Origin of the sequence: Rhizobium sp. Root708 (assembly GCF_001429725.1) — a bacterium.
Classification (GTDB): domain Bacteria; phylum Pseudomonadota; class Alphaproteobacteria; order Rhizobiales; family Rhizobiaceae; genus Rhizobium.
In genome coordinates this window covers 57,672-170,952 of the sequence record NZ_LMHV01000042.1, presented here as the reverse complement: position 1 = coordinate 170,952, position 113,281 = coordinate 57,672, and the positions used below count along the sequence as shown (strand labels likewise).

Below are 113,281 nucleotides of genomic sequence, written 5' to 3'. Positions count from 1 at the left end.
CGGGCCTTGCATCCGGTACCCGCAGCGGCGCCCGCTCGTTCGTGTCCGGCTTCCTTGCCACGATCGCCCTGCAGAGTTCGACAGCCACGGCCCTGATGGTGTCGTCCTTCGTCGAGCGCGAGTTGGTCAGGCCGCGCATGGCGCAGATCGTGCTGCTCGGCGCCAATGTCGGCACGGCGGTTACTGCGTGGATCGTCGCAACCGGCATCGAGTGGCTGTCGCCACTTGTCATCCTCGTAGGCATCGTTCTCTACAGAAGCGGCTCTTCCTCGCGGCAGGGCGGGGGCACGGCGCTGATCGGCATCGGCCTCATGCTTCTTTCCCTGCATCTGCTCAGCAGTGCCACCGAACCGATGCGCCAGTCGCCTGCCCTCGCCGCCTTCATCGGTCTGCTCGACAATGCCTGGCCGGTGGCATTGGCCTTTTCCGCGGGGATCGCGTTCATATCATCGTCCAGCCTCGCCGCCGTCGTCCTTATCCTGTCGCTGGCCTCGACCGGGATCCTGTCCGCCGGATTGATTGTCGTGCTTGTGCTCGGAGCGAACCTCGGCGGCGCCATTCCCCCGGTCATAGCCTCGCTCTCCGGTTCAGCGGCATCACGACGGGTCACGATCGGCAATCTGATCGTTCGCGCGATCGGCTGCCTCCTTATGCTCCCGATTGCCGGATACGCAGCCGATGCACTCGAGATGCTGCCGCTGGCGCCCGCCAAACTGCCAGTCGATATCCATCTGTGCTTCAACGTTCTCCTTGCCGCCCTCGCCTGGCCGTTCGCGCCACTGCTGTCCAGGTTGATGCAGAAGCTGGTCTCGTCCGATGTGCAGCCTGACGATGCACCGCGGTACCTCGACGAGCATGAACTGGCGACGCCCGTGGTGGCGCTCGCCAGCGCCACGCGCGAAGTGCTCGGCGTCGGCGACCTGATCGAGCGCATGCTGCTGCGGGCCTCGGCCTCCTTCGAGCGGAACGATCTGTCAAAGCTTGGCGAAATCCCGTCATTGGAACGGCGCGTGGATCGGCTTCAGCAGGAGGTCAAGGTCTACCTGTCGAAGCTCGGCCGCGCCGGCCTCAGCGAAGAGGACGGTCGCCGCTCCATCGTCATCATCGACTACGCCATCAACCTCGAGCACATCGGCGACATCATCGAGAAGGGACTGCTCTCGCAGATCACCAAGAAAGTCTCTCTCGGCCTCAAGTTCTCCGACGACGGCTATGCCGAGCTGACCAAGCTTTTCCACCTGACGATCGACAACCTGCGCATCGCCCAGACGATCTTCGTCACGCGCGACTTCAACCTCGCCAAGCAATTGATGGAGGTGAAAGTGGAGGTAAGGCACATGGAAAAGCAGTCCTCGGAGCGCCATCTGGAACGACTGAGGGATGGCCGAACCGACAGCCTGCAGACGAGTTCTCTGCACTTGGACATGCTGCGCGACCTCAAGCGCATCAACGCCCACATCGTTTCCGTCGCGCATCCGATCCTCGATGAGAGCGGCCTTCTGATCGAAAGCCGCCTGCGCAATCCGGCGGAATAGTGAGAACGCTCAATCGGCCGATGGCAAGCGCCGCATGGTGAATTCGATGCGGTCGCCTTCGATCTGGCGCCAGCTTTCCACTTCGGTCCAATAAGCCGCCTTGGGATACTCGTCGAACCACTCACGGGCCTTTGCCCGCGCCTCAAGCAAATTGAGGCAATAAGTCTGCCGCACGAAACGATCATTCTTCCGGGGGGTACCTTCCGCCCGGTGGGTAGCAATCCGTCGCTTCAACCCGTCGAAGGACGGCGGTCCAGGGATTTTCGTCATAAGTCTACCTCTGGAAGAAAACGTAGTATTGAAAATCGCTTTTTGCGAGTCGAATCTGAGCCAACCTCACGGCGCGACTCGCGCTGCTGGCGAGCGCGGAATGCAACTGCTATCAGGAAGCAACAGTGACAGACGACGAGTCGCATCGGGGGATGCAGGCTCACCGGAGACGACGCCAATGGAACGACCAGACCTGCCGATCGGCTTGCCTGAGGACATCGAGGAAAAGAAGACGGCCGCCCGTGCGTGGTTCGAAGGGCTGCGCGACACGATCTGCGCCTCCTTCGAAACGATCGAGGACGAGCTGACGGGTCCACTTTCCGATCGCGACCCCGGCCGCTTCGTGGCAAAGGACTGGCAGCGCGAGAACGGTGCTGGCGGCGGCGGCCGCATGTCGATGATGCATGGCCGCGTTTTCGAAAAGGTCGGCGTCCACACCTCCACCGTCTACGGCGAATTCGCACCGGATCTGCGCGCGCAAATGCCAGGCGCCAAGGAAGATCCCCGCTTCTGGGCATCGGGCATTTCGCTGATCGCTCATCCCGTCAATCCGAACGTTCCGGCCGTGCACATGAACACCCGCATGGTCGTCACCTCCAGCCGCTGGTTCGGGGGCGGTGCGGACCTCACGCCGGTTCTCGATCGCAGGCGCGACCAGGAGGACGAGGACAGCCGCCTCTTCCACAAGGCGATGGAAATTGCCTGTCGCACCCACTCCGCTGTCGCCGACTACGCGGCCTACAAGCAATGGTGCGACGATTACTTCTTTCTGAAGCACCGAAACGAGCATCGCGGCATTGGCGGCATCTTCTACGACTGGCTGCATTCCGGCGAGGAGATCGGCGGCTGGGACGCCGATTTCGCCTTCACGCGCGACGTCGGCCGCGCGTTTTCCATGGTTTATCCACGGATTGTTCGCGCCAACTTCAATAAACAGTGGACAGAACAGGATCGTGAAGAACAATTGATTCGCCGCGGGCGCTATGTGGAGTTCAATCTCCTTTATGATCGTGGAACGATCTTCGGCCTGAAGACGGGAGGAAATGTCGAGTCCATTCTTTCATCGCTGCCCCCCATGGTGCGCTGGCCGTAATCGGGGAAAGTGTGATCGAGGTGCTCGGAATGCTTTCAATTCGGAGGGTTGAGTAGTAACCTAGCAAACGTTCGTGCGTAACAATCGGAGGAGGATTGTCATGACGATACAGAGTGGGTCACCGTCGGCGGCGGGGATTCAGCAGACACCACGCATTCTCGACGCACCGGAGTTCCTGCAACGAATTGCGGAAGAGATGCGAGCGAAGAGCGGGTCCGATCTGCCCCTTTCCTGCTATGTCGAGCAAGTAAAACTACAGCTCGCCAGCGGCCGTTCGCCGGAAGAATTGTCCAATCTGGCCAAGGGCCAGGACAATCAGGTGAGCACCGACTGCTACCGCGCTTGGGCCATGCCCGAATAGCATCCAGTTGCCGGCCGGCGCAGCAACCGGCCGGAACCTTCTTGCCCCTTCGAGCATTGACCTGAACCGTCACCCGCGTGACGTCGGGTCGACCCAAGACAGGAGGACGGAATGAGAATTTTCGAATGTGGAACGCTTGTACCGGGATGCGATTGGCACACCCGGGCAAACGACGATGCGGAAGTCGTTCGCCGGGTTGTCGATCACATGAAGACAGCGCACGGCGAAACCATCATCCGTGAAAACATGGTGGATAATATCAAGGCACGCATCCGCAACGAAGCGAACGCCGCCTGATCTAGTTGTTTTTGACCACATCATTCAGCCGGGCGAGCAATGCCGCCCGGTCTTGTCCGAAATTGCCGTCGATCCACTCCTTTTCGAGCATCGAAAGCTTTTCGCCGACCACCTTTCCTGGCTCTACGCCGGCAGCGAGCACATCGCCGCCGCTGAGAGGGAAATTGGGCTTCTGCCAACGCTCGGCGTGATCCAGCAGTTTTCCGAGTCGCGCCGAACGTGCCATTTCCTTGACATCACCCTCGGCTTTGCCCCTCGCGACCGCAAGCGCGAGCTTGAGACGCATGGCAATCCCCGACGTTCCATCCCGGTATAGCAAGCGGTCGAAAGCGGCCGACGACAGTTCATCATCGACAGGCTGCGTGCGTGCCCAGGTCTTCAGAATGTCGGTATCCGCGTTCGACAACCGCAGCCTCGCCGCCATCTTCTCCATTCTGTCGACGTCGGGCGGTACGATTGCCGCGAGCCGAAGCAGCGGATCCGGCGTCCACTCAAGCGCCGTTTCCGTCGCAACCAGCGCGGGGATTGCGTCGATCCCCCATTTCTCGCTTTCCGGCAATATTTCGGTCAGGACGCCCATCTGGCGCATCCAGAGCAGAGCGCGGCCCGGATCGGGTGCCGAAAGCAGTTTGCGCAATTCCGACCAGACACGCTCGGCAGACAGCGTCTTTAGCTTGGCACGTGCGGCCGCCGCCGCTCTCAGTCCATCGGCGTCCGGTCGTCCCGAACCGTAATAGGCAAAAAACCGGAAGAACCGCAGGACGCGCAGATAGTCCTCGGCTATGCGGGTCGCCGCATCGCCGATAAAGCGGATGCTGCGCTTCTCGATATCAGCAAGACCGCCCACGAGGTCGATCACCTCGCCTTCAGCATCCACATAAAGCGCGTTGATCGTCAGATCCCGCCGCTCCGCGTCGGTGCGCCAATCGTTGCTGAACGCGACCTTCGCGCGCCGGCCGTCCGTCTCGACGTCGGCCCGAAGCGTGGTGACTTCGAAAGGCTTGCCGGAGATCACAAGCGTGACGGTCCCATGCGCAAGACCCGTCGGAACAGCCTTGATCGCAGCCGCCTCGGCACGCTTCATCACCACATCGGGCGTCAGCGTCGTTGCCATGTCGATATCGCTGACCGGCAGGCGCATCAGGCTGTTGCGCACCGCACCGCCCACCACGCGGCCCTCGCCTCCATCCGCATTGAGCAGGTCGAAGGCCCGCTTCAGCGAGGGATCCTTGAACCACGCCGCGTCAGCAAGGTTGGTCATGCATAAAGCCTTTCGTAGAGCGTGCGGACAATGCCGGCGGTAATGCCCCAAATCATCCGTGTTTCATAGGGCATGCGGTAGAAGTGCCGGTCGAGCCCGTCAATCATCCGCTTGTCCCTGGTGTGATTGGCCGGGTCCATCAGGAAGGACAGCGGCACTTCGAACACATCGTCGACTTCGCTCGGATTGAGGTGAAGCTCGAAACCGCGCTGGACGACCGCAAGCACGGGCGTTATGCGAAATCCTGTCGAGGCAAGGTAGTTCGGCAGCCGCCCGACCGTCTCCACGTACGTATCGTCCAGGCCGATCTCTTCCCTGGTCTCGCGGATCGCCGCCTGCTCCGGCGAGCGGTCGACCTCGTCGATCTTGCCGCCGGGAAAGGCGATCTGTCCCGAATGTTTGCGCAGCGTTGCCGTTCTCTGCGTGAAGATCACGCTCGCCCGGTCGCCATCATCAATCACCGGCACCAGCACCGCGGCATCGCGCAGCTTGAAGGTCTCGACCTGCGCGACGATGTCAGGGTTGAGGATGTGGTCGCCATGATCGCGCCACGACGATTCAATCGGCCCGCCGCTCTGGTGAAGAGCGCGACGGCGAAATTCCGATGCGGTGTAAAGCGAGGAACGGTCGGTCATTGTGAAAGGGTACCCAGTTCCTCGGCCGGCATGACGGCGAAACGCTGGCCGCCGGAGCGGACGCAGAACATCGCCTCGCCGTCTATTTCGCAAACCTCGCCGAGCTCGACCAGTTCATACATCACCGCCCGCGAAACAAGCGCTTCGAGGCGCCCGCGCACCAGCAGATATGGCTTGAGCTCATCGTGCTCCCCCTGGATCACGAAGCGGAGCGGATGTTGTTCACCAGCCTCCACGACATCGCCGACGTTCGTGCGGAAGGTAAGCAGCGGCTCTCCGTCGCGTTCGGACAGGTTCATCTCGACGGCGACGAATGGCGCATCGACGACCCTAATCCCTACTTTTTCCACAGGAGTTACCAGGTATGTCTTGCCGTCGTCATCCTTGCGCAGCACCGTCGAGAACAGCCGCACCAGCGGCGCGCGTCCGATCGGCGTCCCCATGTAGAACCAGGTTCCGTCGGCGCGGATTTCCATGTCGATGTCGCCGCAAAAGGGGGGATTCCAGCGATCCACCGGCGGAAGCTCGCGTTTTCCCTCGCCACCGTCGCCGGCAGCACGCGCAATCAGGGCCGCCAGACCGGCCGCATCCGTCTTTTCGCTGATCTCTCCGGTTGCCATTCTTCCGTCCCGGTTTACCCTTAACCCAAGCATCGTCACGAGATAGTCATTCGAAACGAACTTGTCAGCCCGCAACATCTTCATAACTCTATCGGGTATGGGTGAGACGTGTAAGTCCGTCGATTCGCGACGATTGATTTCAGCCGCTGGAGATCCCTGATGGGTATGATGAAGAACGAAGCCCCGCTTGATGAGAAGGCGATCGTCGCCGCGGCCGAAAAAGCACTTGCTGATATCGCCGCCGTCCGTGCGGAAGTCTCGAAGGTCATCTTCGGCCAGGAGAGCGTCGTCGAGAACACGCTGCTCGCCGTTCTTTCCGGCGGCCACGCCCTGCTCGTCGGCGTGCCGGGCCTTGCCAAGACCAAGCTGGTCACCACGCTCGGCGAAGTGCTCGGGCTTGGCGCCAACCGAATTCAGTTCACCCCCGACCTCATGCCCTCGGATATTCTCGGCTCGGAAGTGATGGATCAGGACGATAGCGGTCGTCGATCATTCCGCTTCGTAAAGGGTCCGGTCTTCGCCCAGCTCCTGATGGCGGATGAGATCAACCGCGCATCGCCGCGCACCCAGTCCGCCTTGCTGCAGTCGATGCAGGAATACCACATCACCGTGGCCGGCCAGCGCTACGACCTGCCCTCGCCCTTCCACGTTCTCGCCACGCAGAACCCGCTGGAGCAGGAAGGCACCTATCCGCTGCCGGAAGCCCAGCTCGACCGCTTCCTGCTGCAGGTCGACGTCCACTATCCCGAGCTTGCCGCCGAACGTCAGATCCTGCTGGAAACAACCGGCCTCAGCGAGACCAAGCCGCAATCCGTCCTGAACGCGGAACGCCTCGTCGAGATTCAGACGCTGATCCGCCAGATGCCGGTCAGCGACCGGGTGGTCGACGCGATCCTCGCGCTGGTTCGCTCCGCGCGCCCCGGCCAGGGCAATCAATCGACGGACAAGAACGTCGCATGGGGTCCCGGCCCGCGCGCCGGCCAGGCGATGATGCTCTGCGCCCGGGCTCGCGCCCTTTATGAAGGCCGCCTCGCACCATCGCTCGACGACGTCCACGCATTGGCCGAACCCATCCTTCAGCATCGCATGGCACTGACCTTCGCGGCCCGCGCAGAGGGAATGTCTGTCCGCGATGTCATCGCCGACCTCGTCAAGCAAGCCAAGGGATAAGGAAGCCTGACGCGTGGCACCTATCGGACAGATCGTCAATCCGACCTCAGGCAACGATGCCCTCGCCCGCGCACGCCAGCGCGCGAGCCTGGTGCCGGATTGCCTGGTGGAAGCCAAGCGCATTGCAAATACCGTGATCGCCGGCTGGCACGGCCGCCGCAAGCGCGGCATCGGTGAGAATTTCTGGCAGTTCAGGCCCTATACGGACGGCGAAAGCCTGTCGCGGATCGATTGGCGGCGTTCCGCCCGGGACGACCACACCTATATCCGCGACCGCGAATGGGAGGCCGCACATACGATCTGGCTCTGGGCCGACATGTCGCCGTCGATGATGTACAAGTCGAGCTTCGGCAGTGTGTCCAAGGAAAGCCGCGCGCTCGTCATCATGCTGGCACTTGCCGAAATCCTCGCCCGTTCCGGAGAGCGCGTCGGCTGCCCCGGGGTGATGGAGCCCGTTTCCGCCCGCAACGCCGCTGAACGTCTCGCGGCAGCCCTGATGCACGCCCCCCTCGCCGGTGGCCTCCCGGATACCGCCATGATCCGGGGCTGGAGCGATCTGGTTCTGATCGGCGATTTCCTCGATGAGGCGCAGGCCGTGATGGCGCGGATCGGCCCGCTGGCTCGCCGCGGCCTGCGCGGCCATGTGATCGAGATTGCCGATCCCGCCGAGGAAGTGTTCCCCTATAGCGGCCGCACCGAATTCACCGATCCCGAGACAGGCTCGAAACTAACCTCCGGCAGAGCCGAGAACCTGCGCGAAGCCTATACCGGCGCCTATCTTTCCCGCCGCGCCGGTCTCGGCGAGGCGCTTCGCCATCTCGGCTGGACTTTCATCAGCCACCGCACGGATCATCTTGCTTCCGAGGCACTGGTCGCAGTGCACATGTACCTCTCCGGAATGCCGGCCAAGGCAAACCACGGAGGGCAACTATGAGCGCTCTCCCCTTTGCCTTCGCCTATCCGGCCATTCTCGGCGCTCTGATCGCGCTGCCTATCATCTGGTGGCTGCTCCGCCTGACACCGCCGCGGCCTCAAAGCGAAGTCTTCCCACCCCTGAAGATCCTGGCGACCGTTCTCAAGCGGGAAGAAACGCCGGCGCAAAGCCCGTGGTGGCTGACATTGCTGCGCATGCTGATGGCAGCCGCCGTGATCCTGGCGATCGCCGACCCCGTCTTCAATCCGCGCACCAGCTCGCTTGCCTCGGGCGGCCCGCTTGTGCTGTTCGTCGATAACGGCTGGGCAACCTCGCCGGACTGGGAACGCCGCGTGAAGACAGCCGACGCGCTGATCGACGACGCAGAATCCGCCGGCATCCCGGTTTCGATCGCGTTCACCGCCGACCCGACCAACGATGCCGTGGCCGGAACAGCCGCAGTTGCAAGGGACAAGCTGCGTGCCGCGGAGCCGAAGCCGCTCGTGCCGGATCGTCAGCGTGCATTCGAAGCCTTGCGTGCGGCATTGAACGGTGTTCACCCCGGCACCCTCGCATTTCTGACTGATGGCGCCGCCGCGAAAGAAGCCGATGCGACGGTCAAGCAGCTCTCCGATCTGCAGCCCGGCCAGTTGCGCCTTGTGACCGGTGACCAGAAAGACACGGTCGCCATCACGACGGCAAGCAATGCCGCGGGCTCCATGAGCGTGACTGCGACGCGTCTCGACGGCACGCTCGCCGCCTCCCTGCCGTTGACGGCACAGGATGCCCAGGGCCGCCCGATCGCGGCTGGAGCGGTCGACTTCCAACCCGGCCAATCGGTCGCCACCGGCTCGATCACCGCTCCGTTCGAGATGCGCAACGATTTCGCCCGCGTCAGCATCGACAATCACGCGACGGCCGGCGCTGTCCATCTGCTCGATGACGGCTTCAAGCGCCGTCGCGTCGTACTGCTCTCGGGCGAAGCACGCGACGACTTCCAGCCGCTGCTATCCCCGCTTTATTACATCCAGCGCGCGCTTCAGCCCTATGCGGACCTGATCGAGCCGAATTCGCCTGATCTTGCGTCCGCGATCCCGGACCTGCTCTCGCAGAACCCCTCGGTGATCATCATGGCCGATATCGGCCGCCTGCCGCAGGAAACCTACGAGCCGCTGCAGCGCTGGATCGCCAATGGCGGCACGCTCATCCGCTTCGCCGGACCGCGCCTCGCCGCGGCACCCGCCGACGACCCGCTCGTACCCGTGACGCTGCGCCAGGGCGAGCGCGCACTCGGCGGCGCCCTGTCCTGGGCCGAACCGCAGCCACTGGCGGAATTCCCGAACTTCGGCCCCTTCGCTGGCATGGCGAAGCCGACCGACGTGACCGTCAAGCGACAGGTGCTGGCCGAGCCGACCCCGGATCTCGCCGAGCGCACCTGGGCAAGCCTTGCGGATGGCACGCCACTTGTGACGACCAAGCCGATCAGCGCCGGACGGATCGTTCTCTTCCACGTCAGTGCAGAAGCCACCTGGTCCGACCTTCCTATCTCGGGAAACTTCGTCGAGATGCTGCGGCGGATCGTGCAACTGTCGAGATCGGGCGGAGTGACCTCGGAGGCAGGTGCGGCAAGCACCGCCGAAGCACTCTCGCCGTTCCGCCTTCTGACCGCCAAGGGCGCCCTGACGACGGAAACCGGTGCCGCCCGCCCGTTGATCCCGAACGCCAAGACCACACCGCTCGCGAGCTTCGACAATCCGCCTGGCCTGTACGGTTCGGAAGAAGGCTTCACCGCATTGAATGTGCTACCGGCAAACGCCGAACTGAAACCGCTCGATACGTCAGGGGTAACCTTGGTTCGCGAGGGCCTGATCGGCGGCGAGACCTGGTCCGCCAAACCCGCCTTGTTCCTGATCGCCCTGTTTCTGCTGGTCGCGGACAGCCTGATCGTGATGTTCATGGGCGGTGCCTTCTCGCGCGTTCGTGGCGCAGGCCGCGCCGTTGCCGTGGTTGCCGTCGCGCTGGGCGCGCTCGCGCTCGTACACCCGTCCTCCTCGTGGGCCGACGATTCCAAACCCGGCGACGAGCAGATCCTGCAGCGTCTCGACAACACGCACCTCGCCTATGTGGTGACCGGTGAAGCCGAGATCGACCGGATTTCCGAGCGCGGGCTGGAAGGTCTGACCGATTTCCTGACCTACCGCACGACGCTTGAACCGGCGCCCCCCGTCGGCCTCGATCTGGCCAAGGACGAGCTCGCATTCTACCCGATCATCTACTGGCCGGTGTCGGCCACCGCTCCGATGCCGTCAGCCGCGGCGATCAACAAGATCGACGCCTACATGCGCTCGGGCGGAACGGTGCTGTTCGATACGAAGGATCAATTCAACGCGCTCGACAACAGCGCCGGTGCGAGCAGTGCCAATGGCGAGCGCCTGCAACAGATTCTGGCCGGGCTCGACATACCACCGCTGGAGCCGGTCCCCTCGGATCACGTGCTGACAAAGTCGTTCTATCTGCTGTCGAGCTTCCCGGGCCGCTATGCCGGCAGCCCGCTCTGGATCGAGGCGCGCCAGGACAACCGTTCTGCAAACGCCAAGTCCGCCGCGACGGCCGACGGTGTCTCGCCGATCCTGATCACCGGCAATGATCTTGCCGGCGCCTGGGCGGTTGACGCGAATGGCGCTCCGCTCCTACCGACGGTGCCGCCGGATGAAACGCAGCGCGAATATGCCTATCGAACCGGCGTCAACATCATGATGTACATGCTGACCGGCAACTACAAGACGGACCAGGTCCACGTGCCTGCCCTGCTGGAAAGACTGGGGCAGTAGCATATGACCGTCGCTTTTTCGCCTTTCGTTCCCTGGCCGATCCTGTCGGTGATTGCTGTTGTCGTGCTCGCTTTCGCAGCCTTCGCGATCTGGCGTTCCGTTCGCGGCGCCTGGATTCGCACCATTGCCGCGCTGGCGCTCCTGGCCGCGCTTGCCAATCCGCTGCTGCTGCAGGAGGATCGCGAGCAGCTGTCGACCGTGGTGCCTGTCATCGTCGACCGCAGCCAGAGCCAGCAGACGCCGGAGCGCGTCAAGATGACCAATGATGCGCTCGCTCAGCTCAAGGATCGATTGGCGCGCTTCCCGAATATCGAGCCGCGCTATGTCGATGCGACAGAGCCGGAAGATTCCGACGCCCCCTCGACGCGCCTGTTCAACGCGCTGTCGGCCGCCGTCGCCGACGTGCCGCCGGCGCGCATCGGCGGCGCGATCATGCTGACCGATGGCGAAGTCCACGACGTTCCCGGCGTCAACCAGGCACTCGGCTTCGACGCTCCCATTCACGGGCTGATCACTGGCAAGGCCAACGAGTTCGATCGCCGCATCGAAGTCATCAAGGCGCCGCGTTTCGGGATCGTCAACGAAGAACAGCAGCTGATCCTTCGCGTCTTCGATGACGGTCCGAGCCCCGGCGGAACCGCCGATGTTACCGTCAAGCTGAACGGCGACGAGATCGCCACGCTGCAGGCAACACCCGGACGCGACACGCCCTTCTCGTTCAAGGTCGAGCGTGGCGGCAGCAACGTCCTCGAATTTGCCGTGGCGCCGCTGCCCGGCGAAGTGACCGAGGCCAACAATCGCGCCGTTCACGTTATCGACGGCATCCGAGAGAACCTGCGCGTTCTGCTCGTCTCCGGCGAACCTCATGCCGGCGAGCGGGCCTGGCGCAATCTCCTGAAATCGGACGCCGCGGTTGATCTCGTGCACTTCACGATCCTGCGCCCGCCGGAAAAACAGGATGGCACGCCGATCAATGAGTTGTCGCTGATCGCGTTTCCGACACGCGAACTTTTCGTCGACAAGATCAAGGATTTCGACCTCATCATCTTTGATCGCTATCAGCACCGCGGCGTGCTGCCGATCCTCTACTACGACTACATCGCCCAATACGTCGAGAACGGCGGGGCCCTTCTGATCGCGGCTGGCCCCGAGCATGCCGGACAGGACTCCATCGCATTGACGCCATTGTCGTCGGTCCTGCCGGCTGCCCCAACCGGCCAGATGATCGAAAAGGCGTTCTATCCGCGACTGTCGGAAGAAGGACGCAAGCATCCCGTTACGCGCGGCCTCGATGGCTCCGGCGACGAGCCGCCGCATTGGGGACGCTGGTTCCGCAGCGTCGACGTCGAGCCGCCGCAGGGACAGACCGTCATGGTCGGCGCCGACAACCATCCCCTCCTGGTGCTCAACCGGGCGGGCCAGGGCCGCGTCGCCATGCTCCTGTCCGACCAGGGCTGGCTCTGGGCCCGTGGCTTCGAAGGCGGCGGTCCGCACGTCTCGCTCTACCGCAGGATCGCCCACTGGCTCATGAAGGAGCCAGCGCTCGAAGAGGAAGCGCTGACCGCCCGCGCCTCCGGCCGCACGCTCGAGATCACTCGCCAGACGATCGGCGACAATCCGGGAAGCGCGACGGTTCGCTATCCGTCCGGCCGCACCGAGACACTGCCGCTCGCGCAGGCGGAACCGGGTCTCTTCAAGGCCGACAAGAAGATGGATGAAATCGGCCTCTTCGAAATCCGCAACGGTGACCTGACGACGCTCGTCCATGTCGGTGCTGTCGATGCCCCCGAGTTCAAGGCGATGATCTCGACCAGCGACCTGCTGAAACCGATCGCCGACAAGAGCAAGGGGCTGGTCGCACGCGTATCGGATGACAAGGACGGGATTACCATTCCGCCTATCCTGCCCGTTCGCGGCCAGGTTCGTACCGCCGACGACGAGCGCATGCAGATCCGCCTAACCAATGAGACCGTGCTGAAGGGCATCAACACCCTGCCGCTCTTTGCGGGCTTTGCGGGTGTCGGCATCCTGCTGCTGGCATTCGGCGCCATGTGGTGGCGGGAAGGACGTTGACGGTTTTGCGCGCCGCCGGGGACTCTGATATCCGCTAGAGCCTCACCACATCGCCGGACGGTCTTCTATGCCCTCGCCAAAGCTCAAGGTCACCACGGTCCTGTCCAAGAAGGACAGGAAGCAGATCGCCGACAGGCTGATTGCCTACAACATCGAGCATTTCGGAGACAGCGATCGCCAGAAGCTGGCAATCCGGTTGCGCGATTATGCGGGCGTGCTTTCAGGCGGACTGGTCGGCTACACCGCCCGCGGATGGCTGTATGTGGAAATGCTCTTTGTGCCCGAAGAGATGCGTGGACAGGGCCTAGCCGGACAACTCCTGCAGATGGCCGAGGACGAAGCCAAGCGTCGCGGCTGCGTTGGTGCCTATATCGACACCATGAACCCGCTGGCGCTCGACGTTTACAAGCGCCAGGGCTACCAGCCGGTCGGATCGCTGGAGGAAATGACCGGCGGCCACTCCCTCACATGGCTCAAGAAACGGTTCTCGTAGGCGCTCAGCTCAGGGAGACCTGACGCGTCTCGGCATCGATCGCCAGGGCGGCAATGGCAGCCGCGACGAGGAATCCAGCGAAAAGCCCGATCGCTATGCCGAGCCCCTCTGAAACCACGAGCGTCATCAGGGACGGTGCGACGAGCCCGCCGAGTCTTGCGACCGCGCCTGCGGTTCCCATCCCCGTGGCCCGCGAGGCGGTCGGATAAAGCTCCGGTGTATAAGCGTAGAGAGCGCCCCAGGTGCCGAGCAGCGCAAAGCTCATGAGCAGCAGCGAGGCACCGACCATAAGATCGTTGGCAGCGGCGACGAAAAGCAGGCAGCCGGCGGCCGAAAGCAGCGAAAACGCCACGAGCGTCGGCCGGCGGCCCCAGCGCTCCACACCATAGGCAGCCAGCGCATAGCCGGGAATCTGCGCAAGCGCGACGAAAACCAGGAAACCGTACCCTCGCACGAAACCGAAACCACCACCGGCAAGCTTCGCCGGCATCCAGGTGAAGACACCGTAATAGGACACCGATACCAGAAACCAGATGGCGAGGATGAGGATGCTGCGCCGACGAAGCGCCGGCGAAAACAATCCTTCCGAGGATGGCGAATGGACCGCGACGATCTCGTCCTGTGGGCCGAGCGGCGCCCTTCCGTTCAAGGTCATCATCCGGTTCACGATCGTCTTCGCATCGTCAGGACGGCCGCTCCGCAGCAGGTATAGCGGTGATTCAGGCACGAAGAACCTCAGAACAAGGCCGACGAGCGCCGGCAGCGCCGTGACGGCAAAGATATAGCGCCATGCATCGGCGACGCCCGCAACACTTGCGGCCCAGGCGGCCAGCGCTACGATCAGCGTGCCGATCGCCCAGAAGCCCTCCAGCGCCACCAGCCAGCGACCGCGACTTTTCGCCGGCAGGAACTCGGCCATCATCGCATAATCGACCGGCAGCGTGCCGCCGACGGCCATGCCGGTGAAAAAGCGTAGAACGAGCAGAGCGGCAAAGCTCGGCGCGAAAATCGAAAGCGCGCCGAACAGCGCATCGGCGGCGACCGTCAGGATCAACACCTTCCGACGCCCGATCCTGTCGGCAATCCTGCCGAACGCGAAGGCCCCGATGAGCATTCCGAGAAAGAACAGCGTGCCGGTCTGCAGCGCCTGCGGCACGGACAATCCGAACGTTGCCGCGATCGACGCCGCGGTAAATCCGACCGCCAGAACCTGCATCGCATCAGCCGCCCAGACGAGGCCGAATACGCCGAGAAGCCGCCATTGAAATGCGCCGGTGCCTGCCCGGTCCAGCGCCTCGTCCATCGAAATCCGAGCCATTCTTCTCCCTCAGCGCGGGCGATCCTCCTCGTCGCCACCAAAGGCCGCGACAACCCGCATACAAGCGCTCTAACGCAAGCGTGCTATGGGCGCCAGCCGATATTTCCCTTGAGGCGTGCATGAACATCATCGGCAAGCGGCACGACGAGGACACGCGCCGGGTCGACAGGACCAGGAAACGTCAGCGCATTGTAGGCAACTTTTTCGAAGCCGAGCGGGGAGTAATAGGGCGGATCGCCGACCAGAATGACAGCTTCCGAACCCTTGCGCCGGGCTGCTTCGACCGCGATCCGAACGAGTTCGCGTCCGATGCCTCGGCTCTTGTGGGAGGGACGCACAGCCAGCGGCCCGAGCAGATGTCCCGTCACCTCACCGGCTGCGACAGGCGTCATCCGCACCGAAGCAATCGTCTCGCCGTCGTCCGCGCAGATGAAGGAAAGAGCCAGATCATGTGGCCCCTGCTCGCGAATCCGCGCTGCGGCTCGAGTATGCCGACCGGGACCGAATGCTTCTTCGTTGATGTGTTCGATGGCTGCGTCGTGCGACGCGTCCTCAGTGAGGTAGACCAGATCGTGCTTGTGCATGATGAGACAGAAACCGGATAGACGAATTAAGAGGATCTCGAACACGCCCTTGGGCGTTCGGGAGCATCAGCGTCGTCGCAGGTTTCTTGGTGCAAACATCAATCGGTTCCTGAAATGTAACATGGCCGATAGCAGGAAAAAATTCGCTCGTCCAATGGAAAAACGAAAGCAACGTGAGCGTCGTGACACACTGTTCAATGTTTTCCGCCCTGCAAAAGATGCCGAGCTGCGATATCTATTTCTCAACACAAGATTGAAGGATGAAAGCCGATGGGCAAGCTGGTCGACGGAGTATGGCAGGACGTCTGGTACGACACCAAGGAGACGAAAGGGCATTTCAAGCGCGCGGCGTCCCAGTTCCGCAATTGGATAACCCCGGACGGCAGTGCCGGTCCCTCAGGCGAAGCGGGCTTCAAGGCGGAGGCCGGTCGTTATCATCTTTACGTCTCTCTCGCCTGCCCCTGGGCCCACAGAACCCTGATCTTCCGCGAGCTGAAAAAGCTGGAGGATTTCATATCGGTCTCGGTCGTCGATCCGCTGATGCTGGAGAACGGCTGGGAGTTCAAGGTCGGAGATGGCGCGACAGGCGATAGTCTCTTCGGCGCCAAGGCGCTCTGGGAGATCTACGTCAAGGCCGATCCGCACTACTCGGGCCGCGTGACCGTGCCCGTGTTGTGGGACAAGCAGAAAGGCACCATCGTCAACAACGAGTCGGCGGAAATCATCCGCATGTTCAACAGCGCCTTTGATCATCTGACCGGATCGACCCTGGACCTTTATCCAAGCGACCTGCGCTCCGAGATCGATGAGTTGAACGCGCTCGTCTACGACACCGTCAACAACGGCGTCTACAAGGCGGGATTTGCGACCACACAGGACGCCTATGCCGAAAGTGTCGCGACGCTGTTTGAAACGCTGGACACGCTTGAAGATCGTCTGGGCAAGGGCCGGTATCTCTTCGGCGACCGTCTGACGGAGGCGGACTGGCGGCTCTTCACGACGCTTGTGCGTTTCGACCCCGTCTATGTCGGTCACTTCAAGTGCAACATCCGCCGGATCGACGACTATCCGAACCTGTCGGGGTACCTGCGCGACCTGTACCAGACACCGGGTGTCAAGGAGACGGTGAACTTCCGTCACATCAAGGACCACTACTACCGCAGCCACAAGACCATCAATCCGACCGGGATCGTGCCTGTCGGTCCCGCGCTCGATCTCGATCGCCCGCATGGCCGCAGCGCGAAAGCCGCGGCCTGAGGCTGTCAGGCGGCGAACTACCAGATATGGGCGGGCTCGTGCTCGCTCGTCAGCTCGGCGATCCGGCGATGGGTCGCCGATGTCGTTTGGGCGGGAAGGTTGTCGAGCGCGAAGAAACCGCATTCGACGATCTCGCGATCCGGCGGGCGCGGCGCGGTCTGCTCGACCGTCGCACGATAAAAGAGGATGTGGTCGCGCCGGCTCGATGAGGTGTTGAAGTAGACGTGGAACAGCTCCGGACGACCGACGATCCGCAGATTGCCCTCCTCGCGCAACTCCTTGACCAGGGCCTCCTGAGCGACTTCATTGCGCTCGACGCCGCCACCCGGCATGTGCCAGCCGGGAACGTAGCTGTGGCGAACGAGGAAGATGCGCCCCTCCGCGTCAAAGCACGCAGCCCTGACCCCGACGGTCATTCCGCGCGTCATCGCGAAGTAAACATGGACAAAGCGCATCAACAATCGTGACTGCCAGGGGCGGATTTCTTTCACGCGACTTCCAATTCCATCAATCCGTTCAAGCAGATGTGTTTGAATTGCGATCATCCTGGTCTATGTGTGCACACATGTTCAAGCTTGCACACATATCGGATGTACACCTCGGCCCCTTGCCTCGGCTATCCATCCGCGAACTCTTTTCAAAACGCATCACAGGCTTTGTGAACTGGCATCGAAACCGGCGCAAGCATCTTTTCGGCAGCACGCTGGATGTTTTGCTGGACGACATTCGCGCCAGGGAGGTCGATCATCTCGCGGTAACCGGCGATCTCGTGAACCTCGCAAGCGGCATCGAGATTCGCGCGGCCGCAAACTGGCTGCAGGAACTCGGCGACCCCCGGGACAATTCGGTCGTACCCGGCAACCATGATGCCTATGTCCCCGGCGCCTACGAGAAAACGATGCGCGCCTGGTACGAATACGTTCGCGGCGATCTGGCGCCCGAGGAATGGCAGGAAGATCGCCATATCTTTCCGTATCTCAGAATTCGCGGAAAGGTCGCGATCGTCGGCTGCTCGACCGCGGTTGCGACACCGCCCTTTGCCGCCAGCGGCTTCTTCGGAAGCCGGCAGGCGCGCGACACGGTCAACATGCTGCGCGCCGCCGGCGAAGCCGGCCTGTTTCGCGTCGTGATGATCCACCACCCGCCGATCCGTGGCGCAACATCCTTTCACAAGCGGATGATCGGCATACGTCGCTTCGCCGCCATGATTTCCACCGGTGGGGCGGAACTGGTCCTGCACGGCCATACCCATCTCAACACGTTGCACTGGCTGCGCGGACAGACCGGCCCGGTGCCCGTCGTCGGCATCGCCTCGGCCTCCCAGGGACCAGGCGGCATCAAGCCGGCCGCCGCATACAATCTCTTCAGCATCGACGGCTCGCCGGGAGCCTGGAAGCTCAAGGCCGAGCGCTTCAGCCTGAACGCGACCGGAGACAATGTTCAGCAGGAAAGCGTCGTCGTTCTCGATACTTAGGCGCATTGGCGGAATCAGTTTCCCCGCAAGCTGAATCATTTTGTGAGGATCGCGGCGCTCGCATCGGCGTCGGCGCACTTCCCCCTTGGTATTTCTCAATCTCGGCGTACAATTCTCAAATCGACGCAGTTTCCAAGGGAGTTACAGCATGCATTCGATGCCCAATCGGTTCCGCGGTCTCCTCCTGGCCGGCTGCCTCACTGTCGCGTTTTCCGCCCCCGCATTCGCCGCCGGCGAAGAGAGCGACGAGACGAAACCGCCCCCGAAAACCGAAACGACAACGAAGTGCGCGGACGGCAAGATTTGGGACAAGAAGCGCAAGGAATGCGTCACCCCCAAGAAGAGCAGCTTCAACGATGAAGACCTCTACAAGGCGGCGCGCGAGTTTGCCTATGCCGGCCAGTACCAGAATGCCATCAACGTGCTGACGCTGGCATCGAACCAGAACGACCCTCGCATCCTCAACTATCTCGGCTACGCCAATCGCAAGGCCGGCCGGATGGAGCTTGGGATGTCGTATTACCGCAAGGCATTGCAGGCCGATGCCAATTATATTCTGGCGCGGTCATATATGGGACAAGCTTTGATGGAACAGGGAGACGAACAGGGAGCGCGCGTCCAGCTCGTCGAGATCCGTGATCGCGGCGGCGAGAACAGCTGGGCATACCGTTCGCTTCTTCAATCGTTGAACGGCTACCGCACCTACTGAACGCGGGCGGGCTGAATGAAGAAAATGCTTTAAGAACCCGTGAGATAAGCCGCCATGTGCTTGCGAAGCATCGGCGAATTGTTTCATAAAGGACACAGAGACCGGAAAAGCGATTTTATGCCGGGCGGCAATCAGGCGCCCGAGCATCTTTTGGAAAGACTATGCGTCAACCCGCGACGACAATCGATATCAGGCGTGACCTTGTAGGGTTACTTCCCAGGCTGCGCCGGTTTGCGATAGCGATTGCCGGCGATGCGGCATGGGCTGACGAACTCGTCCAGGGCACCTGTCAACGCGCCGTCACGCGCAGCAACCAGTGGAACGGCGAAGGCCGCCTGGAAAGCTGGGTGTACGGCCTGCTGCGTCAGCAGTGGACGGAGGAAAACCGTCGCCGCAGACCGCAGTCGGCGTCACGATCGAATGTCACGGATATCCGCCAGGCCGCGCGCGAGCGCACGTCAGCGGTCGATCCCGACGCCATTCATCGAATGATTGCCGAAATGCCCGAGGGTCTCTGTAGCGCCTTCCTGCTTGTCGTGGTCGAAGGCCATACCTATCAGCAGGCCGCCGACATCATGGGCGTCACCGCTGCAATCATCGTTTCACAACTGGCCCTTGCGAAGCTGCACTTCGCCAGCCTGGCCGACGAACACCCGCACAGGTACTGAGTTTGCTGGATTTCAAGAAACTGCCGCTCGACGCTCAATTGACCGCCCTCCTCGACGGGGAGACCACACCGGAGCAGAAGCACGAGCTGGAACAGCGCCTGGCAACAGACGATGGCGCGAGAAGACTGTACGACAAGATGCGCAACGGCGCTGATTTCGGACGGCACCGACTGGAGGACGTCCTGAAGGAGCCAGTTCCGCTGGCACTGGTTCGTTCGATCAAGAGCGTGCAGCCGCCGAAGGCGCCGCTGGCGCCGCGTTCGGCTCGCCCCTCGCTGAAGCTTGCGCCTACGGGCCGCCAATCCCTGGCTGCCGCGATCATTCTTTTGATCGCCGGCTGCGGTATCGGCTACTTCGCGGCAAATAGCCGTGACAGTGCATCCTCGCAGCAAGTCACCGAGACATCCGGCTCGACCAACCAATGGCTGACGGATGTCGTCGCATATCAAAGACTGATTTCGCGCCAGCCTCGCCACCTTGTCGAAGTTCCGGCGTTTCAGGCCGAGGAAATCTCGAGCTGGCTGACATCGACGGTCGGCGTTGCGTTCCGTATTCCCGACCTCGTCGCCAGCGGCTGGACGTTCCAGGGCGCGCGCGTCGTGTTGGGAGACGGTCGCCCGGTCGGTCAGCTCATCTACACAAGTTCCGATGGCGATATCGCGACGATCTGTTTCCGCAAGGACGGACAGCCTGACGACACCGAGGATTTCCGGGAAACGATCCACGACGAGATCGGTCTGGTGACGTGGCACAATGCCGGAACGTCCTACGTTCTGGTCGGCCCCTCGTCGGAGGCGTCCCTCGGTCAGCTCGCCATGCAGATCGCCACGGCACTCTGATCTGATAGGCAGGCACCGATGCGGCGCCTGCCTTGTCTATTTCCCTAGCCTCAGGCCTTTCCGGCCCTTACCTCGAGCACGCGGTTCGCCGCGGAGACGATCGCCTCCAGCGACGCGCCGACAATGTTGGTGCTGATGCCGGCGCCGAAGAGCTTACCATCAGGATAGGACGTCTCGACGTAGGAGATGGCGGCAGCGTTCGAACCATGCTGCAACGAATGCTCCGAGTAATCCTCGACCGACATCTCGATGCCGAGATACTGCGAGAGTGCGTTGATGAAGCCATCGACCGGACCATTGCCGTTGCCTTCGATACGCTTCGTCTCACCATTATCGGTGATCTCGGCGGCAACGATACGCTGTCCCTTGCGATCAGGGTCGGCATAGGTGTGGTGGTCGACGAACTTGATGCGACCTTCCGGCTGCGTCACGTAGCGCTCGATGAAGCGGTCGTAGATCTTTCGCGACGGCAATTCCTTGCCCTCTTCGTCGGTGATCCGCTGAATGTCTTCGCGGAACTCGACCTGCAGATTGCGCGGCAGGTTCAAGCCGTAGTCCTGCTGCAGGATGTAGGCGATACCGCCCTTGCCCGACTGCGAGTTGATGCGAATGATCGCCTCGTACGAACGGCCCACGTCCTGCGGATCGATCGGCAGGTAAGGCACTTCCCAGACTGGGTGATTGGCGACCTTGATCGCCTTCATGCCCTTGTTGATGGCGTCCTGGTGCGAACCGGAGAAAGCCGTATAGACCAGTTCTCCGACGTAAGGGTGGCGCTCGCCGATCGGCATCTGGTTCGAATATTCGAACACTTCCTTCATGCGCACGATGTCGGAGCAGTCGATCTCCGGATCGACGCCCTGCGTGAACATGTTCAACGCCATGGTAACGACGTCGACATTGCCGGTGCGCTCGCCGTTACCGAACAAAGTGCCTTCGACACGATCGGCGCCGGCCAGCAACGCCAGTTCGGCGGCAGCGATGCCGGTGCCGCGGTCGTTGTGCGGATGCAGCGAAATGATCAGGTTCTCGCGGTTGTCGAGGTTGCGGCACATCCACTCGATCTGGTCGGCATAGACGTTCGGCGTCGCCATCTCGACTGTCGACGGCAGGTTGATGATCAGCTTGTTGTCTGGCGTCGGCTTCATCTCGGCGATGACGGCGTTGCAAATCTCCAGCGCCACGTCGAGTTCGGTGCCGGTGAAGCTCTCCGGCGAATATTCGAAGCGGTAACCGCCGCCGGCCTTCGCCGCCATGTCGGAGATCATCTTCGCCGCGTCGACGGCGATCCCCTTGATGCCCTGGACGTCCTTGGCGAACACCACGCGACGCTGCAACTCGCTGGTCGAATTGTAAAAGTGAACGATCGGACGGTTCGCGCCTTCCAGCGCCTCGAACGTACGCGTGATCAGCTCCGGACGGCACTGCACCAGCACCTGCAGCGAGACGTCGTCAGGCACATTGCTCTGCTCGACGCACCACCGCGCGAAGTCGAAGTCGGTCTGCGAGGCCGAGGGGAAGCCGATCTCGATTTCCTTGAAACCCATGTCGAGCAGCAGCTGGAACATCCGGGCCTTGCGGTCGTGGCCCATCGGGTCGACCAGCGCCTGGTTGCCGTCGCGCAGATCCACCGAACACCAGATCGGCGCCTTGGTCAGCGTCTTGGTCGGCCAGGTGCGATCGGGGATGTTGACCTGCGGATAGGCGCGATACTTGACCGCCGCCTCAGGCATGCCTTTGGTTTGGGAACGGGTGTTCGTGTCCATGTCTTCTCTTCCTCTTCCCGTCATCTGGCCAGCCGCGTCATAGCGTATCGGGTCTGGCTTGGCGATGACGAATCCGGTGCTGATGCATCCGGTTGATCAGTTTTCGGGATTGGTCACGAGGAGCGATGGCCTGGGCGGGCTTTCGGCCGCCGGGCGCTCCTCAACGGACCCGGCAACCGCGCGTAAGGCCGAGGAGAAGAAGCGAGGTCAGGGCGCGCGTATTGTCGCGCAGGGCGATGCGCCCGCGTGCAATCTGCTCAGAAATCATGATGCCCGTGTTCTTCATGGCAGCGTGTATAGCCGGGGTACAAAAAACTGGCAATCCCTCCGTCTATTTTTTCGCCGCTTGCACAAAACGTGACAGCGCCAGCATCAACCCGCCGGCGAGCAATCCCCAGAACGCGCCGGAGATACCGGCGAAGGAAACACCCGATGCCGTCACCAGGAACGTGATCGCCGCAGCCTCCCGCGACTCCGGCGCCTGAAAGGCGGCCATTGCCGAACCCGAGAAGGCACCGACCAGCGCCAGACCGGCCACCGCCTGGATCAGAATCGGCGGCGCCAGCGCAACGAAGGTGGTGACCGCACCGGCGAGCAGCCCGAGGATGACATAGGAGATCCCCGAGACGAGCACGGCCCAATAACGCCGCGCGGGATCGGGATGCGCATCCTGGCCTGCGCACATCGCCGCCGTGATGGCGGCGAGGTTCACGGCATGGCCGCCAAAAGGCGCGGCCATGATCGAGAACAGCCCGGTCACCGAAAAGAGCGGCCCGGGCTTCGGCTCATAGCCGTTCACCTTCAGCACCGCGATACCGGGAATGTTCTGCGAGGCCATCGTCACGATGAAAAGCGGCAGGGCGATCGAAATGAAGGCCGGCAGATTGAACACAGGCCTCACGAACTCGACCGGCGGCCGCAGCGCCTGTTCGAGCGAACCCATCGCTCCATCGGGAATGTCGACGCCGAAAGCGACGACCAGCACGAAAGCCGCAAGGGCTGCCGGCACGGCCCAGAGCCGCTTGAATGCGCCGACGACGATCCACGCCAGCACGATCGGCAGGCCAAGCAGCGGGTTGAACCCGATCGCCTTGACGGGCGCGAAGCACAGGCCGATCAGCACACCGGCAAGCATCGCGTTGGCCAGCGGCGCGGGGATTGCCGCAACCGCGCGACCGAGCGGCTTGAACAGACCGGCAACGACGATCAGCACCGCACAGATGAGAAACGCCCCGACCGCCGCATTGAAGCCTCCCTCGACAACACCGGTACTGGCAAGCAAGGCTCCGCCCGGCGTGGACCAGGCGATGCTGATCGGCAGCCGCGTCACAGTGCTGAGCACGATCGCGCAAAGTCCGAGCGCAATCGACAATGCCATGAGGCCCGACGCCGCCTGCGCATCCGTCGCGCCGACACTTTGCAGGCCGTGGAGGACAACCGCGAAGGAACTGGCAAACCCCACGAAGGTGGTGAGGACGCCCATGAAAAGGGCCTGGATGGAGAAGTCTTTGAGCATGGCAGGACTCGGGCGAACGGAAGTCCGCATGGAAGCCGGATCAAGCAAGCTTGCGCAAGTGCAAATCCACGCCAAATCGCCCTGCGATGGGTGGGTCGCCAAAAACAAAAGCGCCCCCGCCGGCCTTCCGGCAAGCGAGGGCGCTTCAGATCGTACGAAATCAGATATCGGACTGGGACGTCACGATACGCGAAACGAGGCCGTAAGCCTTCGCTTCTTCAGCGGACAACCAGTAGTCGCGATCGGTATCGGCCGCGATCTTCTCGTAAGACTGGCCTGTCGCCTCAGACATGATCTTGTTCAGGCGCTCGTTCATCTTGATGATCTCGCGAGCCTGGATCTCGATGTCCGATGCCATGCCGCGCGTGCCGCCGGACGGCTGGTGCAGCAGGAAGCGTGTGTTCGGCAGGCAAAGGCGCTGCTCTTTCGGAGCCGCGACATAGATCAGCGCGCCGGCCGATGCGACCCAGCCCGTTCCGATCATCCAAACCTTCGGCTTGATGAACTTGATCATGTCGTGGATCGAATCGCCGGACTCGACATGGCCGCCGGGCGAATTGACGTAGATGCGAATGTCGTCATCGCTGGCGGCGGCAAGCGCCACGAGCTGCGAGCAGACCTTCTGCGCCAGTTCCTGATTGATCGGTCCATAGATGAAGATGGAACGCGACTTGAAAAGGTTCGCCTCCGTTTCCTTGCCGAGCGGCAGTTCCTTCGTCTTGTCGTCCTGGTCTTCGTCGTTCATTCGAACCTCTCTCACGTGAATTCGGGTTCCCCGCACATAGTGCGACTCAATGCGTAAAACAATGCGAGAAAAAGACAAGCCACGGAACGGGTGAACATATGGTTAGGCCGCCTACGACTTACGGAAATGTAACTTCGCGCGGCTTTGAAAAGTCGAAATCCATTCCTACGTCCTTCTTAGCGAAAGATCGCAAGAAACAAGGAGACTGGCCATGTCACCCGAAGAACGCCAACTGCTGACGGCTCTTTTCGAGCGCGTCCGCACCGCATCGGCAACGCCGCGTGACCATGACGCCGAAGCGCTGGTCGACCAGTCAACACGCGAGCAGCCCTATGCCGCCTATTATCTCGCGCAGGCCGTGATCATTCAGGAAAAAGGGCTCGAAGCGGCGGCCAACCACATCAAGCAACTGGAAGAGCGCATTCGCCTGCTCGAAGCCGACCAGAGCGATTACCACAAGGCCGAACAGGGCGGCGGCTTCCTGAGCTCGATCTTCGGCAGCAGCCAAACCCCGCAACAGCCATCGGCACCGCAGCCCTCTTCCGGCCCATGGGGAAGCGCGCCACGCCAGCAAATTCAGCAGGATCGGGGCTTCGACGCGCCCCGCACCATGCCGCAACAGCCAAGCGGTCCCTGGACCCCGCAGGCAGCGGCACCTTCAGCCGGTGGCAGCTTCCTGCAAGGCGCTCTCGGCACGGCGGCCGGTGTTGCCGGCGGCATGTTGCTCGCCAATTCGCTGAGCGGGATCTTTGGAAATCACATGTCGTCGCTCGGTTTGGGCTCGCCGCTATCAGGCAACAACCCTTTCGGAAACGCACCGACCGAGGAAACCGTCATCAACAACTATTTCAACAATGATGGTGACAAGCAGCAGGCGGCGGACAACACCCAGGACAATAACAACGACGACAGTAACGACGCCGGAGTGCAGCAGGCCGACTACGATACCGGCGACGACGACACGCCCGACTTCGACAGCAGCGACGACAGCTTCAACGCCTGAAGCCTTGGCTGAAAACTTGAAACGCCGGACATAGGCCCGGCGTTTAGGAGAGTGACCTCATCTACCGCGACGCGGCCAAACGGCCCATCACGTCACCCGGCCTCAACCGCGGCCGCGATAGGTCGCGACACCCTGATCTGGCAGCCATACACCCTCAGGTGGCTTGCCGGTCTGCCAGAAGACATCGATCGGAATGCCGCCGCGTGGATACCAATAGGCGCCGATGCGCAGCCACTTCGGATCGAGCAGCTCGACCAGGCGCTTGGCGATGTAGATCGAGCAATCCTCGTGGAAGGCCCCATGATTGCGGAAGGAATGCAGGAAGAGCTTCAGCGCCTTCGATTCCACCAGCCATTCGTTCGGGATGTAGTCAATGACGATGTGGGCGAAATCAGGCTGCCCGGTCATCGGGCAGAGCGAGGTGAACTCTGGCGCGGTGAAGCGCACCACATAATCGGTGCCGGCATTGCCGGCGGGCACCTTTTCGAGCACGGCCGTTTCCGGCGATGTCGGTGCTTCGGTCTGTTTTCCCAGCATGGACAGGCTGGAAACGTCGGTATTGGGCATTCAAGCCTCCTTGATGACTTTGACGCGGATGCCGTGGGCTTTTTCCCCTTCCGGCTCGACGTGAATGGCGATGCTGGAGCCCGGATGCACGGTACGGATGGCATCTTCAAGGCGATCGCAGATATCGTGCGCCTGCCTTACAGACATCGCCGCAGGTACGACAAGATGGAAATCGATAAAGGTGACGGCGCCTGCGCGTCGCGTCTTCAGGTCGTGCACGCCGATGGAGCCGGAAGCATGGGTCGCGATCGCCTGCTTGATCGCCTCCTCCTCCTCCGGCTCGACCGCCTGATCCATCAGGCCGCCGATCGAATGAGAGATCACCTTCCAGCCCTGATAGAGAATATTGAGCGCGACCAGAATAGCGAGCAGCGGGTCGAAGATCGCGTAACCGGTGGCGAGCGCCAGCAACAGGCCGATTAGGACGCCAACCGACGTCACGACATCGGACATGATGTGCTGGCCATCGGCCGTCAGCGCCGCCGAGCGATACCTGCGCCCTGTCGTGATCAGGAGCCGCGCCCAGATGGCGTTGATCACGCCGGCGATGAAGTTGATCGCCAGACCGAGCACCGGCGCATCGAGCATGCGGGGATCGGCGAGATGGCCGACCGCCTCGTTGACGATCAAAAGTGCTGCCACGACGATCAGGACACCCTCGGTCACCGCCGAAAGATATTCGGCCTTGTGGTGGCCAAACGGATGGTCGTGATCCGCCGGCTTTTGCGCGTAACGGATCACGAAGAAAGCGATGAAGGCGGCGACCACATTGACCGTCGATTCCAGTCCATCCGACAGCAGCGCGACCGAGCCGGTCACCCACCACGCCACCATCTTCAGGCCCATCACGCCGAGCGACATCGGGATCCCCCAAAGCGCCAGCCGCCGAACCGTGAGATTGCCCTTTTCGTCCATTTTCATCCCCTGCGCAGATATCGGTGCGGATGCGAATGAATTGCAGAAACCAGCCCATTCAAACGCAAAACCGCCCGCGCGAAAATCGCGCAGGCGGCCAACGGGGCCCATATGTGTGATAGCGCATATTTTGTCAAACCGGACTCGGAAGAAAGTTGGAAAGACCACGTTTTTCTGCGGCCAGCCTGCCGTGGTATCCAAGCGGCCGGCGGCACCCGGGCCGGAATTACGATGGCTTTTCGGAGAGACCGACGGAGTCGGGCAGCGCAGCACTTGAGATCTCGTCGGTCGTGCCAATCGATTGCGGCCAACGAACAAGCGCTGCTTCGCCCCCTGCCGTCAGTGCATAAACACCCTTATCTTGCCGCTCGAACCAGCCGTAGACATTGCCGAGCAAAATCTTCCCCGCATCCGGGGCCCACTCTTTCATGTCGCGCGGCCGCATCAGCCCCTGCTGGAGCGCTGCGGCGCAGAGCAGCGCCCGTTGGCGATAGGCAGTCATGACAGGTGCGCGCGTACTGCCGCCGATCGCGGGGTCGCCGCGGCGGCGCTGATGCTCCCTGACGAGACGCGACCGGCGTTTCGGATTGGTGCGCGGCATCGGTGAGACAGAGCTGACGATGATGCTGACCTCGCCGGTATCGGAGACACCGAGCATACCGATCCCCAGCCGCCGGCACAGATCACGGTAGCGCTTGTCAGCTTCGCGCCCGCGTCCCTTCGCGGACACGCGGGCGGCAATCCAGACCTCGTCGCTCATCGCAGCTCGATCGACCGCCTGCAGGATGAGTTCAAGGTTGAAACTGAGCTTCAGCTCGCACACCACGACAACTGGCGTCTCCCCCGCACTGAGGCCCACCAGATCGCAGCCGCCGATCTCGCCTTTGACCTCATAGCCCGCAGCCTCCAGAAAGGCTTTGACCGGCAGATAGAGCGAGGTTTCCATCTGGACCTGGCCTATGCCGGGTTGAGGTCGGCGATTTCGCCGTGTTGGGCCAGCAGACGCGGAGACGACATATCACCGGTCTCCTCATCAACCATCACTGCGTAGGCCGCGACACCGACGAAGCGGGCGGCCATGGCGGTAGCGATCTTCTCGGCGCTGATGGCGTTGGACGCTTGCCGCATCTCGGCCGGCACCAGATTGCCACGGTTCTTGCGGTACGGCAGGACGATAAACTTCTCAGCGGCCACGACGAATTCCTCTTCTATTGTTCCTGAAATGTTCTGATTTGGCGCCGGAAGTCAACCGTTTAGACCGCTCTGTACAAAGGCGTCGGGCGGGTTATGCAGCCAGAGCGACAGCCGCAGCATCCATGGCAGAGGCAACCACCAGCCGGATGTCAGCCCGGCCTGGCGCAATCCCGCAGCCGTCCATGTGTTGCATCCAATGAACGCGTTGAAGTATCCCTTCGCTTCGAAGAACGCGTCATTGTTGCCATAGGCGAATCCGACAAGCGGGACCGCCGTACCGCCTTCCTTGCTGAAACTGTTACCGATGAAGCCAAGCAAGCGGTCGAAATGCGCAGCGGTGACACCGAAGGCCGTTACGGCAGGATCGCCAAGCGGAATGTCGCCGGCGAGCGAGACATGCATGACGGAACGATCAAGCGTGAAGCTTTGAGCGACCGGCATCGCCTTGAGGTCCGCCCAGGTGGGTGTCTCGGTATAGAAGGAACGTCCGCCCCAGCCGAAAACGATGTAGCGTACGTCTGGATGATCGATGACAAGCCCGGCATTCCGGAGAAATCCGAAGCGCGCCAGCAAATCTTCATCAACCGGCACCGCGATGTCCGTATGTATCGGATTGCTGAGCACAAGGATCCGAGCGGAGCCGGAATGCCCGCTCGCACCTGCGGACGACACCCACCGCGGAACCGCAATGCCGGCAATCACGACGGCACCGACAACGAGAACAGCGACGGAGAGCGCTCGCAGAAACCTCACAGGCCCACCCCGCCGCCGCAGTTATCAAGCCGCCTTCGTCGAACGCTTGCGCGACAGATGCGCAACGACATTCTCGATCATCCGCATGCCGGCATCGCCGCCAAGCGTCATGATCGATTCCGGGTGGAACTGCACCGCGGCGATCGGCTCCTTCTCGTGCTCGATCCCCATGATCGTGCCGTCTTCGCTTTCCGCCGTGATGATGAAATCTCGCGGCAGCGTTGCGGGATCAGCAAAGATCGAGTGATAGCGCCCGACCGTCACCTCCTTGCCGAGACCGGAAAACACGATGCCGGGCTCCAGCACGCGGATGCGCGACGGCTTGCCGTGCATCGGCAGCGCCAGATGCCGGAGCTCGCCGCCATAGGCCTCGGCGAGCGCCTGCAGACCCAGGCAGACGCCGAAAATCGGCAGGTTGCGGGCCCGCGCTTTCTTGATCGTCGCCTTGCAATCGAAATCCTTCGGATTGCCCGGACCCGGCGAAAGCACGACGAGATCGGGATCAAGCCGGTCGAAGATCTCTTCAGGCACCGGCGAGCGCACGGTCGAAACCGTCGCCCCCGTCTGGCGGAAATAGTTGGCAAGCGTATGCACAAAACTGTCTTCGTGGTCGACCAGCAGAATCTTGACGCCCTTGCCGACGGCGGCGACGTCGCGGCTAACCTTGCCGGTGTTGCCGGCCTTGGCATCGCGGATGGCGGAAAGCATGGCGGAGGCCTTCAGTTCGGTTTCGGCTTCTTCTTCCTCTGGGATCGAGTCGTTGAGCAAGGTCGCCCCCGCCCGGACCTCGGCGATCCCGTCCTTGATGCGCACGGTGCGCAGCGTCAGCCCGGTATTCATGTCGCCGTTGAAGCCGACCATGCCGATCGCGCCACCGTACCAGGCGCGCGGGCTCTTCTCATGGCTTTCGATAAAACGCATGGCCCAGAGCTTCGGCGCGCCTGTCACCGTCACCGCCCAGGCGTGGGACAGGAAGCCGTCGAAGGCGTCCATGTCGTCGCGCAAGCGTCCCTCGATGTGATCGACCGTGTGGATCAGGCGCGAATACATCTCGATCTGCCGGCGACCGATGACCTTGACCGAGCCCGGCTCGCAGACGCGGCTCTTGTCGTTGCGATCGACGTCCGAGCACATCGTCAGCTCGGACTCATCCTTCTTCGAGTTCAGGAGCTTCAAGATCTGCTCGCTGTCGGCGATCGGATCATCACCGCGCTTGATCGTGCCCGAGATCGGGCAGGTCTCGATGCGGCGGCCGGAGACGCGCACGAACATCTCGGGCGAGGCGCCGACCAGATATTCCTGGTTGCCGAGATTGATGAAGAAGGAATAGGGCGACGGATTGATCGCCTTCAGCCGCTTGGAAATATCGGACGGCTTGCTGTCGCAGCGCTCCATGAACTTCTGGCCGGGCACGACTTCGAAGAGATCGCCCTTGCGGAAGCTTTCCTTGGCCTTGGTGACCAGCTCGGAATATTCGCCGGGGCGGTGATCGCTTTTCGGCGGAATGGTATCGGTACGCTGGAACGGTTCGACAGGAATGTCGCCGGCCTTGCCCTCGGTGGTCAGCCCGCCCTTCTCGAAGTCGTAGCGATCGATCCAGGCCTTGGCCGAATAATTGTCGACGACGAGAATCTCGTCCGGCAGGTAGAGCACCATGTCGCGCTGATCGGCCGGGCGCACGAGCTTCAAGTTGATCGCATCGAACTGGAAGGCAAGATCGTAGCCGAAGGCACCGTAGAGGCCGAGGCTGGCATCCGCCTGCGAATAGAAGAGGTCGGTGACGGCACGCAGCACCGTGAACACCGTCGGGATCTTCGAGCGTTCTTCTTCGGTAAAGGCACGTTCGGGCGCCTTGACGGTAAGGTCGAGCCGCCGCGCTGTCGAAGCGCCGAGCTCAAGCTCGGAGATCGTCGTCAGCCGTTCCGTAACAAAGCCGAGGATGACCTCGCCGCGCTCGTTGTAAGCTTCGATCCACACCTGCCGACCATTGCAGGAAATTCCGAGCGGTGGGTCAACCACGGCGGTATCCCAGCGGGTGTAGCGGCCCGGATATTCGTAGTTCGACGAAAACACCGCTCCGCGGCGCTCATCGAGCTTGTCGATATAAGAGGAGACGGCATCGGCATAGGGGATTGCCCGGCGCTGCCGCGCGACCGTGATGCCACCCTTGGTCTCGTAGATTTCCGCTCCGTCATCCCTGATGATCGTTACCACTGTTCCACTCCGTTATCGGGCCCGGACGACAGGCAGGCTTAAAACAAAAAAAGCCGCCTGGGTTTTTCCGGGCGGCTCATCGTCGTCTTTGGACACGATTGGTCGAGGCCGCCTTAGCGAGCCCACCACCAGATTGCGATGTTCAAGGACATGTTCATGGTCGAAATTGTTAGCGTGAGATCGGACCAAGCGCAAGAGGCCAATCCGCAAATGAAAAAGGGCGGCCCGACGGCCGCCCTTTTGTTCGGTTAAAAGCGCTGAGTGAGCGAAATCTTGAACGTCCGGCCAGTCTCTGAATAATATTCGCGCGGCTGCGTGATGGCATCACGAACAGCGATGGCGTCGTAGTAGGTCTTGTCGAAGATGTTGTAGACGCCTGCCTGGACACGCATCCCCTTAACCTGTTCCGGCTCCCACCAGCCGGTGAGGTTCATGGTGCCATAGCCCGGCGGCTTGAATGATGCCGAAGAGCGATCCGAAACCGCGGCGGCACCGATGAAGGCGAGATCCGTGCCCCAGGTCTCTGCGGCATATCCAACGCCGACGATCGCCTTGAAGGGAGCGACGGTCGGGATCAGTTCGTCGGTGTCCTCGTCCTTGCCATAGGCATAAGCCAACGAGCCACTCATATTGAAGCCGTTCGCAAATTCCTTGCGTGCCTTGGCTTCAACGCCCGAGATGTTGACGTGTGCCCGGTTATAGAACGTCGTCACGTTCAGACCTGAAACCGGATCGACGACCGGATCAGTGTTGTCGATGAAGTTCTTGTACTTGTTGTGGAACAGCGTGAGCTTTGCCGTCAGATCGTTGCTGTTATAGGTCGCACCGATCTCAAAGCCCTGTGAGGTTTCGGGCTTCAGGTAAGGATTGCCCAAATAGGCATAACCGGAGGGGGGGTTGCTGAAGTTGATGTACAATTCATTGACGGTTGGCGCCCGGAAGCCCATCGCCCACTGGGCGAAGAGTTGCACCTCGGGAGTAAGGTCATAGGTCGCGAGCAGCTTCGGAGAAAGCCGCACACCGTCCTGGCTCGGCTGCATCCCAAAGAGTGCCAAGCCGGCATTTTCCCGGAAGCCTTCCGAGATTTTCGGATCGTAGTTGTACCAGTCGAAGCGTGTGCCCGGCGTCAGCGCAAAACCGCTATCGCCGAATTTCATCTCGTCTTCGACATAGAGGCCAACCTTGCCTCCATCGACATCCGGCATGTCCGCCTGTGAGAACGTAACGATCGAGGCCGGTCTCGCCGTCAGGTAGCTCGTCGTATTGGAGATCGATGCCAAGCCGCCAAAGCGCAGTTCGTGATCGATATAGCCGGTATCGAATTGGGAGATCGCGCCGCCGGTGATGCCGAACGAGCCCTCTTCCATCTCATTGTCTCGCAGATACTGGACGCCGCTGATGCGCGTACCCTGCGAGCCGGAACCCTTGTACAGCTTCTGCCAATAGAGCTTCAACGATGCCGAGTCGATCAGGCTGTCTGCATCAGGGGCCTCGTAATCATAGTCGAGCGACACGCGTTCACGCCGGGTGTTGTCGAAGCCGGTGTAGGCGTCGGGCGTATACAATGTCGGGTTAGCCAGCGTCTTGAGGACCGTATCGGTCTGCACGTCGAAACGCTCGGCGGTAAATCCAATACGATGACCGCCCTCAAGATCCTGGCGAAGTTTGAAGAGCAGGTTGTTCTGATCGAAATCCGCGGGGTTCGCTTCGGTCCGCGTGGTGTAAACGCCGCCGACGTCACCCTGGTTCTTTTCCTCATGGCCCCGCTTGAGGCCGCCCTGGAACAGAATAGAGGTATCCTGGATCCTCTTGGCGACTGCGACCGACCCACCCAGGCTATCGTTGTCGCCGTCGAAGGTCAGCTTTGCCACGCCACCCCAGTCGCGTCCTTCACCGATCAGGTCTTCCGGTTCCAGCGTCCTCAGCACAAGCGCGCCGCCGAGCGCGCCGCTACCGATGCGGCTGGAATCCGCTCCTCGCAGGACGTCAATCGTCGATAGCGATGACAGATCGTAGCTATCGTTACCGTCGCTGATGCCAGTGGTCGGCGACATTGAACCGATGCGCGCATCATTGCTCAAGAAGGGGATCGGGATATTGTCGACCAGCGTCGTTATACGCGGCCCGCCCAGGCCACGAATAAACAGGCCACCCGGCTGCCCAGGGCGGCTCGCGACATAGTCAACACCCGGCTCGGTCGTATTGCCGAGATCCTTGATGTCGTTGATTTCCTTTTTCGCGATCTCGTCAGCCGTTGTCTGGCTTGCCAGAGGGTTGTTCGCAGCCGGATCGTCCGCCACGACCCTTTTGCCCTTAACCACAATCTTTTGCAGCGGCGTACCGCCTTCAGCGGCAGGCGCGCTTTCAGCACTCTGCGCCAAAGCCTGAGCCACAGGGAAAACAAGAACAGCCGCAGAGACCGCAAGAGCGGAACGCCAGTGTCGGATAACCATTAAAACCAACCCCTCAAAGGAAAAATTCGCCGGGCTGGCTGGTCTTCGCGCGTCGGCGCTTCGAGGGGCTGGCTAGGCATTTCAGCGGAGAAAACCGCCTTCTTTCTGCCGCATAAAAAACATGACTATTGTTGTCAATATATCTAGCTCGACTTAACTTGATTTAACCAATCATGTTTATAGCGCGTTAGCCAACGTTGCGAAATTGCAACGAAATATTCATCCGCGCGTTCTCTTCCTGCTAAAATAAACAACGCAGGATGGATCCGTGCGAAAAACGCTGGCAATCGCGATGGCCCTCGCCTGCCTCACTTTTCTGACCTCGGCGCGCTTGCCCGATCAGGCGCCCGTACCGCAGCAGAAACCGGGAGAAACGGCAGAAACACCACCGGCTACATCCGTGCCGAAACCCGAGCCCAAGCCGGCAACGCCTGACGCTCAGCCAGCGACGCCTGAGACTGCGGCGCCCGACAACGTCCCGAAAGACGACACCAAGGGGGATACCCCTCCGGAAAAGCAAGGCCCGAAGCTTCCGTCGCAACAATCGCTGGAAGAGCAGCACCTGACGATCGCCGCAGAGAGCGATGCCGAGCATTCCGAATGCATCAAGGAACTGCAGAGCCTCGGCGTCGTCTTCAAGGACCTCCCGCGCATCGATGATGGCAACGGCTGCGGTATCGACAAGCCGATCAAGGTTTCCGAGGTGTTGCCCGGCATCAAGCTGAAGCCGGATGGCGTCTTCCGCTGCCCCGTTGCTCTGGCGCTCGCCCACTGGCTGAAGGAAAGCGTCATTCCGGCGGCAGCCGTCGCGGCGAAGGATCAGGGTGCGATCGTCTCGGTCAACCAGGCGTCCTCCTATATCTGCCGCCTGCGCAACAGCGCCGAAACCGGCAAGATATCGGAGCATGCGCGCGGCAATGCCGTCGATGTCGCGAGCTTCAGCTTCGAGAAGGGCGACGACATCGCCGTTCAGCCGCGCCGCGAGGATTCAACGCTCGTTGGCGCCTTCCAGCGCACCGTCAGCGCCGCCGGCTGCCTTTATTTCATGACGGTGCTCGACCCGGAAAGCGATGCCGCCCACGAGACGCATTTCCATCTCGATGTGCTGCAACGCAAGGGCGGTTATCGCTATTGCCATTGACTGCCAATGGCTTAGCGGCGAAGGCGGAATCGATCCCTCAGCGACTTGAATCAAGCTGGCAACTAGGTGGCGTCAGCTATCCGCCCTATGCTTCGGCTCAGAACAGCCCCTCGATATACCCCTGATCGTTGAGATAGATCCGTTCCGCTGAAGGCGATCTCGGCAGGCCGGGCATGGTCATGATTTCGCCGGTGATCGCCACGACGAAACCGGCGCCGGCCGACAGCCGTACCTCGCGCACCGGCACAACATGCCCTTCGGGCGCGCCCCTGAGGCTCGGATCGGTCGAGAAGGAATATTGCGTCTTTGCCATGCAGACTGGCAGCGTGCCGTAGCCCTGCTCCTCCCAGGCGCGAAGCTGATCGCGAACGGCCTTGTCAGCCGTCACCTCTCCGGCGTGATAGATCTTGGAAGCGACGATCTCGATCTTCTCGAACAACGACACATCGTCGGGATAGAGCGGCTCGAAGCGAGCCTGTCCCGATTCGGCAAGCTCGACCACCTTGTAGGCAAGCTCTTCGATACCCGCCGATCCTTCCGCCCAGTGCCGGCAAAGAATGGCTTCCGCCCCCAGCCGCGAGACGTAATCCTTCACGGCCGCGACTTCCGCATCGGTGTCGGTGACGAAATGATTGATCGCGACGACGACAGGAACGCCGAACTTGCGGACATTGGCCACATGGCGGCCGAGATTGGAGCAGCCCTTCTTCAGCGCCGCGACGTTCTCGGCACCAAGCTCCTCCTTCTTCACCCCACCATTCATCTTCAATGCACGTACGGTCGCGACGATGACGGCAGCGTCCGGTCGCAATCCCGCCTTGCGGCACTTGATGTCGAAGAACTTCTCCGCTCCGAGATCCGCGCCGAAGCCGGCTTCGGTCACGACATATTCCCCGAGCTTCAGCGCCGTCTTCGTGGCGATGACCGAGTTGCAGCCATGTGCAATGTTGGCGAAAGGGCCGCCGTGAACGAAGGCCGGATTGTTCTCCAGCGTCTGAACGAGGTTAGGCTGCATCGCGTCCTTCAGCAGAACGGCCATCGCCCCATCCGCCTTCAGGTCGCGCGCATAGACGGCGCTCCGATCGCGCCGGTAGCCGACGATGATGTTGCCGAGACGCTGTTCAAGATCTTTCAGGTCGGAGGCGAGGCACAGGATCGCCATCACCTCGGAGGCAACGGTGATATCGAAGCCGTTCTGTCGCGGGAAGCCGTTGGCCACGCCGCCGAGCGAGGAGACCATCTCGCGCAGCGCCCGGTCGTTCATGTCCATCACCCGCCGCCAGGTGACCCGCCGGAGATCGATGTCGAGCTCGTTGCCCCAGTAGATATGATTGTCGATCATCGCCGCGAGCAGATTATGCGCGGAGGTGATGGCGTGGAAATCGCCGGTGAAATGCAGGTTGATGTCTTCCATCGGGATGACCTGCGCATAGCCGCCGCCGGCCGCGCCGCCCTTCACGCCGAAGCACGGCCCAAGCGATGCTTCGCGGATACAGACGACCGCCTTCTTGCCGATGCGGTTCAGCCCGTCGCCGAGACCGACTGTCGTGGTCGTCTTCCCCTCGCCCGCCGGCGTCGGATTGATCGCCGTGACGAGAATGAGTTTTCCGTCCGGCTTTCCATTCTGCGCAGCGATGAATTCCGCGCTGATCTTGGCCTTGTCGTGCCCATAGGGCGCCAAATCCGCAGCCGGAATGCCCAGGTTCTCACCAATCTCGAAGATCGGCCGCTTTACGGCCGCCCGCGCAATCTCGATGTCGGACTTATACTCTGTCATATCCCCTCCGGATGCGCCGTCTATTGGAACGAAATACCGAACTATGCCGTAAGTTTGAAGAGCACCGGCGTTGCGAAGACACCGTCATCCCGTTTATCAGCGCACATCGATTCCGCATTTGCGAGGAGAAACCATGAAATCACTCGAGCTCATTGTCGAGCGCATCATTCTTTCAAGCCGTTGGATACTCGTTGTCTTCTATCTCGGCCTGGCATTGTCGCTTGCGGTCTACGCCGTTTCCTTCGGATACAAGTTCGTGAAGGTCGCCGGCAACGTCTTCCTGCTGGACGAAGGCGAAATGATCCTGGCCATGCTCGGCCTCATCGACGCGGCCCTCGTCGCCAGCCTGGTCGTCATGGTGATGATCTCGGGCTACGAGAATTTCGTCAGCCGCTTCGATGAAAGCGAAGTCGACGTCTCCTTCATCGGCAAGCTCGATGCCGGCAGCCTGAAGATCAAGGTCGCCTCCTCGATCGTGGCGATTTCGTCGATCCACCTGCTTCAAGTTTTCCTCAATGCGGATCAATACACCGACAGCAAGATCATGTGGCTGACGGTCATGCATCTCGCCTTCGTCGTATCGGCGGTCATGCTCGGCTTCCTGGAGCAGCTGACGAGGAAGCCCAAAAGCGACACCAAGCTCTGATCGCGACCGATTCGCTCCGCGGCACCGCGGAGCGAACTCTACCCAAAGTCGTCACCCGCATCCCAAGTAACCGATAAGTCGTATCGCGTTAAGGTTGAGAAAAACGCATCATCAGGACGAGGTTTGCACATCAGCGGGTGATTAAATTACGACAGTGTAATTTAATCACTGTGCACGCCGTCAATTCCCGCTAGCAAATATATCAGTTTGTATATCTTATGATTTGAAATGCAGGCAGGCAGGGAATCGTAGATGTCCTACATAGCAACTTCGGAAAGACAGTTGCTTCTTACAGCGGAGATTTCCGCGGTCAGAAGCAAACCGGCATTTGGCGAAACGCTCTGTCGGATTGCTTCTGCCTTCGGGTTCAAGCACATCACCTTGATGGATGCCCCCTCGCCGGATAGCCTTCTTCTGAAGCCCCTGCTGATCGAAACGTCGCTTCCGACCGCCTACATAAATCAGTTCGACCGCGCCCGCTTCATGCAACTTCCGCTCTTCTCTTCGGGCGTTTCGGATTCGGTCCTGCCCCGGGTCTGGAACCTGTCGGACGCCAATTGCGTCTTTCCGTTGGAACTGCAGACGTTGAAATACGCCTTCGACATGCAGGTTGGCATCGCCATTCCGTGCCGTTCGCTCGATGGAACCAGGCTTCTTTTCTGGATGGCGGGCAACCGCGCGCCGCTCGGCCAGATGGAAGTCAACGAGCTGATGATGATTATGCTGCACGCGCTTGAGGCGTATAATCAGGTCAGTTCAACAAAGGGCGGCGACTATCCCGCGCTGTCGGCACGCGAACGCGAGGTCGTGCGCTGGACGGCACAGGGCAAGACCTCGATCGAGATCGGCCAGATCCTGTCGCTGTCCGATCACACCGTGAATGCCTACATGACGAGCGCGATCAAGAAGCTCGATTGCGTCAACAGGACCCAGCTGGTCGCCAAGGCGATCCGCCTGAAGCTGATCACCTGATCCGATCAGCGGTCGAGTACCGACCGCATCTCGACTAGGTTCGAACGCACCCTCAAAATATAGAATCCCATGGTCGCAAGATGGCTCGGCATGATCCAGCCGTCCTCGCGACCGTTCGAAATAATCGCTGGCTGGATTCGCAACGCCGCCTGAAACTGCTTCGTCGTGGCTGAAAAAATCGCGCCGAGGTTGCGCTCGGCCACCACTCTCGAGAAATCGGACTGCGCTGCACTCAGGATTGCATAATAGGCGTAGAGCTGACCGTAGGCGAACCAGAAGCGGTCGTCGGCACGCGTATCGAACCAACCGCGCGAATGATTGGCAGAGCGCTCGGCAAGCACATCGGACGTGCTGCCGAGATCGTTGGCAATACGGTCGATGAACTGAATCAGGTTGTCGGCGCGACCGTCGAACACGGCGTTGCAGCTACCAAGGTCGGCGTTGAACTTGCGCAGGCTTTCGATCGCCGACCGATAATAGCTCGGTGTCGGCGTCTTCGGCCCGAACGGGTTCACACCGAAATACCAGCTGTACTCATCGAACTGGAGATTGCCGCGCGCATTCTGCAGGTCGTTGTTGATGCCTGATGTACCGCGCACACGTCCAAGCGTATCGACGAGCTCGACGGATGTACGCCGGATCGCCTGATTGACGCCGCGCTGGAACGACGCCTTGTTGTCGAGGAAGGGCGTGTGGTCCCAGTCGATTCCGAAGAAGCCGAGCCGGTAAAGCAGCATGGAGGAGATCCATGCGTTCTGGTTGACGTTGAAGTCGGTAAGGTCCGCCGCGACATCGACGATGGCCGAGCGTTGGCAGGTCTTTGCGGCAGGCGTCGCCTCCCCCGCGGTCGGTGGTATTTCCTGCCCTGCCGGAACGGCCCGTTCGGAAAGGCGATACTGATCCACGAACGACGGATTGAAGCCCGACCACGATTGCGTCTGCCAGAAGAAGTAGCCGTAGAGGCCGACGAGGAGCACGGCAAATGCGAGGATCGGCAGCCTCACCATCCATGTCCGCTTTCCATACCAGCCGCGCGCGGCCATGAACGGCCAGAAAGCCCATGCCACGAAAAGCCGCAACCAGCGACCGATCGCGCTTCCGATCGATCTGAAAAAGCCGGCAATCCGATCAAGCATCGTCCACTCCTATGCGGCGAGAGGTTTCGAGCATTGAGATATGTCGTTGCCTGCCAAATCACAATATCATGCTGATATTCTTGTTTCTTCGACGGGACTTACGAGCGAAGGAAGCGAAACCGCAGGCGCGACGAAATCCTGGTCGTGTCGATGAGCGGCGCATGCGCCTCGCCTTTGCGCTCTTGCACGAATGCGGGAAAGCGCTCGTCGAAGGCGGCGTCGGCAGTTCGCTTGCGATGTTCAAGCTCGTGCGGCAGGAGCATGCTCCGCTCGAACAGCGAGATTTCTTCGGCGATGTTGGGAAACAGTTCCGCCGAAATCTGTACCTTCGAGCCTGGAATGTCGGTGTCCACCTGCGCCTGGTAAATGAGCAGGCGTTCCTCGGTGTCGATGCTCAACTTGCGGATCAAGGCATTGCAGCGCCCGATCTGAATGTTCAGTTCGTCGACGAAAAGCTGGAAGATGCCGATGAAGCGCTCGCGTCGCTCGCTATCGTCGCGCATCTCGTGCTCCCGTGACGAAATCCGCTCCGCCTCGTCCTTCAGGGCTCTGCGCTCCTGCTCCATCAGGTCCCACTCGGTCTTGCTGCCGTAGAGACCGATCCGGCCCTGCGTCGTCAGCGCCTTGGCATTCAGCTCCTTGATGCGGATGCGGGCAATGTCGATCTCGTCGACAAGCCGGCGCCGGCGCTCGACGATATCGACCAGATTACGCTCGGCGGCCTTGTGATAGGCCTGTGCGCTTGCACGATAGATATGGATCAGTCCGGCGATCGCATTCGATTTGACCAGCAGGTCCTGCAGCCGTTGCACGACCGGCGCCGCGCGTACCCGCGCGCCATGCCGGCGCCACATCCGCTGGCGCGAGAAACGCCCGATGAACCGCTCGGAGGCCGTCAGGCCACGGAAGCTGTCGAGATCGGCGGATACCTTGACCGTCAGCGCATCGAGGCTCGACACGAGTTCCGCCAGAAGATCGGTCAATCCCCTGCCGTCGGATATGAAAGCGTGAAAGCGGGTATTCTCCGCAAGGAAGCGCTCGTCGTCGCCAACCGCCGGATCGCGGGCGAACTCACCGACGAATTCGTTGCACAGCGCTGCCGTTCCCGGCAGTTCGCCTGCCAGCACCTGAGCGGCCTCAAATAAGCTGTCGAACGAGAAAGGCTTGCGCACGGGACGCCCCCAGGAATCGAATGACCGAAATTAGCCTTTCGCTCAGGCAAAGAAAACAGGCGGCGTCAAACCGCTTCGGCGATCCACTCGCCGTTGATCGCATCGTCCCAGTGACGCCGGCAGAGCGAAACATATTTCTCGTTGCCGCCCACTTCGATCTGCGCCCCTTCCCGGACAACCTTACCGCTGCCGTCGAGACGCACGACCATGGTCGCCTTACGGCCGCAGTGGCAGATCGTCCGCACCTCGCGCATTTCATCGGAGATCGCCATGAGCTCCTGCGAGGCCGGGAAAAGCTGCCCCCGGAAATCGGTGCGAAGACCATAAACCATGACGGGGATGTTCATCCGATCGACGATCCGGGCCAGCTGCCAGATGTGCTCGCGCGTCATGAAATGCGCTTCGTCGACAAAAATGCAGGCAATCGGGCCGTCTCCGCCGCTCATATCCTCGATGAGCGAGAAAAGATCGGCGTCCGGTTCGAAGGCGATCGCCTCGGCCTGCAGACCGATCCGCGACCCGATGATCCCACGCCCGACCCGCTCGTCGAAGGCTGCGATCAGCATCACGACGCGCATGCCGCGCTCTTCGTAGTTGTAGGCCGCCTGCAGCAACATGGTCGACTTGCCGGCGTTCATGGTCGAGTAATTGAAATAGAGTTTTGCCATCACTGTCTCCGTCCCATGCTTCTTGGAAGTTCGAAACGGCGAAGAAAAGTGAGGAGTTTCGATTAGCCACAGGAAATTCACCCGGAGAAATTCCGCAAAGCCCGATAATTCACGGCATTCGAGGAAAAAGCGGCACGTCGCAATCGGATAGTCCAATGCGGCGCAAATGCACTGAGGTCGCTTGTAAAACTCGGCTATTGGTGATTGGCTTGGGAACGTAAGACTGGGAGTCTATAAATGAAAACGACAAGCGCATTCAAACTGATTACCGCCACAGCAGTTGCCGCTCTCTCCGTCGCAACCGCCGCTTTTTCCGCAGATCCCGACAGCTGCTCCACCGTCCGTTTTTCGGACGTTGGCTGGACGGACATCACCTCCACGACGGCCACTGCCGCGGTGGTCCTCAAGGGGCTTGGCTATACCCCCGATATCAAGGTTCTCTCGGTTCCGGTGACCTATCAGTCGCTGAAGAACAAGGACATGGATATCTTCCTCGGAAACTGGATGCCGACCCAGGAAAAGGACGTTCGTCCCTTCCTGGACGACAAGTCGGTCGAGTCCTTCGGCCCCAACCTGGTCGGCGCCAAGTACACGCTGGCAACCAACGCCAAGGGTGCTGAACTCGGCATCAAGGACTTCAAGGACATCGCTGCCCACAAGGATGACCTTGGCGGCAAGATCTACGGTATCGAGCCCGGCAACGACGGCAACCGCCTCGTCATGGACATGATCGACAAGGACACCTTCGGCCTGAAGGGCATGGAGGTCGTCGAGTCTTCCGAACAGGGCATGCTGGCGCAGGTGGCCCGCTCCGAGAAGGAAGGCAAGGCCGTGGTCTTCCTCGGTTGGGAACCCCATCCGATGAACGAGAACTTCAAGCTGACCTACCTCACCGGTGGTGACGACGTCTTCGGCCCCGACTTCGGCGGCGCCAAGGTCTTCACCAACGTTCGGGCCGGCTATCTCAACGAATGCCCGAACGTGGCCGCGCTCCTCAAGAACATGGTTTTCTCTCTCGAGATGGAAAACCAGGTGATGGGCAAGATCCTGAACGACGGCGAAGAGCCGGAAAAGGCTGCGACGGAATGGCTGAAGGCCAACCCGACCGCGCTTGATCCGTGGCTTGCAGGCGTCAAGACTCGTGACGGCAGCGGCGAAGGCCTGCCTGCCGTCAAGAAAAGTCTCGGGCTCTGATGACGACAGGCGGGACGGCTCAGGCCGTCCCGCTCGTCCTGTCACCGCACTGATTGTTGTTCTTTCTGGATAGGCGAGCCCTTGAACTGGATCACTGACGCTAAAATTCCGATCGGACCATGGGCGAAAGCTTTCGTGGACTGGCTGACCACGAACGCCGACTGGTTCTTCAACGAGCTCGCTTTCGTGCTCTCGCACGTCATCGCCGCGTTGTTGTTCGTCCTGCAGAAGCCGCACCCGCTGATCGTGATTCTGGCCATCAGCGGGATCGCCTACTGGCTGCGCCGGTCGCTCGTCGTCGCCGTCTTCTCCTGTCTTGGCTTGCTGCTGATCATGAACCAGGGATACTGGAAGGAGACGACCGAAACGCTGGCCCTCGTGCTTGCCTCGACGTTCGTCAGCATGATCGTCGGAATCCCGCTCGGCATCGCCGCCGCCCGGCGAGCCTGGGTCTATTCGCTGCTGCGTCCGATCCTCGACCTGATGCAGACCATCCCGACATTCGTTTATCTCATTCCCGCGCTTATTCTTTTCGGCCTCGGCATGGTGCCTGGCCTGATCGCAACGGTCATTTTTGCCATTCCCGCTCCTATCCGCCTGACGCGGCTCGGCATCATCTCGACGCCGCCTTCGCTGGTGGAAGCCGCCGAATCCTTCGGCGCGACGCCGATACAGGTGCTGCGCAAGGTCGAGCTTCCCTATGCGACGCCGCAGATCATGGCCGGCGTGACGCAGACCATCATGCTGTCGCTGTCGATGGTGGTTATCGCGGCGCTGGTTGGCGCCGACGGCCTCGGCGTGCCGGTCGTCCGGGCGCTCAACACCGTCAACGTCGCCAAGGGCTTCGAGGCAGGCCTCTGCATCGTCATCCTCGCAATCATCCTCGACAGAATGTTCCGCACCGCGGGTGAAGGAGACGGCGCATGACGGCTGTTCGTTTCGACAATGTCAGCATCGTCTTCGGCGACAAGCCGGAAGCCGCCCTGGCGCTGGCAGATCAGGGCAAGACCCGTGACGAGATCGGCGCTGCCACGGGCCTCGTTCTCGGTGTCGCGGATGCTTCCCTCTCGATCGACGAGGGCGAAATCCTCGTGCTGATGGGCTTGTCCGGCTCGGGCAAATCGACACTGCTGCGCGCCGTCAACGGGCTCGCCCCCGTCGTACGCGGCGAGGTCACCGTCTCGACCACCAACGGCCTCTGCAACCCCTACAAGACCAATGCCAAGGGCCTGCGCGACCTGCGCATGCACACCGTCTCCATGGTCTTCCAGCAGTTCGCCCTGCTGCCGTGGCGTACCGTTGCCGATAATGTCGGCTTCGGCCTGGAGTTGGCCGGCATGGGCGAAGCGGAGCGCAAGGAACGCGTCGCCGAGCAACTGGAACTGGTGAACCTGACGAAGTGGGCCGACCGCAAGGTCAACGAGCTCTCCGGCGGCATGCAGCAACGTGTCGGTCTCGCGCGTGCATTCGCCACCGGCGCACCGATCCTGCTGATGGACGAGCCGTTCTCGGCCCTCGACCCGTTGATCCGCACGCGCCTGCAGGACGAACTGCTGGAGTTCCAGCGGCGTCTGAAGAAGACAATCCTTTTCGTCAGCCACGATCTGGACGAGGCCTTCCGCATCGGCAACCGCATCGCCATCATGGAGGGCGGACGCATCATCCAGTGCGGCACACCGCAGGATATCGTCAAGAACCCGGCCGATCAGTACGTGGCTGACTTCGTGCAGCACATGAACCCGATCAGCATGCTGACGGCGCAGGACGTCATGCAGCCGGGTCTCGGCGAAGCAGCCGGCGCCAGCGTCAGCGGCACCGCCCGTGCGGAAACGCCGCTCGTCGATATCCTCGATGCATTGTCGCGCAATCCCGGTAGCATCGGCGTCGTCGAAAATGGCGCGATCATCGGTACGATTTCCTCTCAGGATATCGTCAACGGCCTGACGCAGCACCGCCGCAAAGAACAGGCTTGATCCTTCCGTCCGCTTCCGCCAGAAAAGTGGACATGAAAGATCAAGCTTCCGTTTTAAGAGACACCGACGACGACGCGCGCAAACTTGCGCGCGTTTTGCTTCGTTCCGCGCGTTATGCCGCTATTGCCGTTCTCGACCCCGAGACCGGTTTCCCCTTCTCCAGTCGCGTTCTGCTCGGCACCGATATAGACGGCGTGCCCGTCATCCTGGTTTCAGGCCTTTCGACGCACACCCGCGCCCTGCTGGCCGATCAGCGGGCCTCTCTGTTGACGGGCGAACCCGGCAAAGGCGATCCGCTTGCCTATGCGCGATTGAGCACGCAATGCATCGCCGAGCCGGTCGAGCGCTACAGCGCTGCACACGATCGCATCCGCACGCGGTTCCTCAGCCGGCATCCGAAGGCGAAGCTCTACGTCGATTTTCCAGACTTCCGTTTCTTCCGGCTCCTGCCGCAAACAGCCAGCCTCAACGGCGGCTTCGGTCGCGCCTACATCCTGCAGGCTGACGACCTGACGATTCGTTCGCCCGCCAATGAGGCTCTCTCCGAGCGGGCGGCTGCCGTAGTGCGAGATTTAATAGCCGCCGACCCCGAGTTGCCGACACGTACTGCGCGCGCTCTCAAGAAACACAACGGTACCGACTGGTACATATGTGGAATCGATTGTGCCGGTTTTGACGTTATTTCGGGAGATTCCCTGCTGCGTCAGGAGTTTAGCGAAATCGCCCTGACGCTCGACGCAGTTTATTCACATATATCTAACATAAAATACTCAATACCTGAAATTTAGCTATATACAATCTTGAGAGGGTCTTGATAGTTTTCGCCGTCCCCCAGTTTTGGGCCGACGCGTGCGTTTTTGAAATCTGTTTCAAAGGGAAGATCATTATGGACTCAATTGATTTGAGTGAGAACGCCAACGTTGCAGCTGCACTGCTGTCAGCGATGGCGAACCCGAAGCGACTGCTTATTCTCTGCAATCTCGTCAAAGGCGAAATTCCGGTTGGCGCGCTTGCCACCGAAGTCGGCCTCAGCCAGTCGGCTCTGTCGCAGCACCTGTCCAAGCTGCGCGCCCAGAAGCTGGTGAAGACCCGCCGCGATGCCCAGACCATCTACTATTCCAGCAGCTCCGAGCAGGTTATCCGCATTCTCGAAACGCTGACCGAAATCTATGCCGCGCCGCTGCGCGCCAAGTCGGCCGCGTAACAATACGCCGGCAGCCAATTAGGTCTGCCGATAAGCCGCTCCGCCGACGAATGGAGTGGCACTCTATTTTTCAGCACCTTTCCTATATTTTTCGACCGGCAAATCTGATTTGTCGGTCGTCGTTTTCGTGCCGGCAAGGCGCTCCGCAAGTTCCCCTTTCGTCCGCTTGACGCCCGGACAGTCCCTGATAATTTGACCGGGCAGTAAAAAACTGCCTCAGCCGAATAACGGGAACGGCCTCCGAAACGGCCATGGAGAACAGCATGTCCAATCGCCTCAACACCACGCCAAACGACCTTCGGGCCTTTTGGATGCCCTTCACTGCGAACCGGCAGTTCAAGAAGGAACCGCGTCTCTTCGTCGGCGCGAAGGACATGTACTACCAGACCCATGACGGCCGCCAGGTGCTCGACGGCACCGCCGGCCTCTGGTGCGTCAATGCTGGCCACTGCCGCCCGAAGATCACCGAGGCGATCCGTGAACAGGCTGGCGAACTCGATTATGCGCCGGCCTTCCAGCTTGGCCATCCGAAGGCCTTCGAACTAGCAAACCGCCTCGTCGATATCGCGCCCGAGGGCATGGACCATGTTCTCTACACCAATTCAGGGTCTGAATCGGTCGAGACTGCGCTGAAGGTCGCCCTCGCCTACCATCGCGTGAAGGGCAACGGTTCGCGCTTCCGTCTCATCGGCCGCGAGCGCGGCTATCACGGCGTCAACTTCGGCGGCATCTCCGTCGGCGGCATCGTTTCCAACCGCAAGATGTTCGGCACGCTGCTGACAGGCGTCGACCACATGCCGCATACGCATCAGCCGGGCAAGAACGCATTCACCCGCGGCCAGCCGGAGCATGGCGGCGATCTGGCGACGGAACTCGAACGCATCGTCACCCTGCACGACGCCTCGACAATCGCTGCCGTCATCGTCGAGCCGATCGCCGGCTCGACCGGCGTCCTGATCCCGCCGAAGGGCTACCTGCAGAAGCTCCGCGAAATCTGCACCAAGCACGGCATCCTCCTGATCTTCGACGAAGTCATCACCGGTTTCGGCCGCCTCGGCGCCCCGTTCGCCGCGCAGTATTACGACGTCAAGCCTGATATGATCACCACCGCAAAGGGCCTGACCAACGGTGTCATCCCGATGGGTGCGGTGTTCGTGACAGGGGAGATCCATGACGCGTTCATGAACGGCCCTGAGCACATGATCGAGTTCTTCCACGGCTATACCTATTCGGGCAACCCGATTGCCTGCGCCGCGGCTCTCGGCACGCTCGACACCTATAAGGAAGAAGGGCTGCTGACCCGCGCAGCCGAGCTCTCCGATTACTGGGCCGACGCGCTGCACTCCCTGAAGGATTGCCCCAATGTCATCGACATCAGGAACACCGGCCTGATCGGCGCCATTGAACTCGATCCGATCGCCGGCGAGCCGACCAAGCGGGCCTTCACGGCCTTCCTGAAGGCCTATGAGAAGGGCCTGCTGATCCGCACAACCGGCGACATCATCGCGCTCTCGCCGCCGCTGATCATCGAAAAGCACCACATCGACGAACTCTTCGGAAAACTCCGCGAAATTCTTCAAAACAACATCTGATCGATGCGTTTCAGGACCCGTTTTTGCCAGATCAGGCAAAAACGGGTCCTATTTCTTTATCTTCTTGCGAAATCAGCGGTAAATTCCTAAGAAACTTGCTGCGCACTTGCCGAAGCCAAAGATGGCAGGCGGGTGCTTCGGCCGCGTGGCTGCTCATCGTCTCTTGGCGCATCCCGCAAGGGCTGTTGTACGATCTGGGCTTGCCGCGGCGGTAGTTAAATCGCGGGTTTGGAACCCACCCAAGGAGAAAGAAAATGAGTCTGAAGACTTTGTCGGCGGCCCTCGTCGCCTCGCTTGCCTTTGCGCCGCTCGCCCATGCAGACATCACCATCGGCCTCATCGCGCCGCTGACCGGTCCGGTTGCCGCCTATGGCGACCAGGTAAAGAATGGCGCGCAGGCTGCAGTTGACGAGATCAACAAGAACGGCGGCATTCTCGGCGAAAAAGTCATCCTCAAATACGCCGACGACGCCGGCGAACCGAAGCAGGGCGTTTCCGCTGCCAACCAGCTGGTCGGCGATGGCATCCGCTTTGTCGTTGGCCCGGTTACCTCGGGCGTCGCCATCCCGGCTTCCGACGTTCTCGCCGAAAACGGCGTGCTGATGGTTACCCCGACGGCAACGGCTCCCGATCTCACCAAGCGTGGCCTCGCCAACGTTCTGCGCACCTGCGGTCGCGACGACCAGCAGGCCGAAGTCGCCGCCAACTACGTGCTGAAGAACTTCAAGGACAAGCGCGTCGCGATCATCAACGACAAGGGCGCTTACGGTAAGGGCCTGGCCGACTCGTTCAAGGCGACCCTCAACGCCGGCGGCATCAAGGAAGTGTTCGACGACTCGCTGACCCCTGGCGACAAGGATTTCAGCGCGCTCACCACCCGCCTGAAGGCCGAAAAGGTCGACGTCGTCTATTTCGGCGGCTACCACCCGGAAGGCGGCCTGCTCGCCCGTCAGCTGCATGATCTCTCCGTCAACGCCGTCATCATCGGTGGCGATGGCCTGTCGAACAGCGAATTCTGGAACATCGGTACCGACGCAGCCGCTGGTACCATCTTCACCAACGCCATGGACGCAACGAAGAGCCCGGACTCCAAGGCTGCTGCCGACGCGCTTGCCGCCAAGAGCATTCCGGCTGAAGCCTTCACGCTCAACGCCTATGCAGCCGTTGAAGTCCTGAAGGCCGGCATCGAGAAGGCAGGCAGCGCCGAAGACGCCGAAGCCGTCGCCAAGGCCCTGAAGGGCGGCGAGCCGATCGCAACCGCCATCGGCAAGCTCACCTACGGCGAAACCGGCGACCTCACCTCGCAGAGCTTCGCGCTCTACAAGTGGGAAGGTGGCAAGATCGTCTCGGCCGAATAAGCCTTCGATCTCCTGATTTTATTCGCCGGGCGTTCCTCTGGGGCGCCCGGTTTTCGTTTGTGGACCGACCGGCAAAGCCGATCTCGCTTTGTCGGGCACATGGGCTATAAGTGATAAAACGCCAGCACGAGGATGCCATGACTGCCAAGCTCGAACGCCTTATCGACCAGGGAACGGGCCGCCTGCCCGCCGACATCGTTCTGAAAGGCGGACGCTTCTTCGACCTCGTGACCGGCGAACTGGTGGCATCGGATATCGCGATCGCACAGGATCGCATCGTCGGCACCTGCGGCAGCTACGACGGCGAAATCGAAATCGATATCTCCGGCAAGATCGTCGTGCCGGGCTTCATCGACACGCATCTCCACATCGAGTCGTCGCTGGTGACACCGCACGAATTCGATCGCTGCGTCCTGCCCTACGGCGTGACGACCGTCATCTGCGACCCACACGAGATCGCCAATGTTCTCGGCGCTGAGGGCATCCAGTATTTCCTCGATTCGTCGCTCGAAACGATCATGGACATCCGCGTCCAGCTCTCCTCCTGCGTGCCCGCGACGCATCTGGAGACATCGGGCGCCGACCTGCCGATCGAGCGCCTCCTTCCCTTCCGTCACCACCCGAAGGTGATCGGCCTTGCCGAGTTCATGAATTTTCCGGGCGTGATCCACAAGGATCCGATCTGCATGGCAAAGCTCGACGCCTTCCAGGGCGAGCACATCGACGGCCACGCGCCCCTGCTCTCGGGCAATGACTTGAACGGCTATCTCGCCGCCGGCATCCGCACCGAGCACGAATGCACGACCGCTGCCGAGGCACTGGAAAAGATCCGCAAGGGCATGCACATCCTCGTGCGCGAGGGCTCCGTATCGAAAGATCTCGCAGCCCTGATGCCCATCATCACCGAGCGCCTGTCGCCCTACATTGCGCTTTGCACCGATGACCGCAACCCGCTCGACATCGCCGAACAGGGCCATCTCGACTACATGATCCGCACCGCGATCAGGAGCGGCGTGGAGCCGCTTGCCGTCTACCGGGCTGCCTCGATCTCGGCTGCCCGCGCCTTTGGCCTGCGGGACCGCGGCCTCGTCGCCCCGGGCTGGCGCGCGGACCTCGTGGTGATCGATAGCCTCGAAAGCTGCCGTGCCGACCTCGTCTTTGTCGCCGGCCGCCAGGTGACCACGGAGCTTTTCGCCACGCGCAAGCCGGTGGAGCCGGTCGGCCTCGACAGCGTCAAGGCCCGACCCGTCAACGCCGCCCATTTCGGCGTTCCCGTGGCTGATGGCGAAACGCCTGTGATCGGCGTCACCCCCGGCAAGATCATCACCGAACACCGCCGCTACCGCCTGCCCGTGAAGGGCAACCAGACCGACGTCGATCTCGGCAACGACATCATCAAGGTTGCCGTCATCGAGCGGCATGGCAAGAACGGCAACCACGCCAATGGCTTCGTCCAGGGCTTCGGACTGAAGAAGGGTGCGATCGCCTCGACCGTTGGCCACGACAGCCACAACATCTGCGTCGTCGGGGTCAGCGAGGACGACATGGCGCTCGCCGCCAACCGCCTCGGTGAAATCAAGGGCGGCTTCGTCGTCGTCGAGGACGGCAAGGTCACGGGCGAGATCGCCCTTCCCATTGCCGGCCTGATGAGCCTCGAGCCCTACGAGACGGTGCGCGACACGCTCCACCATCTGCGCAAGGCCGCCTACGCGCTCGGCACGACGCTGGAAGAGCCCTTCCTGCAGGTCGCCTTCCTGCCGCTCCCTGTCATCCCGCACCTGAAGATCTCGGACCGCGGCATGGTCGATGTCGACAAGTTCGCCCTGATCGGGTGACGTCTAGCCAGCCACCCGCGCACAAAACGCGTCAAGCGCCGCGAGCTTGATCGGACCTGCCCCGGCTGCCGGCGTGAAGCCCGGCAACGCCAGCCGCTCTCCGATCACCATTCCAGCGGGCGGAATGAACTGCGCCGGCTTGCGCGTCAGGTTGAAGACGAACAGCAGCGTCTCGCTTCCCTTGGTGCGCGTGAAGGCGAGAAGGTCCTGATTGGTGGCGATGAATTCCATCGCACCGTCGAGCAATGCCGGATGGTTCCTGCGGAATTCGAGCGTCTGCCGGTAGTGGTTCAGCACGGAATGCGGATCGCTTTCCTGGGTGTCGACGGAAAGTGCCGCTTGCTCGTAGGGCACCGGCAACCAGGATTTCTCGGCCGTGGTAAAGCCGGCATGCGCCTTGGCGGCCTCCCAGGGCATCGGCGTGCGGCATCCGTCGCGTCCCTTGAAGGCCGGCCAGAAGCGGATGCCGTAGGGATCACGCAGATCCTCGAAGGCAAGCTCTGCCTCCGGAAGACCAAGTTCCTCGCCCTGATAGAGGCAGATCGAGCCGCGCAGGGTTGCCAGCACCGACATGGCGAGTTTGGCGACGAGTGGCCGCTCTTCCGGGGTCTTGGCGAAGCGGCTCACATGACGGTTGACGTCGTGGTTCGAGAAGGCCCAGCACACCCAGCCATCGGCAACCGACTTCTGGAAGGCATCGACGCAGCCCCGGATATGGGCCGCCGTGAAATCGGGACCGAGCAGGTCGAACGTGTAGCACATGTTCAGCTTGTCGCCGCCGGCGGTATAGGCAGCCACCGTCTTCAGCGAGCGCGCTCCGTCGCCGACCTCGCCAACCGTCGCGCGCGCCTCATAGCGGTCGAGCAGCGCCCGGAAGCGCTGTAGAAAGGCGATATTCTCCGGCTGCGTCTTGTCATGGAGGTGGTTTTGCATGCCGTATGGGTTTGTATCAGGTGCATCGAGACCGGCGTCGCTCTCGTCGGGCGCATGCGGGGGATTGTCGCGAAGCAACTTGTCGCAGAAGTAGTAGTTCACCGTATCGAGGCGGAAGCCATCGACGCCACGGTCGAGCCAGAACTTCACGGTGGCGAGCACGGCGTCCTGAACCTCGGCACTGTGGAAATTGAGATCCGGTTGCGAGGTCAGGAAGTTGTGCTGGTAATATTGCCGGCGCACGCCGTCCCACTCCCATCCGGGACCGCCGAAGATCGACAGCCAGTTGTTGGGCGCCGTGCCATCCGGTTTCGGATCCGCCCACACATACCAGTCCGCCTTGGGGTTTGTCCGGCTCGAGCGGCTTTCGACAAACCAGGGATGAACGTCAGCCGTATGCGAGATCACCTGGTCTATGACGATCCTGATGCCGAGGCCGTGCGCCGTCGCCATCATCTCGTCGAAATCATCCAGCGTGCCGAAAATCGGGTCGACGTCGCAATAGTCGGAAACGTCGTAGCCCATGTCGGCCATCGGCGACTTGAAGAACGGCGACAGCCAGATCGCATCGACGCCGAGACTGGCGATATAGGGCAATCTGCGGGTAATCCCCTTCAAATCCCCAAGGCCATCTCCATTCGTATCCTGAAAGGAACGAGGATAGACCTGGTAGATAACCGCGCCCCGCCACCAGTCCGCCGTCTTGCCTGCAACCGCCACATTCATCTCCCGCATCATCAAATCATGCCAAGACTAAAGCGGGCTGGATAAAAAACAACCATCAGCAAACACCTGTTGAGCGTCGGGGTTCTCTTTTCGGATGCGTACAGAAGGCCGCTTCCCGATCCCGGCGACCAACTAAAGCCACACGGCGCGGCGCGCGCCGCTTGTCAGCAATCGGCTCTCCGCGTATCAGCAAACTGGGAAAATACAGGGAGGCTTTCTGTGAGCGGGCGTTTTTTATCGATCGGTGAATGCATGGTGGAGCTTTCGCAGGCCGGAGCTGGCCTGCTGCGCAAGGGCTTTGCCGGCGACACGCTGAATACCGCCTGGTACGCCCGCGCCTGCCTGCCGCCATCATGGTCCGTCGATTATTTCACCGCCCTTGGCGACGATGCCATGTCCGACGAGATGATCGCCTTCTTCAAGCAGGCAGGGATCGGCACGGACACCATCCGCCGCATCAAGGGCAAGGCGCCAGGCCTCTACATGATCAGCCTCAAGGACGGCGAACGCTCCTTCAGCTACTGGAGAGACAGCTCCGCCGCCCGCCAGCTTGCGTCCGATCCGGATACCCTTCGCCGCGCCATCGAAGCCAGCGACGTCGTCTACTTTTCCGGCATCACGCTCGCGATTCTGCCGCGCGACGATGTCGACACGCTTCTGTCCGAAGTGCGCCGCGCCAAGGCGTCCGGCAAGATCGTCGCCTTCGACCCCAACATTCGCCCGCGACTGTGGGCGAGCTACGATGCCATGCACGCCACGATCGGCGAAGGCGCTCGCGCGTCGACCATTGTCATGCCTGGCTTCGACGACGAAGCGGCCCATTTCGGTGACGCCTCGATCGACGCGACGATCCAGCGCTATCGTGCGCTTGGTGCCAACCATGTTGTCGTCAAGAACGGCGCGGACGGCGCGACGCTGAATTTCGCCGGCGAGGAAACCTTTGTGCCGGCGGAAAAGGTCAAGACTGTGGTCGACACCACAAGCGCCGGCGACAGCTTCAACGGCGCATTCCTCGCCCGCTATCTTGAAACCCGGGATGCCGTCGCAGCGGCTCGCTTTGCCGCCAAGATCGCCGCCCGCGTGGTCAGCGAACACGGCGCCCTGGTTGCGAAGGAAAAGCTGCAGGTAGAGCAGGCCTAGTCCACGCTTCTTGTGGACGACGTCAGCTGTAATATTTCCATCACCTGACGCCGCCACAATAAGGGTTGCGGGAATCGCTTATCCGGCGCCCGCACGGATTGAGCGCCGCCGTCCAACTGCCCGGCGCGGATGGAAGTCGGGTCATGCTGCAGCGGCTGTCGAACATTGAAGATGAAGATATCGGTGGCGCCTTGCCGCTTGCAAAGCCGGAACGTCTGGTGATCGTCACGGATGCCTGGCATCCGCAGGTCAACGGCGTCGTCCGCTCCATCGAAAACACCAACCGGGAACTCGCCAAGCTCGGCGTCGAAGTGGCGATGGTAACGCCTCAAGGTTTTCGAAACGTCCCCTGCCCCACCTATCCTGAGATCAGGCTCTCCATCGCGACATACGGGCAGGTCGCCCGGCAGATCCGCCGGCACAACCCGTCATATGTTCATATCGCGACGGAAGGCCCACTTGGCCTGACGGCGCGGCGCTGGTGCCTGAAGAACCGCATGCCGTTCTCGACCAGCTATCACACCCGCTTTCCGGAATATGTGGCCGCGCGCCTGCCGATCCCGAAAAGCTGGCTCTACAGCTTCGTAAGATGGTTTCACAATTCCGGCGCCGGCTGCATGGTGGCAACGCCGAGCCTTGCGCGCGAGCTGTCGGAGAAGGGCATCCGCAACCTCGTGCCGTGGAGCCGCGGCATCGACGCCAATCAGTTCCACCCGACGGCGCTGGAGGATCGTCCCTTCGGCCTGCAACGACCGATCTTCATGACGGTCGGTCGTGTCGCCCTGGAGAAGAACCTGCCGGCCTTCCTCGACCTTGATCTCCCGGGCTCCAAGGTCGTGGTCGGAGACGGCCCTGCCCGCGCCGAACTCGAAAAGCGCCATCCCGACGTGCTCTTCACCGGGCTGAAATTCGGTGAGGAACTGGCAAGGATCTATGCCCAGGCCGACGTCTTCGTCTTTCCGTCGCTGACCGACACGTTCGGCAACACCATCCTCGAGGCGCTGGCCTCGGGCGTCCCCGTTGCCGCCTATCCGGTGACCGGTCCGCTCGACATCATCGGCGAGGATAGCGATGTCGGAGCCTTGGATGAAGACCTGCGAGCCGCCTGCCTTGCGGCCCTTGCCTGCTCGCGCGAGAAGGCGCGTGAACTGGCGGTGCAGTATTCCTGGGAAGCGGCGACCCAGCAATTCATCAACAACATCCGGGCCGCCAACGGCGTCATTACGCCGAAATGGAAGAAGGCCTGGCAGTTCGCCAAGACCCTTCCGCGCGCCCGCAAGCCTGCCTGAACGGCTGCAACCGTGTCGTGGCAGGCAGCGACGCTGCCCGCCGGCTCACGCAGCGATCAGGACGACATTCCCAGCGCCGGTTCGGTTCGCTCGCGCGGCAAAGCCGGAAAGGCGAGTGCGATTGCCGCCGCTGCAAGGCCGACCATCGCCGAGCCGATGAAGAGCCAGGAATAGTTGGCGAAGGTATCGAATATCCAGCCACCGATCAGCGGCCCGAACGCCATGCCGAGGCTGGAAAGCATTGTTGCCGCACCGAAGACCGTGCCGATGATCCGTGGCCCGAAATATTCCCGTGCCAGCACCGCATAAAGCGGCATAACCCCGCCATAGGCACTGCCGAAAATGACCGCCAGCGCATAAAATTCCCCAAGGCTGCTGACGAGGAGATAGGCGGCAAGTGCGCAGGCCTGCACGAGCAGGCCAGCGACGATCACGGGCTTGACGCCGACCCTGTCGGCAAGCCCACCGTAGAGCAAGCGTCCGCCAAGCCCGGCAAGTCCCTCGACACTGTAGATGCTGACCGCAGCCATCGGCGCCACGCCGCAGATCGTCGCGTAACTCACCATATGAAAAATCGGGCCTGAATGCGCCGCGCAGCAGGCGAAGAAGGTCAGCCCGAGCACCAGGAACTGCGGCGAGCGGAAAACGGCGGATAGGGATGGCTTAGAACCGTCGGCAGCGGTTCCCGCGCGTTGGTCTTCGCTCTCGGCAGGCGCTTTCCGCACCAGCAGCGCGGCGGGCAGCAAAAGCACCCAGACCGAGATGCCGATGATCAGCATCGCCGGACGCCAGTCATAGGCCGAAATCAGCCAGCGGGCGACCGGCGATATGGTCATCGGCGCGACCCCCATCCCGGCTGAAACGAGCGAAACCGCCAGGCTGCGGTTGCGATCGAACCAGGCAGTCGTCGCCGCGATCATCGGCGCGAAGAAAGTGCTTGCCGCGATACCGACGAGGACCCCATAGGTCAGTTGGAACTGCAGCAACGTCGTTGCCCGACTGGAGAGAACAAGTGCCAGCCCCAGCAGAACGGCGCCGACGAAGACGACAGGGCGCGGGCCGAAGCGATCGCTCGCCGCGCCCCAGACGAAGCCACCGATGCCCATGACAATGAAGTTCAACGTCATCGCGCTGGCGATACCGATATGCGACCATCCGGTTGCCGTCGCGATCGGTTCTTGAAAGATCGCCAGCGAAAACATCGCGCCGAGCGCGACGCATGTCATCAACGCACCGGCGCCGACGATCACCCATCCATAAGATACGCGCATGATGCAGACCCTCCTTGTCGATCATACCAAAAGCGAATGCTCGCCGTCCCTCAAACTTGCGACATTCACGACTAGGACGTCTGGACCTCCGCCTTTTCGACATCCGCGCATTTATTTTTTTGGACAGTAACGCCACCGGCCGCAAGTAAATCGTTTAATCGCGGCCAAGATGCGACAGGCTCGATATATCGAAATAGTGCTATTAGACAAAGTAAAGCCTCCGTGGAATTCTTTGAAGAATAGATTCGGAGGCATGATGGCCGCGGAGCGGTATTTATACGATTTCAAGTCGCACAAGGCGGTCATGTACCAGGCCGGGGAACACCTGTTTTCGCTATCCGGAAGTAAGGCCGAGCACTGGATATCGGGAGACTACATATTTTCCATGGAAACCCAGGCGATAAGCTTCTGGATTCTTGGAAGCGACGTCTACGGCCACGCCGGCAACGGCGAACTGACCCGCGAACCGGTTTATTACTTCGACGGCTGAAGCAGCCTGTCTAACGGCTGACGACGAAGATAACGGGCGCAGCCTTGGGCTGCACCCGACGCATCACTTGTCCGGCTGTGGCTTCCGGCGCCCACCGCTCTTCGATTCGTACGGATTTTCCTTCTCGCGATAGAGAATCCGGATTGGCACGCCGGGCATGTTGAAATCCGTGCGCAGGCTGTTGATCAGATAGCGCGTATAGGATTCCGGCAGCGCGTCGGCGCGGGTGCAGGAAATCATGAAGGCCGGCGGACGGGCCTTGACCTGCGTCATGTACTTCAATTTCAGGCGACGACCGGAGACGGCGGGCGGCGGATGCTGCGTCATGATCGAATCGAGCCAGCGGTTGAGCTTGGAGGTCGAAACGCGGCGGTTCCACACCATGTCGGTATCGATGATCGACTGCATCAGCTTGTCGAGGCCGCGGCCGGTCTGGCCGGAGATCGGCACGGCGCGTATGCCGCGCGCCTGCGGCAACAGCCGCTCGGTCTTTTCGCGCAGATCGGCAAGCACCGCCTGCTGATCCTCGATCAGGTCCCACTTGTTGAAGGCGAGCACGGCGGCGCGGCCTTCGCGGATCACGAGGTCCGCCAGTTGCAAGTCCTGCTTCTCGAAGGGAATGGTCGCGTCGAAGACGATGACCACGGTCTCGGCGAAGCGGATGGAGCGAAGCGAGTCGGCGACAGACAGCTTCTCGAGCTTCTCGGTGACGCGGGCCTTGCGGCGCATGCCTGCCGTGTCGAACATCTTGATGGTGCGGCCGTGCCAGTCCCATTCGACTGAAATGCTGTCGCGGGTAATGCCGGCCTCGGGGCCGGTCAGCAAGCGATCCTCGCCAAGGAAGCGGTTGATCAGCGTCGACTTGCCGGCATTCGGGCGACCGATGATCGCCACGCGCAACGGCTTGGTGTCGTCGTATTCGGGCTCGTAGTCCTCGTCCTCTTCCATCTCGCGGGGAAGACTGACGTTGGTCTCGGCGATGTCTTCCTTCGGCGGATAGGCACGCTCCTCGCCGACAGCCTCGACGATCGCGTCGCGCAGGTCGAGCATCCCCTGCCCGTGTTCGGCCGAAATCGGCACCGGCTCGCCAAGGCCCAGCGTATAGGCGTCGTAGAAACCGCCGTCCGAGCCCTTGGCTTCAGACTTGTTGGCAACGAGGACAACAGGCTTGCCGCGACGGCGCAGCATCTCGGCCAGTTCCTTGTCGACGGGCGTCAGGCCAAACTTGGCGTCGACCACGAAGAGCGAGATATCCGCTTCGTCGATCGCCGCTTCCGTCTGGGCGCGCATGCGGCCCTGCAGGCTCTCGGCCTCGGCCTTCTCAAGACCGGCGGTGTCGATGATGGTGAAGTGCAGACCCATCAGCCGCGCATCGCCGGGACGGCGGTCGCGGGTAACACCTGGCGTGTCATCGACGAGCGCCAGCTTCTTTCCAACCAGACGGTTGAAAAGCGTCGACTTGCCGACATTCGGGCGACCGACGATGGCGACCGTGAAACTCATTGAAATTCCTTACATTCAGCCCTGTGCGGCGGGCGCCTTGCCGGATGCGGTGATGTTATCAAGCATCATCTGGGCACGATTGGCAACATTGCGCGGGCTCTGCGCGTCGTCGGCGATCGCCTGATACCATTGGCGCGCCTGTGTCAGATTGCCCGCCTTGTAGGCAGCAAGACCGAGCGCTTCGCGGGCGGAGTGACGGAACGCATTGCCGGGAACAGCCATTTCCTCGACATGCGCCGACACCTGCTCGTAGGTGCCGCCTTCGATCAGCAGCCAGCCGGCTCGCATCTTGGCGGCATCGCGAACGGCAGCAGGCGCCTTCTCGTCCTTGCCGATAACGTCGAAGGCCGCAACGGCACCCGCCGTGTCACCCTTCTGAGCGAGAACGCTTGCGGCACGCAGACGCGCGAGGATCGGATAGGCGCCGTGGCCTTCCTTCTCCAGCGTCTCGAGCGCGGCCAGCGCCTCTTCGTTCTTGTTCTCGTCGGCAAGCTTCATGGCGGCGATGAACTTATCGCCCGTGCCGGAAGACTGGTTATCGTCCCAGTATTCGTAGGCCTTGTAGCCAATGGTGCCGAGGACGATCAGAACGGCGAGCGCAATCAGGTAACGGCCGAACCGGCGCCATGCGCCCTTCACCTGATCGGACCGCAGTTCCTCATTGACTTCACGAATGAAGCTGTCGTCGTTGAATGCCATTCTCGTCTCCGGCCGCGGATATGCTTCGGCATGCGGGTTGCACGCACATTATCGGGGCCTTCTACCCCATTTTTCAGCAGTTGTAAGGGGGATTGGAAAGATTCGTCACATAACGATCGGAGCTACCCCGATCAACAGCTCGTGCAGTTTGAACGTAATGAGCGCCCAGGCCACAATGCCGATGATGACGGCGTAGAGATCGTACTTGCCGGAGACGAAAGGGCGAAGGGTAAGTTCGCCGGCGCGCTGGCGACGCTTCAGGGCGATGCGCAGGATGACACCCCATGCCAGGAAAGCGCCGAACAGCAGCACCGAAGAGGTCTCGCCGTTGGCAAGCAGGTGCGAGAAAGCCCAGATCTTCACCGACAGCACCATCGGATGCTTCGTCTTGACCGCGATATGCCCCGCCGGCAGCAGCGAGGCGACCAGACAGATCACCGCGATCAGCATCAGGGTAATGGTGATGTGCGCCATCCAGACCGGCGGGGTGTAGAGCACGCCCGTGACCTGGCGGGCCTGACCGAAGCCATAGATCAGCAGGACGAGCGAGAGGATGCTGACGATCGAATAGGCGGCCTTCCATCCGTTTTCGCCGAGACTGTTGATCAGGGACTGGCGAAGACCCGGCGCGATCACGCGGATCAGATGCAGCCCGAGGAAAATAATGATGCCGACGATGAGCAATGCCATGGCGATCTCCTGTGCGTTTTCCGAGACTTAGACGGGTCGACACAAAAACGCCAGCACCACCGTAGCTTCGCCGCATTTCTGTAACAGGAAAGCCGCAAACAAATTGTCGCGGTGCCCCATGTTTCGCTCGTTCCTCAAAGCATCTTTCGGTCTTTCCCTGCTCGTCCCAGGCGTGGCGGCGGCGAACGACCAGCCAAAGCAACTGGTGATCATCTCGTTCGATGGCGCCCACGACAACGCGCTCTGGCAGAAGAGCCGCGAGATGGCGGCAAAGAACGGCGCCCATTTCACCTATTTTCTCTCCTGCACCTTCCTGATGAACCAGGCCGCCAAGAAGGCCTATCAGGCGCCGCATCAGAAGCTCGGCAAATCCAACGTCGGCTTCGCCCAGAGCGACGACGAAATCCGCGAGCGGCTCGGCAATATCTGGCACGCCCATCTTGAGGGGCACGACATCTCGAGCCACGCCTGCGGTCATTTCGACGGCCGCCAGTGGAGCGAGGCCGACTGGAGCAAGGAGTTCACGACCTTCCGCGCCACGCTTAAAAGTGCCTGGAAGAGCGTCGATCTCGAGGAGCCGAAGGGCTGGCAGGATCTGGTCGATCACGGCATTCACGGCTTCCGCGCGCCCTACCTCTCGGCGACACCCGGCGCCGACATGATCGCCGCGGAGAAAAAGGCGGGCTTCACCTACGACGCAAGCCTGGTGACAAAGGGTCCGGCCATGCCGGTCGAAGAAGCCGGCATCGTCCGCTTCGGCCTGCCGCTGATCCCCGAAGGCCCGCGCGAAAAGCCGATCATCGGCATGGACTACAATCTCTTCGTCCGCCACTCGAACGGCACCGAGGACAAGGCGGATTCCAAGGCATTCGAAGACCGTTCCTATGCCGCTTTCAAGGAAGCCTTCGACAAGCAGTACACCGGCAACCGCATTCCGCTGCAGCTCGGCTTCCACTTCGTCGAGATGAACGGCGGCGCCTACTGGCGCGCGCTCGACCGTCTCGTGAGCGACGTCTGCCACCGCGCCGACGTTGCCTGCGTCAGCTATTCGGAAGCGATCCCCGTCATCGAGGCACGCGGCAAGCTGCAGCCGCAGACGCAGGCCTCGGGGTTGTAATCGCGCCCGGACAGTGACGTCACTGCTTTAGCAATTCGACCATGGCTTGAGAGCGCCAAATGGCTGCGACGGCGGATCTCGAGCCTATACTTAAAATTGTACTATCACCCTAACACTTGCGTTAAACGATTTGTGGCTCAATCGGGATCTATCGAGAGATTATCCCCATGCACGCAAGGCGTTCCCGGATAATTGCACTAAGCGTCGTCCTCGCAACGATGGGCGCCCTCGCGCCCTTGGCGCTTATGGGCTACGCGTCCTGGAAGCTGGCGATCGACAAGGAACTCGGAGTGCTCGACCGAACGGGCGACGAGGCAATCGCCCGCGCGCAGTTCACCTTCTCAGACGCCCGAAAGGCTTTGGCAGATATCGAAGCGTCCGATGTCGCCCGCTGTTCTCCCGCCCACATCGCGCTGATGCGCATACTGACCATCAACACGACCTCCGTGGAAGAAATCGGATACTTTGAAAACGGCAAGCTCAAATGCACATCCTGGGGACCGACCGAAGGAGATATCGGGAAAGCGAACGTCGACTACGTGACGCCTGACGGCATGGGGGTCGCGCTTCGGATCAAGCCGGCCGTCACACGCGGCAAGCCGATGGTCGGGCTGCATCTTGGAAACCATAATGCGCTCGTGACCCCGTCTAGGTTTGTCGATATCGGCCTTGGTCCCGACATATCGCTGGCGCTGACCAATGCCACCGGCCAGTTGATCGATGGCGGGAACGGCCCCGATGTCGACTTCGCGCGCGGTCACCTCGAAGGAAAAGCGCACGGCATCGATGGAAGCGAAATGTTTGCGACCGTGGCCCAGGACGGGCTTGTCGCCGTCGTAACCGAACCCGTCACCAGAGTTTATGAGCGGCTGCGCGGGGAACTGCTTCTCCTGCTCCCGGTCGGCTCATTCATCGCCGCGTTCATTGTCGCGCTCGTCGTGTTCTTTTCGCGCCGAAGGCTATCGCCACGCGGGGAGCTTGAGATCGGCATCCTTAGGCGCGAGTTCATCGTCCACTACCAGCCGATCGTAGAGCTTTCCACCGGTGTATGCGTCGGCGCCGAGGCACTGGTTCGATGGCAGTGGCCGAGCGGAACAATGGTGCGTCCGGACCTCTTCATCCCGCTTGCCGAGGAAACCGGCCTCATCGCTGCGATCACCGATCAGGTCGTTGATGGGGTAATCAGCGATCTCGGACGCACGCTGGAAGCAGACCGGTGTCTCCACATTGCCATCAACATCTCCGCTGACGATATCAAGACCGGCCGCTTCCTCGACATGGTAGCGCTCAAGCTCCAGAAGACCGGCATTCGAAACGAGCAGATCTGGTTCGAGGCCACCGAGCGCGGCTTCATCGATATCGACGCGGCCCGCGTGAGCCTCGATCTTGCGAGAAAGGCCGGACATTCGGTCGCAATCGACGACTTCGGCACCGGGTACTCCAGTCTTCAGTATCTCCAGGGTCTCCCCATGGATGCGCTGAAGATCGACAAATCGTTCATCGACACGATCGGCAAGGGAACGGCGACAAGTTCGGTCACATCCCACATCATCGAGATGGCAAAGGAGCTCGGCCTTTTCACCGTGGCCGAGGGCGTTGAAACGGAAGAGCAGGCCAGCTACCTGCGTGAGCACGGCGTCACCTTTGGACAGGGATGGCTCTTCTCGAAGCCGCTCCCGGCTGCGGAATTCATCAAATTCCATGCGGACTCGGTTGCCAAGCACGGCCGCGCCGCCGAAGTGATCCGCGTCGCCGCATGATGCCAAAAGCTTCTACAACGACTTAGGCGTAGCCAGAAGTTTGCGCTGGAGAGTCCTCGGAGACGGCATGTTCGCTGAGATCAAGACCACGCGCCGCGTCGACGAGGTGCTTCAACTGTCCGACGTTTCGAACGCCTTGCTGATACAGTTCGATGGTGATCGCAGCGATCCGGCTTGCCTCCTCGGAGCCTTGCTCTATTCCGAATTCATCGCAGATGGCGTCCAAAACCAGACGGCATTGGCGCAGATCATCGCAATCCAGGGGTTCATTGTGGCGGCTGAAGTGCCTGCGAGACATCACAACATCCTTTATGCTGTTGCCTTCGCTAAAAGGCCCCGCTCAGAAAGCGGGGCAAGCGTTGGGACTTTGGAAAGGTCGAGGCGAACAGCCTCTGGTCCGTAAATGCAAGCGGGTTCTATTTGTTCCAGAGCGGGATGGGCCGGAACTGCTCGGACGTCATCGCGGGCTTCTTGCGGGCGCGTTATAGCCAATCGCCGTTCCACCTACTGTGCTGCGCCCGCTTTTGGCGCGAAGCAGCCGTGGACGGATAACTACCCTTCATAGTCTTCGACGAGGCGCGAAATCGTGCTGCGTCCCAGCTCGCTCATGATGTGGTTCGTGCCCTCATAATACCACACCAGGCCCATCGCCTGCACGAATGCCCATGCAGATCCTCGTCGCCATTCGAGATCGTCTGTTTGCAGAGCCTCGCGGAAGACGGCTCGTGTGTCCCGCTCGAGCAGATGCCATCCGGCGACGAGATCGAGTGACGGATCGGCTGGAGCAAAATCCCCTGTGTCGAGCACCCCAACCAACCTCTCTCCCTCAACGAGTAGATTGGAAGGAATAAGGTCCTTATGGCTCATCACCTCCCGATCCAAAGGCGGCAATTCGCGGAGATCACCCCACATGCGGCGCAGTCGTTCAACGTCCAAAAGGTGTTGGCTCTTTGAGAAGCACACCTCCATCCATCCGTCATGGGTGGTCAGAGCTCCGCCTCTACTTTGGCCGTCGAATGTCCGCCCATCGAGATCGGTTGTGCGAAGTTTGGCAACCAGCCGAGAAAGATCGAGCGCAAAAACAGTGGAGTTGGCTAGCCCAGTTGGCGTGGCAACTTGCCCGTCGATCCACGTCTGTACGAGCCATGGCAACGGATAGTCAGGGCTCTGCCGCCCGACACCGACCGGCCGTGGACTTGGAAAGGGGCAACATTTGTGAAACTCCGCGCTCCGCTTGGTTTCCACTTCCAGCATCCGCGCACATTCGGCGGGATCCATCAGCCGCAAGGGGAAGCGAGCCGCATGCCGATCACCAATGCGGAAAATCGCGTTAACGGTGCCGGCCGTGGCCAGTTCGATGATCTCCTCGCCTCGAAACTGCGGGAATTGATCAGCAATAAGGTCACGCGCGTGCGCCTTATCGATGTTTATCTGATCGCTGTGCATCCGCGGCTCTTTTCAATCTGATTTGTCGTAATCTACAGGTTGGCTGTCCAACCGATAGCCTTCTTCGACGACACGCAACCGCAATGGATTTGAGCTTTTGGGGCGACCCAATTACATATCAGCGTTGCATAAGTGTTGGTATGCGTTTGCCCAAAATAAGATCATAAGGCGCGTAGCTGGTGCACATGAGGTTCGTAATCATGGATTGGGTTCCTGTAGTCTTCGTTACCTTCAAGGTTCTCGTGTTAGGCACGGGCATGTATTTCGCCATCAAGTGGCATTACGACAAAGCGGAGAATGGGGACCGAGGCGCGGTGCTACGCACGGGCGGCAAGATGGCCGCCGTCTTTGTGCTGTCGCTCCTATGCGTGGTGCTCTTCGCCTTCGTCCTTAGCAGGATGCTCGGTTTGGACTTGAGCTTCCCATGATCGCATTATCGATGAGCACAGCCCAATCACAAGAAAGGCCGCACGAGCGACCTGAACCTAACGTCTCCTGATGGCGCAACGCGGCGACCTGTCGATGTCGCCAGCGGCGCGATGCCAGGGAGGCACCACGAACGGTGCCTCCTCCATCATGCCGTAACCGCCAGGCCCTCCGCCTATCAGCCCCCCACTCCATTTTGCCGTAACCGCGACAGATATTCCGACCGGTCGAACGGACTGGCACTCGTGCGGGCTCGCGTCGGTCGTGCTCCCGGTAGCGGAGCATGGTGATCGAAAGCGGTTTCCATGACGCCCGCACCACTTGAAAGCCCCGGCAATTGCTGGCGAATGCCTTGTACCTTGGCTAAGGGCATCACCCCCTCCAGCCGGGCGACGCCGCCATCGATCTCGGTTGCCTGCACCGCCGCACCCGACTTCGACAAGATCACATGCAGTACCGGAAGCGCAGCAACCGGAACCTCAAGCTGAAATCGCTCGAACGGTTCGCAAACGACCGTCCCCGCCCCGACAAGAGCGCTGGCCAGCACCAGCGGCGTCAGGCCGCGAAAATCGGCTGCCGTGCTTGAAGGCGAGGTCTGCTTCAACGCGGTGACCGCCACATGGCAATCGATCACCTGCCAGCCGGACAATCCTGCCTTCAGTGTTTCCGACACCGCCTCCTCGACCGCACGATAGAAGCTGACAGGCATCTGCCCGACATCCACTTCCAGTGCGAAGGTGTTGCCGGACCCTTCCGGCCTCGGCTCGATGCGCAGGCCGACGGTGGCCAGGAATGGGTTTGGCTCCCTGAAGATCACCTCGATCCCTTCCCCGATGCCCGCAGGTCGTTCGACATGGATGACAGTGCTTTCCTCGAACCGCGCGTCCACGCCGAAATCGTGCAGCAGCGTCGCCTGGATCACCTCCTTCTGCACCTCCCCATAAAGCGAGAGAAACATTTCGCTGGCATCGGGGCTGGTGCGCAGGTTGATCAGCGGGTCCTGTTCCGACAGCTGCTGCAGGGCAGTCCAGAGCGTGCCATTCTCGGACGGCTTGGCGGAGAGGATGCGCGTCTCCAGAGTTGGAGCGGCAAACTGCGGCTCATACGGCCGCCCACCTGCCGTTCCGAACTGATCCCCGATCCTTGCTGCCGCCAGACCGCCGACCTTGACGATCTGGCCCGCGTGCGCCTCCCCCTGCTTCCTCAGCGCACCATCGTCAAAGACCTGAATGCGCGTGACCTTGCCGACACCGCCAGGCAATTCGATCTGGCTTCGCTCCAGGAGCGTGCCGGCGGTCAGGTTGAGATAGGCGATCTTCTCACCGCCCCATCCGCGCTCGATCTTGAAAATATTTCCGGCAAGCGGAGCTTGGGTATCCGGCATTCGGCTCGGCAACATGTGTTCCATGGCGTTTATCAGGTCAGCGATACCTTCGCCGGTCATCGCCACTCCACAATATGCCGGGTGCAGGAGACCCGCGGCCACTTGATCCGCAAGTGTGGAACGAAGCCGACCGCTGCTGATCCTGTCGGGCGCCAGAACATAGTCTTCCAGCAAAGCATCGTCATGGCTCGCGAGCCCCTCGCAGATCGTCGAAAGGCCGGGATCGCTGGCGAGGTCAAGAGGCGTGACGACCGCATTCCTGCTGCCCGCATCGCGCACGACCGACATTGCGAGCGTGAGGCTTCCGAGCTTGCTTTCGATATCGGCAAGCAGCTCCTCATAGCGGGCGCCGGCTCGATCGATCTTGTTGATGAAAAACACGAACGGGATGGCGAGCCGCTTCAAAGCCCGCACCAGCACGCGGGTTTGCGCCTGCACGCCCTCCACGGCGGAAACAACGACGACCGCGGCGTCGAGCATTCGCAGCACCCGCTCGACTTCGGCGATGAAATCCGGATGTCCCGGCGTGTCGATCAGGTTGACGGCGAGGTCGCCAATCCGAAACGACACGACGGCAGCGGCAATCGTGATCCCGCGCTGCCGCTCGAGCTCAAGACTATCGGTCTGGGTGTTGCCGTCATCGACGCTACCAAGTCGGGCGATCGCGCCGGTATCGAAGAGGAGCCGTTCTGTGAGGCTAGTTTTCCCCGCATCCACGTGGGCCAGAATGCCCAGGTTCAAAATACGCATATCCAATCATCTTCTCAAAATTTCCGTTCTGGGTTTCTTGAGAAGGGACTCGGCGCATTGGGACCTCACTGGATGGAGAGATACTGACTGCCTCTCATGGAGACGCGGTCGTCGCAATGTAGTTTGCAGATCTTTAAAACGTCAAGCTTAGATGCGGGCCGTTTTCGGTTCGAATGTCCGCTTCTGGCGCGAAACGGTCGACCGTTGATTGCGGCTTTCGGTCAATCGCGGACATGGCGAAGCGCCACGACCTGTCCGGCCTTATTTGGCCCGCGATTATTCTGCGCCCTGAAGCTCGTTGAGGTGAGCGCTGATTTCGCACATCAACCCGGTGCTGCTGTAAGCGACAATCACGTCGCCAGATCCACTAAGGCCTGCACTGATCAATCTCGATCCGAAGCCTTGGCGTTCTGGTTTGACGACCGCCGGCCCTTTGGTTTCCCGCCAGGTCAGGCGCAGGACTTCGTGGTGGCCTGTACCCTCCACACGCCAGGTAAGGTCTACGCTACCGCCACCGACCGACAACGAACCATGCTTGAGTGCATTCGTGGTCAATTCGTGCAGCAGCAGAGCGACGTTCAACGCGGCCTTTGAGCCGATCTCGACATCCGGACCCTCGATGCGGATCCGGCCCGCGACACCCGCGCCCTTCACGGCCGCAGCCGCGACGTCGCCCAAAAGGGCCGCCTTCCAGTTCGATTGCAGTAGGATGTCGTTTGCGGAGCTGAGGGCCATCAACCGTTGCTGCAGGGTCTGCACCCGTGCCTGATCGTTCAAACCCCGCAAGGTGTGGGAGGTAATCGCCGCGACCATCGCGAATAGATTTTTGGCGCGATGACCAAGCTCGCCGGAAAGAAGCTTTTGGAGTTCCTGCATTTCACGCAGCTTCGCCACGCTCGCTTCGAGCGCCTTCTCGCGCTCTCGCAATGCTTCGTCGGCAATTGTACGTTCCAATAGGTCGGCAGCCTGTCGTGCCAGGATATCAAGCAGGCGGAGGTCGCGCTCCGACGGCTGGTGCGGCTCGCTCCAATGGGTCGAGATCATGCCCAGCAGGGTTCCGTCGCGCGAAACGAGGGGTGTCGTCTGCGCCGACCGGATACCGGCCCTTCGAAAAGCCATCAAATCCGGGGTTCCGATAATCTCGGGCCAGGTTTCGAAGTCTTCGACTATTGCGCGTCGGCCGGATTTCAGCGCCTGGGTGCAACTGCTCAAGGCGGCTGGCGTGACCCACTCCCAGACAGCCCTATCCTGCGGCGTCAGTCCGCGCGACGTAAGGAGATGCAGCCCATTTCCCGTACCGTCTTCCGTCTTGCGCAAAAGCTGCATGGTGCCGAACTGTGATCGAGTGATCGAAATGGCGGCGTCGACAATTTTGCCGTAGAGCGCGAAGCTGTCCTGCTCTCCGATCAGATCAACACTAATCGCGTGCAGCAGTTCTATGTCCGACGTGTCATCCGCAGGCTTTTTGGCCTGCTTATCATTGGAGACAATGCGAAGGTTGGTCATTGAAGCGCCCGCGGAGAATTGGTTCGGTGCAAATATCCGATCATAGCCGAAGCGACCTCATGATCAGAGATAGCGCGCTATAACGTTCTCGTGGAACATCAGTTCCCTCAAAATCGTTGAATATCGAGATTGAAGGCTTAGGCGCCGACGGCGGCTGTCAGGGTTGGCGGATATCAATGGAAACCCTCGGCATAGAAGCGTGTGCCCGCCGCTCACCAGCGGGCCCTCTCCGCGGCGATGGCCGACGGCATCAGCCGTCGGCGTGGACGATATCTGCCTCGCGTTCCAGGTAGCGCTGGTCGATGTCAGGCAGCGGCTCGCCGTCAATCGCGGCTTCGAAGGTGCGCAGGCGCTTGTAGATCGACAACAGTTCGACAATCGTCGTCCAGGAATTGACGAGATACTGGAACGACTCCCGCACCTGCCCGAAGACGTTCTGGATTTGGCTCATCACGCCAAGCGTCAGCTTACCAGCTACGATCGACGGGACGAGGACGAAGGTGCCGAACAGATTGTCCGCCTGCAGGTAGAAGATGCGGGCGACGTTGAAATACATGTAGTGGAAATAGAGACGGAAATAGTTGCGCCGGACGTTGGCAAACAGCTGCGCCACGGTAATCGGATCCGCGCGATCGCCATGGTCTTCGCCGTAGACCAGTTCCTTGCGGTAGGCCGCTTCCACACGCTGGTTGCGGAACTCGAGGCCCGGCAGCTTGATCCCGACGGCCGCCAGGAACACTGTTCCGAACAGCGACCAGCAAATCGCCGCCCAGACGAGTGCATGCGGCACCGCGCCGATGAGCGGCAGTTCCGTCACGGTGCTGGAGAACTTGAACAGCACCGGCAGGAACGCGATCAGCGTCATGATCGAGCTGACGAGGTTGACGCCAAGGCTTTCGACCGTCGTCGAGAACCGCATCGTGTCTTCCTGAACGCGCTGCGAAGCACCTTCGATATGCCGCAGTTTTGGCCAGTAGGACATGTAGAACTCGTTCATCGCCGTGCGCCAGCGGAAGATATAGTGGCTGACGAAGAACAGGTTCAGCACGCCGACGGTGATGGCAACGAAGGCGATCGCGGCAAAGCCCGTCATGCCCCAATAGAGATCGGCGGCTGTCGGGATCGGCTCCTGCCGCGCCAGCGCCCGCTGGATCATGTCATAGAAGGGTCCATACCAAGCATTGATCGCGACACTCACCTGCACCGAGAAATACGTATTGAAGATGATCAGCGCCGAGCCGAGCACCGACCACATCTGCCAGCGATGCGGGCTGTAGGTGAACCAGAAGCCCGCAAACAGAGCGACGAAGACGATGTAGTAAATATAGAACCACAGGAACGGCTTGGACCAGAAAACGGAAACGCCGATCGGCGCCTCCTGCCCGGCCGGCAGCGGCGGCAGTCCGATCACCGCACCGAGGCCGGAGCCTCCGAAGTACCACAAGAGGACGCCGAACAGCGCCCAAACGATGGCAGAGATGAAGAACAGTTTCGGCTTCGGGAAGTAGGATAGAAACACGGGAGGGATGGCTTTCCTGAACGGGTGTCTTCGGAAGCTCTATAAAGAGCGATTGCGCCGGAAACTAAGGCAGTTCGCGAAGGGCGGCAATGGCCCCACCACATTCTAACGCAATTGTAACCGCTTACAGCCGTTTATTACCAAAGGGAAACAATCTTAGGAGAGTTTCCGGGTCACGGGGATGACCAGCGCCGCGCAGATGACGAGGGCCGCAGCCGCGACATAGGTCGGCGCGACGAAGCTCCCGGTGCGCTCTGCCAATGCGCCGGCAACCACGGGGCCGACGATCTGCCCGAGCCCGAAGGCCGCCGTCATCGTCGCGAAGGCCCGCCGCGGACTTGCCGGCACCAGCTTGCGGCCGATCTGCAAGCCGTAGGCGGTGATCGCCAGGAAGGTGGCGCCGAACAGCGCCCCGCCGATCATCGGCGCCACGGAGTGCGGCAGCACGACGGTCGCCAGCACGCCGACCGCCTCCATCAGCAGCGCCGCGACATAGATCCAGCCAAGCCCGAGCGGCCTGACCAGCGGCTTCCATAGAAACAGCGCGACCGCCGACGTCAGCCCGGCAATGAACCAGGAGAGGAATTCGACCACGGCGCCGGCAGCCGCCATGCGGGCGATGGTCACGAGAAAGGTGGCGGTGATGACATAGCCGAAACCGAACAAGCCGTAGGACAAGGTCACAAGCAGCATCGGGCAGCTCCAGACGATCGCAGGCTCCTTTGCGGCCTGCCCGCCACCCATTGGACCCGACGGCAAGAGCAGCCAGACGAGCGCTAGGCTGATGGCCGAATAAATCGCCCCGCCGATCCAGTCGATCCGCCAGGCATCCGGGCCGGCGTGATAGGCGAGGCCGATGAGGAAGACCATGACCGACGACAGCGCGATCCCCGCGCCCGGCCCGCCGAAATGCGCCGATTGCACATGGTCGTTGCCTGCAGCCGCGCCGTGGCTGAGTACGATCGAGGAGGTGAAGATCATCGCGAAGGCGCTGGCAAGGCCGGCCAGAAAACGTATCGCGGCAAACAGCATCACCGAATTGGTCGCCGCCATCGCGGCCAGCAGAATGGCATTGGCTGCCAGCGCCGCAAGCGCGATGCTACGCTCACGCCCCTGCGCCCATCCGTAGGCGGCAAGCACGGCGCCGGCGAGATAGCCCACGAAATTCGCCGATGCGACAAAGCCCGCGTCGGCCGACGACAGCGGAACACCGCTCATCATGCCAGGCAGGATCGGCGTGTAGGAAAACCGCCCGAACCCCATCGCGGCCGCCATGGCGATCGCACCGGCGAGAGCGGTACGAAAGAGATGTGGGGCGAAACTATCGTTGCGTGCGAGCATTCCCTGCTTATCGCGCCGCATAACGATACGGACAAGCGAGATTTTCTGATCGATCCATCAAATGCGCTGACATTCTTCCCCCTCTTGAAACGGAGTATCTTACGATATATGTTTTACGACATAGTGAAAGATACATCTAAGGAGTGACTTATGAGAGGTTTTAGAGGTGGCATGATGGGCGGCGGCGGTTTCCGCATGGGCCGCAAGTTTGCAGCAGGCGATCTTCAACTGGTGATCCTTGCGCTGCTTTCCGAGCAGCCCCGTCATGGATACGAGTTGATCAAACTGCTGGAAGAGCGCTCCGGCGGCTTCTATGTCCCGAGCCCCGGCGTGATCTATCCGGCGCTCACCTATCTCGAAGAAACCGGCCTCGCCGACGTCGAGACCGAGGGCACGAAGAAGCTCTACAACATCACCGAAAGCGGCCGGAAACTCGTCGAGGAGAACCAGTCGATGCTGGAAATGACGCTTGGAAAGCTTGAGAAGATCGGTGCGAAGATGGCACACGTGCGGCGGATTTTCGATCCTGAAAGCCGGGGTGGCGAGCGGGAAGAAGACCCGTTCCCGGACGACCGGAGCGAAGTCAGTGCAGCGCGTATGCTGCTGAAATCGGCGCTACGGCTGCGCCATCCCTGGTCGAAGGAAGAAGCCAAGCGCATCGCCGGCATCCTCGAGCGGGCCGCAGCCGAAATCCTGCAGGGCGGCCAGCGCGACGCCTCCTGATCCCCCGCGCTCCAACGATCAGAGGAGCGCCATGATCCTTGCGACACTTTCCTCGACTGTCGACACCGCGGTATCGATACGCAGATGCGGGTGCTCCCAAGGCTCATAGTGAAGCGCAGCGATCTCCGCCCATGTGGGCGGGATCAGCCCCTCGACCGTCGGCGGCCGCGTCTCGGCGCGATGGCGATGCGCCTTCGGGTCGGAGCAGACGACCTCGATCTCGACAAATCGTGTATTGGCTTCAGCCGCAACGGCCCGGAAGGCATCACGGGTGATTTCGATCGGGTTGACCGTGTCAGCGACAACAACACTACCAAGCCGAAGATTGTCAGCAGCGACACGATAAAGCGCCATATATCCGGCCGGGCCGACGTCCGACCCCGGGGCGAGCACGGCGGCTGAACGCACGGCCTGCTCTATGGAATCCACCCGCAGGTAGACGGCCTTTATTCGCGCTGCGAGGCTTTGTGCAATCGTGCTTTTACCGACGCCGGGCAACCCGCCGAAAATGATGAACATGCGAAAACCTCACCTTGAGAAACGCATCCTATCCGGACCTTTCTCCCTCGTCCCCCACAATGATCCTTTCGACGCGTTCATGCGTATGAGGAAAAGTCGAGGAGTGCCGGGAGAACTCCGGACAGCGGTTACGCGCTTGCCTTCACAGAACTTGTGAGACCTTGAGATGGATGCCAGCGACCTCCCCCGGCGTGCATCTCGAAGGCAGGGTCCTGTACCCGAAACGCAGGACCCTGCCTTTTCCGATCAGGTAGCGTCATCAGGCAGGGTCAGGATCAGCGGTCCGTTGCGGGTCGCGACGACCGTATGTTCATACTGCACCGTCGGCGCCTGCGGGTCCGAGTAGAGCGTCCACGCATCGTCGCCGCCCTCGGCCCATGTGGCCCCGAGCGACAGGAAAGGCTCGACGGTAAACACCAGCCCTTCCGACATCATCCGCTTTTCCGAGGGATCAGGCCAGGTCGACAGTTCGCCCGGCTCTTCATGCAGGGAGCGTCCGACACCGTGGCTGGCGAGGTTGGTCACGAGCGTGTAGCGGTTCTTTACCGCGAAGGCGCCGATCGCCTGACCGATCTTGGCAAGCGGTTCACCGGCCTTGATCTGGTTCAGCCCGATCCAGAGCGCACGCTTGCCATCGCGGCAGAGCTTTTCCATCTTCGGCTTGTGCGGCGGCACGCTGAATGAGGCGCCGGTATCCGAAAAGAAGCCGTCCTTTTCGGCGGAGACGTCGATGTTGACGAGATCCCCCGGCCGAATGATCCGCGACCCCGGAATGCCGTGGGCGACCTCTTCGTTGACGCTGATGCAGGTCGCGCCGGGAAACTGGTAGCAGAACTCGGGCGCCGAGCGCGCACCGGCATCTTCCAGCACTTTGCGGCCGATCCTGTCGAGTTCTTCCGTGGTGATTCCGGGCTCGAGAGCCGCCGCCATGACCTGCATCGCATTGGCGCAGATACGGCCGATTTCCTTGAGTTTCAGGAGTTCGTCTTCATTCTCTACGATCATCGATCCGCTCCCGGCCCCGCGGCCGGAGGGCCGGCTCTCATAAAATCACAACACGATGACGGGAGAAATCCAACTCATCCTTTACGGCATCATGCTCTCGCTTTAGGCGGAGGCTTTCGCCCCTTCGCCGCTCTCAGTCAATGCCTTTCTGACGATCGGCGCGACTTTCGTTCCGTAGAGCTCGATGCCGCGCATGATCTGCGCATGCGGCATCAATCCGATCGCCATCTGCAGCAGGAAACGATCGTTCTTGAACAGCCGATGGTGCGCGATGATCTTCTCCGCGACGAGCTCGGGGTCGCCGACGAACAGTGCGCCGTTCGGGCCGCGAGACATGTCGAAATGGGCGCGCGTCGTCGCGCCCCAGCCGCGCTCGCGGCCGATGCGGTTCATGACCTCGGCCTGCGGCCCATAGAACTGGTCGGCTGCCGCATCGGTCGTGTCGGCAATGAAGCCGTGCACGTTGATGCTGGTCTTCAGCTTCGCGGCATCCTGATCGGCGCGGCGCGCGGCCTCCCGATAGAGATCGAAGAGCGGCGCGAAACGGCGCGGCTCGCCGCCGATGATGGCGAGCGCCACTGGAAGCCCCATGGCCCCTGCCCGCGCGACCGACTGCGGCGTTCCACCGACCGCGATCCAGAGCGGCAACGGATCCTGAAACGGCCGCGGATAGACCCCGCGTCCATTGATCGGGGCGTGCATCTCGCCGGACCAGGTCACGACCTCCTGATCCCGCAGCGCCATCAGCAGATCGATCTTTTCCTCGAACAGCTGATCGTAATCTTCGAGATTGTAGCCGAAGAGCGGAAACGACTCGATGAACGAACCACGGCCCGCCATGATCTCCGCCCGCCCCTCGGAGAGAAGATCGAGCGTCGCGAACTGCTGAAAGACACGCACCGGATCATCCGAACTGAGAACGGTGACGGCGCTGGTAAGGCGGATGTTCTTCGTCTTCACCGCAGCAGCCGCAAGCGCGACGGCGGGCGCCGACGCCGCATAGTCAGGACGGTGATGTTCGCCCAGTCCGAAGACATCGAGCCCGACCTGATCGGCAAGCTCGATCTCCTCGATCAGGTGCTTGAGGCGCTCCGCGCCCTCCGCCCCCTTGCTGCGGCTCGGATTCGGATTGACGTCAGCAAAGGTATAAAGGCCCAATTCCATCGCTTGCATCCCGTTGAATTCGCTCTGGAGATAAGGATGGAGCAGACAAGGCGCAAATACAAATTCTAGAACGAAATCTTCGAGAATATTGATGGCAGCACAATCGCAGGGCGTCGGATTTGAATCCGATTTCAACGACTTCCGATCATTGCCGGAATCATCGTCGAAACGGCTTCACGCAGATCGTGAAGCCGGCGGACACATGAGCCTCATCCGCGCGCAAGCAGCTCGGCAAGCTGATCGGCGCATTTGCCCCAGCCTTCGTGGAAACCCATCTTCTCATGCTCTTCCTTGTCAGCGGCCGTCCAATGGCGTGCCTTGGCGGTGTACTTCGTACGACCGTTGCCGAGGTCTTCGAGCAGGATGATCGCCACGAAGAATGGCTTTTGAGATGGCACCCAGGCGCTGGTAAAGGCGTCGGTGAAGACGATCTTCTCGTTCTCGACGATCTCGAGATAGACGCCTCGGTTCGGAAACTCCTGGCCATCGGGGCTGCGCATGACAATCAGGTTCGAGCCACCGGGACGCACGTCGAGCTTCGCTTCCGCGATGCTCCAGGGACGCGGCACGAACCACTCCTTCATGAGAACGGGATCGGTCCAGGCCTTGAAGATTTTCTCGCGCGGGGCATCGAATTCGCGCACGAGAACCAGTTCGTGTTCGTCGTCTACAGTCATTTCAGCATTCCTCCTGTTGAGCGAAACCCGTTTTCGATCAGGTTGTTACAAGGACGTCGGAGGCGACCCGGTTCCGACAGCGGGACTGAGATGTTCGGGAATTACCTCACCGCCGGCTGCGCGGCATGGGCAAGGCTATCGATCTGTTGGCGAATATGGGCGGCTTCGGCGGCCGAGTGAGCAAGCGCGATAGCGCGATCAAAGGCGCCGTGCGCCTCGCGGGCGCGACCGAGCTGTTTCAGCAAACCGCCACGCAGGCCGTGATAGTAGAAGTAGCCGTCGAGCTTTTCGCCGAGCGTTTCGACCAGCGCCAGCGCCTCTTCCGGCCCCCTGAGCTTGGAAACGGCAACGGCGCGATTGAGCGTGATGACCGGCGACGGCTGGACACGCTCCAGCGCCCGATACAGCAACTCGATCTCTTCCCAATCCGTATCCTCGGCACGCTTGGCGCGCGAATGCAGCGCCGCAATCGCCGCCTGCAGCTGGTAAGGTCCGGGCTGGCGATGGCGGATCGCCTTGTCGATCAACGCCAGCGCCTCGTTGATCAGCTCGCGGTTCCATAGCGAACGATCCTGATCCTCGAGCAGCACGATGTCGTTTTCGCCATTGAAGCGCGCCTGCCGCCGCGAAATCTGCAGCAGCATTAGCGCCAGCAGCCCCATCAGCTCGGACTCGCCGGGGAAGATGCGCAGCAGAAGCCGCGCCAGCCGGATAGCCTCGTCGCTGAAGGCGCACGCATCGTGCTTCGGATCGGCCTGGCTATAGCCCTCGTTGAAAACGAGGTAGATCATCGTGCTGACGATCGAGAGCCGCTCGGCGCGTTCCTGCGCATCCGGCGTCTCGAAGGGCACGCCGGCCTTGGCAACGCGGGCCTTCGCCCGGGTGATCCGCTGTTCCATCGCGCTCTCGCCGACGAGAAAGGCCCGGGCGATCTGCTGCACGCTAAGACCCGAGACGATGCGGAGCGCCAGCGCGATCTGTTGCGTGGCCGGCAGGTCCGGATGGCAGCAGATGAACAGCAGCCGCAGAATATCGTCGCGGTAGTTGGAATCATCGAGCCGCTCGGCGATATCGCTTTCGGCATCACTGGTATCAGAGATCAGTTCCTCATCCGGAAGCGCCTGCGTCTTCGAGCGCTTGCGCGCCGCATCGATACCGCTGTTGCGGCCGACGAAGATCAACCATGCCGTCGGATCGCGCGGCGGCCCCTTGTCAGGCCAGGTGCGGATGGCGCGCAGGCAGGCCTCCTGAAAGGCCTCTTCCGCGATATCGAGATCGCGGAAATATCTGAGCAGCGCGCCAAGCGCCTTCGGCCGGGCCGAAGCAAGCGTCACGTCGATCCAGGCAATGTCTGTCATGTCGAAGAATCTCCCGGCCGGAACACGTAGAACGGCCGAATTTCGTAAGAGGTCGAACCCGGATTGACCGACGAAAGCTCCTTGGAGAACGCAACAGCCTCCTCGAGAGTGTCGAAATCGACCACGTAAAAGCCGAGGAGCGCTTCCTTCGTTTCCGCGAAGGGCCCGTCGAGAACGAGCGGTTCCTCCTTGCCCTTGCGCACGGTGGTCGCCGCCGTCGTCGGCATCAGCCGACCAACCGGACCAAGCTTGCCGCGTTCGGCCAGCGGCGCCTGGACGGCATGGAGCTTCGCCATCACGGCGTCCTCTTCCTCCTTGGTCCAGGAGAACACGGTTTCTTCATTGGCATAACAAAGGATTGCGTAAAGCATCTCTTACTCCTCTTCCCGAATGACGAAGGAGTAGCGCGACATCCGACAGGACGCAGCAAAAATTTACTGCGCGTGGAACGAGATGCTGAACATGGCCGCTAAGGGGGCGAACGCAATGGAGACAGCGCGACGTTTGCGCTGTGGACGGATCGGCGGAAGAGCCTTAGGCGACTTCCTGACCCGATGCGACGGCTTCCTGGACCGCCAGATCCGCCATCTCCAACGCCGCTTCGCGGGTCTTGGCGGCAGCGACGAAGCGGCCGTTGTGGCAGAAGGTTGCGCCCTTGACGCCAGAGACGGCCTCGAGATCATGATTGGTCAGCCCTGCCCAGGCAACCGGCAGATCGGCTCGCAGTTCAAAGCCTTCATCGCCGCGGCGAATACCGGTGACGCACCAGTCCTTTTCCCGGGGATGAACGACAAAGAGCAGATGATCCGCCCCCGCCTTAAAAATCGCCGGGCGGAAAGGCATTCCCATCGGCAGTTCGAGTACGCGCCCCTGCCCGGTATGGGCAATCGCCTCAAGCACGAGCGTCTCGGCGCGCAATTTGGAAGCGCTCTGGGCGATCCTCGCCTCGACGAAGCTGCGGGCGATGGAAACGGCATCGTTAAACCGCCGATCGTCGGCATCAGGGTCGATATCGTCAAACACCGGCTTCAAGGTTTCGAGCAGAGCCGGCAGCGTCAGTCCCGCCAATGGGCCGGATGGGCTGAGCGCACCATTGTCGGTCAGATCGATCGGCAGGACGAACGAGAGATCGAACGAGGCGTGCAATGCCTCGATATGGGCGTCGGGAATGCCTGTTGCGACGAGGTAGTCGCGCCCATAGTGCTTCCAGATCAGGCCGAACGAGCTGTAGGGCTGCCCGTCGTCGCGCAACGGCGCACCGCGCTGGTGATGATCGAAAATCCCTGCCTCGGCATCGTAGGCGCCGCCGACGTCGTAGATGATCCGGTCAGCGTTCGGCGTGATCCACTCCGGCGACCGGCTGCGCACGACGCGCGCCTGCGCAAAGAGCCGGGTCAGAATGACGCTCGACAGCACTTCGTCAGCATGGAAGCCACCGGAATGGGTGACGAGGAAATCTGGATTCATGCCGGGAGTGCCTTGTTGATTGGGTAAGCGGTCTTGCGTCCGTCCCACATAGCCGTTGCCAGCGGGCATCTCAACCCGTTACCAGCCCGAATACGGCTTTCGTTGGTGTTCGAAGCGCGGCACAGCAAGGCGACAGCGGCGCCCTCCACGCCATCAAGCCGCCATGTTTGGCCGGAATTGCTCTGCAATCTCAAACGCCTCACAACCGAGACAAGAATGAAATCCGCGTTACGCCTCCTTGCCACCTTCGCGCTCGTTTCCTGCCTCCACGAAGCCGCCCTTGCCGCGTCCGCTCCGGAGAATTTCATCTACACGAGTTCCGGCGACCTCGACGCGGCGCGTCCTCTTCTCAGCCGACCCGACGTTGGCGGCGCACAGATCGTCTACAACTGGCGCCAGCTGGAAACCGCCAAGGACCAGTATGATTTCTCGGCGATCGAGGCCGACCTTGCCACGCTCGAAGGCATGAACCGGAAACTGTTCATTCAGATCCAGGACCGGTTCTTTGAACCGAAGGCAAGAAACGTCCCAGACTATCTGATGACCGATAACGAGTACGGCGGCGGCCTCACCGCGCAGTTCGACAATCCGGGTGAGAACAAGCCAGTTGGCTCCGGCTGGGTGGCGCAGCAGTGGAACCCCGCGGTACGTCAGCGCTACCAAGCGCTGCTCTCCGCGCTCGCTGCGAAATTCGATGGCAAGGTCTATGGCGTCAACCTGCCGGAAACCGCGATCGATCTCGACCCGAAGCACGAGCCAAAGGGCTACAGCTGTGACGCCTACTTCGAGGGCGAAATGGAAAACCTCGCCTTCGCCCGCAGGGCCTTTCACAAGAGCAAGGTCATTCAGTATGTGAACTTCTGGCCGTGCGAGTGGGAGAACGACCACAACTACATGGGACGGCTCTTCGAGTTCGCGGCAAGGAATGACGTCGGCCTTGGTGGACCGGATATCGTTCCCTACCGCAAGGGCCAGATGAAGAACTCCTACCCCTTCTTCAACCGGTACAAGGGCAAGCTGTCCTTCGTCGGCCTCGCCGTGCAGGAGCCGACCTTGACCTACAAGAATCCGAAGACGAAGAAGCCGTTCACCAAGGACGAGTTCGTTGATTTTGCCGATAACTATCTCGGCGCCGACATCATCTTCTGGAGCACCGCGACGCCCTGGCTGCATCGCTGACAAACGCTCCGAGGAGGCAGGCCAAGCTTGCCTCCTTCGGTCGGTGGAGAGCCGGTCAGGCGTCCGAGAGCGTGCGTTTCACCGCGCTGCGCCAGCCCTTGAGCTTCGCCGCCCGGGTTTTCTCGTCCATATCGGGCTCAAAACGACGGTTGCGCTTCCAGCTCTTGGAAAAGCCCGCGAGATCCGGCCAGACGCCGGCCTTGCTGCCGGCAAGCCAAGCCGCTCCGAGCGCTGTTGTCTCCAGGATGACGGGCCGATCCACGGGTGCGTCCAGAATGTCGGCAAGCCGCTGCATCGTCCAGTCGGAGGCAACCATGCCGCCATCGACGCGAAGCACGGTATTGTCGGTGGCGCCCTTCCAGTCCTTGTGCATGGCGTCGAGCAGATCGCGCGACTGGTAGCAGACCGCCTCGAGAGCGGCCCGGGCGAACTCCTTCGGGCCGCTGTTGCGCGTCAGCCCGTAGATGGCGCCGCGCGCATTCGCATCCCAATGCGGGGCGCCGAGCCCGGTGAAGGCAGGCACCAGATAGACGTCCTGCGTCGGATCGGCGGCATCGGCAAGTTCGCCGGTCCGCGAAGCGGTATCGATAATGCCGAGCCCGTCGCGAAGCCACTGTACCGCTGCCCCCGCAATGAAGATCGAGCCTTCGAGCGCATAGGTCGTCTCGCCGTTCAGGCGATAGGCGATGGTGGTAAGAAGCCGGTTTTTCGACCGCACGATATCGCTGCCGGTGTTGAGCAACGCAAAGCAGCCGGTACCGTAGGTGGATTTCATCATGCCCGGCTCGAAGCAGGCCTGGCCGATGGTCGCCGCATGCTGGTCGCCGGCGACGCCGAGGATCGGGATTTCGGCCCCGAGAATATCGCGCTCGGTCGTCCCGAAATCGTCGGCGCAGTCCTTCACGACAGGCAGCATGGCGGCCGGCACCCGCAATATGTCGAGGAGATCCTCGTCCCACCGGTTTTCCGAGATGTTGTACATCAACGTCCGCGACGCATTGGTTGCATCGGTGGCAAACGACTTGCCGCCGGTTAGCCGCCAGATCAGGAACGTATCGATCGTGCCGAAGCAAAGCTCGCCCTTGGCGGCGCGAGCGCGCGCACCTTTGACGTTCGCCAGCATCCAGGACAGTTTCGTGCCGGAGAAATAGGGATCGAGAAGCAGCCCGGTCTTCTTGGTGAACGTCTTCTCGAGCTCCTGCTTCTTCAGCTTGTCGCAATAGCTCGCCGTCCGGCGATCCTGCCAGACGATGGCGTTATGGATGGGCTTGCCGCTCTCGCGCTCCCAGACGACCACCGTCTCGCGCTGGTTGGTGATCCCGAGCGCGGCAATGTCGCTCGCCTTGATCTTCGCCTCGCGGATCGCCATCCTGATCGTGGAGACGACGGAGTCCCATATCTCTTCCGGATCGTGCTCGACCCAGCCCGAGCGCGGATAGTGCTGGGTGAATTCCTTCTGGCCCGCGCCGGCGATCTTCATCTCCTCATCGAAGATGATTGCCCGCGTCGACGTCGTCCCCTGATCGATTGCCAGAACGTATCCGCCCATGCCTGTCCTCCCTTACCGGCGATTATGATGCCAAATCAATAGGACAGCACAGGCGGAGAAGAAAGCGCTTCCTGCCGGTTTGGACACAAGAGATTTGCCGGCAGTGCAATTGCCAGCACGACCGCTTTGGGCATAACCTCGGGTTTCATTGCGTCGCAAAAGCGCGAGTATCGGGAGAAGAGCATGACAAGAACAGTCGTCGTCACCGGATCCACAAGCGGTATCGGGCTTGCGATCGCGACCGCATTTGCGGGCAAGGGCGACAACGTGGTCATCAACGGCTTCGGAAAAGCCGAGGAAATCAAGGCCATAGCGGACCACCTTGAATCACTTTCCAGGGCCAAGGCGATCCATCACCCCGCCGACATGACGAAACCGGCCGAAATCGCGGATCTCATCGAGACGGCGACGCGGACCTTCGGCACAGTCGATGTGCTGGTCAACAATGCCGGCGTCCAGCACGTCGAGAAGATCGAAGACTTCCCCATCGAAAAGTGGGACCAGATCATCGCCATCAATCTGTCGAGTTCGTTTCATACCATGCGTGCCGCGATACCCTCGATGAAGGCGAAGAAGCACGGACGGATCATCAACATCGCGTCCGCACACGGGCTGGTCGCCTCGCCTTTCAAATCCGCCTATGTGGCGGCAAAGCATGGTATACTCGGCCTGACGAAGACGGCGGCGCTGGAACTCGCGGAGTTTGGCGTGACCGTCAACGCGATCTGCCCGGGCTACGTGCTGACCCCGTTGGTGGAAAAGCAGATACCGGATACGGCAAGGGCCCGCGGGATGACCGAGGAGCAGGTCAAGACCGAAGTGATCCTGAAGGCCCAGCCGACCCGTGAGTTCGTCAAGGCGGAAGAGATTGGCGCGCTGGCACTCTATCTCGCAAGCGACGAAGCCCGTCAGGTCACCGGCACCCATATCTCGATTGACGGTGGCTGGACGGCGGCATAACCATTCAGAAAAAGACAATAACAAGGAACAACATGAACGACTGCATCCGCTTCATCCTCAACGGGGAGGATATCTCGCTCAGGGATATCGCTCCGACCGAGACGCTTCTTGATTTTCTTCGTTTGAAGCGCCGTCTTACCGGCACGAAGGAGGGATGCGCGGAAGGAGACTGTGGCGCCTGCACGGTCCTGGTCGGTCGGCTTGTCGATGGCAAGCTGCATTATGAATCCGTCAATGCCTGCATCCGCTTCCTCGGCTCGCTGAATGCAACGCATGTGGTGACGGTCGAGCACCTTGCCGCCAAGGATGGAACGCTGCATCCGGTGCAGCAGGCCATGGTCGATTGCCACGGCTCGCAGTGCGGCTTCTGCACTCCGGGCTTCATCATGTCGCTTTACGGCCTCTGGCTCTCGAACGAGACGCCGAGCCGAGCCGAGATCGAGAAGTCGCTGCAGGGCAATCTCTGTCGCTGCACCGGCTACGAACCGATCGTGAAGGCGGCCGAGATGGTCAGCCGCACACGCCCGAGCGCGCTGTTCGATCCGCTGGAACGTACGCGCTCGGATGTCGTTGCGCGCCTCTGGGCGATGCAGCCGACCGAGACCATTTCCATCACCAAGGGCGACGACCGCCTGCTCGTGCCGGAGTCGGAAGAAGACCTGGCGCGGATTCTTGCTGAGGAACCCAAGGCAATCGTGGTCGCCGGATCGACGGACGTCGGCCTTTGGGTCACTAAGCAGATGCGTCACCTGAACCCGGTCGTGTTCATCAATCACCTTTCGGAACTGCAGACGATGACCGCTGGCGAAGGCGGCTTCACGATCGGCGCCGGCGTGACCTATACGCGCGCTTTCGAAACCATCGCACGCAAGGTGCCGACGCTCGGCCGCCTGATCAACCGCATCGGCGGTGAACAGGTCCGCAACATGGGAACGATCGGCGGCAACATCGCCAACGGCTCCCCGATCGGCGACAGCCCGCCACCGCTGATCGCGCTCGGCGCCACCATCAAGCTGCGCTCGGTGGAAGGCACGCGCATGCTGCGGCTCGAAGATTTCTTCATCGAATACGGCAAGCAGGATCGCCGCCCCGGCGAGTTCGTCGAAAGCATCTTCGTGCCCTACCCGGCGGAAGACACGCGGTTTGCCGTCTACAAGATCACCAAGCGCCGGGATGAGGACATTACGGCCGTGCTTGGCGCCTTCTATCTGACCCTCGATTCCGAGGGCGACGTCAACGACATCAGGATTGCCTTCGGCGGCATGGCGGGAACGCCCAAACGCGCCCGCGCGGTCGAGAACCTGCTGATGGGCCGGCAGTGGAACGAAGAGACCATAGAAGCCGCCCGCGAAGCCTTCGATGCGGACTATCAGCCGCTCAGCGACTGGCGCGCAACGGCGGAATACCGCCAACTCACGGCCAAGAACCTGCTGACGCGCTTCTATCTCGAAACTTCAGGCGCTCCTGCCGAACTTCAGCGCTTCGAGGAGGTCGCCTAATGGATAAGTCGACATCCCCCGAGCCCAAATTCATCATCAACGGCGCCATGCACGGCTCGCTGCGCCACGATTCCGCGCACAAGCACGTCACCGGCACCGCCGACTATATCGACGACCTGCCGGAGCCCGCCGGACTTCTGCACGGCGCTCTGGGGCTTTCCGACCGCGCCCACGCCGAAATTCTCAGCATGGACCTGTCCGAAGTCGCCAAGACCCCAGGCGTCGTCTGGGTGTTCACCGGCAAGGATGTGCCGGGTGTCAACGACGTCAGCTCGAACGGCAGTCACGACGAGCCCCTGCTGGCGGAAACCAAGGTCGAATTCCACAATCAGCCGATCTTTGCTGTCATTGCGGAGACCCGCGACATCGCGCGCCGTGCCGCCCGCAAGGCGAAGGTCGAGTATCGCGACCTTCCGCATTGGAGCGATATCGACGGGGCGCTTGCCAACGGCAGCCCGCTGGTCATCACGCCGATGACCCTGAAGCGCGGCGAGGCCAAAGCCGAAATGGCCAACGCACCCCGCAAGCTGACCGGCCAGATGCGCATCGGCGGCCAGGAACACTTCTATCTCGAAAGCCACATCGCCATGGCCATCCCGGGCGAGGACGACGAGGTCGCGGTCTGGTCTTCGACGCAGCACCCGAGCGAGATCCAGCACATCGTCGGCCATGTCCTGAATATTCCGTCGAACGCCGTCACGGTGAACGTGCGCCGCATGGGCGGCGGCTTTGGCGGCAAGGAAACGCAGGGCAACCAGTTTGCGGCGCTCGCCGCCATCGCCGCCAAGAAGCTGAAGCGCGCCATCAAGTTCCGCCCGGATCGCGACGAGGACATGGCGGCCACCGGCAAGCGTCACGACTTCCTGGTCGACTACGAGCTCGGTTTCGATGAAGAGGGCCGGATCCACGCGGTCGATGCGACCTACGCGGCGCGATGCGGCTTCTCGTCCGATCTTTCCGGACCGGTCACCGACCGTGCGCTCTTCCACGCGGATTCCAGCTATTTCTATCCGCATGTGCACCTGACCTCCAAGCCGCTGAAGACGCACACGGTTTCGAACACCGCGTTTCGCGGATTCGGCGGTCCGCAGGGCATGCTCGGCGCCGAACGCTTCATCGAGGAAATCGCCTACGCCGTCGGCAAGGATCCGCTGGAAGTTCGCAAGCTGAACTTCTACGGCCAGCCGGGCTCCGGCCGGACGCTGACGCCCTACCATCAGGAAGTCGAGGACAGCATTCTCGAACGGATCGTCGGCGAACTCGAAGAGAGCGCCGACTATCAGGCGCGGCGAAACACGATCATCGAGTTCAACCGCAACAGCCGCTACATCCGCAAGGGCATCGCCCTGACGCCTGTCAAGTTCGGCATCTCCTTCACCATGACCGCCTTCAATCAGGCCGGCGCGCTGGTGCACGTCTACCAGGACGGCTCGATCCACCTGAACCACGGCGGCACCGAGATGGGTCAGGGCCTCTATACCAAGGTCGCCCAAGTTCTGGCCGACAGCTTCCAGGTCGACATCGAGCGCGTGAAGATCACCGCGACGACCACTGCCAAGGTACCCAACACCTCGGCGACCGCGGCTTCCTCGGGCTCGGACCTGAACGGCATGGCGGCCTACGATGCGGCACGGCAGATCAAGGGGCGCCTTGTCGCCTTCGCGGCCGAGAAGTTCGATGTGCCGGCAACCGAGGTCGTCTTCCTGCCGAACCGGGTCCGTGTTGGCGACAAGGAAATCCTGTTCCCGGATTTCATCAAGCAGGCCTACTTCGCCCGCGTTCAGCTTTCGGCAGCCGGTTTCTACAAGACCCCCAAGATCCACTGGGATCGGGCGGCGGGTCGCGGCACGCCGTTCTACTATTTCGCCTACGGTGCCTCCTGCTCGGAAGTGTCGATCGACACCCTGACGGGCGAATACCTGATCGACCGTACCGACATTCTCCACGACGTCGGGCGCTCGCTGAACCCGGCGATCGATATCGGCCAGGTCGAAGGCGCCTTTGTCCAGGGCATGGGCTGGCTGACGACCGAGGAACTCTGGTGGGATGCAAAGGGGCGGCTGCGCACGCACGCGCCCTCGACCTACAAGATCCCGCTTGCGTCCGACCGCCCGAAGATCTTCAACGTCCGGCTGGCGGAATGGTCCGAAAACGCCGAGGCCACCATCGGCCGCTCCAAGGCCGTAGGCGAACCGCCTTTCATGCTCGGCATCTCGGTTCTCGAAGCGCTGTCGATGGCCGTTGCCAGTGTCGCCGACTACCGCGTCTGCCCGCGTCTGGATGCACCGGCAACGCCCGAACGCGTTCTGATGGCCGTCGAGCGGATGAAAAAGGTGTAGGATGACGCGGCGCGAAATCCTCTCGGGCTTCATTCCTGGAAGCGACTTTCGCGCCTTCCTCGCCGTGCAGCCCGAGGTCATCCTGATCGAGATCACCGGCACGCAAGGGTCGACCCCACGCGAAGCCGGAACCTTCATGCTTGTTTCCGAAAAGGCGGTATGGGGAACGATCGGCGGTGGCCAATTCGAATATATCGCGATCGGGAATGCCCGCCAGCTGCTCGCCGGAACAGGCGGCGTCGATACCATGGACATTCCGCTGGGTCCCGAGATCGGCCAATGCTGCGGCGGCAGAACACAGTTGCGGTTTCGTCCTGTCACCGGCGCGGTTCAGACAGAACTGGATCGCCGCCACAAGGACGATGAGATCGAGCAGCCGGAGGTTCACATCTTCGGCGCCGGCCACGTCGGGCGTGCGCTGGCCGCCGCTCTGGCACCGCTGCCCGTCTCGGTGACCGTCATCGAAACTCGCGAGGACGAGCTTTCAAACCTGCCGGTCGCGACCGCCACACGGCTCGTCGCCATGCCAGAAGCACTGGTCCGCGATCTTCCTGATGGTGCTGTCGTGGTTATCGTCACCCACGATCACGCGCTCGATTTCCTCATTGCCCGCGAAGCGCTTGCGCGGACCGACCTTGCCTATACGGGCATGATCGGTTCCGCGACCAAGCGTGCGACATTCGCGAGCTGGCTGGCGCGCGAAGGCAATGGCGAGCGCAACTGGCTGGACCGCCTGACGCTGCCGATCGGCGGTTCGGCCGTGAAGGACAAGCGGCCGGAAGTCATTGCCGCCATGACGGCCGCCGAAATTCTGGCCGCTCTTGCCGCCTATCGCCAGTATTCGGGCTCGTAGCGCGGCTCCCGCCCATCCATAAAACCGAGGTCGCGCTTGATCCGGTCGGGCATGTCGTCGAGGTAGAGCCGGTCCCATCCGGACAGCCGGCGCAACACTCGCCGCCCCAAGGTAACCAGTCTTTCAGAGACCCGCGGCGCGCTTGCCTGGCTCTGGCGTTCGATAGCAATGCAATCCATGACATCACCTGTTATTTGATCCATTGGCTTGCAGGTTGCTCCAATAAATGCTGCAATTCCAATCGAACGACCGTCTGGATGCATAAAGAGAACTTATCCATGAAGCTGTCGAAGCAGTTCCCATTGAATGCCTTGCGCGTTTTCGAGGCCGTCGCCCGACACGGCAGTTTCACCAAGGCCGGCGACGAGCTCGGCATGACGCAGACCGCCGTCAGCTATCAGGTGAAACTGCTGGAGGAGAACATCGGCGAGCCCCTGTTCCTGCGTCGTCCGCGTAACATCGCCATGACCGACGCCGGCGAACGGCTGGCGCCCAAGGTCACCGAAGCCTTCGCCTTGCTGCAAGAGGCAGTCGCGACGGTTCGCGGCGCATCGGAGGAAACACTGCTCATCCATTCTACGCCGACATTCGCGTCGCAATGGATGGCACGCCGCCTCGGCTCGTTTCACCTCCGGCATCCCGCAACAGCCGTGCGCCTGATCACCTCGGACACGCTGATCGATTTTGCCCGGGAGTCCGCCGACATCGCCATCCGCAGCGGCAAGGGCAACTGGCCGGGCCTCACCTGCCACCGTTTGATGACGATCGATTTTACGCCGATGTTGAGCCCGGAACTCGTTGCCAGCAGCGGCGGGATCAACCAACCGCGCGATCTTCTCAAGCTGCGCCTGATCGACGCCGGTGATTCCTGGTGGGCGACGTGGTTCGCCGCTGCCGGCGTTGCCGATCCGGACCTCGCGGGGCGACCGCGTAGCCGGCTCGGCGCGCAGTCCTTCGAAGCCAGCGCGGCGATTGCCGGTCAAGGTGTCGCGATCCTGACACCGGAATTCTATCGCGACGACCTCGCCGCCGGCCGTCTGGTCCAACCGTTCCCGCTCGTCTGCCGGGACGACGACTGGGACTATTGGCTCGCCTATCCCGAGAACCGTCGCAACGTCCCCAAGATCAAGGCATTCAGAAACTGGATTCTTGAGGAGATGAACGCCCGCGGTGCGGAGGTCAGCTAATAGCCCATCTGCGGCGCGTAGAAACAGCGAGGCGTATCTTCGTTCGGAAACAGGCAGAGATGGTAATCGCCATCGCCGGAGCGCATGGCCTTGCCCATCGGCAGCACGAAGATATGGGCATGCGTGACGAGGCGGTGGTCCCCCGGCAGCAGGGTCACGCGATACCCCTGCGGCGTGACGGCGACGCTCTTCGGGGGGATCATCTGGCAGTCCCCGGTTTCGTTATCGCCATTGCAACAGAAAGGCTCGTAGCTCCATCCAGACGGCGCATCATGAGCCTGTACGCAAGACGCGAACGCAATCATCACACACACAAGAATGCTGCGCATGGCATCTTCTCCGTTGATGAATGCGCCGCCGGGACAAGCGGTTTCCACCTCATCCCGGCGGCCTCAAAATGAAACTGTAATCGAATCGTTACATTTCAAGCCACGCTCGTCCCGGCGAAATAGAGCGACGGCGGCGGCTCGCAGAGGCTGCACGCCCTGCTCACACGCGGCTAAGGGGTGCCGACGCGCCTTGCGACAGCGTCTCAAAACTTCGTTACCGCGATCGGATTGGCCATATTCCCGGCAACAGCGAAGGATCAGAGCTTTATCCCCTTTTCTCCGGCCGCGACTTTCTGCAAAGTGACGAGTCGGAGGAAGAACAGGGGAACTAAATGTACGAATACGCCATAGCGTGGGAATGGCTGGCCTTTGCGGCCCGCTGGTTCCACGTCATCACTGCGATTGCCTGGATTGGCTCGTCGTTCTATTTCATCGCGCTCGATCTCGGCCTGGTGAAGCGGCCGCATCTTCCGCCTGGCGCCTATGGCGAAGAGTGGCAGGTTCACGGTGGCGGCTTTTATCACATCCAGAAGTATCTCGTGGCGCCGGCACAGATGCCCGAGCACCTGACCTGGTTCAAGTACGAAAGCTATTTCACCTGGCTCTCCGGCTTCCTGATGCTCTGTATCGTCTACTACGGCGGTGCCGACCTTTTCCTCATCGACCGCCACGTCCTCGATATCAGCGCCCCGGTGGCGATCCTGATTTCGCTGGCCTCGCTCGCGGTCGGCTGGCTCGTCTATGACCTCCTGTGCAAATCGCCGCTTGGCAAGAACACCTGGGGCCTGATGGTCGTGCTCTACGCCGTGCTGGTGTTCATGGCCTGGGGCTACACGCAGCTGTTCACCGGCCGTGCCGCCTTCCTGCATCTCGGCGCCTTCACGGCGACGATCATGTCGGCCAACGTCTTCATGATCATCATTCCGAACCAGAAGATCGTGGTCGCCGACCTGATCGCCGGGCGCACGCCCGACGCGAAGTATGGCGCGATCGCCAAGCAGCGCTCGCTTCACAACAACTACCTGACGCTGCCCGTCATCTTCTTCATGCTGTCGAACCACTATCCGCTGGCTTTCGGAACGGCCTACAACTGGGTGATCGCCGCCCTCGTCTTCCTGATGGGCGTCACCATCCGCCACTGGTTCAACACGACGCATGCCCGCAAGGGCCGGCCGACCTGGACCTGGATCGTCACCGTCATCCTCTTCATCCTGATCATGTGGCTGTCGACGGTGCCGAAGGTGCTGACCGGCGAGAAGGACGCACAGGCCGTTGCCCCCGCGTTCCAGCAATTCGCCGGGGACGCTCATTTCCTCGCGGTCAAGCAGCTTGTCGGGACGCGCTGTTCCATGTGCCACGCCGCCGAGCCGGTTTACGAGGGGCTGGCGCGTCCACCGAAGAACGTCGTTCTTGAAACCGATGCGGAAATCGCCGCCCATGCGCGCGAAATCTACATCCAGGCAGGTCGCAGCCACGCCATGCCGCCGGGTAACGTGACCGACATCACCCCCGACGAGCGTAAGCTGCTGGTCGCCTGGTTCGAAAGCGCGGTCGAGGGCAAACGCGAATGATCAAAGGCCTCCGAACCCTGCTTCTGGCCAATCTTATCGCCCTCTCAGGGGTGGCATGGACGGAAGCACGGGCTGAGGAGGCCGTTGCAAAACAGGAAGACGTGAGGACGACGGGCACCGTGCCTGCTGATATCACGGCCCCCACCGATCTTTGGGGCGAGGTCAATGTGCTCGGCACCAGCCCCTTCTGGGCGCTTCGCATCCGCGAGGATCAGATCACCTTCAGCCGGGCGGGCAAGAACGACGTCATCACCGTCAACCCCGGCCCGATGGCGACGACTGAAGACAGCGCGACATGGACCATCACCCACCCGCCATCGCGCTACACGCTGACTGTAACCAAGGAGACCTGCGTCGACGGCGCATCCGGGAAGCGTTACGATCTCGCCGCGAAGCTGGCATTTCAGGGCAGGACATTATACGGCTGCGCCGCATCGGTGGCAGCCCTTCCCGCTAAGCCTGCTCCCTGAGACTGACACAGCCACTGACGACGACACCCAATCGATAAAGGCGAACGCCCATGACCCAAACCCTCCTCCGCGGCCGCCTGCTCTCCTTCGTCAGGGCACCCCAGAGCCTGACCGACAGCGAAAGCTATCGCTACGAGACCGATGGCGGCTTGCTGATCGAAAACGGCCTGATCGTCGAAAGCGGCCCCTATGCCGACATCAAGGCGAAGGCCGTAGCCGATGCTGTCGAGATCGATCATCGCCCGCACCTGATCATGCCGGGGTTCATCGACATGCACCTGCATTTCCCGCAGATGCAGGTGATCGCCTCCTACGCGGCAAACCTCTTGGAATGGCTGAACACCTACACCTTCCCCGAGGAATGCCGCTTCGTCGAAAGCGCGCATGCTCAGCGGATCGCCGGGCATTTCTACGATGAACTCGTGCGCCACGGCACGACGACGGCGGTCGCCTACTGCTCCGTGCACAAGACCTCCGCCGACGCCTTCTTCGCCGAGGCGCTGAAGCGCAACATGCGCATGGTCGGCGGCAAGGTGATGATGGACCGCAATGCCCCGCAGGGCCTGCTCGACACGCCCCAGATGGGCTACGACGAAACCCGCCAGATTATTGCCGAGTGGCACGGCAAGGGCCGCAACCACGTCGCCATCACGCCCCGCTTCGCGATTACCTCGACGCCCGCACAGATGGAGGCGACGCAGGCGCTTGCCCGCGAGTTTCCCGACCTGCACATCCAGACGCATCTCTCCGAGAACCACGACGAGATCAAGTTCACCTGCGAGCTCTATCCCGAGGCGACTGACTACACCGATATCTATGCCCGCTATGGCCTGCTCGGCGACAAGACGCTCTTCGGCCACTGCATCCATCTTTCGGATCGCGAGGCCGATGCGATGAGCGAGGCCGGCTCCGTCGCCGTTCATTGCCCGACATCGAACCTCTTCCTCGGCTCCGGCCTCTTCCCGCTGAAAGCGCTCGCCCGCCGCGAAAAGCCGGTGCGCATTGGCGTCGCCACCGATATCGGCGGCGGCTCCAGCTATTCGATGCTGCGCACCATGGACGAAGCCTACAAGATCCAGCAGCTGCTCGGCGAACGCCTGAACCCGCTGGAAAGCTACTACCACATGACATTGGGCAACGCCCGGTCGCTGTCGCTTGCCGACAGGATCGGCACGCTCGATGTCGGCTCCGACGCCGATATCGTCGTCCTCAACGCCGCCGCGACGCCCGCCATGGCGCTGAAGATGGAGGTGGTGAAGACGCTGCCGGAAGAACTCTTCCTGCTGCAGACCATGGGCGATGACCGCGCGATCGCGGAGACCTACGTGGCGGGCGTCGCAGCGAAAAGCGCGATCTGAGATTCGAGATAATCCGACCTCGACAGTCTGCCCGCGGACAGTGGTCGGATTTCACGCACCTCAGCCCCGGTAGCGAAGCGCATTGACCAGCAAGGCGAAGGCCGGCGACGAATGTCGGCGGCTCGGATAATAGAGGTGGTATCCTGGGAAAGGTGTGCACCAGTCGTCAAGCACGCGAACGAGCCGCCCATCGGACAGAGGCTGCAACACAAGCGCTTCCGGCACGAAGGCCAGACCAAGCCCCGAAAGCGCTGCGTTCAGTCGTAGCTGCACGTTGTTGAACACCAGCTGCCCTTCCACGCGCACCTTCACTTCGCGCCCGTCCTTCTCGAACTCCCAGGCATAGACCCCACCATAGGTCGGCAGGCGCAGATTGATGCAGTTGTGGTCGGTGAGATCGGCAGGCGTCTCCGGCTTCGGCCACCGCTCGAAATAGGCAGGCGCTCCGACGACGGCCATCCGCATGTCGGGCCCGATGCGAACGGCGATCATGTCCTTCGCCACCTGCTCGCCCAGCCGAACGCCGGCGTCGTAGCGCTCGGCGACAATGTCGGTCAGCCCATAATCGACGATGATCTCGACATTGATATCGGGATAATCAGGCAGCAGTTTTTCCAGCGCCGGCCAGAGGATAGCGTCGGCTGCGTGCTCTCCCGCCGTGATGCGGATCGTACCCGCCGGCTTCTCGCGAAATTCGCTGAGCGCAGCCAACTCGCTCTCAATCTCGTCGAAACGTGGCCCGATCGAGCTCAGCAGCCGCTCGCCTGCTTCCGTCGGCGACACGCTTCGCGTCGTGCGCGTCAGCAACCGCAGGCTGAGGCGTGTCTCAAGGCCACGGATCGTATGGCTAAGCGCCGATTGCGATACGCCGAGCTTGGCGGCGGCCTTGGTGAAGCTTCGCTCCCGGGCCACGGCCAGAAAGGCGATGAGGTCGTTGATCGATTGTCGCGTCATTCATGAATCTCACTCATAAGCTTATGCTGTTTATACCATCTAATCGCAGGAAAGCATCCGCACTAAATCTTCCTCCGAACGTCAGCCGAGCTGCACGCTCCTGAGCTCACGAAAGGACGAAAGATGAAAATCAAGCGAAACGGCTCCGATCCATCCGCCAAGGGACCGCCGGATTATTTCACTGGGACGGTCCGCATCGATGCGCCGTTCAGCGGGACGGCACCGGCGCGCGTCGGCGGTGCAACGGTGACCTTCGAGCCCGCCGCCCGCACCGCCTGGCATACCCATCCGCTCGGTCAGACGCTGATCGTCCTCGCAGGCAGCGGTCGCGCGCAGCGCGAAGGTGGACCTGTCGAGGAAATCCGCGCCGGCGACATCATCTGGTTCGAACCGGGCGAGAAACACTGGCACGGCGCATCCGCGACTACGGCCATGACCCACATCGCAATCGCCGAAGCCCTCGACGGCAAGGTGGTCGATTGGATGGAAAAGGTCACCGACGAACAATACCAGGGCTAGGAAAGGAAAATTCCATGCAGAAGCGCACACTCGGAAACAGCGGCCTCGAAGTATCCGCCCTCGGCCTCGGATGCATGGGCTTGAGCTACGGCTACGGCCCGGCAACGGACACTGCGGACGCGATCAAATTGATCCGCGCCGCCTTCGAACGCGGCGTCACCTTCTTCGACACCGCGGAAGCCTACGGTCCCTACAAGAACGAGACCCTGCTCGGCGAGGCGCTGGCGCCGTTCCGCGACAAGGTCGTCATCGCCACCAAGTTCGGCTTCAATTTCGGCCCGGAGGGCGGCCAGAGTGGCATGAACAGCCGCCCTGCCCATATCAGGGAGGTTGCCGATGCGGCGCTGAAGCGCCTAAACACCGACGTGATCGACCTCTTCTACCAGCACCGCGTCGATCCTGACGTGCCGATCGAGGATGTCGCCGGCACGGTCAAGGACCTGATCAGCGAAGGCAAGGTCAAGCACTTCGGCCTTTCGGAAGCCGGCGCCAGAACGATCCGCCGCGCGCATTCGGTGCAGCCGGTCGCCGCCCTGCAGAGCGAATATTCGCTGTGGTGGCGCGAGCCGGAGCAGGACATCCTGCCGACGCTCGAGGAGCTTGGCATCGGCTTCGTTCCGTTCAGCCCGCTCGGGAAAGGCTTCCTGACCGGCGCGATCAACGAGCAGACCACCTTCGACAGCAAGGACTTCCGCAACGTCGTGCCGCGCTTTTCGGCTGAAGCCCGCAAGGCCAATCAGGCGCTCGTCGATCGGCTGGGCGAGATCGCCCGCGAAAAGGGCGCCACGCCGGCGCAGATCGCACTTGCATGGCTCCTGGCGAGCAAGCCCTGGATCGTTCCGATCCCCGGCACGACGAAGATGCACCGCCTGGAAGAGAATATCGGCGCCGCCGCCGTGCAGCTGACGGGTGACGATCTTGCGGCCATCGAAGCAGCACTGGCCGGCATAAAGGTCGAGGGCGACCGCTATCCGGCACACCTGCAGGCAAGGGTCGACCGCTGAGCGGCGACCGAACGAACGGAAAGGATTTGTCATGACTGACGGTATCAAGGACAAGGTCGTCGTGATTACCGGCGCGAGCAGCGGCCTTGGCGAGGCTGCGGCCCGACGCCTGGCGCGAGACGGCGCCAAGCTCGTTCTCGGCGCCCGGCGTCTCGACCGGCTGAATGCGATCGCCGGCGAACTCGGCCTCGGCAGCGATGCCGTCGTCGAGACCGACGTAACCAAGGTCGATCAGGTCAGGCGTCTGGTCGACCACGCCGTCCGGCTGCACGGCCGCATCGACGTCATCATCAACAATGCCGGCCTGATGCCGCACTCTCCACTGGAGCGCGGCAAGGTCGAGGATTGGGACCGGATGATCGACGTCAACCTCAAGGGCGTGCTCTACGGCATTGCCGCAGCGCTGCCCTATATGAAGGAGCAGAAAAGCGGCCATGTCATCAACGTCTCGTCGGTCGCCGGTCACAAGGTCAATCCGGGTGGCGCCGTCTATGCCGCGACCAAGCACGGAGTGCGTGTCATTTCCGAAGGGCTGCGGCAGGAAGTGAAACCCTACAATATCCGCACGACGATCATCTCGCCCGGCGCCGTTGCGACCGAGCTGCCCGACAGCGTCACCGAACCTGACGTCGCCGAGCGCATCCGCAAGGTCTACGAGATGGCAATCCCGGCCGATTCCTTCGCGAGCATGGTGGCCTTCGCCATGAGCCAGCCGGAGGATGTCGACGTGAATGAAATCTTGTTTCGGCCGACCCGGCAGGAATATTGACATCGGAGGCGGCCGCATCAGGCCGCCTCTCACCACCGGCGGGAAAAGGAGGACGACGTGAAGCCATACGTGATCATGCATATGGGATCGAGCATAGACGGCCGGATCGTACCCTCTCAATGGCCAGAGGAGATGACCGCCGCCCTCACCACGATCTATGAGCGCCTGCACCAGCAGATGAACGGCGACGCCTGGCTCGTCGGACGCGTGACCATGGCTGAATTCGCGGCTGGCGACCCGCGCCCTGCCGAAGCCGTCGAGGCCTTGCCTCGCACCACCTGGAAAGCGCCACGGGCTTCACAAGGTCCCTATGCCGTTGCCGTCGACCAAGGCGCCAAACTGCACATGAACATCGACGCGATCAATGGCGATCCGATCGTGATGATCCTGCCGGAAACGGTGCCTGATAATCATCTGGCGGAACTCCGCCGCGATGGCATTTCCTATGTCTTTGCCGGCCACAACGAGATCGACCTTGCCCTGGCGCTCGAACGCCTCCGTGCCGACTTCGGCATCGAAAGGCTGTTGCTCGAGGGCGGCGGCGGGATCAACGGCGGCTTCCTGTCGGCCGGGCTGATCGACGAGATCAGCCTGCTGATCCTGCCCGTCGCCGACGGTGGCAAGGACATGCCGATGACCTTCGACCGCGCGCCAGCACCGGCAAAACCCCTGTCGCTCGTTTCGGTCGAGCAGCTCGAGGGCGATATCATCCACCTGCGTTACCGCACCCGGTAACACCGGCAACTGCTAGCCCGACCACGAGATCGATTTCAGCGCTTCCATGACAACCCGGATGATCGGCACGTTGCGGATATCGGCGTGCACGACCAGCCACAACTCCCGCATCAGAGGCTGCGGCTGCGGCATTGCCTCGACGAGATCGTCGACACCAGCGAGCATGAAATTCGGCAGCATGGCGATGCCACCGCCGGCGCGCGCCGCCGCCAGCTGAAATTCCAGTGTCGTGGCCCTGAGCGCCACCTTCCTCCCGTCGGCTGCCTCGGCAAGCCGGATCGACTGCGGCGCGCTCGCCATCGTCTCATCATAGGCGATGAAGGTTCTCTTCTCCTCTGGCGTCGTCGCTAGATAATCAGCCGTGGCATAGAGGCCGAAGGCGACATCCCCGAGCTTGCTGATGACGAAATTCCCCTGCTCCGGCTTCGTCATGCGAACCGCGACATCCGCCTCCCGCCTGTCCAGCGAGGCGTAGCGCGTCTCGCCGACGATGGTGATGCCGATGTCAGGATGCCGTAGCCGTAGGTCGACCAGCGCTGCCGGCAACATCGCCGCCGCAAGTGTCGGCGGCGCGCTGATCCTGACCTCTCCGGCAAGCGTCGCGCCGGCAGCAAGCCCCACCCGTTCGACGGCCTGCGCCTCCAGCCCCATCCGTTCCGCCATTCCGGCGACCCGCTCGCCCTCCGGCGTCAGCACGATGCGCCGACCGCGCCGGTCGACCAGCTTCACCCCCATCTGCTCCTCGAGCCCGGCAACCCGGCGGGCGACGGTCGCGTGCTCCACGCCGAGGGCACGAGCCGCCCCGAGCAGCGTTCCGGCGCGAGCGAGCGCCGCGAAATAGCGGAGGCTTTCCCAATCGATCATTGTTCGTTTTTTCCCATTCAATGAGAAACAATAGGGAATTTTCGATCACTGCGCCATGCGCAATGATGCCTGCAACAGCAATCGGAGAGTACCCATGAATAAGGTCGTTACGCTTCTCACCTCAGGCGGCGTCGAACAATTGCAGGTTTCGGAACAGGCGCCCGAGGCGCCTGGCGCCGACGAGATCCGCATCCGCCATGACGCGATCGGCGTGAACTTCCTCGACATCTACCACAGGCGCGGGCTCTACGCCTTGCCGGCTTATCCCGCCATACTCGGCGTCGAAGGCGCCGGCACCGTCGAAGCCGTGGGGAGCGCGGTCACCGACCTGAAGCCCGGCGACCGCGTCGCCTATGCCGGTGCCCCTGTTGGCGCCTATGCCGCAACACGCCTCCTGCCGGCAGCCCGCGCCATTCGCCTGCCCTATAGCGTCCCCTCAAAGATCGCGGCCGCGTCCATGCTGAAGGGCCTGACGGCCTACATGCTGCTGACGAAGACCTATCGCGTCGAGCCGGGCACCACGGTCCTTATCCATGCCGCCGCCGGCGGGCTTGGAAGTATTCTCGTGCGATGGGCAAAGCACCTCGGCGCGACGGTCATCGGAACCGTAAGCTCGGGCGAAAAGGCAGATCTCGCTCGCGGCTACGGCGCGGACCATCTGATCGTCGGCCGCGACGCGGATGTCGTCACCGAGGTTAAGGCGCTCACCGACAATGGCGGCGTCGATGTCGCCTATGACGGCATCGGCGCCGGTATGCTTGCAAAATCCATAGCATCCGTCCGCCCATTCGGTGTGGTGGCGACGATCGGACAGGCAGGCGGGCCGATCCCGCCTGTCGCGGTCGACGCGCTTCGCCCCGGAAAATCGCTGACACATCCAAGCATCATGGCCTACATCACGGACACGTCCGCCTACCTGGCGGCGGCCGAGGCCGTGGTTGGAATGTTGGCATCAGGCATCACCGCAGCGATCGCCGGCGAATACCCTCTCGAAGAGGCTGCACAGGCCCAGCAATATCTCGAAGACGGGCGTGCCGCAGGCAGTCTGATTCTTGTTCCGTAGGCGACGAAAGAGATACACAAAGCCTCGGAAATCGTGTTAAGGGCGATGGCGTTATTCAGATGTGAAAGTCTTATCCATGGCCAATCCTCTCACAATTGCCGATCTCAAGAACCTCGCCCAGCGCCGTGTCCCGAAGATGTTTTTCGACTATGCGGATTCCGGCGCGTGGACGGAGTCGACCTATCAGGCAAACGAGAGTGATTTCGCCAAGATCAAGCTTCGCCAGCGCGTTCTCGTCGACATGACGAACCGCACGCTGGAGACGACGATGATCGGCCAGAAGGTCTCAATGCCGGTGGCGCTCGCGCCGACCGGCATGACCGGCATGCAGCACGCCGACGGCGAGATGCTGGCCGCGCGCGCCGCCGAGGAAGCTGGCGTTCCCTTCACGCTGTCGACGATGAGCATCTGCTCGATCGAGGATGTCGCCTCGGTCACCACCAAGCCGTTCTGGTTCCAGCTTTACGTGATGCGCGACAAGGATTTCGTGCTCAACCTGATCAACCGCGCCAAGGCGGCGAAGTGCTCGGCCCTGGTGCTGACCGCCGACCTGCAGATCCTCGGCCAGCGCCACAAGGACCTGCGCAACGGCCTCTCCGCCCCGCCGAAGTTCACCCCGAAGCACATCTGGCAGATGGCGACGCGCCCGTTCTGGTGCCTCGATATGTTGCAGACCAAGCGCCGCAGCTTCGGCAACATCGTCGGCCACGCGAAGAACGTCTCCGATCTCTCCTCGCTCTCCTCCTGGACCGCCGAACAGTTCGACCCGCAGCTCTCCTGGGCCGATGTCGCCTGGATCAAGGAACAATGGGGCGGCCCGCTGATCATCAAGGGCATCTGCGACGTCGAGGACGCGAAGGCGGCGGCTGAAACCGGCGCCGACGCCATCATCGTCTCCAACCACGGCGGCCGTCAGCTGGACGGCGCTCCGTCGTCGATCAGCATGCTGGAACCGATCGTCGATGCCGTCGGCCACAAGGTCGAAGTGCATCTGGACGGCGGCATCCGCTCCGGCCAGGACGTGCTGAAGGCAATCGCGCTCGGCGCCAAGGGCACCTACATCGGCCGCCCCTTCCTCTACGGCCTTGGCGCCATGGGCAAGGAAGGCGTCACGCTCGCCCTCAGCATCCTGCGCAAGGAAATGGATGTCACCATGGCGCTTTGTGGCAAGCGCGACATCAACGACGTCAACAAGTCGATCCTGCTCGGCCGCCAGTAGGAAAGAGCTACGGCAACCAGCCCGTCGCAAGCGCGCCCGCCCATTCCGGGCGGGCGTTTTCTTTTGCGAGGCGCGACATGGCCATGTGGTCGTAGGCGACCGTGCGGAAGACCGGAAGCCAGCCCGTCTCGCCCTTCTCGAGGATACAATAAGACGCCAGCGGATGGCCGGTCTCGACCTTGTGGTAGTGCGGCAGGTCGTCGTTATAGGCGGGGCAACCGACGCTGCCGGGATTGACGATCAGCCTGTCGTCGCCAAGGCGAACCATTCGCGGAATATGACTGTGTCCGCAGAGAACAAGCGGGAAATCCGCGCCGGTGGCCAGCGCCTCGATCTCCGCCAGCGGCTTCAGGAAGACATGGCCTTCCGCTGACACCGATTCAAGCCAATAGGTATCATCCCTAGCAGGCGTCGCGTGGCAGAGATAAACCTCGTCCCGATAGACCGCGCTCGTCGGCAGTTCCCGCAACCATTGCAGATCGTCGGCGGTCAGTTGATCGAAGGCAGCTGCATCCGACGCATGCATTGCCCCTCGCGGCTGTTCGATCAAATAGCGATCGTGATTGCCGCGAACGGTCAACATGCCACGCGCCCGCAGCAACTCTGCGGTGCGTCCTGCCGTCAGCGGGCCGCTGAAGCAGTCGCCGAGATTGACGATATCGGTAATACCCTGCGCCGCGATGTCGGCCAGGACGGCTTCGAGCGCCAGGTGGTTGCCGTGAACATCCGCGATCGCCGCAAACCGCATGGCCTAACTACCGCGATAGGTCGAATAGCCGTAAGGCGAGATCAGCAGCGGCACGTGGTAATGCGCGGCAACGTCGGCTATGCCGAAGCGGATGGGGACGAGGTCCAGAAACGCCGGGTGCGGCAAGGCAGTGCCTTCGGCGCGCAGATAGTCGCCGGCGTGGAACAGCAGTTCGTAGGTCCCCGCCTTGAAGCTGTCGCCGATCAGGATCGGCCCACCGTCGACGCGGCCGTCGGAATTGGTCGTGACCGTCTTGACGTGATGCCTGATGTCTCCGTCGAGATGGAAGAGATCGATCCGCAGTCCCTCGGCTGGCTTGCCGGACGCGGTATCGAGTACGTGGGTGGTCAGTCCGGTCATAGGCTGGGCTCGCTGATGATGAAGGGTGTTTCGAAGAAATATTCTTCCAGATTGTTGCCGGGCCCGTCGCGGTCGACGACCAAGAAATCGCTGACGGCGCCAAGCGACATCAGCGGATGGTGCCAGACGTTACGGCGATAGTTTACGCCCTGATCGCCGCGCGCCACGAACACGTGCGGCCGACCCGGCTTGCCGTCCTCATCCTCGGAAACGACGACGAGGTAGGAGCGAGCCGAAATCGGCGAAAAGCTCTGGCTACCGAAAGGATGCCGCTCCATCATCCCGATCTCGTAGGGAAGGGCTCGCGGCTGCCCTCGAAACAGGTTGATGATCACGCGTGCGCCCTCTCCCACCGCTTCCGCGGCTGCGAGCGCATGGAAGCGTTCCGTCGTTCCGTTGTTGATATAGCGCATCGTCGCCGGATCGGCTTCGATGACATCGCCGAAGGGCGCAAAGGCGGATTTGGTCAGGGGAACAATATCGAGGAATTGAGACATGTCGCTATTCGCCTTCGGCACGCCAGTTGCGTACGAGGTCGAGCTTGTAGAGCAGGTCCGGAACATCGTCGTTCGCGGTCGCCCAGACCTTGTCGAGATCGATGTCGAAATAGCCATGAGCAATACGATTGCGCATACCTCGCATCGAGCCCCAGGGAAACTCCGGGTGCTCTACTATAAACTCGGGATGGATTTTTATCAGTTGTGCAGCAATCTCCGAAGCCATCAGGAGGCTCATTCCGACCGCCCGCTGAAGGACGATATCGGCCAGAAAGCGCTCCTTGCTGACATCGGCGATCATTTGATGGGCATCGGTAGCGGCTTGCCGCATGCGCTCCAGCAGGTAGGGAATTCGCTCGACGCTCATATCGGCTTCGCTTCCGAAAGGACACGGATACGCACCGGTTCGGGGAAGTCGCCGGGCGTCATCAGATGGATGGACGTACCCAGCATCATCTGTTCCAATGCGTCCTGCAAGCCGCCCAGCGTCAACAACGTGCTGCCCGGCAGCGCGTCCACCAGAATATCCAGATCGCTGTCCGGCCGGTCTTCACCCCGCGCCACCGAACCGAAGACACGCGGGTTGGCCGCGTTGAAGCGCTGCGTCGCTTCGCGGATCGCTTGCCTGTTCCTCTCCAGCACGTCTGATGGCTTCATGGGCTAACTATAAGTCATGGATGCAAAAGAGAAAAGCACCTCCAAACCGCGGACCCCTAGCGTGTCGGCAAGAGGGCTTCGAGACGCAGAAGCGCGATACGCTCGACCTGAGCGGTCGCTGTCGCAAACTCATCATCGCGCGTATTGTCGATGCGCTTTTCGAAGGCCGCCAGGATGTCATCCTTATTCAAGCCCTTCACCGCGATGATGAAAGGAAAGCCGAATTTCTCGACATAGGCCGTGTTGAGATTGGTGAAACGGGTATGTTCCTCTGCACTGAGCCGATCAAGCCCGGCACCGGCCTGTTCCTTCTTGCTGTCTTCGGTGAGTTCACCCGCGATCGCGAGACGTCCCGCAAGATCGGGGTGAGCGCGCAATACCCCCAGCCGCTCCTCCGGGCTTGCCGCCCGGAAGATCGCGACCAGCGCCGTATGCACCCGGTCCACTGTCAGTTCGTCTCCGATGAAACCGTCGTCATAGGCACGCTCGGCAACGAACGGCGAATGTTCGAAAACACCACCGAAACGCGATACAAATTCGTCACGCGACAGCATCAGATCGTCTCCGGCTTGTGGTGGGCATGCCAGTGCCTCGCGATCTCCAGGCGCGTGGGGACCCACACCTTGTCGTGCTTCAGCACATATTCCATGAAGCGCTTGAGTGCGGCAGCGCGGCCGGGACGACCAACGAGGCGGCAGTGCAGGCCGATGGACATCATCTTCGGACTTCCGGCCTTGCCCTCGTCATAGAGGGTATCGAAGGCATCCTTGAGGTAGGTGAAGAACTGGTCGCCCGAGTTGAACCCCTGCGGCGTCGCGAAACGCATATCGTTGGTCTCGAGCGTATAGGGGATGATCAGGAACGGCTTGTCGTCGACGCCCTTCACCCAGAAGGGTAGATCATCCGCATAAGAATCCGAGGAATAGAGGAAACCGCCCTCCTCCATGACGAGACGCAGCGTGTTGTCCGAGGGCTTGCCCTGGTACATGCCGTAGGGCCGCTCGCCTGTCAGTTCCGTGTGCAGGCGCACGGCTTCCTGAATGTGCTTGCGCTCGACGTCTTCCTGGAAGTCCTTGTATTCCAGCCAGCGATAGCCGTGGCTGGCGATCTCCCAACCGGCCTCCTTCATGGCCGCAACCGCTTCCGGATTGCGCGCCATCGCCAGGGTCACGCCATAGACTGTGGCCCGTACCTTGAGTTCCGTGAACATCCGCCACAAGCGCCAGAAACCGGCGCGCGAGCCATATTCGTAGATCGATTCCATGTTGAGGTTACGCTGGCTCGGCCAGGCCGCAGCCCCGACGATTTCCGACAGCAGGTTCTCGGAAGCCGCATCGCCATCAAGGATGCAGCTCTCGCCGCCCTCTTCGTAATTGATGACGAACTGGACGGCGACGCGCGCGTCCCCCGGCCACTTCGGGTCGGGCGTGTTGCGTCCATAGCCGATCAGATTGCGCGGATAAGTCTCGGATACCATGAAATCACCTTCCTGAAAGTCGGCGAAACGGTAACACCCGGAGACGGAATGTCGAGACGGAAAGTACGCAACAGAGTTTTGCCTTTACGGCACAACCTCTTAGGCCGGCACGGCAACGCGCTCCTTGCGCGCGCTGACCTTGCCGATCGGATGCAGCGAATGCACACGGAACGGCCCTCCATTGCCCTCTTCCATCAGCAACGCGACGTTGGAGACTTGGATCGGCGAGGAAAGAACCGGCTCGAACACGCTCCGCAACGCCTGCTCGACGCGCGGCATGTCTCTGTGGTCGATCGGTCCGGACAAGGGCATGTGAAAGCGGAACTCGTCCATCACGTAAGGGCATCCCCAGCGATGCAGATTGGTGAACTGCGCGGCTGAAAGCCCGCCCGGATCGCTGCGTTCGATGTCGGCATCACTGAGCGGCGCGCGAAAATGGTCGAAATGCTGGACGATGGCCGATGCGAGGTAGTGAACCTGTTCACAAGGCAGAGACGGAACAAGGCTGTAAAAGTCGCCCGTTCTGGCAACTTCTAATTGCGAAATTCGAAAGGGCGCCAAAGTGCCGCAGAACCGCATGAGCTCCCGCAAAAGCTGCGCTTCCGAAATGTCGGCCGCCAACCGGAATGGCGCCTTCAGCGCACCGTGAAAGCCATATCGACGGGGGACGGCGGTATGAAAGGCGATTTCGTGGATACCCAAGCCGCGGATAGCGCTCGGCTCAACCAGTTCGCCTGAAAATACATTTCTACCGAGCCAGTTTGCAGCCACGTGCGACAGCGGATCGCTCGCAGGCGGCGTGAAACAAATGGCGTAACGCATGACCAGTCCTCCGTCGGCCAGCGGATCCTGAATCATATCCTCTCCGCTGCTGCGCAAGCAGATAGGTGATTTGCATGACAGATTGACGAAAGGCAGCGACTGCTAATTCACGTCTAACGCGAAGCCACGGCGATATGGCTGGACAAAAGGAAGCTTTCCGGAAGCTCGAAGGCAGGCTTTTGCGCCGCAACGGCGTGCACGACCGCCTCCGCCAATCGGTGCGCGATGCCGAAGCTGACCTTGAATCCGCCCGTCAAAGCCAAGAGCCTGTCGCAATCAGGATGCGCCCCGACCATGGGATCGCGATCGATCGCTTTCGGCCGCAATCCGGCCCAGCGCTCCAGAACCTCAGCACCTCGAAGCGCCGGCACGAGAGTTTCAGCGGCCACCAGCAGCGCATCCAGCTGATCATCGGTCGTGAACGGCGCCTCGAAGCGGTTTTCGCTCGTGCTGCCGACGGCCACATGCCCCCCTTCGTGCGCGACGACGTAGAGGCCATCCCGGAATATCGTCGGCAGAGATGGATCGATGTCCGCCTTCAGAAGAGCTGCCTGCCCCTTGACCGGCTGGCCGAGCGGTTTCGTGAGGTCCCTCGTCAGCTCGGCCAGCAGCGGAAAGGATTGGTATCCGGCAGCGACGATGCAATATCCGAACGCGATGGTGCCGGTGCCGCACTTTGCCACGCGCTGGCCAAGATCGACGCTCTCGAGCGCGACGTTCTCCAGTATCCGCACATGGCGTGATGCCCGCAGGAAGGCTGATAGCATGGCAATTAGCGACCGCGGCGCGACACGACCAGCAAGCGTATCGTAAACGAATCCGGCACTGTCATTGGCATCGATCCAGTCATTGACCGGCGGCTTGTCGAGCACGTGCCAGTGAAACTGGCGTCCCGACTGACGCCAGTGGGTTTCGGCATCAGCGGAATGGCCAAGCGCGATCTGCCGAAGATGCGGCTTCGGCAACGGAATGAGGCGCCCGGACCGGCGGTAGCCAGCCGACAGGCCCGTCTGCTCCTGCAGATCCAGAATTTCCGCTTCCAGCGACACCAGCGCGTCGAACTGGAACTGCTTCTTTGCATTCCACTTGTCCGGCATATGCGGCATCAGCGCGCCGAGCAGCCCGCCGCTTGCCCCCTGCCCCAATCGGCCCGCCTCGATCAGCACCGTATCAATGCCGAGGCGCTCGGCATGAACCGCCGCCCAAAGCCCCATCACGCCGCCACCGACGATCAGTAGCGAGGCGGACGATTGACCAGAAGGCAAGGCCGGACTATCGGCTGTTGGCATGACAGTTACGGATCCCGATGAGATTGGCATGACGCAGCAGCCACTGGAATGGCGCGACGGCGATATGCCCTATTCGACCGCCTTTGGCGATCACTTTTATTGCCAGACGGACGGCCGGCTCGAGTGCGGCCATGTCTTCCTGTCCGGCAACGGCCTGCCTGCGCGATGGCAGGACACCGCTAGCTTCCGGATCGGTGAACTCGGTTTCGGCACAGGGCTGAACTTTGCCGAAACCTGGAGGCAGTGGAAGCAGGTCCGCGCGCCCGGCCAACATCTGCACTTCACCTCGTTCGAGCTTTACCCGATGCGGAAAGAGGAAATCGACCGTGCGCTTGCGCATTGGCCGGAGATCGATGCCGAGCGCACCGCGCTCGCTACCGCCTGGCCTGCGGTGGCGCATGACACGGTGTCGTTGGCGCTCGACGACCAGACGACATTGAATGTTGTCTGCGGGCATGCGTTCGCCGGTGTATCGGCTGCTGCTCCAGGCTTCGACGCCTGGTTTCTGGATGGCTTTGCTCCATCGCGCAACGCCGAGATGTGGTCTGAGGACCTAATGCGCCTCGTATGCGAAAAGACCGCGCCGGGCGGCACCTTCGCGACCTACGCCGCGGCGGGCTTCGTGCGCAGAAATCTGATTGCGGTGGGTTTCACGGTCGAACGCCGGAGTGGCTTTGCGGGCAAGCGCGAAATGCTGTGCGGCGTCAGGGCCTAGAGCCCTTCAGGGTCAGGTCGCCGCTAGGTTCCTCGCTCATACCAAGCCAGTGCGCGATCTTCTCTTCGAGGAGTTCCGGGCTGATCGGCTTGGACATGTAATCGTCCATTCCGGCATCGAAGCAAAGTTCGCGGTCGCTCTCGAGGGCATGCGCCGTCACGCCGATGATCGGCACGCGATGCCCCTGGCCGCGTTCGAGGTCCCTGATCCTGCGCGTAGCATCATGGCCGTTCAGGACAGGCATGGAAACGTCCATCATGATGATGCGCGGCGTATGTGCTTCCCACGCATCGACAGCTTCCTGCCCGTTATTGACCACCAGAAACTTGAGGCCGGTGGCCTGCAGGATCTGTGTGAAGACGATCTGGTTGACGTCGTTGTCCTCGGCCACAAGCACATCGATGAACGAAGGAACCGGTGTTTCCGGCCGGTCCTCTCGTTCAGGCTCGGGCGCCTCGACGATCAACCGGGCGCCGCTGCTGGTGGCCTTGCGGATACGGTTTGTCCTGACCACCTCGACGATCGTGTTGCGCAGAACATTGGCACGCGCCGGTTTCATCAGATGGGCCTGACCATTCAGCGCCGCGAATTCCTTCTCCGTGCCTGATATATCCATGGACGTCAGGAAGATGATCGGCAGATCGCAATAGCGCGGATCAGCCCGGAGCTTGCGGGCAATGTCAGCACCGTTCATCCCCGGAATCTGGTAGTCGAGAACGATTGCGTCGATCTCCATGCCACATCCATGCGCCGCTTCGAGAATGGCGAGGCCCTCGACGCCGTCTTCCGCAGCAGCGCCGTCGAACCCCCACAGCGAAAGCTGCTCGGTTAGAATCTGGCGATTGACTGCATTGTCGTCGATGACAAGGACGCGGGCGTTCTTGACGTTGATCGGCAGCGGCTTCGGATCAAGACGCGCGGCCGCGATCGTAAACGGCAGGCTGACGGTGAACACCGACCCCTTGCGCGGCTCGCTGTCGACGTCGATATAGCCGCCGAATAGGTCAACCAGACCCGAGGTGATCGCAAGGCCAAGTCCCGTCCCCTCATGCCGACGGGTCGAGGAGGAATCGATCTGCGAAAACTTGCCGAAGATGGAATCGAGCCGATCTTTCGGCATGCCGATCCCGGTATCTTCGATCCGCAGGATCGCCATGATCTCATCAGCCGCGCCGCTCTTGTAGTCGAGATCGACAAGGACATGGCCGCGCTCGGTGAACTTGACGGCGTTGCCGACAAGATTGGTGACGACCTGCCGGAAACGGCCGGCATCGCCGATGATTGCCATCGGCAATCCGGGCGCCGCGCGCACCAGCAGCTCGATCCCCTTCTCGGCGGCCAGCGATGAAAGCAGGGTTACGACGTCCTCGACCGCTTCGACCGGATCGAAGGTGGTGCGGCGCAAGGTCATCTGGCCGGAGTCGATCTTCGAGAAATCCAAGATATCGTTGATGATGGTCATCAGCGCATTGCCCGATTTCACGATGATGTCGATGAACGTCTTCTGCCGGGTATCGAGGTTGGTCTTCGCCAGTAGTTCGGCCATACCGAGCACGCCGTTCATCGGCGTCCGGATCTCGTGGCTCATGTTCGCCAGGAACTCGGACTTCACCTTGTCGGCAGCTTCGGCGCGCTCGAGCAGGACGGTCAAATCCTCCTCGCGGATCTTCATCGTGGTGATGTCGGTGAACAGGGCCACCCCGTGCCGGCGTTCGCTGACGCTGACATCCATCTTGACCCAGCGGCTATCGGCGACGCGAAACAGTTGCGAAGCGGGCAGCCCCAGAGCGAGGGCTTGTCTCAGCCCCTCCAGCACACCGGCGGCATCTTCTGTGAAATCGCCGCGCGCGGCGCAGAAGGAAAACAGCTTGCTCCAGTCGCTGCCGATCGTCAGCATCTCCGCGGGAACGTCGAGCATGCCGGCAAGCGCATCGTTGCTCAGCAGGATCTCTTCGTCCTGCACCACCAGCAGGCCTTGCGACATCGCATGAGTCGCATCGCCCATCAGTTCGCCGAGGCTTTCCAGCGCCTCGCGCGCCGCATGGATTTCCTGCTCGTGCCGGCGAACCGTCGAGAAATCGGCATAGGTGAGAAGAATGCGGTCCTTCGATACTCGCCGGCTTTCAACGAGCAGGGAGCGGCTGCCCCAGTTGATCTCGGCGGGCGGCAACTGGACTTCCGAACGGAACTGGCTGACGCGCTGCTCGAACATCTCCTCCGCCGTCACACCAGGACTGTAGCGTCCGAGCCCGTGATTGTACTCGACGAGCTCCATGAAGGGGCGCCCTTCGAAGCGGTTCACCGGCAGGTCCGATATCGTATAGAACGCCTCGTTGCCGTAGAGGATCGTCAGGTCGCTTTCGAGAATGAGCACCCCGACCGGCAGCGAATTCAGAATGCTCGCCATGTCGCGATGCAGAATCTCGGTCTGTACCTGGGCGGCGATCAGTTCGCGCTCGCGGTCCTTCAGCAGCGATACGTCCGAGAAGGAGCCGACGACGTAGCGCTTTCCTTCCGGGCGGTCGATACGGTTGATGCGGGCGAGAATCGGGTGAAGCTTGCCGCCGGCACCGGGGAGCAGGCTTTCGATCTCGGCCGCCTCGCCCGTTTCCAGTGCAGCGAGATTGCCGCGGTGAACGACGCCACCCGCGGCCTCGCCGAACATCTCCTGCTCGGTCTTGCCGAGCATTTCGGCGCGAACCTTGCCGGTGAAGGCTTCGTAGCAGGCATTCGCATAGATCAGGCGATGGTCGGCATCCCGGACGAAGGCCGCAACAGGCAATGCCTCCATGATGGAGCGCAGCAGTTCCGCTTCAGTATCATGATCCATGGCGGGAAAGGTTGGCACGTCCCGTCGCCTCGCGCGGCCGGTGGTCTCGAAAAGACCGAGCACGTACACGCGGTCTTCCGACACCGTGAAGCTTTCGATCCGCACGCGATCATGGGCGTTGCCGACGGCATCGAAGCAGATCGCGCTTTCCTCGCTTGCAAAAACGAGCGCGCGGCGTTCCTTGTCCTCGCGGTCCTCTTCTTCCGGCCGATCGAAAAGCTCGCGGCTGCGGCGACCGATAAAGTCCGAAATATCCATGCCGAAGAATTCGGCGTAGGCGCGGTTGACCGCCACATAGCGAAGTTCGCTGTTTTTAACATAGGCGGGACTAACCAGATCAGCGATCCGGCGGCATGCCAGCTCGAGAAGGTCTCCCGTGAATGTCAATAAATCGCTCCGCAGCAAAGAAATTAAGGAAAGCCGTTTGGAGCGACTATAATCATCCGCACTTTAACAACGCATTAACTATGACCATCAGGAGAAACGAAAGAGTTGGCCGAATGCCGCCAAGTCTAAGCCATCGAAATCTTTCTTCGATCGGAGTAGAATTGCCGGACAACTGACCAAAATAGAGGAACTGCAGCAGCCTCTCGGTCGTTTTACGGAATGGTAGTGAAGCCGCATCCGTCAGGCTGCTGATCGACGTCGATTTTGCTAACGATTTCAATATGCACGTCATCCATGAAAGGAGACGACAATGTCCGTAGTTCACAAAAGCGTGGCAGCGGGCCTGATGGCAATAACGTTGGCCACAACTGTACCGGCAGGGTCAGCGCAGGCTCATTCCCATGATTACTTCTGGGGCGGCGTTGCGGCGGGTGCTATCGGCGGGGTTCTCCTCGGATCCGCCATGCGGCCATATCCCTATACATACGGCTATCCGGACGGCTACGGCTATCCATACTCTTATGGCTATCGCTACGGTTACCCGGCCTACCGTGCCTACGCCCCCTACCGGCCCTATTACCGCGCCTATCGGCCCTATCCCGCCTATCGACCGGCCTATTATCAGTCTCGTCATTGCCGCCTGGAATGGAGGCGCAATGGCTGGGGTGAAGCCTATCGCGTAAGGGTATGCCCCTACTGAGCAGGGCTGAGCGAACGGTTATTTTTGGCGCGGCGTCAACCGATGATCCCTCGCCTCTCTTGACTTTTGAGCAAAACTGGACCAAATGCAGGTCAGCTTTCACCTTCCGGCCGCCGCGTGAGCGTGCCCCTGCCAGCAAATAGGATGCAGGAAGAAGGACAAAAGCGCATTTCGAATAGACCGCATCCCAAGACGCGGCAGAAGCGCTGGAAAGCTTTTTCCAACAAGACAAGTTCCCACTTCACGCGGGGTTCTTGACGCCAGAGTAAACACCGGACCGCAAACCCCCGTTCCGGCGATATTGTTTTGGCGCCCCTGAAAAGGTTATGACTTGACCAATTTTGAATCGCTTGGTGTCTCCAAGCCGATCGTCGCCACATTGTTCCAGCTCGGCATCGAAACGCCGACTCCCATCCAGGAAAAGGCGATCCCGCTTCTTCTCGAAGGCCGCGACCTGATCGGCCTCGCCCAGACCGGCACCGGCAAGACGGCCGCATTCGGCCTGCCGCTGATCGAAAAGCTTATTCCTGAAGAGCGCCGCCCGGACAACCGTACCACCCGTACGCTGATCCTGGCGCCGACCCGCGAGCTGGTAAACCAGATCGCCATGAACCTGAAGAACTTCCTGCGCAAGTCGCACCTGCGCATCAACGTCGTCGTCGGCGGCGTCTCGATCAACAAGCAGCAGCTTCAGCTTGAAAAGGGCACCGACATTCTCGTCGCCACGCCCGGCCGCCTGCTCGACCTCGTCAACCGTCGCGCCATCGGCCTGACGGCCGTGCGTTACCTCGTGCTCGACGAAGCCGACCAGATGCTCGACCTCGGCTTTGTCCACGATCTGCGCAAGATCTCCAAGATGGTGCCGAAGAAGCGCCAGACCATGCTGTTTTCGGCCACCATGCCGAAGGCGATTGCCGATCTCGCTGCCGACTTCCTGACCGACCCGGTCAAGGTCGAAGTCACGCCTCCGGGCAAGGCTGCCGACAAGGTCGAACAGTATGTTCACTTCGTCAACGGCAAGAACGACAAGACCGACCTCCTGAAGAAGTCGCTGACGCAGAACCCGGATGGCCGCGCCATCGTCTTCCTGCGCACCAAGCATGGCGCCGAGAAGCTGATGAAGCATCTTGAAACCGTCGGTTACTCCGTTGCCTCGATCCATGGCAACAAGAGCCAGGGCCAGCGCGAGCGCGCCTTGAAGGCCTTCAAGGACGGCGACATCAAGACGCTGATCGCCACCGACGTTGCCGCCCGCGGCATCGACATTCCGGCCGTCAGCCATGTCTACAACTACGACCTGCCGGAAGTTGCCGAAGCCTACGTTCACCGCATCGGTCGTACGGCCCGTGCCGGTCGCGACGGCATCGCGATCGCTTTCTGCGCGCCCGACGAAACCCGCCTGCTGCGTGACATCGAGCGCCTGATGAGCATCAACATCGCGGTCGCCAGCGGTGAAGCGCCTGCCAATATGAACGCGGCACCGAAGCGGGGCAACGGCAACGGCGGCAACCGTGGCCAGGGTCGCGGTGGTGAAGGCCGTGGCGGCGAAGGTCGCGGCGATGCCCGTGCACGCCGCCCCGAGCGTCGTCCACGTCCCGAAGCCGGCAGCGAAGTTCGCGCCAACAACGAGGAGCGCCGCGAGCGTAGCCCCCGTCCGGAGCGCAGGACCGAGCGCAACGAGGACTTCCGCGGCCAGCGCCGTGGCGAAGTTACGCCGGTGACGGCGGGCCCGGATAACGATCTAGCGACGACGTCGGACTTCCGTGGTGCAGGCGCCCGCAAGCCGCAGCGCCCGCAGCACGGCAACCATGCCAACTCGAACGGCGAGAATCGGCATCATCCCGGCGGCGGCGCCCGCAACGCCCACGGCCGTCCGGCTCGCAAGCACGGTGAAGATCGTGGTGCACAGGCTAACGCCGGCGGCGAGCGCGGCGAACGTCGCGAAGGCAACGGCGGCAACCGCCGTGGTGGTCCTTCGCGTGGCGGCAATGGCGGCCAGCGCCGCGAACGCGCATAATCTACAGCACTGGAAAACAACGGACGGCGGGAGAGATCCCGCCGTTTTTTATTGCGCCTGTTCCTGCAGGCGGGCTCCAACTTTTCTGTTGGTGAGATAGACGCCGGTGACGACGATGATCGTTCCCACGACAAGCGGCACGGTCAACGGCTCTCCGAAGGCGATGAAGGCCTCGAGCGCCACAGCCGGCGGCATCAGATAGATGAGCGAGGCCGCCCGCGAGACCTGGCCCCGGCGGATGAGATAAAGCAGCAGCCCGACGCCGCCCATCGACAGGCCGAATACCGACCAGATGAGCGCGGCAATGGCTTGCACCGACCCATCGAAATGCATCCGCTCGAAGGCGAGCATCAGCGGCACCGTGATGATGATGGCGCCGACATACTGCAACGTCGCGATCGGCAGAAGGCTGCCGGTCTGCAGATGCTTCTTCTGATAGAGCGTTCCATAAGTGACAGAACACATCGCGATCAGGTTGATCCCGAGGGGTACGGCGGCATGCGCCAGATTTGCCGTGGCCGGATCGAGAAGCTTCGGCGATATCGCGATGGCGATGCCGAGAAAGCCAAGCAGCAGGCCCAGCCTCTGGATGCCCTGCAAGCGCTCGCCGATCAGGAGCGGCGCGGCCATCGCCGTCAACAGCGGCTGCAGGGCGGCAATGATGCCGGAGATGCCGGCCGGCACACCATTCGCGATCGCCCACCACAGGCCGCCGAGATAGAAGCCGTGCAGGAACATGCCGGAATAAACCGCCCTCAAGACAATCGCCCTGCGCGGCCAAGCCGCACGCATGGCAAGAGCGAGGCTGAGAAACGCCAACGCCGATAACGCATACCGCACCACGAGGAAAGTGAACGGCTCCGAGTGGATAGAGGCATATTTCGCCACGACCCAGCCGGTCGACCAGAGAAGAACGAAGATGGCGGGCGCAATGCGATCAAGCGACATGATTGTATCCTGGGGCAAGGGATTGCCGCGCTGATAGCCGACAGACAGCTCCGCCGTCAAAGGCGAAGCATTGATACTAACCTGCAGTTTCGTTGATCGGTGACCCGACCAGCCGCGTCCGCCTCGGCTTAAATTAGATCGGACGCCGATCCGAAAACAATCATCTGCTTATATTTTGAGCGAGCCGTGGGGATTGACGGCTGAGACGGCCACGCCACATTTTGATAAATGCCCAGTTTTTCGGCTCTTTTGGCCGTTCCGGAGGATTTTACGAATATCGCCCTCGAACTGTGCATGGTTCTTGCATTGCTTATTGCGTTGTATTCAAATGAAGAAAAAAGGGGAGCCACACCTTTGGCATTTGATGAAATGATCACCGGGGACGAAAGTCCGCGTCAGCCATATGAAAAATACTTTGAGTGGTACAATAACCAAGATCGAACGCATCTGATTGCCAAATCCCGGGACGCGGAAAACATCTTCCGAAAGACCGGCATTACCTTCGCGGTCTACGGACACGCAGACTCCTCCGAAAAGCTTATCCCCTTCGACATCATCCCCCGCATCATCTCAGGCCGCGAATGGCGCAAGCTCGCGCAGGGCATTGAGCAGCGGGTAATCGCGCTCAACGCCTTTCTCGACGACATCTACCACAAACAGGAAATCATCCGCGCCGGTCGCATCCCGCGCGAACTGATCGAGAGGAACGTCGCCTTCCTGCCGGAGATGATCGGCTTCCGTCCGCCGGGCGGCGTCTACACGCATATCGTCGGCACCGACATCGTTCGAACAGCCGAGGACGAGTTCTACGTGCTCGAGGACAATGCCCGCACACCATCCGGCGTCAGCTACATGCTGGAAAACCGCGAAACCATGATGCAGATGTTCCCGGACCTGTTCCACGCCAACAAGGTGCGGCCGGTCGAGGACTATCCCTATCTGCTGCGCCAGAGCCTGGCGTCGCTGGCACCTCCCGGCTGCAAGGGCAAGCCGCGCGTCGCCGTGCTCACCCCCGGCATCTACAATTCCGCCTATTACGAGCATTCGTTCCTGGCTGACACCATGGGCGTCGAGCTCGTCGAAGGCTCGGATCTGCGCGTCATCGACGGCAAGGTGAAGATGCGCACGACCCGCGGTTACGAGGCGATCGACGTGCTCTATCGCCGCGTCGACGACGACTTCCTCGATCCCCTCACCTTCCGGTCGGATTCCGCGCTCGGCATCCCCGGCATCATGGACGTCTACCGCTCCGGCAACATCACCATCGCCAATGCGCCGGGCACCGGCATCTCAGACGACAAGGCGATCTATTCCTACATGCCCGAGATCGTCGAGTTCTACACCGGGCGCAAGCCGATCCTCGAGAACGTGCCGACCTGGCGCTGTTCCGAGCCGCAGAGCCTCAGATACGTTCTCGAACATCTCGAGGAACTGGTGGTCAAGGAAGTCCACGGCTCCGGCGGCTACGGCATGCTGGTCGGCCCGACGGCCACCAAGAAGGAGCGCGCCGATTTCGCTGAAAAGCTGAAGGCGAAGCCAACCAATTACATCGCGCAGCCGACGCTTTCGCTCTCGACCGTGCCGATCCTCGTCAACAAGGGAATTGCGCCGCGCCATGTAGACCTGCGCCCCTATGTTCTCGTCTCCGACAAGGTGCAGATCATCCCCGGCGGATTGACCCGCGTGGCCCTCAAACAGGGCTCGCTGGTGGTCAACTCCAGCCAGGGCGGCGGCACGAAAGATACCTGGGTATTGGAGGACTGATGCTCGGAAGAACTGCAAACGGACTCTACTGGATGTTCCGTTATTTCGAACGCGCCGAGAATATCGCCCGCCTCATCGATGCCGGTCTGCGCATGTCGCTGACCAGAAGCGGAAACGGCGATGACGATTGGGATGGCGTCCTGCAAAGTGCCGGCGTCCGCGAGGCTTACGACGAGGGTCACAGCAAGCTGACGAGCGCCGATGCGATCGACTACCTGCTGCGCGACCAGAGCAACCCCTCGAGTGTCATGTCCTGCGTCGATTACGGGCGAAACAATGCGCGCATGGTGCGAACCGCCCTGACCCGGGAAACCTGGGAAGCGACGAACGAGTTCTGGATCGAGTTGAAGGCGCTGCTGTCCAAGCGGCTGAAGGCGGCGGAACTGCCAGAGGCGATCGATGCGATCAAGCATCGTGCCGGGCTGATCCGCGGCGCCTTCCACGGCTCCATGCTCAGGAACGAACTCTACAACTTCGCCCGCATCGGCACTTTTATCGAGCGCGCGGACAATACCAGTCGTATCCTCGACGTGAAGTATTACGTGCTGCTG

109 protein-coding genes (2 of these 109 only partly in view) are annotated in these 113,281 nt (G+C 61.5%); 54 read left to right on the top strand and 55 right to left on the bottom strand.

Annotated features, from left to right (window positions below; translation table 11 throughout):
- On the top strand, positions 1-1,535 hold the 3' portion of the coding sequence (locus tag ASE04_RS23490) for a Na/Pi cotransporter family protein (protein WP_056823474.1). It extends 112 nt beyond the left edge of the window; 1,535 of the gene's 1,647 nt are visible here — the last part of the coding sequence; the start codon falls outside the window, past its left edge; its stop codon occupies positions 1,533-1,535.
- A gap of 9 nt (positions 1,536-1,544) precedes the next feature.
- Here ASE04_RS23490 and ASE04_RS23485 read toward each other — a convergent pair whose 3' ends face one another.
- The gene (locus tag ASE04_RS23485) at positions 1,545-1,805 is read right to left on the bottom strand and encodes a hypothetical protein (protein WP_056823471.1); all 261 of its coding nucleotides are present in this window, start codon (positions 1,803-1,805) and stop codon (positions 1,545-1,547) included.
- Positions 1,806-1,983: 178 nt separating this feature from the next.
- On the opposite strand from ASE04_RS23485, the gene hemF reads away from it, so the two are divergent.
- The 3 genes from hemF to ASE04_RS23470 all read left to right on the top strand — a co-directional run bounded on the left by hemF (position 1,984) and on the right by ASE04_RS23470 (position 3,556).
- The gene (hemF, locus tag ASE04_RS23480) at positions 1,984-2,898 is read left to right on the top strand and encodes an oxygen-dependent coproporphyrinogen oxidase (protein WP_056823467.1); all 915 of its coding nucleotides are present in this window, start codon (positions 1,984-1,986) and stop codon (positions 2,896-2,898) included.
- 100 nt (positions 2,899-2,998) lie between these two features.
- A complete protein-coding gene (locus tag ASE04_RS23475; protein WP_056823464.1) occupies positions 2,999-3,259 on the top strand; it encodes a hypothetical protein in 261 nt (86 codons plus the stop codon).
- A 111-nt stretch (positions 3,260-3,370) separates the two neighbouring features.
- Entirely contained in the window at positions 3,371-3,556 is a 186-nt protein-coding gene (locus ASE04_RS23470; RefSeq protein WP_056823462.1) for a DUF1059 domain-containing protein, read from the top strand.
- Position 3,557: 1 nt separating this feature from the next.
- Here ASE04_RS23470 and ASE04_RS23465 read toward each other — a convergent pair whose 3' ends face one another.
- Genes ASE04_RS23465 through ASE04_RS23455 form a run of 3 tightly spaced genes read right to left on the bottom strand, consistent with a single transcriptional unit; the run spans position 3,558 to position 6,072 of the window.
- Entirely contained in the window at positions 3,558-4,817 is a 1,260-nt protein-coding gene (locus tag ASE04_RS23465) for a CCA tRNA nucleotidyltransferase (RefSeq protein ID WP_056823458.1), read from the bottom strand.
- Complete coding sequence (locus ASE04_RS23460) at positions 4,814-5,452, bottom strand: CoA pyrophosphatase (RefSeq protein WP_056823454.1); 639 nt, start codon at positions 5,450-5,452, stop codon at positions 4,814-4,816. The genes ASE04_RS23465 and ASE04_RS23460 overlap by 4 nt, the downstream gene beginning before the upstream one ends.
- The gene (locus ASE04_RS23455) at positions 5,449-6,072 is read right to left on the bottom strand and encodes a DUF1285 domain-containing protein (protein ID WP_056823451.1); all 624 of its coding nucleotides are present in this window, start codon (positions 6,070-6,072) and stop codon (positions 5,449-5,451) included. The genes ASE04_RS23460 and ASE04_RS23455 overlap by 4 nt, the downstream gene beginning before the upstream one ends.
- A 159-nt stretch (positions 6,073-6,231) precedes the next feature.
- On the opposite strand from ASE04_RS23455, the gene ASE04_RS23450 reads away from it, so the two are divergent.
- The 5 genes from ASE04_RS23450 (at position 6,232) to ASE04_RS23430 (ending at position 13,552) form a co-directional block, all read left to right on the top strand.
- Positions 6,232-7,242, top strand: coding sequence for an AAA family ATPase (locus ASE04_RS23450; protein ID WP_056823448.1), 1,011 nt, complete (start codon positions 6,232-6,234; stop codon positions 7,240-7,242).
- A 13-nt stretch (positions 7,243-7,255) separates the two neighbouring features.
- The gene (locus ASE04_RS23445; protein ID WP_056823444.1) at positions 7,256-8,176 is read left to right on the top strand and encodes a DUF58 domain-containing protein; all 921 of its coding nucleotides are present in this window, start codon (positions 7,256-7,258) and stop codon (positions 8,174-8,176) included.
- Positions 8,173-10,986, top strand: a complete 2,814-nt coding sequence (locus tag ASE04_RS23440; protein ID WP_056823442.1) for a DUF4159 domain-containing protein — start codon at positions 8,173-8,175, stop codon at positions 10,984-10,986. The genes ASE04_RS23445 and ASE04_RS23440 overlap by 4 nt, the downstream gene beginning before the upstream one ends.
- 3 nt (positions 10,987-10,989) lie before the next feature.
- Positions 10,990-13,059, top strand: a complete 2,070-nt coding sequence (locus ASE04_RS23435) for a hypothetical protein (RefSeq protein WP_056823433.1) — start codon at positions 10,990-10,992, stop codon at positions 13,057-13,059.
- 67 nt (positions 13,060-13,126) lie between these two features.
- Positions 13,127-13,552: a GNAT family N-acetyltransferase gene (locus tag ASE04_RS23430; RefSeq protein ID WP_056823430.1), complete on the top strand. Its 426-nt coding sequence runs from the start codon at positions 13,127-13,129 to the stop codon at positions 13,550-13,552.
- Positions 13,553-13,556: 4 nt separating this feature from the next.
- Here the strand turns inward: ASE04_RS23430 and ASE04_RS23425 are convergent, their stop codons facing one another.
- Positions 13,557-14,870: an MFS transporter gene (locus ASE04_RS23425; protein WP_056823427.1), complete on the bottom strand. Its 1,314-nt coding sequence runs from the start codon at positions 14,868-14,870 to the stop codon at positions 13,557-13,559.
- Positions 14,871-14,953: 83 nt separating this feature from the next.
- Positions 14,954-15,454, bottom strand: coding sequence for a GNAT family N-acetyltransferase (locus ASE04_RS23420; RefSeq protein WP_056823424.1), 501 nt, complete (start codon positions 15,452-15,454; stop codon positions 14,954-14,956).
- Positions 15,455-15,724: 270 nt separating this feature from the next.
- Between ASE04_RS23420 and ASE04_RS23415 the strand changes: the two genes are divergently transcribed.
- The gene (locus ASE04_RS23415) at positions 15,725-16,711 is read left to right on the top strand and encodes a glutathione S-transferase family protein (protein WP_056823421.1); all 987 of its coding nucleotides are present in this window, start codon (positions 15,725-15,727) and stop codon (positions 16,709-16,711) included.
- Between the two features lie 17 nt (positions 16,712-16,728).
- Here ASE04_RS23415 and ASE04_RS23410 read toward each other — a convergent pair whose 3' ends face one another.
- On the bottom strand, positions 16,729-17,166 hold the full coding sequence (locus tag ASE04_RS23410) for an NUDIX domain-containing protein (RefSeq protein WP_082597458.1): 438 nt from the start codon (positions 17,164-17,166) through the stop codon (positions 16,729-16,731).
- A gap of 110 nt (positions 17,167-17,276) precedes the next feature.
- Here ASE04_RS23410 and ASE04_RS23405 point away from each other — a divergent pair, with 110 nt between their 5' ends.
- The 4 genes from ASE04_RS23405 (at position 17,277) to ASE04_RS23390 (ending at position 20,401) form a co-directional block, all read left to right on the top strand.
- Positions 17,277-18,185: a metallophosphoesterase family protein gene (locus ASE04_RS23405; protein WP_056823415.1), complete on the top strand. Its 909-nt coding sequence runs from the start codon at positions 17,277-17,279 to the stop codon at positions 18,183-18,185.
- A gap of 157 nt (positions 18,186-18,342) precedes the next feature.
- Positions 18,343-18,894, top strand: a complete 552-nt coding sequence (locus ASE04_RS23400) for a tetratricopeptide repeat protein (RefSeq protein WP_056824058.1) — start codon at positions 18,343-18,345, stop codon at positions 18,892-18,894.
- 161 nt (positions 18,895-19,055) lie between these two features.
- The gene (locus tag ASE04_RS23395) at positions 19,056-19,562 is read left to right on the top strand and encodes an RNA polymerase sigma factor (protein WP_056823412.1); all 507 of its coding nucleotides are present in this window, start codon (positions 19,056-19,058) and stop codon (positions 19,560-19,562) included.
- A gap of 2 nt (positions 19,563-19,564) precedes the next feature.
- The gene (locus tag ASE04_RS23390) at positions 19,565-20,401 is read left to right on the top strand and encodes an anti-sigma factor family protein (RefSeq protein WP_056823409.1); all 837 of its coding nucleotides are present in this window, start codon (positions 19,565-19,567) and stop codon (positions 20,399-20,401) included.
- A 50-nt stretch (positions 20,402-20,451) separates the two neighbouring features.
- On the opposite strand, the gene leuA is transcribed toward ASE04_RS23390, so the two are convergent.
- Complete coding sequence (leuA, locus tag ASE04_RS23385; RefSeq protein WP_056823405.1) at positions 20,452-22,167, bottom strand: 2-isopropylmalate synthase; 1,716 nt, start codon at positions 22,165-22,167, stop codon at positions 20,452-20,454.
- Between the two features lie 64 nt (positions 22,168-22,231).
- Here leuA and ASE04_RS31370 point away from each other — a divergent pair, with 64 nt between their 5' ends.
- Positions 22,232-22,528 (top strand): hypothetical protein, encoded by a 297-nt coding sequence (locus tag ASE04_RS31370; RefSeq protein WP_210172103.1) that lies wholly within the window; start codon positions 22,232-22,234, stop codon positions 22,526-22,528.
- Here ASE04_RS31370 and ASE04_RS23380 read toward each other — a convergent pair.
- The gene (locus tag ASE04_RS23380) at positions 22,499-23,683 is read right to left on the bottom strand and encodes a benzoate/H(+) symporter BenE family transporter (protein ID WP_056823402.1); all 1,185 of its coding nucleotides are present in this window, start codon (positions 23,681-23,683) and stop codon (positions 22,499-22,501) included. The two genes, ASE04_RS31370 and ASE04_RS23380, sit on opposite strands and share 30 nt — an antisense overlap.
- 160 nt (positions 23,684-23,843) lie before the next feature.
- Positions 23,844-24,428: an ATP-dependent Clp protease proteolytic subunit gene (locus tag ASE04_RS23375; RefSeq protein WP_056823399.1), complete on the bottom strand. Its 585-nt coding sequence runs from the start codon at positions 24,426-24,428 to the stop codon at positions 23,844-23,846.
- Between the two features lie 211 nt (positions 24,429-24,639).
- On the opposite strand from ASE04_RS23375, the gene ASE04_RS23370 reads away from it, so the two are divergent.
- Positions 24,640-25,431: a DUF2076 domain-containing protein gene (locus tag ASE04_RS23370; protein WP_056823396.1), complete on the top strand. Its 792-nt coding sequence runs from the start codon at positions 24,640-24,642 to the stop codon at positions 25,429-25,431.
- Between the two features lie 102 nt (positions 25,432-25,533).
- Here ASE04_RS23370 and queF read toward each other — a convergent pair whose 3' ends face one another.
- The 7 genes from queF to ASE04_RS23335 form a co-directional block, all read right to left on the bottom strand.
- Positions 25,534-25,998 carry a preQ(1) synthase gene (gene queF, locus ASE04_RS23365; RefSeq protein WP_056823392.1) on the bottom strand — a complete coding sequence of 155 codons (465 nt, stop codon included), beginning with the start codon at positions 25,996-25,998 and terminating at the stop codon, positions 25,534-25,536.
- The gene (emfA, locus tag ASE04_RS23360; protein ID WP_056824055.1) at positions 25,999-26,913 is read right to left on the bottom strand and encodes a CDF family cation efflux transporter EmfA; all 915 of its coding nucleotides are present in this window, start codon (positions 26,911-26,913) and stop codon (positions 25,999-26,001) included.
- A gap of 226 nt (positions 26,914-27,139) precedes the next feature.
- Complete coding sequence (locus ASE04_RS23355; RefSeq protein WP_056823389.1) at positions 27,140-27,859, bottom strand: DUF2161 domain-containing phosphodiesterase; 720 nt, start codon at positions 27,857-27,859, stop codon at positions 27,140-27,142.
- 11 nt (positions 27,860-27,870) lie between these two features.
- Entirely contained in the window at positions 27,871-28,107 is a 237-nt protein-coding gene (locus ASE04_RS23350; RefSeq protein ID WP_082597457.1) for a hypothetical protein, read from the bottom strand.
- A gap of 51 nt (positions 28,108-28,158) precedes the next feature.
- A complete protein-coding gene (locus ASE04_RS23345) occupies positions 28,159-28,860 on the bottom strand; it encodes a TIGR02117 family protein (RefSeq protein ID WP_082597456.1) in 702 nt (233 codons plus the stop codon).
- Positions 28,861-28,884: 24 nt separating this feature from the next.
- A complete protein-coding gene (locus tag ASE04_RS23340; RefSeq protein ID WP_056823379.1) occupies positions 28,885-31,074 on the bottom strand; it encodes an anthranilate synthase in 2,190 nt (729 codons plus the stop codon).
- Between the two features lie 248 nt (positions 31,075-31,322).
- Positions 31,323-33,527 (bottom strand): TonB-dependent hemoglobin/transferrin/lactoferrin family receptor, encoded by a 2,205-nt coding sequence (locus tag ASE04_RS23335; protein WP_056823370.1) that lies wholly within the window; start codon positions 33,525-33,527, stop codon positions 31,323-31,325.
- A 268-nt stretch (positions 33,528-33,795) separates the two neighbouring features.
- On the opposite strand from ASE04_RS23335, the gene ASE04_RS23330 reads away from it, so the two are divergent.
- Positions 33,796-34,668, top strand: coding sequence for an extensin-like domain-containing protein (locus ASE04_RS23330; RefSeq protein ID WP_056823367.1), 873 nt, complete (start codon positions 33,796-33,798; stop codon positions 34,666-34,668).
- A 97-nt stretch (positions 34,669-34,765) separates the two neighbouring features.
- On the opposite strand, the gene ASE04_RS23325 is transcribed toward ASE04_RS23330, so the two are convergent.
- Positions 34,766-36,445, bottom strand: a complete 1,680-nt coding sequence (locus ASE04_RS23325) for a formate--tetrahydrofolate ligase (RefSeq protein WP_056823364.1) — start codon at positions 36,443-36,445, stop codon at positions 34,766-34,768.
- Positions 36,446-36,578: 133 nt separating this feature from the next.
- Between ASE04_RS23325 and ASE04_RS23320 the strand changes: the two genes are divergently transcribed.
- Positions 36,579-37,091 carry a TIGR00645 family protein gene (locus ASE04_RS23320; protein ID WP_056823355.1) on the top strand — a complete coding sequence of 171 codons (513 nt, stop codon included), beginning with the start codon at positions 36,579-36,581 and terminating at the stop codon, positions 37,089-37,091.
- 252 nt (positions 37,092-37,343) lie between these two features.
- Positions 37,344-38,063, top strand: coding sequence for a LuxR C-terminal-related transcriptional regulator (locus tag ASE04_RS23315; RefSeq protein ID WP_056823352.1), 720 nt, complete (start codon positions 37,344-37,346; stop codon positions 38,061-38,063).
- A 5-nt stretch (positions 38,064-38,068) separates the two neighbouring features.
- On the opposite strand, the gene ASE04_RS23310 is transcribed toward ASE04_RS23315, so the two are convergent.
- The 3 genes from ASE04_RS23310 to ASE04_RS23300 form a co-directional block, all read right to left on the bottom strand.
- Positions 38,069-39,199, bottom strand: a complete 1,131-nt coding sequence (locus tag ASE04_RS23310; RefSeq protein ID WP_056823349.1) for a DUF2333 family protein — start codon at positions 39,197-39,199, stop codon at positions 38,069-38,071.
- A 98-nt stretch (positions 39,200-39,297) separates the two neighbouring features.
- Positions 39,298-40,371 (bottom strand): hypothetical protein, encoded by a 1,074-nt coding sequence (locus ASE04_RS23305; RefSeq protein ID WP_056823346.1) that lies wholly within the window; start codon positions 40,369-40,371, stop codon positions 39,298-39,300.
- Between the two features lie 65 nt (positions 40,372-40,436).
- On the bottom strand, positions 40,437-41,039 hold the full coding sequence (locus ASE04_RS23300) for a thymidine kinase (RefSeq protein ID WP_056823340.1): 603 nt from the start codon (positions 41,037-41,039) through the stop codon (positions 40,437-40,439).
- Between the two features lie 237 nt (positions 41,040-41,276).
- Between ASE04_RS23300 and ASE04_RS23295 the strand changes: the two genes are divergently transcribed.
- The 8 genes from ASE04_RS23295 to ade all read left to right on the top strand — a co-directional run bounded on the left by ASE04_RS23295 (position 41,277) and on the right by ade (position 50,195).
- Entirely contained in the window at positions 41,277-42,233 is a 957-nt protein-coding gene (locus ASE04_RS23295; protein ID WP_056823338.1) for a choline ABC transporter substrate-binding protein, read from the top strand.
- 81 nt (positions 42,234-42,314) lie between these two features.
- Entirely contained in the window at positions 42,315-43,160 is an 846-nt protein-coding gene (gene choW, locus ASE04_RS23290; RefSeq protein ID WP_056823335.1) for a choline ABC transporter permease subunit, read from the top strand.
- A complete protein-coding gene (gene choV, locus ASE04_RS23285; protein WP_056823331.1) occupies positions 43,157-44,206 on the top strand; it encodes a choline ABC transporter ATP-binding protein in 1,050 nt (349 codons plus the stop codon). The genes choW and choV overlap by 4 nt, the downstream gene beginning before the upstream one ends.
- Before the next feature lie 32 nt (positions 44,207-44,238).
- Complete coding sequence (locus tag ASE04_RS23280) at positions 44,239-44,994, top strand: HugZ family pyridoxamine 5'-phosphate oxidase (protein WP_056823328.1); 756 nt, start codon at positions 44,239-44,241, stop codon at positions 44,992-44,994.
- A gap of 98 nt (positions 44,995-45,092) precedes the next feature.
- Complete coding sequence (locus tag ASE04_RS23275; RefSeq protein WP_056823324.1) at positions 45,093-45,410, top strand: ArsR/SmtB family transcription factor; 318 nt, start codon at positions 45,093-45,095, stop codon at positions 45,408-45,410.
- A 263-nt stretch (positions 45,411-45,673) separates the two neighbouring features.
- Complete coding sequence (locus ASE04_RS23270) at positions 45,674-47,002, top strand: aspartate aminotransferase family protein (protein WP_056823320.1); 1,329 nt, start codon at positions 45,674-45,676, stop codon at positions 47,000-47,002.
- A 254-nt stretch (positions 47,003-47,256) separates the two neighbouring features.
- A complete protein-coding gene (locus tag ASE04_RS23265) occupies positions 47,257-48,360 on the top strand; it encodes a branched-chain amino acid ABC transporter substrate-binding protein (protein ID WP_056823316.1) in 1,104 nt (367 codons plus the stop codon).
- Between the two features lie 137 nt (positions 48,361-48,497).
- Positions 48,498-50,195: an adenine deaminase gene (gene ade, locus ASE04_RS23260; RefSeq protein WP_056823313.1), complete on the top strand. Its 1,698-nt coding sequence runs from the start codon at positions 48,498-48,500 to the stop codon at positions 50,193-50,195.
- A 3-nt stretch (positions 50,196-50,198) separates the two neighbouring features.
- On the opposite strand, the gene bglA is transcribed toward ade, so the two are convergent.
- On the bottom strand, positions 50,199-51,854 hold the full coding sequence (gene bglA / locus ASE04_RS23255; RefSeq protein WP_056824052.1) for a beta-galactosidase BglA: 1,656 nt from the start codon (positions 51,852-51,854) through the stop codon (positions 50,199-50,201).
- Positions 51,855-52,073: 219 nt separating this feature from the next.
- Between bglA and ASE04_RS23250 the strand changes: the two genes are divergently transcribed.
- Positions 52,074-52,994, top strand: a complete 921-nt coding sequence (locus ASE04_RS23250) for a sugar kinase (RefSeq protein ID WP_056823309.1) — start codon at positions 52,074-52,076, stop codon at positions 52,992-52,994.
- 143 nt (positions 52,995-53,137) lie between these two features.
- A complete protein-coding gene (locus ASE04_RS23245) occupies positions 53,138-54,283 on the top strand; it encodes a glycosyltransferase family 4 protein (RefSeq protein WP_056823308.1) in 1,146 nt (381 codons plus the stop codon).
- Between the two features lie 56 nt (positions 54,284-54,339).
- Here ASE04_RS23245 and ASE04_RS23240 read toward each other — a convergent pair whose 3' ends face one another.
- Entirely contained in the window at positions 54,340-55,554 is a 1,215-nt protein-coding gene (locus ASE04_RS23240) for an MFS transporter (RefSeq protein WP_056823305.1), read from the bottom strand.
- A gap of 256 nt (positions 55,555-55,810) precedes the next feature.
- Here ASE04_RS23240 and ASE04_RS23235 point away from each other — a divergent pair, with 256 nt between their 5' ends.
- Complete coding sequence (locus ASE04_RS23235; RefSeq protein ID WP_056823303.1) at positions 55,811-56,044, top strand: hypothetical protein; 234 nt, start codon at positions 55,811-55,813, stop codon at positions 56,042-56,044.
- Positions 56,045-56,107: 63 nt separating this feature from the next.
- Here ASE04_RS23235 and der read toward each other — a convergent pair whose 3' ends face one another.
- The 3 genes from der to ASE04_RS23220 form a co-directional block, all read right to left on the bottom strand.
- Positions 56,108-57,547 (bottom strand): ribosome biogenesis GTPase Der, encoded by a 1,440-nt coding sequence (der, locus tag ASE04_RS23230; protein WP_056823300.1) that lies wholly within the window; start codon positions 57,545-57,547, stop codon positions 56,108-56,110.
- A 15-nt stretch (positions 57,548-57,562) separates the two neighbouring features.
- Positions 57,563-58,246, bottom strand: coding sequence for a tetratricopeptide repeat protein (locus ASE04_RS23225; protein WP_056823293.1), 684 nt, complete (start codon positions 58,244-58,246; stop codon positions 57,563-57,565).
- A 105-nt stretch (positions 58,247-58,351) separates the two neighbouring features.
- Positions 58,352-58,936 carry an NnrU family protein gene (locus tag ASE04_RS23220; RefSeq protein ID WP_056823288.1) on the bottom strand — a complete coding sequence of 195 codons (585 nt, stop codon included), beginning with the start codon at positions 58,934-58,936 and terminating at the stop codon, positions 58,352-58,354.
- A gap of 118 nt (positions 58,937-59,054) precedes the next feature.
- On the opposite strand from ASE04_RS23220, the gene ASE04_RS23215 reads away from it, so the two are divergent.
- Both ASE04_RS23215 and ASE04_RS23210 read left to right on the top strand, forming a co-directional pair.
- Entirely contained in the window at positions 59,055-60,053 is a 999-nt protein-coding gene (locus ASE04_RS23215) for a hypothetical protein (RefSeq protein ID WP_056823285.1), read from the top strand.
- Positions 60,054-60,220: 167 nt separating this feature from the next.
- Positions 60,221-61,813 (top strand): EAL domain-containing protein, encoded by a 1,593-nt coding sequence (locus ASE04_RS23210; protein WP_056823281.1) that lies wholly within the window; start codon positions 60,221-60,223, stop codon positions 61,811-61,813.
- Between the two features lie 22 nt (positions 61,814-61,835).
- Here ASE04_RS23210 and ASE04_RS30340 read toward each other — a convergent pair whose 3' ends face one another.
- Complete coding sequence (locus ASE04_RS30340) at positions 61,836-62,111, bottom strand: hypothetical protein (protein WP_082597455.1); 276 nt, start codon at positions 62,109-62,111, stop codon at positions 61,836-61,838.
- A 254-nt stretch (positions 62,112-62,365) separates the two neighbouring features.
- On the bottom strand, positions 62,366-63,259 hold the full coding sequence (locus ASE04_RS23200; protein WP_056823274.1) for an aminoglycoside phosphotransferase family protein: 894 nt from the start codon (positions 63,257-63,259) through the stop codon (positions 62,366-62,368).
- 185 nt (positions 63,260-63,444) lie between these two features.
- Between ASE04_RS23200 and ASE04_RS23195 the strand changes: the two genes are divergently transcribed.
- A complete protein-coding gene (locus ASE04_RS23195; RefSeq protein WP_244490480.1) occupies positions 63,445-63,687 on the top strand; it encodes a hypothetical protein in 243 nt (80 codons plus the stop codon).
- A gap of 176 nt (positions 63,688-63,863) precedes the next feature.
- Here ASE04_RS23195 and ASE04_RS23190 read toward each other — a convergent pair whose 3' ends face one another.
- The 4 genes from ASE04_RS23190 to ASE04_RS23175 all read right to left on the bottom strand — a co-directional run bounded on the left by ASE04_RS23190 (position 63,864) and on the right by ASE04_RS23175 (position 70,185).
- Positions 63,864-65,819 (bottom strand): elongation factor G, encoded by a 1,956-nt coding sequence (locus tag ASE04_RS23190; protein WP_056823271.1) that lies wholly within the window; start codon positions 65,817-65,819, stop codon positions 63,864-63,866.
- Between the two features lie 276 nt (positions 65,820-66,095).
- The gene (locus ASE04_RS23185; protein WP_056823267.1) at positions 66,096-67,325 is read right to left on the bottom strand and encodes an HWE histidine kinase domain-containing protein; all 1,230 of its coding nucleotides are present in this window, start codon (positions 67,323-67,325) and stop codon (positions 66,096-66,098) included.
- A gap of 250 nt (positions 67,326-67,575) precedes the next feature.
- On the bottom strand, positions 67,576-68,844 hold the full coding sequence (gene bacA / locus ASE04_RS23180; RefSeq protein WP_056823266.1) for a bacteroid development protein BacA: 1,269 nt from the start codon (positions 68,842-68,844) through the stop codon (positions 67,576-67,578).
- A gap of 156 nt (positions 68,845-69,000) precedes the next feature.
- Positions 69,001-70,185: a YbfB/YjiJ family MFS transporter gene (locus ASE04_RS23175; protein WP_056823263.1), complete on the bottom strand. Its 1,185-nt coding sequence runs from the start codon at positions 70,183-70,185 to the stop codon at positions 69,001-69,003.
- Positions 70,186-70,335: 150 nt separating this feature from the next.
- Between ASE04_RS23175 and ASE04_RS23170 the strand changes: the two genes are divergently transcribed.
- Entirely contained in the window at positions 70,336-70,908 is a 573-nt protein-coding gene (locus tag ASE04_RS23170; RefSeq protein ID WP_056823261.1) for a PadR family transcriptional regulator, read from the top strand.
- 18 nt (positions 70,909-70,926) lie between these two features.
- Here ASE04_RS23170 and ASE04_RS23165 read toward each other — a convergent pair whose 3' ends face one another.
- From ASE04_RS23165 to ASE04_RS23135, 7 genes are all read right to left on the bottom strand, one after another.
- The gene (locus ASE04_RS23165) at positions 70,927-71,427 is read right to left on the bottom strand and encodes an AAA family ATPase (protein ID WP_056823258.1); all 501 of its coding nucleotides are present in this window, start codon (positions 71,425-71,427) and stop codon (positions 70,927-70,929) included.
- 246 nt (positions 71,428-71,673) lie between these two features.
- The gene (gene map, locus ASE04_RS23160; RefSeq protein WP_056823255.1) at positions 71,674-72,432 is read right to left on the bottom strand and encodes a type I methionyl aminopeptidase; all 759 of its coding nucleotides are present in this window, start codon (positions 72,430-72,432) and stop codon (positions 71,674-71,676) included.
- 102 nt (positions 72,433-72,534) lie between these two features.
- Complete coding sequence (locus ASE04_RS23155) at positions 72,535-73,596, bottom strand: LLM class flavin-dependent oxidoreductase (RefSeq protein ID WP_056824046.1); 1,062 nt, start codon at positions 73,594-73,596, stop codon at positions 72,535-72,537.
- Positions 73,597-73,805: 209 nt separating this feature from the next.
- Positions 73,806-74,273, bottom strand: coding sequence for an SRPBCC family protein (locus ASE04_RS23150; RefSeq protein ID WP_056823253.1), 468 nt, complete (start codon positions 74,271-74,273; stop codon positions 73,806-73,808).
- Between the two features lie 101 nt (positions 74,274-74,374).
- Positions 74,375-75,631, bottom strand: a complete 1,257-nt coding sequence (locus ASE04_RS23145; protein ID WP_056823251.1) for an RNA polymerase sigma factor — start codon at positions 75,629-75,631, stop codon at positions 74,375-74,377.
- On the bottom strand, positions 75,628-76,002 hold the full coding sequence (locus tag ASE04_RS23140) for a YciI family protein (RefSeq protein WP_056823238.1): 375 nt from the start codon (positions 76,000-76,002) through the stop codon (positions 75,628-75,630). The genes ASE04_RS23145 and ASE04_RS23140 overlap by 4 nt, the downstream gene beginning before the upstream one ends.
- A 163-nt stretch (positions 76,003-76,165) precedes the next feature.
- Positions 76,166-77,098, bottom strand: coding sequence for an MYG1 family protein (locus ASE04_RS23135; RefSeq protein WP_056823227.1), 933 nt, complete (start codon positions 77,096-77,098; stop codon positions 76,166-76,168).
- 216 nt (positions 77,099-77,314) lie between these two features.
- On the opposite strand from ASE04_RS23135, the gene ASE04_RS23130 reads away from it, so the two are divergent.
- Positions 77,315-78,277, top strand: coding sequence for a hypothetical protein (locus ASE04_RS23130; RefSeq protein WP_056823213.1), 963 nt, complete (start codon positions 77,315-77,317; stop codon positions 78,275-78,277).
- A 55-nt stretch (positions 78,278-78,332) separates the two neighbouring features.
- Here ASE04_RS23130 and glpK read toward each other — a convergent pair whose 3' ends face one another.
- Positions 78,333-79,826 (bottom strand): glycerol kinase GlpK, encoded by a 1,494-nt coding sequence (gene glpK, locus ASE04_RS23125; protein ID WP_056823200.1) that lies wholly within the window; start codon positions 79,824-79,826, stop codon positions 78,333-78,335.
- A gap of 183 nt (positions 79,827-80,009) precedes the next feature.
- Here glpK and ASE04_RS23120 point away from each other — a divergent pair, with 183 nt between their 5' ends.
- The 4 genes from ASE04_RS23120 to xdhC are packed head-to-tail and all read left to right on the top strand — an operon-like array spanning position 80,010 to position 85,477.
- Positions 80,010-80,786 carry a 3-hydroxybutyrate dehydrogenase gene (locus tag ASE04_RS23120; protein WP_056823191.1) on the top strand — a complete coding sequence of 259 codons (777 nt, stop codon included), beginning with the start codon at positions 80,010-80,012 and terminating at the stop codon, positions 80,784-80,786.
- A gap of 32 nt (positions 80,787-80,818) precedes the next feature.
- Positions 80,819-82,285 (top strand): xanthine dehydrogenase small subunit, encoded by a 1,467-nt coding sequence (gene xdhA, locus ASE04_RS23115; protein WP_056823180.1) that lies wholly within the window; start codon positions 80,819-80,821, stop codon positions 82,283-82,285.
- Positions 82,285-84,624, top strand: coding sequence for a xanthine dehydrogenase molybdopterin binding subunit (gene xdhB / locus ASE04_RS23110; protein ID WP_056823168.1), 2,340 nt, complete (start codon positions 82,285-82,287; stop codon positions 84,622-84,624). The genes xdhA and xdhB overlap by 1 nt, the downstream gene beginning before the upstream one ends.
- A 1-nt stretch (position 84,625) precedes the next feature.
- Positions 84,626-85,477 carry a xanthine dehydrogenase accessory protein XdhC gene (gene xdhC, locus ASE04_RS23105; protein WP_056823155.1) on the top strand — a complete coding sequence of 284 codons (852 nt, stop codon included), beginning with the start codon at positions 84,626-84,628 and terminating at the stop codon, positions 85,475-85,477.
- Here xdhC and ASE04_RS23100 read toward each other — a convergent pair.
- Complete coding sequence (locus tag ASE04_RS23100; protein ID WP_338012498.1) at positions 85,453-85,680, bottom strand: hypothetical protein; 228 nt, start codon at positions 85,678-85,680, stop codon at positions 85,453-85,455. The genes xdhC and ASE04_RS23100 overlap by 25 nt on opposite strands.
- Positions 85,681-85,755: 75 nt before the next feature.
- Between ASE04_RS23100 and ASE04_RS23095 the strand changes: the two genes are divergently transcribed.
- Complete coding sequence (locus tag ASE04_RS23095) at positions 85,756-86,664, top strand: LysR substrate-binding domain-containing protein (protein ID WP_056823144.1); 909 nt, start codon at positions 85,756-85,758, stop codon at positions 86,662-86,664.
- Here the strand turns inward: ASE04_RS23095 and ASE04_RS23090 are convergent.
- Positions 86,661-86,993, bottom strand: coding sequence for a hypothetical protein (locus ASE04_RS23090; protein ID WP_056823134.1), 333 nt, complete (start codon positions 86,991-86,993; stop codon positions 86,661-86,663). The genes ASE04_RS23095 and ASE04_RS23090 overlap by 4 nt on opposite strands.
- A gap of 332 nt (positions 86,994-87,325) precedes the next feature.
- On the opposite strand from ASE04_RS23090, the gene puuD reads away from it, so the two are divergent.
- Genes puuD through guaD form a run of 3 tightly spaced genes read left to right on the top strand, consistent with a single transcriptional unit; the run spans position 87,326 to position 90,392 of the window.
- Entirely contained in the window at positions 87,326-88,564 is a 1,239-nt protein-coding gene (gene puuD, locus ASE04_RS23085; RefSeq protein ID WP_056823121.1) for a urate hydroxylase PuuD, read from the top strand.
- Complete coding sequence (locus tag ASE04_RS23080) at positions 88,561-89,034, top strand: hypothetical protein (RefSeq protein ID WP_056823110.1); 474 nt, start codon at positions 88,561-88,563, stop codon at positions 89,032-89,034. Before puuD ends, ASE04_RS23080 begins: the two co-directional genes overlap by 4 nt.
- A gap of 50 nt (positions 89,035-89,084) precedes the next feature.
- Entirely contained in the window at positions 89,085-90,392 is a 1,308-nt protein-coding gene (guaD, locus tag ASE04_RS23075; RefSeq protein WP_056823099.1) for a guanine deaminase, read from the top strand.
- A 60-nt stretch (positions 90,393-90,452) separates the two neighbouring features.
- Here the strand turns inward: guaD and ASE04_RS23070 are convergent, their stop codons facing one another.
- Positions 90,453-91,346, bottom strand: coding sequence for a LysR family transcriptional regulator (locus ASE04_RS23070; protein ID WP_056823087.1), 894 nt, complete (start codon positions 91,344-91,346; stop codon positions 90,453-90,455).
- Positions 91,347-91,469: 123 nt separating this feature from the next.
- On the opposite strand from ASE04_RS23070, the gene ASE04_RS23065 reads away from it, so the two are divergent.
- From ASE04_RS23065 to ASE04_RS23050, 4 genes are read left to right on the top strand one after another with little or no spacing between them, the layout of a single operon-like run.
- Positions 91,470-91,865 carry a (R)-mandelonitrile lyase gene (locus tag ASE04_RS23065; protein ID WP_056823073.1) on the top strand — a complete coding sequence of 132 codons (396 nt, stop codon included), beginning with the start codon at positions 91,470-91,472 and terminating at the stop codon, positions 91,863-91,865.
- 14 nt (positions 91,866-91,879) lie between these two features.
- Positions 91,880-92,869, top strand: coding sequence for an aldo/keto reductase (locus ASE04_RS23060; RefSeq protein WP_056823060.1), 990 nt, complete (start codon positions 91,880-91,882; stop codon positions 92,867-92,869).
- A 31-nt stretch (positions 92,870-92,900) separates the two neighbouring features.
- On the top strand, positions 92,901-93,638 hold the full coding sequence (locus ASE04_RS23055; RefSeq protein ID WP_056823051.1) for an SDR family oxidoreductase: 738 nt from the start codon (positions 92,901-92,903) through the stop codon (positions 93,636-93,638).
- A gap of 57 nt (positions 93,639-93,695) precedes the next feature.
- Positions 93,696-94,373, top strand: coding sequence for a dihydrofolate reductase family protein (locus ASE04_RS23050; protein ID WP_056823040.1), 678 nt, complete (start codon positions 93,696-93,698; stop codon positions 94,371-94,373).
- Positions 94,374-94,385: 12 nt separating this feature from the next.
- On the opposite strand, the gene ASE04_RS23045 is transcribed toward ASE04_RS23050, so the two are convergent.
- Entirely contained in the window at positions 94,386-95,237 is an 852-nt protein-coding gene (locus tag ASE04_RS23045; protein ID WP_056823029.1) for a LysR family transcriptional regulator, read from the bottom strand.
- A gap of 94 nt (positions 95,238-95,331) precedes the next feature.
- On the opposite strand from ASE04_RS23045, the gene ASE04_RS23040 reads away from it, so the two are divergent.
- Complete coding sequence (locus tag ASE04_RS23040; protein ID WP_056823017.1) at positions 95,332-96,300, top strand: quinone oxidoreductase family protein; 969 nt, start codon at positions 95,332-95,334, stop codon at positions 96,298-96,300.
- 76 nt (positions 96,301-96,376) lie between these two features.
- Positions 96,377-97,519 (top strand): alpha-hydroxy acid oxidase, encoded by a 1,143-nt coding sequence (locus ASE04_RS23035; protein ID WP_056823006.1) that lies wholly within the window; start codon positions 96,377-96,379, stop codon positions 97,517-97,519.
- Positions 97,520-97,526: 7 nt separating this feature from the next.
- Here the strand turns inward: ASE04_RS23035 and ASE04_RS23030 are convergent, their stop codons facing one another.
- From ASE04_RS23030 to ASE04_RS22990, 9 genes are all read right to left on the bottom strand, one after another.
- Positions 97,527-98,267, bottom strand: a complete 741-nt coding sequence (locus tag ASE04_RS23030; RefSeq protein ID WP_056823003.1) for a metallophosphoesterase family protein — start codon at positions 98,265-98,267, stop codon at positions 97,527-97,529.
- A gap of 3 nt (positions 98,268-98,270) precedes the next feature.
- Entirely contained in the window at positions 98,271-98,627 is a 357-nt protein-coding gene (gene uraH / locus ASE04_RS23025; RefSeq protein ID WP_056822994.1) for a hydroxyisourate hydrolase, read from the bottom strand.
- Positions 98,624-99,124, bottom strand: coding sequence for an ureidoglycolate lyase (locus tag ASE04_RS23020; protein WP_056822986.1), 501 nt, complete (start codon positions 99,122-99,124; stop codon positions 98,624-98,626). The genes uraH and ASE04_RS23020 overlap by 4 nt, the downstream gene beginning before the upstream one ends.
- 4 nt (positions 99,125-99,128) lie before the next feature.
- Complete coding sequence (locus ASE04_RS23015; RefSeq protein ID WP_056822971.1) at positions 99,129-99,491, bottom strand: HepT-like ribonuclease domain-containing protein; 363 nt, start codon at positions 99,489-99,491, stop codon at positions 99,129-99,131.
- Positions 99,488-99,781: a nucleotidyltransferase family protein gene (locus ASE04_RS23010; RefSeq protein WP_056822960.1), complete on the bottom strand. Its 294-nt coding sequence runs from the start codon at positions 99,779-99,781 to the stop codon at positions 99,488-99,490. The genes ASE04_RS23015 and ASE04_RS23010 overlap by 4 nt, the downstream gene beginning before the upstream one ends.
- A 56-nt stretch (positions 99,782-99,837) precedes the next feature.
- Complete coding sequence (uraD, locus tag ASE04_RS23005; RefSeq protein WP_056822949.1) at positions 99,838-100,335, bottom strand: 2-oxo-4-hydroxy-4-carboxy-5-ureidoimidazoline decarboxylase; 498 nt, start codon at positions 100,333-100,335, stop codon at positions 99,838-99,840.
- Complete coding sequence (gene puuE, locus ASE04_RS23000) at positions 100,335-101,258, bottom strand: allantoinase PuuE (RefSeq protein WP_056822946.1); 924 nt, start codon at positions 101,256-101,258, stop codon at positions 100,335-100,337. The genes uraD and puuE overlap by 1 nt, the downstream gene beginning before the upstream one ends.
- A 99-nt stretch (positions 101,259-101,357) precedes the next feature.
- On the bottom strand, positions 101,358-102,080 hold the full coding sequence (locus ASE04_RS22995) for a DUF1045 domain-containing protein (RefSeq protein ID WP_056824040.1): 723 nt from the start codon (positions 102,078-102,080) through the stop codon (positions 101,358-101,360).
- Between the two features lie 113 nt (positions 102,081-102,193).
- A complete protein-coding gene (locus tag ASE04_RS22990; RefSeq protein WP_056822943.1) occupies positions 102,194-103,369 on the bottom strand; it encodes an NAD(P)/FAD-dependent oxidoreductase in 1,176 nt (391 codons plus the stop codon).
- On the opposite strand from ASE04_RS22990, the gene mnmD reads away from it, so the two are divergent.
- The gene (gene mnmD / locus ASE04_RS22985) at positions 103,368-104,084 is read left to right on the top strand and encodes a tRNA (5-methylaminomethyl-2-thiouridine)(34)-methyltransferase MnmD (RefSeq protein ID WP_056822935.1); all 717 of its coding nucleotides are present in this window, start codon (positions 103,368-103,370) and stop codon (positions 104,082-104,084) included. The genes ASE04_RS22990 and mnmD overlap by 2 nt on opposite strands.
- On the opposite strand, the gene ASE04_RS22980 is transcribed toward mnmD, so the two are convergent.
- Entirely contained in the window at positions 104,074-107,301 is a 3,228-nt protein-coding gene (locus tag ASE04_RS22980) for a response regulator (RefSeq protein WP_056822922.1), read from the bottom strand. The two genes, mnmD and ASE04_RS22980, sit on opposite strands and share 11 nt — an antisense overlap.
- A gap of 310 nt (positions 107,302-107,611) precedes the next feature.
- On the opposite strand from ASE04_RS22980, the gene ASE04_RS30335 reads away from it, so the two are divergent.
- Both ASE04_RS30335 and ASE04_RS22975 read left to right on the top strand, forming a co-directional pair.
- Complete coding sequence (locus ASE04_RS30335; RefSeq protein ID WP_082597453.1) at positions 107,612-108,001, top strand: hypothetical protein; 390 nt, start codon at positions 107,612-107,614, stop codon at positions 107,999-108,001.
- 331 nt (positions 108,002-108,332) lie between these two features.
- On the top strand, positions 108,333-110,018 hold the full coding sequence (locus ASE04_RS22975; protein ID WP_056822919.1) for a DEAD/DEAH box helicase: 1,686 nt from the start codon (positions 108,333-108,335) through the stop codon (positions 110,016-110,018).
- Between the two features lie 48 nt (positions 110,019-110,066).
- On the opposite strand, the gene ASE04_RS22970 is transcribed toward ASE04_RS22975, so the two are convergent.
- Positions 110,067-110,966 carry a DMT family transporter gene (locus tag ASE04_RS22970; RefSeq protein ID WP_056824037.1) on the bottom strand — a complete coding sequence of 300 codons (900 nt, stop codon included), beginning with the start codon at positions 110,964-110,966 and terminating at the stop codon, positions 110,067-110,069.
- 354 nt (positions 110,967-111,320) lie between these two features.
- On the opposite strand from ASE04_RS22970, the gene ASE04_RS22965 reads away from it, so the two are divergent.
- Complete coding sequence (locus tag ASE04_RS22965) at positions 111,321-112,730, top strand: circularly permuted type 2 ATP-grasp protein (RefSeq protein WP_056824034.1); 1,410 nt, start codon at positions 111,321-111,323, stop codon at positions 112,728-112,730.
- On the top strand, positions 112,730-113,281 hold the 5' portion of the coding sequence (locus ASE04_RS22960; RefSeq protein WP_056822916.1) for an alpha-E domain-containing protein. 390 nt of this gene lie beyond the right edge of the window; only the first 552 of its 942 coding nucleotides appear in the window; it begins with the start codon at positions 112,730-112,732; the stop codon falls past the right edge of the window. The genes ASE04_RS22965 and ASE04_RS22960 overlap by 1 nt, the downstream gene beginning before the upstream one ends.

Excerpts from the sequence above, each read along its gene's own strand:
- ASE04_RS23485 (WP_056823471.1), bottom strand. The coding sequence starts at position 1,805 with ATGACGAAAATCCCTGGACCGCCGTCCTTCGACGGGTTGAAGCGACGG.
- hemF (WP_056823467.1), top strand. The coding sequence starts at position 1,984 with ATGGAACGACCAGACCTGCCGATCGGCTTGCCTGAGGACATCGAGGAA.
- ASE04_RS23475 (WP_056823464.1), top strand. The coding sequence starts at position 2,999 with ATGACGATACAGAGTGGGTCACCGTCGGCGGCGGGGATTCAGCAGACA.
- ASE04_RS23470 (WP_056823462.1), top strand. The coding sequence starts at position 3,371 with ATGAGAATTTTCGAATGTGGAACGCTTGTACCGGGATGCGATTGGCAC.
- ASE04_RS23465 (WP_056823458.1), bottom strand. The coding sequence starts at position 4,817 with ATGACCAACCTTGCTGACGCGGCGTGGTTCAAGGATCCCTCGCTGAAG.
- ASE04_RS23460 (WP_056823454.1), bottom strand. The coding sequence starts at position 5,452 with ATGACCGACCGTTCCTCGCTTTACACCGCATCGGAATTTCGCCGTCGC.
- ASE04_RS23455 (WP_056823451.1), bottom strand. The coding sequence starts at position 6,072 with ATGGCAACCGGAGAGATCAGCGAAAAGACGGATGCGGCCGGTCTGGCG.
- ASE04_RS23450 (WP_056823448.1), top strand. The coding sequence starts at position 6,232 with ATGGGTATGATGAAGAACGAAGCCCCGCTTGATGAGAAGGCGATCGTC.
- ASE04_RS23440 (WP_056823442.1), top strand. The coding sequence starts at position 8,173 with ATGAGCGCTCTCCCCTTTGCCTTCGCCTATCCGGCCATTCTCGGCGCT.
- ASE04_RS23435 (WP_056823433.1), top strand. The coding sequence starts at position 10,990 with ATGACCGTCGCTTTTTCGCCTTTCGTTCCCTGGCCGATCCTGTCGGTG.
- ASE04_RS23430 (WP_056823430.1), top strand. The coding sequence starts at position 13,127 with ATGCCCTCGCCAAAGCTCAAGGTCACCACGGTCCTGTCCAAGAAGGAC.
- ASE04_RS23425 (WP_056823427.1), bottom strand. The coding sequence starts at position 14,870 with ATGGCTCGGATTTCGATGGACGAGGCGCTGGACCGGGCAGGCACCGGC.
- ASE04_RS23420 (WP_056823424.1), bottom strand. The coding sequence starts at position 15,454 with ATGCACAAGCACGATCTGGTCTACCTCACTGAGGACGCGTCGCACGAC.
- ASE04_RS23415 (WP_056823421.1), top strand. The coding sequence starts at position 15,725 with ATGGGCAAGCTGGTCGACGGAGTATGGCAGGACGTCTGGTACGACACC.
- ASE04_RS23410 (WP_082597458.1), bottom strand. The coding sequence starts at position 17,166 with ATGCGCTTTGTCCATGTTTACTTCGCGATGACGCGCGGAATGACCGTC.
- ASE04_RS23405 (WP_056823415.1), top strand. The coding sequence starts at position 17,277 with ATGTTCAAGCTTGCACACATATCGGATGTACACCTCGGCCCCTTGCCT.
- ASE04_RS23400 (WP_056824058.1), top strand. The coding sequence starts at position 18,343 with ATGCCCAATCGGTTCCGCGGTCTCCTCCTGGCCGGCTGCCTCACTGTC.
- ASE04_RS23395 (WP_056823412.1), top strand. The coding sequence starts at position 19,056 with ATGCGTCAACCCGCGACGACAATCGATATCAGGCGTGACCTTGTAGGG.
- leuA (WP_056823405.1), bottom strand. The coding sequence starts at position 22,167 with ATGGACACGAACACCCGTTCCCAAACCAAAGGCATGCCTGAGGCGGCG.
- ASE04_RS31370 (WP_210172103.1), top strand. The coding sequence starts at position 22,232 with ATGACGAATCCGGTGCTGATGCATCCGGTTGATCAGTTTTCGGGATTG.
- ASE04_RS23380 (WP_056823402.1), bottom strand. The coding sequence starts at position 23,683 with ATGCTCAAAGACTTCTCCATCCAGGCCCTTTTCATGGGCGTCCTCACC.
- ASE04_RS23375 (WP_056823399.1), bottom strand. The coding sequence starts at position 24,428 with ATGAACGACGAAGACCAGGACGACAAGACGAAGGAACTGCCGCTCGGC.
- ASE04_RS23370 (WP_056823396.1), top strand. The coding sequence starts at position 24,640 with ATGTCACCCGAAGAACGCCAACTGCTGACGGCTCTTTTCGAGCGCGTC.
- queF (WP_056823392.1), bottom strand. The coding sequence starts at position 25,998 with ATGCCCAATACCGACGTTTCCAGCCTGTCCATGCTGGGAAAACAGACC.
- emfA (WP_056824055.1), bottom strand. The coding sequence starts at position 26,913 with ATGGACGAAAAGGGCAATCTCACGGTTCGGCGGCTGGCGCTTTGGGGG.
- ASE04_RS23355 (WP_056823389.1), bottom strand. The coding sequence starts at position 27,859 with ATGGAAACCTCGCTCTATCTGCCGGTCAAAGCCTTTCTGGAGGCTGCG.
- ASE04_RS23335 (WP_056823370.1), bottom strand. The coding sequence starts at position 33,527 with ATGGTTATCCGACACTGGCGTTCCGCTCTTGCGGTCTCTGCGGCTGTT.
- ASE04_RS23325 (WP_056823364.1), bottom strand. The coding sequence starts at position 36,445 with ATGACAGAGTATAAGTCCGACATCGAGATTGCGCGGGCGGCCGTAAAG.
- ASE04_RS23320 (WP_056823355.1), top strand. The coding sequence starts at position 36,579 with ATGAAATCACTCGAGCTCATTGTCGAGCGCATCATTCTTTCAAGCCGT.
- ASE04_RS23315 (WP_056823352.1), top strand. The coding sequence starts at position 37,344 with ATGTCCTACATAGCAACTTCGGAAAGACAGTTGCTTCTTACAGCGGAG.
- ASE04_RS23310 (WP_056823349.1), bottom strand. The coding sequence starts at position 39,199 with ATGCTTGATCGGATTGCCGGCTTTTTCAGATCGATCGGAAGCGCGATC.
- ASE04_RS23300 (WP_056823340.1), bottom strand. The coding sequence starts at position 41,039 with ATGGCAAAACTCTATTTCAATTACTCGACCATGAACGCCGGCAAGTCG.
- ASE04_RS23295 (WP_056823338.1), top strand. The coding sequence starts at position 41,277 with ATGAAAACGACAAGCGCATTCAAACTGATTACCGCCACAGCAGTTGCC.
- choV (WP_056823331.1), top strand. The coding sequence starts at position 43,157 with ATGACGGCTGTTCGTTTCGACAATGTCAGCATCGTCTTCGGCGACAAG.
- ASE04_RS23280 (WP_056823328.1), top strand. The coding sequence starts at position 44,239 with ATGAAAGATCAAGCTTCCGTTTTAAGAGACACCGACGACGACGCGCGC.
- ASE04_RS23275 (WP_056823324.1), top strand. The coding sequence starts at position 45,093 with ATGGACTCAATTGATTTGAGTGAGAACGCCAACGTTGCAGCTGCACTG.
- ASE04_RS23270 (WP_056823320.1), top strand. The coding sequence starts at position 45,674 with ATGTCCAATCGCCTCAACACCACGCCAAACGACCTTCGGGCCTTTTGG.
- ASE04_RS23265 (WP_056823316.1), top strand. The coding sequence starts at position 47,257 with ATGAGTCTGAAGACTTTGTCGGCGGCCCTCGTCGCCTCGCTTGCCTTT.
- ade (WP_056823313.1), top strand. The coding sequence starts at position 48,498 with ATGACTGCCAAGCTCGAACGCCTTATCGACCAGGGAACGGGCCGCCTG.
- bglA (WP_056824052.1), bottom strand. The coding sequence starts at position 51,854 with ATGAATGTGGCGGTTGCAGGCAAGACGGCGGACTGGTGGCGGGGCGCG.
- ASE04_RS23245 (WP_056823308.1), top strand. The coding sequence starts at position 53,138 with ATGCTGCAGCGGCTGTCGAACATTGAAGATGAAGATATCGGTGGCGCC.
- ASE04_RS23240 (WP_056823305.1), bottom strand. The coding sequence starts at position 55,554 with ATGCGCGTATCTTATGGATGGGTGATCGTCGGCGCCGGTGCGTTGATG.
- ASE04_RS23235 (WP_056823303.1), top strand. The coding sequence starts at position 55,811 with ATGGCCGCGGAGCGGTATTTATACGATTTCAAGTCGCACAAGGCGGTC.
- der (WP_056823300.1), bottom strand. The coding sequence starts at position 57,547 with ATGAGTTTCACGGTCGCCATCGTCGGTCGCCCGAATGTCGGCAAGTCG.
- ASE04_RS23225 (WP_056823293.1), bottom strand. The coding sequence starts at position 58,246 with ATGGCATTCAACGACGACAGCTTCATTCGTGAAGTCAATGAGGAACTG.
- ASE04_RS23220 (WP_056823288.1), bottom strand. The coding sequence starts at position 58,936 with ATGGCATTGCTCATCGTCGGCATCATTATTTTCCTCGGGCTGCATCTG.
- ASE04_RS23215 (WP_056823285.1), top strand. The coding sequence starts at position 59,055 with ATGTTTCGCTCGTTCCTCAAAGCATCTTTCGGTCTTTCCCTGCTCGTC.
- ASE04_RS23210 (WP_056823281.1), top strand. The coding sequence starts at position 60,221 with ATGCACGCAAGGCGTTCCCGGATAATTGCACTAAGCGTCGTCCTCGCA.
- ASE04_RS30340 (WP_082597455.1), bottom strand. The coding sequence starts at position 62,111 with ATGTCTCGCAGGCACTTCAGCCGCCACAATGAACCCCTGGATTGCGAT.
- ASE04_RS23200 (WP_056823274.1), bottom strand. The coding sequence starts at position 63,259 with ATGCACAGCGATCAGATAAACATCGATAAGGCGCACGCGCGTGACCTT.
- ASE04_RS23195 (WP_244490480.1), top strand. The coding sequence starts at position 63,445 with ATGAGGTTCGTAATCATGGATTGGGTTCCTGTAGTCTTCGTTACCTTC.
- ASE04_RS23190 (WP_056823271.1), bottom strand. The coding sequence starts at position 65,819 with ATGCGTATTTTGAACCTGGGCATTCTGGCCCACGTGGATGCGGGGAAA.
- ASE04_RS23185 (WP_056823267.1), bottom strand. The coding sequence starts at position 67,325 with ATGACCAACCTTCGCATTGTCTCCAATGATAAGCAGGCCAAAAAGCCT.
- ASE04_RS23175 (WP_056823263.1), bottom strand. The coding sequence starts at position 70,185 with ATGCTCGCACGCAACGATAGTTTCGCCCCACATCTCTTTCGTACCGCT.
- ASE04_RS23170 (WP_056823261.1), top strand. The coding sequence starts at position 70,336 with ATGAGAGGTTTTAGAGGTGGCATGATGGGCGGCGGCGGTTTCCGCATG.
- ASE04_RS23165 (WP_056823258.1), bottom strand. The coding sequence starts at position 71,427 with ATGTTCATCATTTTCGGCGGGTTGCCCGGCGTCGGTAAAAGCACGATT.
- map (WP_056823255.1), bottom strand. The coding sequence starts at position 72,432 with ATGATCGTAGAGAATGAAGACGAACTCCTGAAACTCAAGGAAATCGGC.
- ASE04_RS23155 (WP_056824046.1), bottom strand. The coding sequence starts at position 73,596 with ATGGAATTGGGCCTTTATACCTTTGCTGACGTCAATCCGAATCCGAGC.
- ASE04_RS23150 (WP_056823253.1), bottom strand. The coding sequence starts at position 74,273 with ATGACTGTAGACGACGAACACGAACTGGTTCTCGTGCGCGAATTCGAT.
- ASE04_RS23145 (WP_056823251.1), bottom strand. The coding sequence starts at position 75,631 with ATGACAGACATTGCCTGGATCGACGTGACGCTTGCTTCGGCCCGGCCG.
- ASE04_RS23140 (WP_056823238.1), bottom strand. The coding sequence starts at position 76,002 with ATGCTTTACGCAATCCTTTGTTATGCCAATGAAGAAACCGTGTTCTCC.
- ASE04_RS23135 (WP_056823227.1), bottom strand. The coding sequence starts at position 77,098 with ATGAATCCAGATTTCCTCGTCACCCATTCCGGTGGCTTCCATGCTGAC.
- ASE04_RS23130 (WP_056823213.1), top strand. The coding sequence starts at position 77,315 with ATGAAATCCGCGTTACGCCTCCTTGCCACCTTCGCGCTCGTTTCCTGC.
- glpK (WP_056823200.1), bottom strand. The coding sequence starts at position 79,826 with ATGGGCGGATACGTTCTGGCAATCGATCAGGGGACGACGTCGACGCGG.
- ASE04_RS23120 (WP_056823191.1), top strand. The coding sequence starts at position 80,010 with ATGACAAGAACAGTCGTCGTCACCGGATCCACAAGCGGTATCGGGCTT.
- xdhA (WP_056823180.1), top strand. The coding sequence starts at position 80,819 with ATGAACGACTGCATCCGCTTCATCCTCAACGGGGAGGATATCTCGCTC.
- xdhB (WP_056823168.1), top strand. The coding sequence starts at position 82,285 with ATGGATAAGTCGACATCCCCCGAGCCCAAATTCATCATCAACGGCGCC.
- xdhC (WP_056823155.1), top strand. The coding sequence starts at position 84,626 with ATGACGCGGCGCGAAATCCTCTCGGGCTTCATTCCTGGAAGCGACTTT.
- ASE04_RS23100 (WP_338012498.1), bottom strand. The coding sequence starts at position 85,680 with ATGGATCAAATAACAGGTGATGTCATGGATTGCATTGCTATCGAACGC.
- ASE04_RS23095 (WP_056823144.1), top strand. The coding sequence starts at position 85,756 with ATGAAGCTGTCGAAGCAGTTCCCATTGAATGCCTTGCGCGTTTTCGAG.
- ASE04_RS23090 (WP_056823134.1), bottom strand. The coding sequence starts at position 86,993 with ATGCGCAGCATTCTTGTGTGTGTGATGATTGCGTTCGCGTCTTGCGTA.
- puuD (WP_056823121.1), top strand. The coding sequence starts at position 87,326 with ATGTACGAATACGCCATAGCGTGGGAATGGCTGGCCTTTGCGGCCCGC.
- ASE04_RS23080 (WP_056823110.1), top strand. The coding sequence starts at position 88,561 with ATGATCAAAGGCCTCCGAACCCTGCTTCTGGCCAATCTTATCGCCCTC.
- guaD (WP_056823099.1), top strand. The coding sequence starts at position 89,085 with ATGACCCAAACCCTCCTCCGCGGCCGCCTGCTCTCCTTCGTCAGGGCA.
- ASE04_RS23070 (WP_056823087.1), bottom strand. The coding sequence starts at position 91,346 with ATGACGCGACAATCGATCAACGACCTCATCGCCTTTCTGGCCGTGGCC.
- ASE04_RS23065 (WP_056823073.1), top strand. The coding sequence starts at position 91,470 with ATGAAAATCAAGCGAAACGGCTCCGATCCATCCGCCAAGGGACCGCCG.
- ASE04_RS23060 (WP_056823060.1), top strand. The coding sequence starts at position 91,880 with ATGCAGAAGCGCACACTCGGAAACAGCGGCCTCGAAGTATCCGCCCTC.
- ASE04_RS23055 (WP_056823051.1), top strand. The coding sequence starts at position 92,901 with ATGACTGACGGTATCAAGGACAAGGTCGTCGTGATTACCGGCGCGAGC.
- ASE04_RS23045 (WP_056823029.1), bottom strand. The coding sequence starts at position 95,237 with ATGATCGATTGGGAAAGCCTCCGCTATTTCGCGGCGCTCGCTCGCGCC.
- ASE04_RS23040 (WP_056823017.1), top strand. The coding sequence starts at position 95,332 with ATGAATAAGGTCGTTACGCTTCTCACCTCAGGCGGCGTCGAACAATTG.
- ASE04_RS23035 (WP_056823006.1), top strand. The coding sequence starts at position 96,377 with ATGGCCAATCCTCTCACAATTGCCGATCTCAAGAACCTCGCCCAGCGC.
- ASE04_RS23030 (WP_056823003.1), bottom strand. The coding sequence starts at position 98,267 with ATGCGGTTTGCGGCGATCGCGGATGTTCACGGCAACCACCTGGCGCTC.
- uraH (WP_056822994.1), bottom strand. The coding sequence starts at position 98,627 with ATGACCGGACTGACCACCCACGTACTCGATACCGCGTCCGGCAAGCCA.
- ASE04_RS23020 (WP_056822986.1), bottom strand. The coding sequence starts at position 99,124 with ATGTCTCAATTCCTCGATATTGTTCCCCTGACCAAATCCGCCTTTGCG.
- ASE04_RS23015 (WP_056822971.1), bottom strand. The coding sequence starts at position 99,491 with ATGAGCGTCGAGCGAATTCCCTACCTGCTGGAGCGCATGCGGCAAGCC.
- ASE04_RS23010 (WP_056822960.1), bottom strand. The coding sequence starts at position 99,781 with ATGAAGCCATCAGACGTGCTGGAGAGGAACAGGCAAGCGATCCGCGAA.
- uraD (WP_056822949.1), bottom strand. The coding sequence starts at position 100,335 with ATGCTGTCGCGTGACGAATTTGTATCGCGTTTCGGTGGTGTTTTCGAA.
- puuE (WP_056822946.1), bottom strand. The coding sequence starts at position 101,258 with ATGGTATCCGAGACTTATCCGCGCAATCTGATCGGCTATGGACGCAAC.
- ASE04_RS22995 (WP_056824040.1), bottom strand. The coding sequence starts at position 102,080 with ATGCGTTACGCCATTTGTTTCACGCCGCCTGCGAGCGATCCGCTGTCG.
- mnmD (WP_056822935.1), top strand. The coding sequence starts at position 103,368 with ATGACAGTTACGGATCCCGATGAGATTGGCATGACGCAGCAGCCACTG.
- ASE04_RS22990 (WP_056822943.1), bottom strand. The coding sequence starts at position 103,369 with ATGCCAACAGCCGATAGTCCGGCCTTGCCTTCTGGTCAATCGTCCGCC.
- ASE04_RS30335 (WP_082597453.1), top strand. The coding sequence starts at position 107,612 with ATGTCCGTAGTTCACAAAAGCGTGGCAGCGGGCCTGATGGCAATAACG.
- ASE04_RS22970 (WP_056824037.1), bottom strand. The coding sequence starts at position 110,966 with ATGTCGCTTGATCGCATTGCGCCCGCCATCTTCGTTCTTCTCTGGTCG.